This window comes from Paraburkholderia pallida (assembly GCF_004524855.1).
Classification (GTDB): Bacteria; Pseudomonadota; Gammaproteobacteria; order Burkholderiales; family Burkholderiaceae; genus Paraburkholderia; species Paraburkholderia oxyphila.
Window position 1 is genome coordinate 820,159 of the sequence record NZ_CP038150.1, and the last position, 115,343, is coordinate 935,501.

At 62.8% G+C, this 115,343-nt stretch carries 86 protein-coding genes and 1 pseudogene (2 of these 87 only partly in view); 36 read left to right on the forward strand and 51 right to left on the reverse strand.

Annotated elements, in window-relative coordinates; translation table 11 throughout:
- Window positions 1–1,091, reverse strand: the 5' portion of a protein-coding gene (locus E1956_RS30285; RefSeq protein ID WP_167760167.1) for an ATP-binding response regulator. 367 nt of this gene lie to the left of the window's left edge; the window shows 1,091 of its 1,458 coding nt (coding positions 1–1,091); it begins with the start codon at window positions 1,089–1,091; its stop codon lies beyond the left edge, outside the window.
- Window positions 1,092–1,178: 87 nt separating this feature from the next.
- Between E1956_RS30285 and E1956_RS46350 the strand changes: the two genes are divergently transcribed.
- Window positions 1,179–1,451, forward strand: a complete 273-nt coding sequence (locus E1956_RS46350) for a hypothetical protein (RefSeq protein ID WP_167760168.1) — start codon at window positions 1,179–1,181, stop codon at window positions 1,449–1,451.
- 481 nt (window positions 1,452–1,932) lie between these two features.
- Window positions 1,933–3,573, forward strand: a complete 1,641-nt coding sequence (locus tag E1956_RS30290) for a tetratricopeptide repeat protein (protein ID WP_134756160.1) — start codon at window positions 1,933–1,935, stop codon at window positions 3,571–3,573.
- 9 nt (window positions 3,574–3,582) lie between these two features.
- On the opposite strand, the gene E1956_RS30295 is transcribed toward E1956_RS30290, so the two are convergent.
- The 6 genes from E1956_RS30295 to E1956_RS30320 form a co-directional block, all read right to left on the reverse strand.
- Entirely contained in the window at window positions 3,583–8,373 is a 4,791-nt protein-coding gene (locus E1956_RS30295; RefSeq protein WP_134756162.1) for a GMC oxidoreductase, read from the reverse strand.
- Window positions 8,374–8,401: 28 nt separating this feature from the next.
- Window positions 8,402–11,704: a hypothetical protein gene (locus tag E1956_RS30300; protein WP_134756164.1), complete on the reverse strand. Its 3,303-nt coding sequence runs from the start codon at window positions 11,702–11,704 to the stop codon at window positions 8,402–8,404.
- 422 nt (window positions 11,705–12,126) lie between these two features.
- The gene (locus E1956_RS30305; RefSeq protein WP_134756166.1) at window positions 12,127–12,585 is read right to left on the reverse strand and encodes a (2Fe-2S)-binding protein; all 459 of its coding nucleotides are present in this window, start codon (window positions 12,583–12,585) and stop codon (window positions 12,127–12,129) included.
- Window positions 12,492–14,888, reverse strand: coding sequence for a xanthine dehydrogenase family protein molybdopterin-binding subunit (locus E1956_RS30310; RefSeq protein ID WP_134756168.1), 2,397 nt, complete (start codon window positions 14,886–14,888; stop codon window positions 12,492–12,494). Before E1956_RS30310 ends, E1956_RS30305 begins: the two co-directional genes overlap by 94 nt.
- A gap of 267 nt (window positions 14,889–15,155) precedes the next feature.
- On the reverse strand, window positions 15,156–15,920 hold the full coding sequence (locus E1956_RS30315; RefSeq protein WP_134756170.1) for a ParA family protein: 765 nt from the start codon (window positions 15,918–15,920) through the stop codon (window positions 15,156–15,158).
- A 128-nt stretch (window positions 15,921–16,048) separates the two neighbouring features.
- Window positions 16,049–16,693: a dihydrofolate reductase family protein gene (locus tag E1956_RS30320; protein WP_134756172.1), complete on the reverse strand. Its 645-nt coding sequence runs from the start codon at window positions 16,691–16,693 to the stop codon at window positions 16,049–16,051.
- A gap of 230 nt (window positions 16,694–16,923) precedes the next feature.
- Between E1956_RS30320 and E1956_RS30325 the strand changes: the two genes are divergently transcribed.
- Complete coding sequence (locus E1956_RS30325) at window positions 16,924–18,222, forward strand: NAD(P)/FAD-dependent oxidoreductase (RefSeq protein WP_134756174.1); 1,299 nt, start codon at window positions 16,924–16,926, stop codon at window positions 18,220–18,222.
- A 49-nt stretch (window positions 18,223–18,271) separates the two neighbouring features.
- Here E1956_RS30325 and E1956_RS30330 read toward each other — a convergent pair whose 3' ends face one another.
- Window positions 18,272–20,062 carry an ABC transporter ATP-binding protein/permease gene (locus E1956_RS30330; protein WP_134756176.1) on the reverse strand — a complete coding sequence of 597 codons (1,791 nt, stop codon included), beginning with the start codon at window positions 20,060–20,062 and terminating at the stop codon, window positions 18,272–18,274.
- A gap of 428 nt (window positions 20,063–20,490) precedes the next feature.
- On the reverse strand, window positions 20,491–21,738 hold the full coding sequence (locus E1956_RS30335; RefSeq protein WP_232072140.1) for an acyltransferase family protein: 1,248 nt from the start codon (window positions 21,736–21,738) through the stop codon (window positions 20,491–20,493).
- A 474-nt stretch (window positions 21,739–22,212) separates the two neighbouring features.
- Between E1956_RS30335 and E1956_RS30340 the strand changes: the two genes are divergently transcribed.
- The gene (locus E1956_RS30340; RefSeq protein WP_134756180.1) at window positions 22,213–22,905 is read left to right on the forward strand and encodes a Crp/Fnr family transcriptional regulator; all 693 of its coding nucleotides are present in this window, start codon (window positions 22,213–22,215) and stop codon (window positions 22,903–22,905) included.
- Between the two features lie 8 nt (window positions 22,906–22,913).
- On the opposite strand, the gene E1956_RS30345 is transcribed toward E1956_RS30340, so the two are convergent.
- Window positions 22,914–24,569: an AMP-binding protein gene (locus E1956_RS30345; protein ID WP_134756182.1), complete on the reverse strand. Its 1,656-nt coding sequence runs from the start codon at window positions 24,567–24,569 to the stop codon at window positions 22,914–22,916.
- A gap of 313 nt (window positions 24,570–24,882) precedes the next feature.
- Here E1956_RS30345 and E1956_RS30350 point away from each other — a divergent pair, with 313 nt between their 5' ends.
- On the forward strand, window positions 24,883–25,608 hold the full coding sequence (locus E1956_RS30350) for a nitroreductase (RefSeq protein WP_134756184.1): 726 nt from the start codon (window positions 24,883–24,885) through the stop codon (window positions 25,606–25,608).
- An 86-nt stretch (window positions 25,609–25,694) separates the two neighbouring features.
- Here E1956_RS30350 and E1956_RS30355 read toward each other — a convergent pair whose 3' ends face one another.
- From E1956_RS30355 to E1956_RS30375, 5 genes are all read right to left on the reverse strand, one after another.
- Window positions 25,695–26,498 carry an enoyl-CoA hydratase/isomerase family protein gene (locus E1956_RS30355; RefSeq protein ID WP_134756186.1) on the reverse strand — a complete coding sequence of 268 codons (804 nt, stop codon included), beginning with the start codon at window positions 26,496–26,498 and terminating at the stop codon, window positions 25,695–25,697.
- A 39-nt stretch (window positions 26,499–26,537) separates the two neighbouring features.
- Window positions 26,538–26,777, reverse strand: coding sequence for a hypothetical protein (locus E1956_RS30360; protein ID WP_134756188.1), 240 nt, complete (start codon window positions 26,775–26,777; stop codon window positions 26,538–26,540).
- Between the two features lie 302 nt (window positions 26,778–27,079).
- Window positions 27,080–28,024: an NAD(+) diphosphatase gene (gene nudC, locus E1956_RS30365; RefSeq protein ID WP_134757897.1), complete on the reverse strand. Its 945-nt coding sequence runs from the start codon at window positions 28,022–28,024 to the stop codon at window positions 27,080–27,082.
- Window positions 28,025–28,155: 131 nt separating this feature from the next.
- Window positions 28,156–28,731 carry a cysteine dioxygenase family protein gene (locus E1956_RS30370; protein WP_232072105.1) on the reverse strand — a complete coding sequence of 192 codons (576 nt, stop codon included), beginning with the start codon at window positions 28,729–28,731 and terminating at the stop codon, window positions 28,156–28,158.
- A gap of 86 nt (window positions 28,732–28,817) precedes the next feature.
- Window positions 28,818–29,474 carry a peroxiredoxin gene (locus E1956_RS30375; RefSeq protein WP_134756192.1) on the reverse strand — a complete coding sequence of 219 codons (657 nt, stop codon included), beginning with the start codon at window positions 29,472–29,474 and terminating at the stop codon, window positions 28,818–28,820.
- 203 nt (window positions 29,475–29,677) lie between these two features.
- Between E1956_RS30375 and E1956_RS30380 the strand changes: the two genes are divergently transcribed.
- From E1956_RS30380 to E1956_RS30390, 3 genes are all read left to right on the forward strand, one after another.
- Window positions 29,678–30,295 carry a response regulator transcription factor gene (locus E1956_RS30380; RefSeq protein ID WP_134756194.1) on the forward strand — a complete coding sequence of 206 codons (618 nt, stop codon included), beginning with the start codon at window positions 29,678–29,680 and terminating at the stop codon, window positions 30,293–30,295.
- Entirely contained in the window at window positions 30,279–32,021 is a 1,743-nt protein-coding gene (locus E1956_RS30385; RefSeq protein ID WP_134756196.1) for an ATP-binding response regulator, read from the forward strand. The genes E1956_RS30380 and E1956_RS30385 overlap by 17 nt, the downstream gene beginning before the upstream one ends.
- A gap of 457 nt (window positions 32,022–32,478) precedes the next feature.
- Window positions 32,479–34,581, forward strand: a complete 2,103-nt coding sequence (locus E1956_RS30390) for a sulfatase family protein (protein ID WP_197732967.1) — start codon at window positions 32,479–32,481, stop codon at window positions 34,579–34,581.
- Between the two features lie 178 nt (window positions 34,582–34,759).
- Here E1956_RS30390 and E1956_RS30395 read toward each other — a convergent pair whose 3' ends face one another.
- On the reverse strand, window positions 34,760–35,671 hold the full coding sequence (locus tag E1956_RS30395) for a LysR family transcriptional regulator (RefSeq protein WP_134756198.1): 912 nt from the start codon (window positions 35,669–35,671) through the stop codon (window positions 34,760–34,762).
- A gap of 149 nt (window positions 35,672–35,820) precedes the next feature.
- On the opposite strand from E1956_RS30395, the pseudogene E1956_RS47030 reads away from it, so the two are divergent.
- Together E1956_RS47030 and E1956_RS30405 are read left to right on the forward strand one after the other, a co-directional pair.
- Window positions 35,821–35,922, forward strand: a pseudogene (locus tag E1956_RS47030) (NAD(P)H:quinone oxidoreductase); the annotation flags it as partial.
- Between the two features lie 23 nt (window positions 35,923–35,945).
- Window positions 35,946–36,365 carry a RidA family protein gene (locus tag E1956_RS30405; RefSeq protein WP_167760169.1) on the forward strand — a complete coding sequence of 140 codons (420 nt, stop codon included), beginning with the start codon at window positions 35,946–35,948 and terminating at the stop codon, window positions 36,363–36,365.
- A 75-nt stretch (window positions 36,366–36,440) separates the two neighbouring features.
- Here E1956_RS30405 and E1956_RS30410 read toward each other — a convergent pair whose 3' ends face one another.
- Window positions 36,441–36,929, reverse strand: a complete 489-nt coding sequence (locus E1956_RS30410) for a MarR family winged helix-turn-helix transcriptional regulator (RefSeq protein ID WP_134756202.1) — start codon at window positions 36,927–36,929, stop codon at window positions 36,441–36,443.
- Between the two features lie 149 nt (window positions 36,930–37,078).
- Here E1956_RS30410 and E1956_RS30415 point away from each other — a divergent pair, with 149 nt between their 5' ends.
- From E1956_RS30415 to E1956_RS30425, 3 genes are all read left to right on the forward strand, one after another.
- Window positions 37,079–37,876 (forward strand): alpha/beta fold hydrolase, encoded by a 798-nt coding sequence (locus E1956_RS30415; protein ID WP_134756204.1) that lies wholly within the window; start codon window positions 37,079–37,081, stop codon window positions 37,874–37,876.
- Window positions 37,877–38,131: 255 nt separating this feature from the next.
- Window positions 38,132–38,680: a carboxymuconolactone decarboxylase family protein gene (locus E1956_RS30420; RefSeq protein WP_134756206.1), complete on the forward strand. Its 549-nt coding sequence runs from the start codon at window positions 38,132–38,134 to the stop codon at window positions 38,678–38,680.
- 149 nt (window positions 38,681–38,829) lie between these two features.
- Window positions 38,830–39,009: a hypothetical protein gene (locus tag E1956_RS30425; protein ID WP_134756209.1), complete on the forward strand. Its 180-nt coding sequence runs from the start codon at window positions 38,830–38,832 to the stop codon at window positions 39,007–39,009.
- A gap of 154 nt (window positions 39,010–39,163) precedes the next feature.
- Here E1956_RS30425 and E1956_RS30430 read toward each other — a convergent pair whose 3' ends face one another.
- Window positions 39,164–40,132, reverse strand: a complete 969-nt coding sequence (locus E1956_RS30430) for a LysR family transcriptional regulator (protein ID WP_134756211.1) — start codon at window positions 40,130–40,132, stop codon at window positions 39,164–39,166.
- 82 nt (window positions 40,133–40,214) lie between these two features.
- Here E1956_RS30430 and E1956_RS30435 point away from each other — a divergent pair, with 82 nt between their 5' ends.
- Window positions 40,215–41,108 carry an oxidoreductase gene (locus tag E1956_RS30435; protein WP_418789326.1) on the forward strand — a complete coding sequence of 298 codons (894 nt, stop codon included), beginning with the start codon at window positions 40,215–40,217 and terminating at the stop codon, window positions 41,106–41,108.
- A gap of 117 nt (window positions 41,109–41,225) precedes the next feature.
- Here E1956_RS30435 and E1956_RS30440 read toward each other — a convergent pair whose 3' ends face one another.
- Window positions 41,226–41,663, reverse strand: coding sequence for a hypothetical protein (locus tag E1956_RS30440; RefSeq protein WP_134756215.1), 438 nt, complete (start codon window positions 41,661–41,663; stop codon window positions 41,226–41,228).
- A 236-nt stretch (window positions 41,664–41,899) separates the two neighbouring features.
- Window positions 41,900–42,679 carry a glutathione S-transferase family protein gene (locus E1956_RS30445; RefSeq protein WP_167760170.1) on the reverse strand — a complete coding sequence of 260 codons (780 nt, stop codon included), beginning with the start codon at window positions 42,677–42,679 and terminating at the stop codon, window positions 41,900–41,902.
- 304 nt (window positions 42,680–42,983) lie between these two features.
- Between E1956_RS30445 and E1956_RS30450 the strand changes: the two genes are divergently transcribed.
- On the forward strand, window positions 42,984–43,934 hold the full coding sequence (locus E1956_RS30450; RefSeq protein ID WP_134756219.1) for an acetamidase/formamidase family protein: 951 nt from the start codon (window positions 42,984–42,986) through the stop codon (window positions 43,932–43,934).
- Window positions 43,935–44,094: 160 nt separating this feature from the next.
- Here the strand turns inward: E1956_RS30450 and E1956_RS30455 are convergent, their stop codons facing one another.
- On the reverse strand, window positions 44,095–45,639 hold the full coding sequence (locus E1956_RS30455; protein ID WP_134756221.1) for a DUF1254 domain-containing protein: 1,545 nt from the start codon (window positions 45,637–45,639) through the stop codon (window positions 44,095–44,097).
- A gap of 213 nt (window positions 45,640–45,852) precedes the next feature.
- On the opposite strand from E1956_RS30455, the gene E1956_RS46355 reads away from it, so the two are divergent.
- Window positions 45,853–46,014 carry a hypothetical protein gene (locus E1956_RS46355; protein ID WP_167760171.1) on the forward strand — a complete coding sequence of 54 codons (162 nt, stop codon included), beginning with the start codon at window positions 45,853–45,855 and terminating at the stop codon, window positions 46,012–46,014.
- Window positions 46,015–46,135: 121 nt separating this feature from the next.
- Here the strand turns inward: E1956_RS46355 and E1956_RS47570 are convergent, their stop codons facing one another.
- From E1956_RS47570 to E1956_RS30475, 4 genes are all read right to left on the reverse strand, one after another.
- A complete protein-coding gene (locus tag E1956_RS47570; protein ID WP_335930018.1) occupies window positions 46,136–46,417 on the reverse strand; it encodes an enoyl-CoA hydratase/isomerase family protein in 282 nt (93 codons plus the stop codon).
- Window positions 46,418–46,451: 34 nt separating this feature from the next.
- Complete coding sequence (locus E1956_RS30465; protein WP_134756223.1) at window positions 46,452–48,179, reverse strand: PHA/PHB synthase family protein; 1,728 nt, start codon at window positions 48,177–48,179, stop codon at window positions 46,452–46,454.
- A 47-nt stretch (window positions 48,180–48,226) separates the two neighbouring features.
- Window positions 48,227–48,628: a phasin family protein gene (locus E1956_RS30470; protein WP_134756225.1), complete on the reverse strand. Its 402-nt coding sequence runs from the start codon at window positions 48,626–48,628 to the stop codon at window positions 48,227–48,229.
- Between the two features lie 414 nt (window positions 48,629–49,042).
- Window positions 49,043–49,840, reverse strand: a complete 798-nt coding sequence (locus E1956_RS30475; RefSeq protein ID WP_134756227.1) for a substrate-binding domain-containing protein — start codon at window positions 49,838–49,840, stop codon at window positions 49,043–49,045.
- Window positions 49,841–50,760: 920 nt separating this feature from the next.
- On the opposite strand from E1956_RS30475, the gene E1956_RS30480 reads away from it, so the two are divergent.
- Both E1956_RS30480 and E1956_RS30485 read left to right on the forward strand, forming a co-directional pair.
- Entirely contained in the window at window positions 50,761–51,498 is a 738-nt protein-coding gene (locus tag E1956_RS30480) for a hypothetical protein (protein WP_134756229.1), read from the forward strand.
- A 386-nt stretch (window positions 51,499–51,884) separates the two neighbouring features.
- Entirely contained in the window at window positions 51,885–52,481 is a 597-nt protein-coding gene (locus tag E1956_RS30485; protein ID WP_134756231.1) for an FMN-dependent NADH-azoreductase, read from the forward strand.
- 168 nt (window positions 52,482–52,649) lie between these two features.
- On the opposite strand, the gene E1956_RS30490 is transcribed toward E1956_RS30485, so the two are convergent.
- The 4 genes from E1956_RS30490 to E1956_RS30500 all read right to left on the reverse strand — a co-directional run bounded on the left by E1956_RS30490 (window position 52,650) and on the right by E1956_RS30500 (window position 56,890).
- Entirely contained in the window at window positions 52,650–54,014 is a 1,365-nt protein-coding gene (locus E1956_RS30490; protein WP_134756234.1) for a glutamine synthetase family protein, read from the reverse strand.
- A gap of 100 nt (window positions 54,015–54,114) precedes the next feature.
- Window positions 54,115–54,282, reverse strand: a complete 168-nt coding sequence (locus E1956_RS46360) for a hypothetical protein (RefSeq protein WP_167760172.1) — start codon at window positions 54,280–54,282, stop codon at window positions 54,115–54,117.
- Window positions 54,283–54,506: 224 nt separating this feature from the next.
- The gene (locus E1956_RS30495) at window positions 54,507–55,481 is read right to left on the reverse strand and encodes an alpha/beta fold hydrolase (protein WP_232072107.1); all 975 of its coding nucleotides are present in this window, start codon (window positions 55,479–55,481) and stop codon (window positions 54,507–54,509) included.
- On the reverse strand, window positions 55,478–56,890 hold the full coding sequence (locus tag E1956_RS30500; RefSeq protein WP_134756236.1) for an NAD(P)/FAD-dependent oxidoreductase: 1,413 nt from the start codon (window positions 56,888–56,890) through the stop codon (window positions 55,478–55,480). Before E1956_RS30500 ends, E1956_RS30495 begins: the two co-directional genes overlap by 4 nt.
- 957 nt (window positions 56,891–57,847) lie before the next feature.
- On the opposite strand from E1956_RS30500, the gene E1956_RS30505 reads away from it, so the two are divergent.
- The gene (locus E1956_RS30505) at window positions 57,848–59,164 is read left to right on the forward strand and encodes a pentapeptide repeat-containing protein (protein WP_134756238.1); all 1,317 of its coding nucleotides are present in this window, start codon (window positions 57,848–57,850) and stop codon (window positions 59,162–59,164) included.
- Between the two features lie 266 nt (window positions 59,165–59,430).
- Here E1956_RS30505 and E1956_RS30510 read toward each other — a convergent pair whose 3' ends face one another.
- Entirely contained in the window at window positions 59,431–60,435 is a 1,005-nt protein-coding gene (locus tag E1956_RS30510; RefSeq protein WP_232072109.1) for an alpha/beta fold hydrolase, read from the reverse strand.
- Window positions 60,436–60,468: 33 nt separating this feature from the next.
- On the opposite strand from E1956_RS30510, the gene E1956_RS30515 reads away from it, so the two are divergent.
- Complete coding sequence (locus E1956_RS30515) at window positions 60,469–60,996, forward strand: GNAT family N-acetyltransferase (RefSeq protein WP_197732968.1); 528 nt, start codon at window positions 60,469–60,471, stop codon at window positions 60,994–60,996.
- Window positions 60,997–61,081: 85 nt separating this feature from the next.
- On the opposite strand, the gene E1956_RS30520 is transcribed toward E1956_RS30515, so the two are convergent.
- Window positions 61,082–62,785 (reverse strand): ShlB/FhaC/HecB family hemolysin secretion/activation protein, encoded by a 1,704-nt coding sequence (locus E1956_RS30520; protein WP_134756240.1) that lies wholly within the window; start codon window positions 62,783–62,785, stop codon window positions 61,082–61,084.
- A gap of 76 nt (window positions 62,786–62,861) precedes the next feature.
- On the reverse strand, window positions 62,862–73,232 hold the full coding sequence (locus E1956_RS30525; protein ID WP_134756242.1) for a YDG domain-containing protein: 10,371 nt from the start codon (window positions 73,230–73,232) through the stop codon (window positions 62,862–62,864).
- A gap of 353 nt (window positions 73,233–73,585) precedes the next feature.
- Between E1956_RS30525 and E1956_RS30530 the strand changes: the two genes are divergently transcribed.
- Complete coding sequence (locus E1956_RS30530) at window positions 73,586–74,356, forward strand: bestrophin-like domain (RefSeq protein ID WP_134756244.1); 771 nt, start codon at window positions 73,586–73,588, stop codon at window positions 74,354–74,356.
- A 151-nt stretch (window positions 74,357–74,507) separates the two neighbouring features.
- On the opposite strand, the gene E1956_RS30535 is transcribed toward E1956_RS30530, so the two are convergent.
- From E1956_RS30535 to E1956_RS30545, 3 genes are all read right to left on the reverse strand, one after another.
- Complete coding sequence (locus E1956_RS30535; protein ID WP_134756246.1) at window positions 74,508–76,040, reverse strand: DUF1254 domain-containing protein; 1,533 nt, start codon at window positions 76,038–76,040, stop codon at window positions 74,508–74,510.
- A gap of 22 nt (window positions 76,041–76,062) precedes the next feature.
- Window positions 76,063–77,487, reverse strand: coding sequence for a DUF1254 domain-containing protein (locus tag E1956_RS30540; RefSeq protein ID WP_232072111.1), 1,425 nt, complete (start codon window positions 77,485–77,487; stop codon window positions 76,063–76,065).
- A 91-nt stretch (window positions 77,488–77,578) separates the two neighbouring features.
- Window positions 77,579–77,848, reverse strand: a complete 270-nt coding sequence (locus E1956_RS30545) for an H-NS histone family protein (protein WP_134756248.1) — start codon at window positions 77,846–77,848, stop codon at window positions 77,579–77,581.
- A 321-nt stretch (window positions 77,849–78,169) separates the two neighbouring features.
- On the opposite strand from E1956_RS30545, the gene E1956_RS30550 reads away from it, so the two are divergent.
- Window positions 78,170–78,913: a helix-turn-helix transcriptional regulator gene (locus E1956_RS30550; protein WP_232072113.1), complete on the forward strand. Its 744-nt coding sequence runs from the start codon at window positions 78,170–78,172 to the stop codon at window positions 78,911–78,913.
- 120 nt (window positions 78,914–79,033) lie between these two features.
- Window positions 79,034–80,065: an SGNH/GDSL hydrolase family protein gene (locus tag E1956_RS30555; RefSeq protein ID WP_134756252.1), complete on the forward strand. Its 1,032-nt coding sequence runs from the start codon at window positions 79,034–79,036 to the stop codon at window positions 80,063–80,065.
- Window positions 80,066–80,110: 45 nt separating this feature from the next.
- Here E1956_RS30555 and E1956_RS30560 read toward each other — a convergent pair whose 3' ends face one another.
- From E1956_RS30560 to E1956_RS30570, 3 genes are all read right to left on the reverse strand, one after another.
- A complete protein-coding gene (locus E1956_RS30560; RefSeq protein WP_134756254.1) occupies window positions 80,111–81,181 on the reverse strand; it encodes an MBL fold metallo-hydrolase in 1,071 nt (356 codons plus the stop codon).
- Between the two features lie 198 nt (window positions 81,182–81,379).
- Window positions 81,380–83,851: a DUF3772 domain-containing protein gene (locus E1956_RS30565; RefSeq protein ID WP_134756256.1), complete on the reverse strand. Its 2,472-nt coding sequence runs from the start codon at window positions 83,849–83,851 to the stop codon at window positions 81,380–81,382.
- A gap of 145 nt (window positions 83,852–83,996) precedes the next feature.
- Window positions 83,997–84,869, reverse strand: a complete 873-nt coding sequence (locus E1956_RS30570) for a mechanosensitive ion channel family protein (RefSeq protein WP_134756259.1) — start codon at window positions 84,867–84,869, stop codon at window positions 83,997–83,999.
- A gap of 270 nt (window positions 84,870–85,139) precedes the next feature.
- Here E1956_RS30570 and E1956_RS30575 point away from each other — a divergent pair, with 270 nt between their 5' ends.
- From E1956_RS30575 to E1956_RS30585, 3 genes are all read left to right on the forward strand, one after another.
- Window positions 85,140–85,340, forward strand: coding sequence for a DUF2905 domain-containing protein (locus E1956_RS30575; protein WP_134756261.1), 201 nt, complete (start codon window positions 85,140–85,142; stop codon window positions 85,338–85,340).
- Between the two features lie 92 nt (window positions 85,341–85,432).
- Window positions 85,433–85,708, forward strand: a complete 276-nt coding sequence (gene frmR / locus E1956_RS30580) for a formaldehyde-responsive transcriptional repressor FrmR (protein ID WP_133200221.1) — start codon at window positions 85,433–85,435, stop codon at window positions 85,706–85,708.
- A 61-nt stretch (window positions 85,709–85,769) separates the two neighbouring features.
- Window positions 85,770–86,879: an S-(hydroxymethyl)glutathione dehydrogenase/class III alcohol dehydrogenase gene (locus E1956_RS30585; protein WP_134756263.1), complete on the forward strand. Its 1,110-nt coding sequence runs from the start codon at window positions 85,770–85,772 to the stop codon at window positions 86,877–86,879.
- 380 nt (window positions 86,880–87,259) lie between these two features.
- On the opposite strand, the gene E1956_RS30590 is transcribed toward E1956_RS30585, so the two are convergent.
- Window positions 87,260–88,579, reverse strand: coding sequence for an MFS transporter (locus tag E1956_RS30590; protein WP_134756265.1), 1,320 nt, complete (start codon window positions 88,577–88,579; stop codon window positions 87,260–87,262).
- Between the two features lie 86 nt (window positions 88,580–88,665).
- Window positions 88,666–89,745 (reverse strand): ABC transporter substrate-binding protein, encoded by a 1,080-nt coding sequence (locus tag E1956_RS30595; RefSeq protein ID WP_134756267.1) that lies wholly within the window; start codon window positions 89,743–89,745, stop codon window positions 88,666–88,668.
- A gap of 99 nt (window positions 89,746–89,844) precedes the next feature.
- Between E1956_RS30595 and E1956_RS30600 the strand changes: the two genes are divergently transcribed.
- The 4 genes from E1956_RS30600 to E1956_RS30615 all read left to right on the forward strand — a co-directional run bounded on the left by E1956_RS30600 (window position 89,845) and on the right by E1956_RS30615 (window position 94,407).
- A complete protein-coding gene (locus tag E1956_RS30600) occupies window positions 89,845–90,510 on the forward strand; it encodes a response regulator transcription factor (RefSeq protein WP_134756269.1) in 666 nt (221 codons plus the stop codon).
- A complete protein-coding gene (locus tag E1956_RS30605; protein ID WP_134756271.1) occupies window positions 90,497–91,906 on the forward strand; it encodes a sensor histidine kinase in 1,410 nt (469 codons plus the stop codon). The genes E1956_RS30600 and E1956_RS30605 overlap by 14 nt, the downstream gene beginning before the upstream one ends.
- A 69-nt stretch (window positions 91,907–91,975) precedes the next feature.
- Window positions 91,976–93,637: an NfeD family protein gene (locus E1956_RS30610; protein ID WP_134756273.1), complete on the forward strand. Its 1,662-nt coding sequence runs from the start codon at window positions 91,976–91,978 to the stop codon at window positions 93,635–93,637.
- On the forward strand, window positions 93,634–94,407 hold the full coding sequence (locus E1956_RS30615; RefSeq protein WP_134756275.1) for a slipin family protein: 774 nt from the start codon (window positions 93,634–93,636) through the stop codon (window positions 94,405–94,407). Before E1956_RS30610 ends, E1956_RS30615 begins: the two co-directional genes overlap by 4 nt.
- A gap of 47 nt (window positions 94,408–94,454) precedes the next feature.
- Here E1956_RS30615 and E1956_RS30620 read toward each other — a convergent pair whose 3' ends face one another.
- The 3 genes from E1956_RS30620 to E1956_RS30630 are packed head-to-tail and all read right to left on the reverse strand — an operon-like array spanning window position 94,455 to window position 98,765.
- The gene (locus tag E1956_RS30620; RefSeq protein WP_134756277.1) at window positions 94,455–95,561 is read right to left on the reverse strand and encodes a hypothetical protein; all 1,107 of its coding nucleotides are present in this window, start codon (window positions 95,559–95,561) and stop codon (window positions 94,455–94,457) included.
- Window positions 95,558–98,536 carry a patatin-like phospholipase family protein gene (locus E1956_RS30625; protein ID WP_134756279.1) on the reverse strand — a complete coding sequence of 993 codons (2,979 nt, stop codon included), beginning with the start codon at window positions 98,534–98,536 and terminating at the stop codon, window positions 95,558–95,560. The genes E1956_RS30620 and E1956_RS30625 overlap by 4 nt, the downstream gene beginning before the upstream one ends.
- A complete protein-coding gene (locus E1956_RS30630) occupies window positions 98,508–98,765 on the reverse strand; it encodes a hypothetical protein (RefSeq protein ID WP_134756281.1) in 258 nt (85 codons plus the stop codon). The genes E1956_RS30625 and E1956_RS30630 overlap by 29 nt, the downstream gene beginning before the upstream one ends.
- A gap of 244 nt (window positions 98,766–99,009) precedes the next feature.
- On the opposite strand from E1956_RS30630, the gene E1956_RS46365 reads away from it, so the two are divergent.
- The gene (locus tag E1956_RS46365; RefSeq protein WP_167760174.1) at window positions 99,010–100,512 is read left to right on the forward strand and encodes a hypothetical protein; all 1,503 of its coding nucleotides are present in this window, start codon (window positions 99,010–99,012) and stop codon (window positions 100,510–100,512) included.
- Window positions 100,509–102,134, forward strand: a complete 1,626-nt coding sequence (locus tag E1956_RS46370) for a patatin-like phospholipase family protein (RefSeq protein ID WP_167760175.1) — start codon at window positions 100,509–100,511, stop codon at window positions 102,132–102,134. The genes E1956_RS46365 and E1956_RS46370 overlap by 4 nt, the downstream gene beginning before the upstream one ends.
- Window positions 102,135–102,181: 47 nt before the next feature.
- Here E1956_RS46370 and E1956_RS30640 read toward each other — a convergent pair whose 3' ends face one another.
- The 5 genes from E1956_RS30640 to E1956_RS30655 form a co-directional block, all read right to left on the reverse strand.
- Window positions 102,182–103,504, reverse strand: coding sequence for a TIGR00366 family protein (locus tag E1956_RS30640; RefSeq protein WP_134756285.1), 1,323 nt, complete (start codon window positions 103,502–103,504; stop codon window positions 102,182–102,184).
- 194 nt (window positions 103,505–103,698) lie between these two features.
- A complete protein-coding gene (locus E1956_RS30645; RefSeq protein WP_134756286.1) occupies window positions 103,699–104,532 on the reverse strand; it encodes an endonuclease/exonuclease/phosphatase family protein in 834 nt (277 codons plus the stop codon).
- 62 nt (window positions 104,533–104,594) lie between these two features.
- Window positions 104,595–105,086 (reverse strand): transposase, encoded by a 492-nt coding sequence (locus tag E1956_RS47040; RefSeq protein WP_232072115.1) that lies wholly within the window; start codon window positions 105,084–105,086, stop codon window positions 104,595–104,597.
- Window positions 105,087–105,106: 20 nt separating this feature from the next.
- The gene (locus tag E1956_RS47045) at window positions 105,107–105,943 is read right to left on the reverse strand and encodes an IS110 family transposase (protein WP_232072117.1); all 837 of its coding nucleotides are present in this window, start codon (window positions 105,941–105,943) and stop codon (window positions 105,107–105,109) included.
- Between the two features lie 436 nt (window positions 105,944–106,379).
- On the reverse strand, window positions 106,380–106,994 hold the full coding sequence (locus E1956_RS30655; RefSeq protein WP_134756288.1) for a TetR/AcrR family transcriptional regulator: 615 nt from the start codon (window positions 106,992–106,994) through the stop codon (window positions 106,380–106,382).
- 202 nt (window positions 106,995–107,196) lie between these two features.
- Between E1956_RS30655 and E1956_RS30660 the strand changes: the two genes are divergently transcribed.
- The 4 genes from E1956_RS30660 (at window position 107,197) to E1956_RS30675 (ending at window position 112,000) form a co-directional block, all read left to right on the forward strand.
- On the forward strand, window positions 107,197–108,582 hold the full coding sequence (locus E1956_RS30660) for an FAD-binding oxidoreductase (protein ID WP_197732969.1): 1,386 nt from the start codon (window positions 107,197–107,199) through the stop codon (window positions 108,580–108,582).
- Between the two features lie 19 nt (window positions 108,583–108,601).
- Complete coding sequence (locus E1956_RS30665; RefSeq protein ID WP_197732970.1) at window positions 108,602–109,465, forward strand: fumarylacetoacetate hydrolase family protein; 864 nt, start codon at window positions 108,602–108,604, stop codon at window positions 109,463–109,465.
- On the forward strand, window positions 109,458–110,795 hold the full coding sequence (locus E1956_RS30670; RefSeq protein ID WP_232072144.1) for a spinster family MFS transporter: 1,338 nt from the start codon (window positions 109,458–109,460) through the stop codon (window positions 110,793–110,795). Before E1956_RS30665 ends, E1956_RS30670 begins: the two co-directional genes overlap by 8 nt.
- 92 nt (window positions 110,796–110,887) lie before the next feature.
- Complete coding sequence (locus E1956_RS30675; RefSeq protein WP_134756294.1) at window positions 110,888–112,000, forward strand: porin; 1,113 nt, start codon at window positions 110,888–110,890, stop codon at window positions 111,998–112,000.
- 135 nt (window positions 112,001–112,135) lie between these two features.
- Here E1956_RS30675 and E1956_RS30680 read toward each other — a convergent pair whose 3' ends face one another.
- From E1956_RS30680 to E1956_RS30690, 3 genes are all read right to left on the reverse strand, one after another.
- Window positions 112,136–113,563, reverse strand: coding sequence for a purine-cytosine permease family protein (locus E1956_RS30680; RefSeq protein WP_134756296.1), 1,428 nt, complete (start codon window positions 113,561–113,563; stop codon window positions 112,136–112,138).
- Between the two features lie 95 nt (window positions 113,564–113,658).
- Window positions 113,659–114,591 carry an electron transfer flavoprotein subunit alpha/FixB family protein gene (locus tag E1956_RS30685; protein WP_134757905.1) on the reverse strand — a complete coding sequence of 311 codons (933 nt, stop codon included), beginning with the start codon at window positions 114,589–114,591 and terminating at the stop codon, window positions 113,659–113,661.
- A 31-nt stretch (window positions 114,592–114,622) separates the two neighbouring features.
- A protein-coding gene (locus tag E1956_RS30690) for an electron transfer flavoprotein subunit beta/FixA family protein (protein ID WP_134756298.1) crosses the window boundary here: on the reverse strand, window positions 114,623–115,343 show its 3' portion. 29 nt of this gene lie beyond the right edge of the window; 721 of the gene's 750 nt are visible here — the last part of the coding sequence; its start codon lies beyond the right edge, outside the window; it ends in the stop codon at window positions 114,623–114,625.

Below are 115,343 nucleotides of genomic sequence, written 5' to 3' on the forward strand. Positions count from 1 at the left end.
TAGAGCCCCCGCAGCGAGGCCGGCGACGATGCCGAATCGGCGGGCGCGATCGCGGCGTCCTGGAGCGCAAAGGGATCGGCCACCGGCATGCGGACCGAGAAACGCGACCCGCGTCCCACGATCGACTTCAGTTCGAGGCGGTGGCCCTCGAGTAGCGACACCACCGCGTTCACGATCGACAAACCGAGTCCGAGCCCCTTCTCGCGGTCCCGCTCCGGGTTGCCGATCTGCACGAACGGCTGGAAGATCGCATCCCAATGCTCCGATGCGATGCCGATGCCGTTGTCGAGGACGTCGAGCCGCACATAGTTCGGCATGCGCACCACGCCCACGAGCACGGCGCGGCGGCCCGTCTTCGACGGGTCCGCATACTTGATGCCGTTCGAGATGAGATTGCTCAGCACGCGCGGAATCCAGTCGGCGTCGGTGCGCACCCAGGCGGGTTTTTGCTGCGCCTTTCCATAGCGCAATGTCACGCCGCAACTCGCGGCGAACGGTGCGAGTTGCTCGACCGTCTCCGCGGTCACGCGGCTCAGGTCCACGCTCGTGTAGTTCGGGTTGACGTGACCCGATTCGAGCTTCGAGAGGTCGAGCACCGCGTTAAAGAGGCGCGCGGTCAGGACCGACGCCTTGCGCGCCTCGCCGATCAGCCTGCTCGACGCTTCGACGTCGCGCGCAAGCAGCGCTTCGTCGGCGGCGGCGAGAAAGAGATTGAGCGCATGCATGGGCTGCCTGAGGTCATGCGCGGCGGCCGCCAGAAAGCGCGATTTCGCCCGGCTCGCCTGCTCGGCGGCTTCGCGCTGCTGCTCGCGCAAGGCGATCAGGGCTTCCGACTTGGTCTGCTGGTCGCGCCGCGCACGCTCGAGGTCATGATGCTTTTGCGCGAGCGCCGAGTTGACGACTTGCAGCGTGTCGTTGCTATCGGCAAGCGCCTGGACGGCGACGTAGCGGTCACGCACATGGCGCTCGGCATTCACGTTGACGCTATGGCCCAGAACCGCCACGTTGAGCAGGTAGAACATGCCCGCCGCGAAGTTCTCTGCCTCGACCGCCTGAGTGAGCAGTTGCGCCACAACGATTGCGGCAATCACACACACGGCCAAAATCAGTGTCGCCTTGGCTCGCAGGCGAAGAAAACCGAATTGGTAGAAAAGAATTAAATAAAAGCCGACAAAAAAATGCGTGAAATTGAATGGGCGTGGCGCGAGAAAAGTTTGGATCATCAGGCACAGACACATGAATGCCAAACCCGACAGCAAGATCCAATGTGCCACCCGATCGCGATAAAAGGCGAGCCTGAAAGCCAATACGATACCCACGGTCGCGCCAAGCGCACCGGCGCAACGGAATGCGAAAACCTCGGGAAAATATGGCCGGAACACTGGACTGGACCGCGCGAGGCTGATTTCCCAGTAGCCGAAACACACCCAGATCAAGGTTCCGAGCACTAGCGCCGCACGGCGGAAGTCGGCAAAACGTTGGCCATAGTCTTCCGTAAAGGCCTGTTCGCGCTGCGGATCCTCGAACCGGGCTGGCCAGCACAGCAAGTCGACGAGCCACGCACGAACCGCAGCCGGTACCGGCGAGTGCTTGAGGAATTTCGACTCCGTCTCAGACTGAAACCTGAACATGTTCATCGCATCTCGCCGGTATGCCCGCTGGCCTCGCGAAGCAGGGAGCACGTCTGGCGCTCAGGCGTGCCAGTCCATTCTAGGATCTGTTGGCCATACGAACAATCAACGTCCGCCAGCGGCAGAAAATGACGGGTAAAACCAGACTGTCAATGCCGGCCAGTTGGTGCGATGCCAACGTTTTTTTCACGCCCATGGCCTGGCCTTCACACATTGCGTGGCGTGACAACGAACGATACGAATGGCACGGACCGTGCATTGATGCCTCGCGCAATGGCAAATGCCGTCCGTGGAGTCGAAAATGAGCTTCTCTATCCAATCGTTTGGCCTGGGTGTCGCGCTTCCCCTGGTCGTGGTCGGCGCGTACCAGATCTTTGGCGAGCCGGCGACGCTGGTCCAGCCCATTCAGGTGTCCGATACGCTAAAGAAAAGCGGCTACACGGAGCAGGCTCTGCAAAACATGCTGGTCGACGCCCTGAGCGAATTGCGCACGACGGCCAAAAGCGTCACGCCCCGCTCCCCGGACACCGAGGCGGTGCTGACCGAGTTCAATCTCCCGGACTTCTCCGTGCCCGGAACGGGGCTTTCGCTGCGCTCATTCGTCGAGTATGCGCGCGATTTGCTCGAGCTCGACTCATCGGTTTATGGAAGCGCGACGGGTGCGCCGTCCGGATTTTCCGTGGATCTCACCCTTCGCGACGCGCAAGGCGAGTCGCTCTCGATCCATCAAACGATAGCGAACAATGCGTCGCCCGTGCGCCGGCATGGCGAGAAACCCGCGAGTGGATCGAGCGCCCCCCTCGTCATGGAGGAAACGCTGCGGCGTGCCGCCATGCAGATACTCGAGCGCCAGAGCCCCCTGCTCTATGCCGATAACCTTCTGCATAGCCAGCAAGACGCCTGCTTTTCCGATAGCGCGAAGTGCGACTTTCGCGAAGTGCGCAAGCGCTATGAGGAGATCGCCGTCGATGGCGGGAAAAAGCCCGATGAGCCCGAGAGCAAGACGGCCTGGGCCATGCCGATTCTGGTCGCGCTCCACTTCGCGAAAGTCGGCCAGAAAGTGGCGAATTCGAACAGCGATGCCGCCCTCGCGGAACTCATGCTCTCCAAGATCGACGATTTGACCGGAGACTACGCAGGCTCCATTGGGCGCACTCGCGTCATTCGCGAGAAAAGCCAAAACGATAAATCGTGGGCAAAGGTCCTGCCCTGGGCGTATTACAACTGGGGGGTCGCGCTGAACGATCTCGGCTGCTACGAGGCCGCTGCAGAAGTCCTCACGCAAGCCGCCAGCGAGAATCCGGATTATGCGCCCGCGTATAACGCACTCGCGCGCGCCTACAACGCGCTCTCGGAAACTAGCGTGCGCGCCGCCACGGCCTCCCCTTCGCTCACGGATTATCGCGAGAAAGCGCGCGAGGCAGCCACGATAGCCGTGCAACTCGATCCCGGCTATCAAGAGGCCTACGTCAACCTGGGCGACGCCTCGTGGCCTTTGCTGGCCCCGTCCGCAGATCCAGAAACAAAAGCCGCTTACGACGGCGACGAAAAGCAGGCGCGCGAGGCCTATGAGAAAGCCGTAGCACTGAACGTGGATTCGGCTGGGCGTGCGCGTCAGCAGCTCGCCCTGATACCGGGCACCGTCGACGCAAACATGGGGCTCATGACGAAGAAGCGGCCGGAATGCCGCCCGGGCTTGCCGCGCTCGCTCCTCGAAGCGTCGGGCTGCAGCGACGCGCAGATTCGCGCCGGAGCCAACCGTGGAAGCGAGTTCGCCACCGCCCTGCCGACCGGCGTGCCGAATACGCCCAACGTATGCAATCAACTGGGGCTGCACCCGCGTGAAACTAGCCCGATGAAGCCGCTGCAAATCACCGCTACGTCAATCGATGTCGAAAGCGCGAGCCACAAGCCCGCGCAACGGCAACGCGATAGAGGCTAAACGGCCGGGTCAGCTTTCGGGGCGCTTCCCAAACAGGCTCATCCCCGCGCAATAGCCCAGCTCGCGATAGGCTTCCCATTGGCTGTCGTTGAAGAACTGGTCGACCGTGGTCTCCTGGGGAAAAGCAGTGAAGGTTTCCGCGTAGGTGCTGACGTCGTTGGGCGGCCCGATGCCGATACTCGGCTTGACGTACAGCAGCCAGCTCGGGCGGTCCGGCTGGTTCGTGTAGGTGATACAGGCAAGCGCGGCGCAACGCGGGCCATCGCGCTTCAGTTCGGAGAACGCGCCAATCGCTTCCGGGTCTAGCAGCAGCTTGATCCAGTCCGGCAGTTTCGGCTCGTTCGCCCCGCGCTCGAAGGCGCTCCAGCCGAATTTGCGGCGTGGAAGCTTCGCGCGCACGGCGCGCGGATCGAGCCAGGTGATGGTGGCGCAAAAGTCGTAGCGCACCTGCCTCGTCAGCAGTGCGAGCGAATCGAAGCAGTAAGTCGGGTCGGCGCCCGCGTCGACGGCCACGATCAAGGGAAGCCGGCGACGCAGCAGCTCGTAGATGCCCGTGTTGTCGAAGTGACCGCCATCGCTCAAGTACCACATCTGCGCGGAAGGCCCCTCGAAATAGGCGCGCCATTCGTCCAGCAGCTTTGCTTGCAGGGTGAAGAGCGCCGAAGGCAGCGACTTGAGCCGCCGCCAGAGCGCCGGCGGATAACGCCCCGGCCGCTCGCCCGCGGCGATGCCGCTGTTCCACCAGTAGCCGATCCGGAAGTTCAACAGCCCAAGCAGCAGGGACTCCGCGAGCTTCGTGTTGCGGCCGAGGCCGGTGGTCGCGGCAGCGCCCGAAATGGCCATCCACTGGCCGAGGCTGAGCCGCTCGACACTGACCGGGCCGCCGTCGGCTCGTGCAAGGGCGTGGAAGTCGTTCGGATTCGGGCCCACTCGCACAGGGACGATGGGCGCGGCGCGCACGGGTGTCTGCTTCGCGTCGCGCGCCCCCCAGAGCGCGTGAAACCGCCTGCCCGCGCTGATGCCGGCAGGCCCGACGCACATCGGCATGCCCTTGTCGTCGCGCAGTTGATTGCCGGAGAGCGGATCGACCGTGTTGTTCAGGCAGGTGCTGATCAAGTGCAGCGGGCCGCCATGGCGCTCGGGATGATATTCGTCGAACGGGACGTCGTCGCCCAAATCGCTCACGCCCACCGGCACAGGCTTGCTGACGCCGGGCGGATTCACGCGGGCATCGTTGGAGGCGCCCAGATAGGTGCGCACCAGCTTTTCCGCGTAGCTGTGCTGCAGGGAAGACAAGTTCAGAAAGAGCAGCGCACGGCCTTTCACGGCCGAAATGAGCAAGGCGGCAACCACGCAGAAGCGCGCGGTGGTCGTATCGAGGCTGAAGGCCAGATAGACCAGCAGATCCAGGAACAGGAACAGCACGAACGCCAGCGTGAACGCGATGAGGGCGAGCAGCACATCCTGCACGATTCCACCCACGAAGGTCTGCCCCTGGTCCGGCGCGGGTGTCGCGGCCTTTTTCACCTCGCGCTTCAGCACGCTAGCCGTGATCCCTCGCAGCAAGACCAGTACCGGAGCGATGCCGGCCATCGACCAGTTTATCGCGCGCGAGCCGCTCGTCGGGAGGGCTTGCGCGAGCGTATCGACCACTACGAACAACGCGCTCACGGCGAACCCGAACAGCGCCGCGCCGAGCAGACGGGTCAGCCGGTTGCGTATGACGGTCGTGCCGTCCTCGGGCTGCGCCGTGCCGGGATCGATCGGCGGCGCATTCGTACCGGGCGGCGGGGGGTTGGCAAGGAGCAGCCCTGCTGCTTGCTGCTCGAACCACGCGAGCAGCAGCACAGCGAGCGCGACGGCGCTCCAGGTTTCGATGTCGTGCAGCGTCAGTCCGTAGATCGCGCATCCGAGCATCACGATCCACAGGATGAACGGCATCCACGGCCGCCAGTCGCCATGCGGGCGACGCATCATCGTGAGCCAGTAGCCGATGGCAGGCGGCAGCACGCCGAGCACGAAGAGCCAGAGCGGCAGCCACCACCAGGCCGAGAGCGTCACGCCGTACCATTGCGGCGGCGCGGTCTCGCACACGGGCGAGAGGGTGCTGAACGACGAACAGCCGAGCACGAACCAATGCAGCGCGCCCAGCACGCCAAACAGCAGCGCGCCGATCCAGACATGCACCGCCGCGAGGTTGCGCAGGATGACCGCGATGTCGAACAAGGTGTCGTGACGGCCGCCGCCCGCGAGATACTGGGCGTTGTAGCGCAGCCACTGGATGGTTGGCGAACCGAGATTCGTGAGCGTCCTTTCCACGCGGTCCACGGGCATCTGGCGTTCCTGCTCGGGCATCTCCGTAAACAGCTTGCCGAGAAATGAGCCGATATAGCCGCCGCCCGATATCGAGGACATGAAGTCGATATCGCGCAGACGCCGCGTTTTCGCGAGCGCCTGCAGCACGCCGAGACAGAAGGTGGCGCTGCGCACGCCCCCGCCCGACAAGGCGAGGCCGACCGTATCCTCCGGCAGCCGCGCGGGATCGGCATGGGCCGGCTCCTCCCATTCGGGCCGGGCCGAGCGGCGGCGTGCGCGCACCGCGCCCGCTTCGACCGCCTCCAGCGCGCGGGGATAATTCTCCGAGTCGGCCAGCAGCACGTCGGCGGCCTTCTCGCTGATCATGAAGGTAGGCGTCACGATGAAATAGCCCGGAATGCGCGGAAAGACCGAAGTGTCGACGATGCGCAGGCCCTCTACCCCATGCACGCGGAAATTGCTGTCCACCACGGCATACGGGTCCTGCAGGTCACGCGGATCGGCGCGCCACGGATCGTGGCCGATCCGGCAGGTGCCGCACGCGTGATGCCCCCACGCTTCGTTCTTGATCCACTGACGCAAGGTTGGCGAGTAATCGGGTTTATCGAGGCCGGGCTGGACTTCGCTGGTGAACGCGGATACCCGGCGATTGGTCTCGCGTATGTGCTGGATTGCGTCGCAGAGGGCATCCACGTCGCTATTGCAGTCCTGCGCGCCCTCGCTCGTGTCGTCGAACGAGTGAAAGTTGATTTCCGGCGTCGCGAATGGATCGTTGCTGCGCAGGCGAACCTCGCCGTTATTGTTGTTGGTGTAAGCCTTGAGAATCACCCAGCTCCACAAATTGCGCGTCGTTTCGTTCGACGACATGTTCCGGCACAGCAATTGCCGCGAATAGTCCCAGTAGTAGCCCCGGAACGCGACCGGCAAGCCAAAGATGAACAGGTCCGGGTCGCTGCGCACGCAGGCGCCGCTCGTGGACGACATCATCATGGCGAGCGCGCCGCCGTTGGTGGAGTAAAGGCCGCTCTGGTCGGTGAGCCACTGGCGCAGCATCGGGTCATTGGCGTCGCCCGGATCGAAGGTCACGCCGTCGAGGGTGGTGAACGGCGCGCGCGCCTCGCTGATCACGCTGACTTCATAGCGGTCCTGAAGATTTTGGCCGACGCCCGGGAGAGGCACGACCTGGGCGACTGTTTTTCCGTCACGGCCGCACGGCCCCATCACTTCCATGCCGCGCAAATGCGCCGCGTCGCCAATACCGCTCAGCATCAGCAGTTGCGGCGTGTTGAATGCGCCGCCACAAACAATCACTTCGCGGCGCGCGAACACCTGTAGATCGACGGGTGCCCCATCGTCGTCGCTGCCACACCTGGGGCTGGCCGCGTACAGATACGGTCCGATGCGCACTTCCACGCCTATCGCCCGCGGCACGCCGTTGCCGCCCCGCTCGAACACGATCCGCCTGGCATGCGCCGGGTTCAGGATCGTGAGCCGGTCCGGGCACTCGGCCTTCACGTTCAGCAGATGGTCGCGCAGGCCGCAGCGGCGCTTGCCGTCGGTGCCGATCGAGATCAGCGAAACATGGGCGCGGCTCTGGATGTCCGGCGAGCGGACATTGGGGTCGAGGAACTGCAGGATCTGAAGCCGAAAGAGCGCAAGGCTGAACATCCGCGCCGCGCTGCGGTTTTCGAGCGAGGCGAGCACCACGTCCTTGAGCACGCCGAGAAACGTGCGGTCGCCACGGGCGATGTTGGCGATCACCAATGGGTCGATGAAACTCGTCTTCTGCCAGCCCGCCGAACCGTGTCCGCCGGGATCGAGCTGCCCACGCGGATCGAGCACACGTGCCAGCCATTGCAGAAAGTCGAACACGTGCCCCAGCGTTCTTTCCGCGAAGGTCCGGTAGACCGCGTAGTAAAGGCAGTTCTCGATTTTGGCGAAGTAGCCCTGCATGTTCTGCGAGCGCCACGAATCGTCGCCGGTGAATTCGGCAATGTGGTCCCAATCGGCGTCGTTCGGGCGAATGATGATCATCGCGTGATGCGAGGTGCAGCCGCCAATGGCTGCCGCGCGCGGATAGAAGATGCCGCCCGGCTGCTGATCCGGCGCTGTCGCGGAGGGGTCCTTCGCTTCGTTGTATTTCGAGTCGTTTTGCTGTCGCGCCGTGCTCGTGTAATGACGCACCGAAAATTCCCAGCTCATGTCCGGGTCTTCGGTCGCGCTGGCATGGAAGGCCGGCACCGCATACACCTGGCGCATCTGCTGTTGCGCGAGGTCCGGCGCGCCGCGCGTCATCGGCTGCGCTTGCGCTTCGGGCTGCGCGATGGCGGGATCGGTGCCGGCCTCGATCAGCAGCACGCGGCGCCCGTTCAACGCGAGCCGCGCGGCGAGCGGGCCGCCGCCCGCACCCGATCCCACGATCACATAGTCGAAGGGCGTGGTTTGCGGGTCCCTGGCTTTCCACAGCGGATCATCGGGATTCATCGCGGCTCCGGTGGACGAAGTTGACGAGTCAGAGCGTTTCGAGGAAGGCCTTCAGTTGCCGCTTTTCGTCGTCGGTCAGCGTCTGGGCGAACCAGTGCCCGCGGTCCAGCACGAAGTCGGGACACTTGCTGGCCTTGAGCAGCGCCGGGCCGGCCTCGCGCTGGAATTCGTCGAGCGCCTTGAAGCTGCCGTCCTTCGGGTCGTCGCGGCGCACCAGCAGCACCCCGCGCAGGAGGCCAGAGACCGCATGGAGGAGATCCACCGTGGGCGCGTCCGGGTCGATGTTCATGAGGAGATTCACCGGCGTGCCGCGCGGAATGGGGCCGATGTCGATGCCGATCAGGCGCCCGTCGAGGAGCGCCTTCCCCAGGCCGCCCATGGCGGCGAACGCCACGACGCTCGCAACGAAGAACGCGCGCGCCGAGCGCTGCGCATTGGGGAAACGGAAGAACGCCGCCGCAAACACAAACAGAACAAGGGGAATGAGCCACAGCCACCAAAAGACCGTGTCCACGCCTGTAACGCGCAAAACAGTCGCCAGCACCGCCGCGAGCAAGGCGAGCAAACCGCCGGCAAGGCGAGGTTGCCCCACGAAAATCAGCACGAAGGCGATCAGAGCCAGCACCACCCACACATAGATGAACAGAAACGATGTCAAACGCTCGCCCAGAATGCCGCTGACGAGCGGCTTGATGTATCTCGGCGCGAAATCGATATAGGAATCCTTCGTTGTTCTATAGATAAAGCCGATGTCCCTGAAGCCCGGTTGATCGGCCACGCCCGCTGCCGCGAACGACTGGCGGAAATCGCCGCGCAGCGCACTGCATTCGAGACTCTGGTCGGCCGGGTGTTCGTGGCAGAACGCCTCCTTTTGCGCGGGATACACGTTCACGAGCCGCGCCGCGCCATACGCGGGCGTGCCGATGACGGCCCGCTTGCTGTTGTTGAACAGCTTGTCGATCGCGTCGTCGTACGCCTCGAGCCGGCCCTTGACGGACGGATCGCGGTTATAGATGCCGAGCGCATTGTTGTGCAGCAATGGCGCCGTCGCCCAGACGCTGACGAGCGAGGCGGGCCGGTAGTAGCCTGGGCCGCCGCCGGGGGGCGCATATTCGTCGTTGTTCCCCCACTTGTCGACGGCGCTCGTTTTCCTGAACGGATTGTAGAAGTGGACCACGCCCACGGCTGGCAGCGACTTGTACGTTTCCGACGAGAAGTTGTCCCACACCTGGCCGCGCATTCCGTTGGTGCCCACGGCGCGCTGAGAATTCGTGCCGACGAGCGTGATCGGTATGCGCACATCCGTCGAAAGATAGTTATCCTTCTCGAAGAAGTCCTGCCCGCCGTTCGGCTGCGCCGCAATGTATTTCTGCAGCCGGTCCACATAGGCGAGCCAGGGCGCGCTCAGCTTGAACGCCTCCCAATCGGCGAAGTCCATCGGCAACGTGATGCCACCCGGCGCGTCCGCGTTCGCGGTGCGCCAATCGCGGGAAAACGTGATTTGCAGATTGGGCGGCTGTTTGCTCGAATGGCAAATCGCGCAATTGCGAATGAATACGTCGCGGCCATTTGCGCTATCGGCCTGATTGGCGTTGATTCGCGCGAGCCCCTCTTCGGTCGAGGCGAGTTTCATCGGCTGGGAGATCGTCGCGCCTGATTTCGTGACGTACGTGAACAAGTTCTCCAGCTCTTCCACGCGGAAGTGTTCGGTCGTATTCCAATAGACCGATTTGGCCTTGATGGTCGCGATATCGAACGGCCGCTGCGCCGTGAAGCCGACAATCGTGTTCTGCACCCTGCGCCACTGCTCCGAGTAGGCGCCGATGTTCAGATACACGCGCAATAGCGCGCCTTCGATGCCGATGCTGTCGGCGCCGTCGAGCAACACACGCGGCGTGTGGCGCGGATCGAGCGTGAAAAGCGGCGCGTCCTCAATGCCGCGCAGCATCAGGTTGCTCTTGCTTTGCTCCTCGGGCGGGTTGATGGCGGCGCGGGCAAGGCGCGCATTCACTTCAAAGATCGCGTTGATCGTGTTCGGATTGTTGATGTGGTCCGTGGCCACGAGCGAGGTGTCGATGGTCCCGGGCTGCTGGCTCGCCACGAACTGCCAAAGGAAGCTATCGGGCGTCTTCAGGTTCGTGAAGGCGTTCGAGGGCAGCCAGTACTGGTTGCCGATCATGCTCGATAGATCGCCCCACTCGGGATGCTCCAGATCCTTGGGCGACGAGAGCGGATGCGGGCCGACATGGCAGAACGAGCATGCCATGCTGACGCGAAACGGCCGGATGAGCAAAGGGTCCGCGTGAAAATCCGCGTCCTTGGGATCGGTCGAGTAGTAGCGTTTGCCCTGATCGCTGACGACCTGCTCGTTCCAGTGCTCGCGGGCTTGCTTCGCGGCCGGCGACTTGCCGAAGAAGTCCGGATTCGGCCATAGCCGCAGACCCACGACGCCGGAGGGATAGCCATAGACGAGCGGGTCGACGCCGTCGTTGCCGAGCTGAGCGATGGCCTGGTCATAAAGCGTCTGAGCCTCGGGGTCAACCTCGAAAAACGTCTGGTGGTGATGCGCCGGGTCGTTGGGCATCTTCACCGGCTCCACAGGCTTGCCGTCCGCGTCGACGTCGTTCGCCGGCGCATGCATTTTGACTTTGTCGCCGTCGGGTCCGTCGATATAGAGGCCGAGGCCCGTCATGGGCGTGTCGCGTTCGACCATGCCGGGCTGGTTGATCAGCCCGCCATCCCTGAAACGATGGGCGCGGTTCTTCGAATTGAGCAGGACGAGAAAGTCCGCAATGCCGTAGCCGTTCTCCTGCACCCAGCCCCAGAAAGCCTCGTTGCCCTCGCCCCACAGCATCCAGGTGTTCTGCCCCATGATGGCGGAGCGCGCGGTCGGCGGAACACTGTGTCCGTCGAACCAGTCCATGGGGCGCGGCGTGCGATCGTCGCCGATGACGACTTTGTCGACCTCGCTGAAGAGATTGCGCGTTTCCGTCGGGAAGCATTGTTCGTTGCGCGGGAACAGGCGCACGCCTCGGGCGGTGACCGTGGCCCCGGCCTCGTCGGGCGGGGCGTTCTTGTCGATTTCGCCATCTGGCTGCGCATCTTTGGAAGGCGTGGGGACGGTCGACGCGGCCGGATAACGCTTGATCGCATTCGCCAGCTCCGCCGCTGCGGCCTCACAGGCCGCCTTGGCCGACGACGCCGCCGATTTGCACGCATCCTCCTTTGACGTCGCCGGCGCGCAGCTCGCCGATGCGCACGCAACCGGGGCCGATGCCGCCGTTCCGGCAGCATTCGCCGGGCTCCATGCCCACAGGCAGGCAGCACCCATCAGGAAGCTAGCTATTACGCATGGCGAAAGCCTATGCCGACGCGCCAGCATGCGCGATTCGCTTCGTGAACTGAACAGTGAACGCATGATCGCCCCTCCCCTGAAGGTACGAAACCCAAGGAGCAATGGCTACTGTGTAACTGCCGCAAAGCGAGGCGCCGTGGTGCGCATTGCCGGCACGCTTCGACCGCGCTCGCGAAGCATTCAATACCGGCTCCCGATGGCGAGCAGTCGAACCTGCTCGTGCACCGATGTCATTTGCACACCCCCGGTGACGGTGAGGACAATATAGGCGACGCTTTGCGAATGTCAATTTGGTTACATGAGTTTCGAATCCTTTTCAATGCAATCCCAACGATTACGCTGAAGCCAAAATGCATGTTCGTTATCGAAATAGCGCACTAATCCGCTCGCACGGACAATCACGGCCCCAGCGACTGCGCCGCTGCGTGGATCGCTTTGCGTATGCGAGGAAACGTGCCGCAGCGGCATGCAATCTCCTTCATGGCATCGTCGATATCGGCATCGGTCGGATGGCGATGACGATAAAGCAATGCCGTCGCGGCAATCAATTGAGCGCTTTGACAATAACCGCACTGGACGACATCGTATTCGAGCCACGCCTTCTTCAGCGCGCGTGCTTCCGCGCTATCGAGCCCTTCGATGGTGACCACATGCGCCTGGCCAATTGCCGACAAGGCTGTCTGGCAAGCCGGCTTGGCGACGTTATCGAGCAAGACCGTGCAAGCGCCGCACACGCCAATGCCGCAACCGAATTTGGTCCCCGTCAATTGGTGCTCGCAACGGAGCGCCCAGAGCAACGGAGTGTCTGCGGGAGAATGCAAGACGACATTTCGCCCGTTAATACTGACTGACACCATATATCACCTCCGCAAGGAACCGGCGGCTCAATAAGAGGAAGGTGCCGCGTGCGCTCTCCCGTGAGGGCAAAGAGCGCATTCGCTACGGCAGGCGCAATGGGCGGCGTGCCCGCTTCGCCGACGCCCTGTGGCTCGGTGCCCAACTGGAGCACTTGTATGTGAATCTCAGGGCAGGTCGACATATTGACGAGCGGAAAATCGGGAAAATACCGCTGCTGCACCTGGCCGTTCACAATGGTGACGCGCTGCTGCAAGGCGGCCGACAGCCCGAAAATAATGCCGCTCTCCATTTGCTGCTCGACGAGATTCGGGTTGATCGCGATCCCGCAATCGATCACGCAGTAGACCCGCGTGACCCGGAAACAGTCGTCGAGCTTTTGCACTTGCGCCACCTGGGCGACCACGCTGCCGAACGATTCGTGCATCGCCATGCCGCTGGCCGTGGTTCCGTCATGCCGCGCCAGGCTCTGCCACCGGGAAAAGGCCATCAGTGTCCGCAGCACTTGCGCGTGCCGCTGGTGCTCGGGCCTTTTCAGCATGTTTAGCCGGAACTGGAACGGATCCTTGTGCGCGGCCGTCGCCATCTCGTCGATAAAGCTTTCGACAAAGAACGCATGCAGCGAATGCCCGACCGAGCGCCAATTGCCTATTGGTATCGGCAGCGACACGGTATGGTGCGTGACGCCCATGTTCTCGCATTCGTACGGCTGATCGAACGCGCCCTCCGCACTGGTGACGTCCTTGACGATGTCGAAGACGATCTTTGGCGTGCCAAAGGCGCGTGGCAGCGCTTCCCGATTGACCGACTGGCTGGCCGAATCGTTCTTCCAGGCGATCAAGTTGCCGTCCGGACCGAGCGCGCCCGCGAATCGCGATACGCATGCGGGACGATAGAAGTCATGCGTCGTGTCCTGCGCGCGCGGCCAGATGGTCTGCACCGGGCGTCCCTTCGCATGCAGCGCGATCGCCGCCGCCTGGACGATATAGTCGACTTCGAGCCGGCGGCCGAATGCGCCGCCCACGAGGCACTGATGCACCTGGACCTGGTCTTCGTCCAGTTTCAGGAACTTCGCCACGGCCGTTCGCGCCGCCATGGGGATCTGCGTGGAGACCCAGATCGCCGCTTCGCCGTCCTTGACCTGAGCCGTGCAGTTGATGGGCTCCAGCGCCGCATGCGCGAGATAGGGCGCTTCGTATTGCATGCTCAGCGGCTTCGATTCCTTGAGCACGCTTTCGACATCACCCTTCGCGTAGAAAATCTGGGCGTCCGCGCCGTCGTTCAGCGCCCCGTTCAAGGTTGCGAGAATGTCCGCATCGCTGATCTTCGCCGCCGGTCCGTGATCCCATGTACATGACAACTGGCAGAGCGTGCGCATGGCGATGAACGGATTCTCGGCGATGACCGCAACGCCCCCTGTGCCGCCGTGGTAGGCATCGACCGTGAAAATGTCATGCACGCCCTCGGTATTCTTCACCTTCGAGCTGTCAAAGCCGGTCGCCCTGCCGCCGAGCGTCGGACACATCGTGACGCTGGCGTAGAGCAGATCGGGCGGGAGTGCGTCGATGCCGAAGCGCGCGGAGCCATCGATTTTCGATTGCGCCTCGATGCGCTTGAAGCGCTGGCCGATCATCGTGAACTGCGATTGATCCTTGAGCGGGACGTGGGTGGGAGGCTGCTCGAGCCTGGCCGCTTCAACGAGCTCGCCGAACGACGCCGATCTTGCCGGGCCCCAAACCACGCGACCCGCGCGTGCTTCGCATTCGTTGACGGGGGCTTGCCACGCCTTTGCGGCCGCAGCGCAAAGCATGACGCGAGCCGATGCCCCGGCTTCGCGCATCGGCTTCCAGAGGTCGACGATGCTCGTCGAGCCGCCCGTCACCATCGTGCCGGCGAAGCGCGCGAGAAAGCGCGCGCTCTCTTCTTCGCTCTGAGCCGTCCAACTATGATCGTCGGGGCGTATGGCCAGCGCATGCGCGATGTTTTCGCGGTTCGTGTAGAGCGAGTCGATGGGCGCCTCGACGACACGGACCTGGGACCAGTCCGCGCCCAGCTCCTCTGCCAGCAACATCGCAGCGCCGGTATGGATGCCCTGCCCCATCTCCGCCTTGCTCATGACGATCGTGACATGGTTGCCGGTATCGATCATCAGCCAGCCATTGAGCGCGACATTGCTGCCGGGCGTATCGAGCGGCTTCGCAGGAAGCAGCCTGCCTTTGGGTGGCAGTACTGACCATCCGATCGCGAGGACGCCCAATCCCGCGACACTCGCACCGCCGATAAGAAAGGTTCTGCGCGCCAGCATGACATCGTCCACCGAATGTTCTTACTGCGAATGAAAGTCGGCGCAGGCCGAAGCCTGGAATTTCACGTTGCAGCTTGCCTTGCTAGCGAGCGATATGCGCGTTGCCGCATCAATGCGCTTATTTTTCCGCTTCTTTAATCACCTATATTAGTCACTGGTTCGGGCGATTGCGAATTCGAAAACCATTCGGCCAGGTGTAGCGATCGCTGAAAAAGAAAGCGTCGGCGGTACAGGACAGGAAGGTATGCAAACGGGCGCGCAACACCGCTATGCGGCCAGCTCGCGATGCAGGGCTCGATATTCCTGCGCAAGCTTGTGCCCCGGATCGAGATGAACGACCGGAACGGACTGTTGATGGGACTCGCGAATCTTCACCGAAGAGGACAGCCGCGAAGCCAGCACCGGCAAGCCTTCACTGACGAGCTCTTCGATCAGTTTTTGCGGCAGGCTCGCACGCGGCTGAAACTGGTTGATGACAATGCCCTCCACCTCCAGCGCGGCATTATGGTCCTGCTGGATCTCCTTCACGTTTTCCAGCAACGTGTATAGCGCGCGCCGGGAAAAGTCATCGCAGTCGAACGGAATCAGGCAACGCTCGACGGCGATCAGCGCGGAGCGGCTGTAGAAGTTCAATGCAGGCGGCGTGTCGATGTAAATCGCATCGTACATGTCGAGCTCGTTGAGCGCATCGCGCAGCTTGTAGATCTTGTAGCGCGACTCCAGCTTGCCGTGCAAGGTGTCCAGATCCGCATGCCCGGGCATGATGTCCAGGTTCTCAAACGGTGTCGGATGAATGAACGAGGTCACTTCCGGGGGCCGGAAGCTGAATGTCAACGCGGTTTCAAAGAAGCCGGCTACAGTGGGATGCGTCTCGCTGGCTCGCGCGCCGAGCAGGTATTGCGTTGAATTCGCCTGGCCATCGAGGTCGATGACCAGCGTGCGCATGCCTTCGCTGGCGCTCACGGCCGCCAGGTTACAGACGATTGTCGATTTACCAACGCCGCCTTTCTGATTGAATACAACACGCCGCATGCTCGCCCCTTGAACGCAAATTGGCCCAAAGGCAGCAGCTTACCTGAACATTATTGCTGGCTGATGGCCATCAGATTGGGGCCAGTACCGGTCGTGAGGCAGCGGCAGGCTTTCGCAGACCGCCGCGTTCATCCCCGCCGCAGAACGACGTGCGCCGCTTTTTCGGTGCTCACGTGCTCCACGCATCGATAGCCCAGCTCGACCATGTCCATATCGGCGAACAGGCGCTCACCCGACCCGAGCAGCACCGGCGAAATCGCAATGTGCAACTCGTCGATCAGCCGCGCCCTCAAATACTGCTGAATGACCGCCACGCCGCCGCCGATCCGCACGTCCTTGCCGTTTGCCGCCACCTTCGCACGCTCGAGCGCGGCCTGAATCCCCTCGGTGACGAAGTGAAAGACCGTGCCGCCCTCCATCACGATCGATTCACGGGGGTAATGTGTCAGCACGAAAACGGGGACGTGGTAAGGCGGATTCGCTCCCCACCAACCCTTCCAGGTATCGTCCGGCCACGGCCCGCGCACGGGTCCGAACATGTTCCGCCCCAGAATCCACGCGCCGACGTTTTCGAAGCTGCGCGCCGCGAAATCCTCGTCGATCCCCGTGGATCCGCCCTCCTGCCCGAACATGCGCTGGAACGTTCGCGTCGCGAATGCCCACTCGTGCAACGCCATTCCGCCAACACCAAGCGGATTCTCCAGGCTTTGCCGCGGCCCCGCACCATAGCCATCGATCGAGATCGAGAATGCGCTCACTTGCACTTTGCTCATCGCCACTCTCCTGTCGCTACAATTCCAGGGTTTGCGTAGCCGCCGGGCCTTCACGAGCCTTGCAGTATAGGCCGCGCCAGTCTCACGCGGCCGGCTCTGTCGCACGAACGAGCGGACTATTCGCGATGGCAGAATAGCGCCATCGGGAAACAGGCGGACTGTTTGCCAACGCGGCGCTCAGGAACACAAATTGCTCAGCCGGGCCACTGAATTTTTGGGAAGTTAGTGCAATGAACTCATCGAAAGGCGATTCGAGCCGGCCTGACGTGCTGATTATCGGCGGCGGACCCGCCGGCGCAACGGCGGCGGCCTTCCTCGCCATGAAAGGACGCGACGTCGTGCTCGTGGAGAAGGAAGCGCACCCGCGCTTTCATATCGGCGAAAGCCTGCTGCCACGCAACCTCGACATTTTCGAGCGGCTCGGCGTGCTGGATCAGGTGCGGGAGATCGGTGTCCACAAGCCGGGTGCGGAGTTCGTCTCGGACCGTACGGGCCGCAGCTGCGCGTTTCCGTTCGGCAACGCCCTGAATCGCGACCGTACGCACGCCTGGCAAGTCCGGCGTGCGGACTTCGACGCCGTGTTGTTCAGAAACGCCGTCGCGCGCGGGGCCCAATGCTTCGAGCGGACCCGTGTCACCGAAGTCAAGCTCGACGATGCCGGCGGGCGTCACGTCGTGTCCGCGCAGGACGAATCGGGCGCCACGCGCGAATGGCATCCGCGCTATGTGCTCGACGCTTCGGGCCGCGATACGTTTCTCGCGTCGCGGATGAAGGTCAAGACCTCGAACAAGTACAACAACACGGCAGCCGTTTATGCGCATTTCACTGGCGTAACGCGCCGGGAAGGCGAGCTCGCGGGCTACATCAGCATTCACCTGGCGGAGGATGGCTGGTTCTGGCTGATCCCCCTGCCCGGCGACATCATGAGCATTGGCTTCGTCGGCAATCAATCGGCATGGAAGGAACGCAAGGGAACGCCCGCCGAATTGCTGACCGAGCGCATTGCTTCGAGCCCGACCGTCGCGGCTCGCGTGCAAGGCGCGCAGCGCGTATCGGACGTCTACAGCACGGCCAATTACAGCTATCGCGCGCGCGAAGGCAACGGTAACGGCTTTCTGATGATCGGCGACGCCTACGGATTCGTCGATCCGATGTTCTCGACCGGCGTCTTGATGGCGATGACGGGCGGCGACCTCGGCGCCGAGGTCGCCCACGTCTGGCTCGACGATCCCGCGCGCGGGATGAAGCTTGCGCAAGCCGCCAACAAGGAATTGTCCGAGGCCATGGACCGGATTAGCTGGCTGATCTATCGCGTGAACGATCCCGTCATGCGCACGCTTTTCATGGAGCCGTCCAATCGCTTGTGGATGCGGGACGGCGTCGTCAATCTGCTGGCAGGAAATCTCCGCGGAAGCTGGCGCGCCGCGCTCCCGGTGATGTGCTTCAAGGCCGTGTATCACGTGCTCTCGGCATTGCACCGCCGTGGCGTCGAGATTGCGCTGCCGGAGATGCCCGCGCCCGGCGCCTGATTGGCGCTATCCGCGTTTGCGCAGTGGCTCGAGCAGGCGCCTCAGGCCGTCATGGTCCATCTAGTCCATCAGCGCGGGCAGGTGGCCGTATCGATGCCACGGTGTGCTCGCGCACCCGCGTGATATCGAGGGTCTCCTGGTGAAATCTCGCGAGCGACTTGCGGTGCGTGACACTGACAATCGCCGCGTTCGGCAGCCGTTCGGTCAGCAGGCGATACAGCTGCAGTTCGCTCTCGCTGTCGAGCGCGCTCGTTGCTTCGTCGAGTAACAGGTAGTCGGGCTTGTGCATCAGCACGCGCGCAACCGCCAGCCGCTGCTGCTCGCCGGGCGACAGAATGCGCCACCACTGGCTGGATTCGTGCAATCGCCCGACATAGCCGGCAAGCTGGCACAGACGCAGCGCCTCGCGACATTGCTCGTCGCTGAAGCTCGCCGCCGCTGCCGGGTACGCGAGCACCGTCTTCAAGGTGCCGACCGGCAGGTAGCTTTGCTGCGGGATGAACATGATGCGCGCATTCACCGGCGCGTCGATCGAGCCGTTTCCGAACGGCCAGAGACCCGCCAGCGCGCGCAACAGCGTGCTTTTTCCCGAGCCGGACGGCCCGCGCACGAGCCAGCGTGAACCGGGCTTGACGGCGATGTCACGCACGCTCGCGAGCGTCTCGCCGTTGGGCAGCGCAAGCGTGAGATGGTGCGTGGCGAGCCGGCTCTCGTCGACGTAGTGCAGATTGATGCCGCCGTGCTCGGTTGCGGGCGACACCGATTCCTTCAAATGCGGTAGCTGCATGACGCGCCTGAACTCGCGCAGACGATTGACCGTGGCGCGCCATTGCACGAGCGTGTCGTAATTGTTGATGAACCACGAGAGCGATTCGCTAACCGAACTGAATGCGTCGGTGATTTGCATCAGCGTGCCGAAACTGAACACCCCTGCGAAATAACGCGGCGACGCCACGAAGATCGGAAAGATGTCGGCGATCTGACCGTAGAAGTTGAGCACGAAGCTATAACGCCGCGTGTACTTCATCACGCGCCACCAGTTGTCACGAATCCGGCCGAACAGATCCTGGGCGTTCGATGCCTCGACCCGCATGCCGTCGTACAAGGCAATCTGCTCGGCGTTTTCGCGCAGACGGATCAGGCCGAACCGGAAATCCGCCTCGACGCGCTGCAACTGGTAGTTGATCGACACGAGCGGGTGACCGACCTTGTTGGTCAGCACGGAGCCGGCAATCGCATAGATGACGGCCGCCCAGAACATGTAGCCGGGAATCTGGACGGGTGTCCCACCCACCACGACGGCCAGCGCGCCCGCCGTGCTCCACAGGATGGTCGAGAACCAGACGAGAGTCTCGAGCGTCGAGAGCAGGTCGAGCGTGAGCGAAAGCGTGGTGTTGGCGAACGAGTCGAGGTCGACGGCAATCCGTTGATCGGGATTGTCGGTGAGGCGGTCGCGCTCGATGCGGTAGAAGGTGCCGTCGCCGAGCCATTCCTGCACGTAGCGCGTGGTCAGCCATTGGCGCCACCGGAAGCCGAGCATCTGGCGCAGATAGCGGTTATAGACGGAGATCGCGACGAACGCGAAGGCGAGCGCGCTAAAGAGCAGCATCAGCTGCGGAAATTCGCGTACGTTCCGGCCTTCCAGCGCGTTGTAGAAGTCGCGGTTCCACGTGTTCAAGCGGGCGTTGATGCCGACCAGAAACAGATCCATCGCGATGATCGCGATCAGCAGGCCCCACGCGGTGCGGCGTTCCTCGGAGACCCAGTACGGTCTGATCAGGCTCCAGGCCGAGATATTGTCGGGTTGCCCGGATGCTGGGCCAGAAGTTGGATGGCTCATGAGCGCCCCCTGACGCGCGGTGGATCCGGACCGAGTGCACGGCGTGATGGTCCGCTGTGCGCATGCAAGGCGGTCGTGCAAGCGGCGTTTGCGTGCGCGCTTTCGAGCCTCGTCAGGTGCATCCAGCGGACATGGGGGTCATTGTAGGGTGCGATCGGTCCGGGCGCGCACGGCGCGTACGGTGCCGGGACGCCGCGTACGGCGCGTGCGGTGCGTGCGGTGCCGGGACGCCGCGCGCCCGATCGTAGGCCGTGCGGCCGACGGACGGCCAACAGAGGAACCGCTTCGGTCACGGCCCCACCCGGCGGCAACGCCATTGCGATTACTGCGGTCTGCAATTGCGATAGCGGCATTCCCCAGGTTGAGCCGTGCGCAAATCCTCATAGCCTGGAGGTTGCGTGATCCTCCCTGGCGCCGGGCACGTCACGTTACAACGTCCCTGGATTGGATGGCGAGGGCATCTTTGGTGGCAACTGTGCACCCCACAGACGCGTCAACATGCGACGCAAGGGTGCCCTAAGAGGCACGATCACCTTTTCCTGGAGAAGAACCGACGCAAAGAGAATCATGACGAGATAGACCGGATAGGCCGAAAAATGCGGCGACATTACACGTGCCTCGCCGGCGCATAAATGAAATCGATGAAAGCAGGACAGAAGCGGGTACGGAATTTCCAACCCCTTCTCAACTTTCAGAAATAAAGTAAAAAGCGGTATTTGCAGAGCGAAGATAGACAAAGAAGCGTTTCCGAGCCGCCTGGCCCATCTGGCAGCACGCGCTGATGCACCTTGTAGCACGCTGGCGGCAACGAATATCAAGGCGATTTGCGCGGGAAAAATTGCGCCGTTATGGAGGAGGATCTCCCAGGATGGCGAAGCATCCGCGAACAGATAAGCGGCGCCAACGTAAAATGCTGTTAGCGTGAGTATCACGATGCGCCGGTTGCGTGCGACGAACCCCGTGATCTGCTCAGCGTGTCCGGCGAATATGCCGTATGCGAGAATGCCCGCCAGAAATTCCGGAAGACGCAGCAATGGATTATTATGGAGCATCCCTATCGCCCACACTCCATACCAGCTGTTCGCGACAATGATGATCGCCGGAAGAAGACAGGCAGCCCACATCGCAATTAGCATCGTCCACTTGCGACGCATAGAGATCAAGCGGGGGGCGAGTATCGGAAAGAACAAATAGAAGAAAAACAGCGCCGACAAGGACCACGCCGGAACGTTGAATACCAGATAAAAAGGATTCCATGCCTGAAGTAACAAAACCTGCAAAACCGAATTGACTTCGACTTCCGCAGCGCTCATGACGTGCATCACCCCAGGTGCAGAACCAAGCGTATTCATTTCAACTTCATATGGGTGAGCACTCACGGCCATCAATGCAATTACCAGCAGAAACGTAATAATGTGTATAGGATAAAGATTGGTGAACCGATTGATAAAAAACATCGATGGGGAAATCGTTTTGCTCTCACCGCGCGCCGTTCCAACGTAAACATGCGACAGAATGAATCCGGATAAGATAAAAAATATACTGGTCGCACAACCGCCGAATCTAAACACTTGAGCCAGTGGCATCGCGTCGGCCTCCGCGTAAAAATAGAGCGTGTGGTACAGAACCAGATAGCATGCAAGAAAAAAACGCAGAACGTCCAGGCCGGGCAGCATTTTCTTCACTTTTATTTCCTTTGCGTCGCGGGTTAATGTGTTGGTCTCGCAAGCGACCGACAACTTTCATTTTCTCGACAAAATATTTCTGTTTGAAAGTTTGGTGAGACACGACTGCAGTGCAACATTTTGTCGTTATAAAATTCGCCGTCTGTGCGGTTTCATACCTTGTCACATCACAACCGTAACTTCTCAGCTACTGGCTCAACTTTCAGGTTGTGGCTTTCGGGGACCATACGATTGCGAGTTTGCTAACTTAAAGGATGGATTGGCAGACTCGTAATACGAACATTAGACAGCTTTCGGTCCTTCCGGGACCCAGCCAGATGGACACCCGGATATCGTGACCGAACGCCCTTCTAGCTGTCATCGGGCTTCCAGCGTCGATGGCGACTGCCGCACAGTAGCCCCTTCGCAATGGCCTGATCGATAAACTAGCTATTTCAGCCTCTCTCGACCAGGTCGGATTTCCCCATGCCCCTATCCGCTGAGTTTGAGTCTTTGATTGCGCACTCTTCGTGGTCTGCCAGCTTGACTGGCGCCCAACTCGCTCGCGTGCGTCAGGATTCGTATGAACGGGACTACCCGGCCGGCGCAACCGTGTGTCACCGTGGAGTCGTGGCGGATCATTGGCTCGGCGTGATCGACGGACTCGTGAAAGTCGATACCGTAACCAAAGGTGGTCGGCAGACCACCTTTGCCGGCGTGCCTGCGGGTTCCTGGTTTGGCGAGGGGGTTCTGTTGAAAGCCGAGCTGAGGCCGTATTCCGTGGTCACGCTGCGCGACAGCAAGATCGGATTTGTGCCACGCCACACGTTCGAGTGGCTGCTTGACGACAGCCACTCATTCTGCCGATTCCTGATCGATCAGCTCAACGCACGCTGCGGATATTACGTTGCGCTAATCGAGAACGCTCGCTTGCACGAAGCGCCGGCCCGTGTTGCATTCTGCCTCGCCGAACTGTTCAATCCGCAGCTTTTTCCGGCAACGAATCATACGCTCAACCTCTCGCAGGAGGAGATCGGCCGGCTGTCGGGTCTCTCCAGACAGAACACCAACCGCGCGCTCCACGAGCTTGCCGATGCGGGTTTATTGCGGATCGAATACGGCTCGGTCCGGATCCTCGACCTGACAGGGCTCCGCGACTACGCACGTGCCGACGATTGAAGCCGATGCTATACACGCGATAAATCAGCAATGGCCTCGCGACTTCCGGCTTGCTCCCGCAGTTTGAACTTCTGAATTTTTCCGGTGCCGGTCTTGGGCAGCACGCAGTACACAACGCGTGCCGGGCATTTGTAGTGTGCAAGCTGTTCGCGACAAAACGCAATGAGCTCCTGCTCGGTCGGCGCCATGACGCCCTGCTTGAGCTCGACGAACGCGCACGGCACCTCCCCCCATCTGGGGTCGGGCTGCGCCACGACCGCAGCAAAAAGCACGGCTGCATGGCGGTGCAAGACATCCTCCACCTCCACTGACGAGATGTTTTCGCCCCCCGAAATAATCACGTCCTTGGAACGGTCCGTGATCTGGATGTAGCCGTCCGGATGCACGACAGCGACATCGCCGGAGTGAAACCAGCCGCCCTTGAAGGCGTCGCGAGTCGCGGCTTCGTTCTTGAGGTAGCCTTTCATCAACACGTTGCCCTTCAGCAGCAACTCACCCTGCGTGTGTCCGTCGAACGGCACCGGCTCCAGCGTATCGGGATCGGCAACCCGCAGACCTTCGAGTCCGGCGGCCCGGTTGCCTTGCCGTGCCTTCAGGCGCGCCTGTTCTTCTATGGGTAACGATTGCCACTCCTCCCGGAAGAAGCAACTGACCGCCGTACCCATTGATTCGGTGATGCCGTAGACATGGTCGACGGTGAACCCGAACTCGCCAATGATCTTGAGCACCGTTGCCGGCGGCGGCGAGCCGGCGGTGCGAATTCGCACCGTGCGCGGCAGCGGCTCACATTCGGCAGCCGGCGAATTCGCCATCATTGAGAGGACGATGGGCGCCGCGCAGAAATGGTCGACCCCGAAGTCGCGAATCGCCGCGTAGATGCTTTCGGCCGAGACTTTGCGCAAGCAGACATGCGTGCCGCAGGCGGCCGTAATCGCCCACGTGAAGCACCATCCATTCGCATGGAACATGGGCAGCGTCCAAAGATAGACGGGTGCGTTCGGCACGCACCAATCGACCAGCTGCAGCATGCTCATCAGGTACGTCCCACGATGACTCGCCACCACGCCCTTCGGGTCGGATGTCGTTCCGGACGTGTAGTTCAGAGCGATGGCGTCCCATTCATCGAGCGGCCAAACGCCTTCGAAGCAGGGATCGCCCTCTGCGAGGAAAGCCTCGTATTCGAGCTCCCCGATCGAGGGTCCCGGTGGCGCCTCGAGATCGGCAATATCGATCACGAGCGGCTTGTCGTGGAGCGATTCAAGCGCCCCTGCGGCAAGCTCCGCGAATTCTCGGTCGACGAGCAGCGCTTTGCATTCGCTGTGACGCAGGATGAACCGCACGCCGTCTGCATCGAGCCTGCAATTGATCGTATTGAGCACCGCTCCGCTGAGCGGCACGCCAAAATGCGCTTCGATGACCGCTGGCGTATTCGGCGCAAGTATCGAAACGGTGTCGCCGCGCGTGATGCCCCGTCGCTCGAGTGCACTGGCGAGGCGCCGGCAACGATTGCGTGTCTCCTCCCAGGTCTGACGCAGCGCGCCGTGGACGATCGCAATCCGCTCCGGAAACTGCTCGGCACATCGATCGAGAAAGTGAAGCGGTGTCAGCGGCATATGGTTCGCTTCGTTGCGATCCAGTCCATGTACATAGCTAGCGGCATTCATCGTGTGTCTCCTCACCTGAACCTGTTGGTGCCAGGGCCTGCCATGACAAAACGTCCGGTTGACGCAGGCAGTCGGGGCATGCCCGGCGTGCGAGTCAATCTACGCGTTGCTTCGCGCCGCGACTGTCCCGAACGAGACATTTGATTTGGGAGCCTGATCTGGCTTTGGAACGTAGAGGGCGTCATCCCTTGACTCGTTCGCAACACTGTCTCGTAGAAGACAACTTTCCCTCTCCGGTCCTCGTAAGCTCGTGTCCAGAGCGCGTAGCCATATCCGCGTCGCTACGCTCACTCAACCCACGCAGGAGGAAAAGATGGAGAGAAACGGACCACCACCGACCACGGACCCCGATGTCTTGCGTCAAACCATAGAGTGGGCGCTCGTGTCTCGCCGCAGCATCAGGGCCTATTTGCCGACGCCGGTTCCCCAGGCGACGGTGGAGTCGATTCTGGACGTCGCCCGCTTTGCCGCCACGGGCGTCAACCTGCAACCATGGCGGGTGCACGTCGTGATGGGCGCGGCGAGACAACGGATCAGCGCGGCCATCCAGCGCGTGCACGACCTGCCCGAACTGGACGTGGCGCACCAGGACGCCTGGGATTACTACCCGCGCGAGTGGACCTCGCCGTACCTGGACAGAAAGCGCGCCGTTGGTTGGCAGTTATACGGGCTGCTTGGCATCGAGAAAGGCGACAAGGTGCGGATGCATGCCCAGCATGGCAGGAATTATCGATTCTTCGACGCGCCCGTCGGGCTGTTCTTCACGATCGATCGCGTCATGCAACAGGGCGGCCTGCTCGATTACGGCATGTTTCTGCAGAACATCATGATTGCGGCGCGCGCGCATGGCCTGAGCACGTGTCCTCAAGCAGCGTTCATGAAATACCACGCGTTGATCGCCGATGAACTGCGCCTCGCCCCCAACGAAATGCTGGTGGTCGGCATGAGTCTGGGTTACGCAGATCCTGCTTCTGCCGAAAACACGCTCGAGACAGAACGGGCACCCGTGGCGACATTCACGACATTCCATACGACCTAGCCGGCGCCGTTTTCGCACACGCAGCCTGACGCTACCGGGCACAGCTGCTCGATCTGCCGGCTAAAGTCACTGGCTGATCGCGACACTCACAAATTACCCATGTGGTGGCCAAGGTTCAGCTCGAATTCGCCTGCCTTACCAATACCCTGCTCAAGCAACTTGGGCATACGCTCGCGCGCACCCGGCCAGCCAAAAGTCTTGAAGAAAGTATTCTCGGTGGCCTGGAGTTGCGCTTCGTCCGGCAAGCCAATCTGGTTGATCGTTGCTTTGCAGGTGCTCAGCGCCTGCTTATCGAACGACAGAATGCGCTGGACAAAGTTGTCGACAAATGCATCGAGTTGAGCTTCGGGAACGGCGCGGTTGATCCAGCCGTACCGCTCTGCCGTTGTCGCATCGAAGTCATCGGCACCGAGAATGATTTCGAGCGCTCGCGCTCGTCCGACCAGAAGCGGCAAACGCTGCAATGCGCCGCCGCCCGGGATCAGGCCAGTCCCAACCTCGGGTTGACCAAAAATCGCTCGCTCCTGGCTCGCGAAGCGAATATCGCACGCGAGGGCGAATTCGCTTCCGCCGCCGCGGGCCCTGCCGCGGATGATGGCGATGCTAATGACATCACTGTGGGCGAGCCGGGTGGCGGCATCGATCCAGCGCGGAGTTCCGAAACGGCTGCGTGGCTCGGCAGTGCTGTAGTGGGCAATGAAGAAATCCGGATTTGCGCTCTCGATGGTTACCACCTTGAGCGACGGGTCAGTTTCGATCTCGCCGACGAGGTCGTAGAACTCGTCGTACATATCATCGGTAAAGGCGTTGATCGGGGGATTATTCAGCGTGACCCGCCAATGTCCCTGAGTTGTCTTGTCGACAGCGATTTTCTTTTGGACGTCGCTCATGGTGTCTCCTTCAATAAGCAGATCATCTGGATGACTTATTTACTTATCCCATCGGCCCGCGATGGCTTTCCGTTCAATATCTTTCGCGTAGAGCGGAGCTTCTTCCGAGTTGTGCAGGCTAATCGCCTTACCAGCGAAGGCTCGAGCCTGTTCAAGCGTGATGCCGCGCTGCTTGAGTGCGTCGAGATAGCCTGGCGCGACATGAAGCTCGATGCGGTTCATGAACCTGGTGGTCATCGCGTCGACAGCTTCTGCGATGAACTCCCAGATGACGATCACCTTGGTCCGGTCGTCAATCGTCGGACCGGTCGAATCGGATACCGATACCAGCCGGCAATGCGATCTTTCGGAAATATCCTCGACGTAGTGCAGAGAAGTGACAAGAATTTGCGCTTGCCTTCTGGAAGCCTATATAAATCGATGAAGTCGCATTCCTTCACAATGCGGACGCAGAGCCGTCGCGTAAGTATGTGCCTGCGCGATTCGCGGGGAGTTGGATGAAATGCCGTGTTTCAGCCGACCGGTATGCACAAAGGCCCCGATATTCAATGTCGCGTGCAACCTGGTTGCACGCTCAACAATCAGCCACGCAATATTGAAGGACCCTGCGCAACATACGTCTGCAGCAAATGATGAGCGATGGCAAATGGCTTGGGCGCGGAAAGTCCGCTCGCATGCGTGCCCGCGAGCATCGCCGCGGCTTCGGAGCGGGAGAACCAGCGCGCGTCTTCGAGTTCCGCGGTATCGACGACGATTTCCATATCGCTCGCCTGAGCGAAGCAGCCGATCATTAGCGACGAAGGAAACGGCCACGGCTGCGACGCGAAGTAGACGACCTGTGTGCACTTCACGCGAGTTTCCTCGAGCACCTCGCGGCGCACTGCGTCTTCCACCGTCTCGCCGGGCTCGACGAAGCCCGCGAGCGCCGAGTACATTCCGGCGGCGAATTGCCGTTGACGTCCGAGCAGGCATCGCTCGCCGTCTATCCCCAGCATGATCACGACCGGGTCGACTCGCGGAAAGTGGCGGGCGCCACAGGCATCGCAGATTCGCTGCCAGCCGGCGGCAGTGGCGCGGCTCGTTGAGCCGCAGTTGGCGCAGAAGGAATGGCGGTGATGCCAGTCGAGCATCGACTTCGCCTGGCCCAGCATGCCCAGGGACTCTGGACAGACGAGGCCTTGCAGGGCGATCGAGCGCAGATCGACCCGATGGTAGACCGTGCCAGGCGACAAGTCCGCTAGTTCGAGGCCGAGCTTGAAGCCGAGCGCGAAACGTCCGCTGCCATCGCTCTCCTGCCCGAGGAAGACGCTGTGAAGCGGTTGACCGAAAGTGGCCGCTTCGCTCGCCAGGAACCACGGGTCGTGCTCACTGCCGCGTTTGAGCAAGGGGATATCGGCTTCGAACACGAGAAAGCGAGCGGACGGGGCGCTGCGCAGAGACTCGATGAAGGCGTGATCGTTGCGTCTTTCGGAGCAGCGATCGAGCGGATTGTCATTGAAGCCGATGGATGCGGAAGAGGCGGTCATCATCAACGTGGCAATGCGGGTATAGGCGGTGCGTAAGTATGGCACGGCATTCCGCCAGGCGCCGCGAGCCCGGCGAATGTCTACCGGTCAAGCACCCGAAGGGGCACTCCGATCCACCGCGGGCACTCGGGCTAGCTCTCGTTATGCGCGACGGTAATACGGCGACGGGTGCGGGCCTCGACGTCGTACACGTTGAAGTCATTCATCGTTCTGCCATAGATGTGCAGGCTGACTGCGCGAGCGCGCTCTTTGGGTACGCCGGTAACGTGAATGTGATCGGGATTGGGTACGAAGCTGGTCACGGAACCGCGCCGTAGCAGGACGATGCCCCCACGCACCAGGTCGATTTCTTCGTCGGATCCGCGATCGGGTGACAGCCGCACATAGCTACGTTCCTCCAGAACGCCCTCAAGCACGCCAACGACACCCCAACTGCCGTGGTCATGCACGGGCGTCCACTGACCCGGAAGCCAAACGAGCGAGTACAGCGAAAGACCTTTATCCGGGGCCTCGTAGATGAGGTTGCGGGTATAGCTCACGTCGCTGCTTCGATAGTGATGGGGTTGCAGAAACGTATCGGCATTGTCGAGCAGATCGAGCATCAACGGCGCGAGCGCGAGCACACAGTCGGCCGGGGTCGACTGTAGATGGCTTTGAGCGGTGGCCTGGTTGAAGAAGCTTTCGAGAACGTGAGAGGTCGTGGACAATTCGTGCCTCCGGCCGGTTTGAGGGCGACCCGCGACGCCAGGCCGCCAACAGCGCGACCCGCGCCGCTGGCTGGCCGTCATCGGCGCTATGTCGGCTGCTTCGTGGTGCGCAAGTAGGGCTTGATCGTCTTGAAGCCCGGGAAGGTCTTCTCGGCTTCTTCGTTGCTGACCGCCGGTGTGATGATGACATCTTCTCCTTGTTTCCAGTTCACCGGCGTCGCCACTTTGTGCCTGGCGGTGAGCTGCATCGAATCGAGCACACGCAGGATCTCGTCGAAATTGCGGCCAGTTGTCATCGGGTAGGTCAGCATCAGCTTGATGCGCTTGTCCGGGCCGATGATGAACACCGAGCGCACCGTTGCATTGGTGGCGGCAGTGCGGCCTTCAGACGTGCCCTCTTCCTCCGCGGGCAACATGTTGTACAGCTTCGCAACGGCAAGATCGGTATCGCCGATCATCGGGTAGTTGACCTTGGCGCCCTGCGTTTCTTCGATATCGGCCACCCATTTGCCATGGCTTTCGACTGCATCGACCGACAGGCCAATCAGCCTGGCGTTGCGGCGCGTGAACTCCGGCTCGATGCGGGCCATGTAGCCCAGTTCGGTCGTGCAGACCGGGGTGAAGTCCTTGGGGTGCGAGAACAGGATGGCCCATTGATCGCCGATCCAGGCGTGGAAATCAATCGTCCCCTGGGTGGTATGGGCGGTGAAGTTGGGTGCGATGTCATTGATGCGGAGCGACATGGTAGTTTCCCCCATGAAGTGCGTGGGTTTGAACGAAGGAGCCAGGCGTGCGTGGTGCGATGCAGTCCAGGTGCTTGCGGATGTGCTTGCGGCAGCTGACGAAGCCTTCTCGCCAAAACCAAGGATATCGGTTACAGGCATCCTGGAACACGGTCAAAATTGACTGATTGACTTTCTTTACACCCAGGTGGTGCAATGCGCCTATGCCTGACTTTCGTCTGCTATTGATCGATGACCACGCCTTGTTTCGCGAAGGGCTCTGCCTGGTCCTGGGCCAGCATTTTCCTGAGGCGAGCATTGTCGAAGCGATCTCCGTGACCCAGGCGATTAACCTGGTGAAGGATACGCCTGATGTGATCCTTCTGGACATCCTGTTGCAGGGGCCGGACGGCATCGAAGGCGTAGCGATATTTCGTCAGCGCTGGCCTCGAGTGCCGGTGATCATGCTGTCGTCGATGGCAGCGCCTGAGACTATTGCGCAAGCTTTGGAACGCGGTGCGTTTGCATTCGTCTCGAAAGCCGACAGCAGTGCTGCAATTGTTCATACTGTTGAGCGCGCCCTTGTGGCGACCGAAGCGGGCATCGCTCGCAATAGCGCGGTTTCCCGCGCAGGCGAGAATCCGTTGATCAGGCTGACTGCCCGGCAGTCGGAAGTTCTGCAGCTTCTATGCGATGGATTGCCAAACAAGGTCATAGCCAAACGCATGTCACTATCCGAATTCACCGTGCGTGGCCATGTGCAGGCCATTTTTGGCCTGTTGGGCGTCACCAGTCGCACCCAGGCCATCGTCTCTGCGCGCAAGCATGGGCTGGTCGCCTGACTTGCGAAAACTCTGGCAGTTGCCGGAGGACCGCCTGCTGGTCGAGCAGTTGCGGCTGTTGTACGGCAACGTGGGCGTGTCCGTCCTCCCGGCAATCTTATTGGCGCTGTTGCTGGTTTACGCCCTGCAAAATGATGTGAACTACCGCGCCTTGATGCTCTGGTGCCCAGCCGTCATTTTTTCCAAGCTCTACGCTGCATTCGACGCTCGCAAGCGTCTGGCCAGTGTCATCGCACCCGCTCAGGCCCGCAAGCTGGTCATCAACCTGGTCGTCATGCATGCCGTGGATGGCATTGCATGGGGGGCACTGGCCTGGGTCGCCCTGGGGAGTGCGACCACGACCGGAAGCATCATGGTGCTTGCGGTACTGACGGGCATATTGGGCAGCTCCATGTCCTTGCTTGCCCCGGTATTGCCCGCCTTCTTCTCATTCTCGTTGGCCGTGATACTGCTGGCGACGTCGTGGCTATGGCTGTCGGGCGACTCAGCTTATCGGGCGCTGTCACTGACCGGATGGCTCTACGCGGTCAGCCTGGTTGGGCAGGCCCGTAACAGCAATGTCGCGGCGTTGGCCGCCATCAGGCTGCGCTTCGAGAATCTCGACCTGATCAGGGCCGCGGAGGACGCCAGGCGCACGGCTGAATATGCAAATCTGGCCAAAACCAAGTTTCTCGCCGCCGCCAGCCACGACCTGCGTCAACCGATTCACGCGCAGGGCTTGTTTCTTGATGTGCTGGCGCACAGCGGACTCTCGAAGCATCAAAGTGACGTGCTGCACAGCGCCCAATCCGCCTGGCAGGCATCCAGTGACATGCTTGATGCATTGCTCGACTTTTCCCGCATTGAAGCCGGCGTGGTTCAGCCATGCCCCCTACCCTTCGATCTACAGGGCCTGTTGAACAAAGTCGAGAATGACCTGGCGCCGCTGGCCGATGCCAAAGGCCTGGTCTATCGTTCGCGCGAGACCAGCGTGACGGTGGACTCCGATGCCCGCCTGGTTGAAATGGTTTTACGCAACCTGGTCTCAAATGCGATCCGCTACACGGCGCATGGTGGCGTTTTGGTAGCGTGCCGTCGCCGGGCGCAGCATGTCCAGGTGGAGGTTTGGGACACTGGGGTGGGCATTGCGGCGGATGATCAGCAAGATATCTTTCGCGAGTTTCATCAGCTGGGTAATCCAGAACGGGACCGCAACAAGGGGCTGGGGCTGGGCCTGGCTATCGTACAGGGCTTGTCTACCGCAATGAACCTGGAGCTCTCGCTTTCTTCGCGACCCGGTAAAGGGAGCGTATTCAAGTTCGTCTTGCCATTGACTGAACTGGATTCGCCGCTGCAAGCGCCGGGGCCGCTCGGTACGTTGCCCAAAGACTTGCGTGTGCTGGTGATCGACGATGACGAAGCGGTCTGTTCGGGCATGGTGCGTTTGTTGGAGAGCTGGGGATGCCAATGTCAAGCGACGAGCTCTGTTAGCGACGCGATAGCTGCTGCACGTGTGTACGCACCGTCGATCATCATCAGCGACTATCGACTTCGTGAACAACAGACCGGGGCACAAGTCATTGGTGCTTTGCGCGCCGCAGCAGGGATGAATCTACCGGCATTGATTATCACGGGAGATACGGCTCCCGAGCGACTTCGCGAAGCGTCCGCAAGTGGCGACCCACTGCTGCACAAGCCTGTTAAGCCCGAACAGCTCTATCAAACATTGATGAGACTTGTTGCTTGAATTCGGCACGCGTCTCGGCATGGGTCATGCTTGAGCAGGCGACAGGCCAAATAGCCGAGCGCTACGCACGCGAACAGGTTGCATGGTCTGGCGGCTAGCGCGATCCATATCGCACTCCAGCAAGGCGGCGGTTCGACGTTGAGCTTGTCACGACCGACGCCAGCCCCTCGCGAACGCCCGCTGGTTGCGAACACCGATTTCGCGCCCGCGGTGGCCAGCCGGCAATTTCCGGGGTGGACCTGCCCGTCGGCCGGGAAGCCGTCACGGGCTCCTTGGGGTCGGCTACGGAAACTCGAGGCTGAGATGCCGCGACGAACCGTCTGAACTTTATTCAGACTGCCTGTTGGGGCTATTGCGCTCGAAGCTATGTGCGACGGGCCACACATCACTGGAAGTCGACCGACCTGGTCGCCTAAGCTTTCTTTAACTACGCAGGGATTCACGGTCGCATCACGCCGTGGACAACCCGGTGTCTCGCAACCGTAGCGCATGCAGTGCGGTAACCGCCTTGCCTCACACGTTATTTTGGACATGGGATACCGCCAGGAGCGGAGGCCCTATGAAGGATCACGATCCGTCAGAGTCGTCGGCGGCCGGGAATGTGAGCGACGCCTCGCGCCGCCGCTTCCTCCTCAACAGCGTCGCGACGGGCGCCGGGGCACTCGTTGCCGCCAGCGGCGCGCTGCCCAGTGCGCTTGCCGCAGCGGCATCCACCGCCCCACCGCGCGGCAAGCAACCGAACTTCCTGATCCTGATGTGCGACGAAAACCGCTTTCCACCGGTCTACGAGTCGCCGCAGACCCGGGCTTACCGGCAAGACTATCTCAAGACGCAGGACCTGCTGCGCCGCAACGGCGTGGACTTTCAACGCCACTACGCGGCGTCGGTCGCATGCACGCCCAGCCGCGCGTCGATCTACACGGGACAGTACCCCTCGCTGCACGGCGTCTCCCAGACGACCGGCGCAGCCAAGGAGTCCTTCGATCCGGACGTGTTCTGGCTCGACCCCGACAGCGTCCCCACCCTTGGGGATTACTTTCGCGCCGCAGGTTACGACACATACTGGCGCGGCAAGTGGCACGCCTCGGACGCCGACATGCTGATCCCGGGCACACACAGTCAGTTCCTGAGCTATGACTCGAAGACTGGCGCCCCCGACAGCGACGCTCAAGCGCTCTATAGCAACTCCGATCGCCTCGATCGCTTTGGATTCAGCGGCTGGATCGGTCCCGAGCCGCACGGAAAATCGCCGCTCAATAGCGGCTCTTCGGTGCCTCCTGGCCAACAAGGTCGCGACGTCGGTTTCGCGCAGCAGGCCAGAGACCTGATCCAGCAACTCGAGCGCGACAATAGCGGGAAGCCGTGGTTCATCGTGTCTTCGTTCGTCAATCCGCACGACATCACACTCTGGGGTCTGTGGGCAAACCTCCATCAGGCCGGAGACTTCTTTTTCCCCATCCACCGCTACGTGCCGGACGAACTGTTCGACCCGGTGCGATTCAAGCAGACGCAGAACGACGATCTGTCGACCAAGCCCTCGGCGCAGGCGTCCTATCAGAAAAGCTACGCACTGTGGATGCAGCCAATCTTCAAGGACCCGACGACGCTCGCGAGATACTTCCGCTATTACTACCAGTTGCTGAAGAACGTCGATGATCAGATGATGACCGTCTTCAAGGTGCTGCTCGCCTCGAGGTTCGCCGAGGACACGATCGTCATTTTCACTTCCGACCACGGCGATCTTCTCGGCTCGCATTTCAACATGCATCAGAAGTGGTACACGGCCTACGACGAGGCGATCCGCGTACCGCTGATCATCTACAACCGGGCACTGTTTCCGAATCCACGAACGGTCGACACGCTGACCAGTCACGTGGATCTCCTGCCGACACTGCTCGGACTCGCGGGCATCGACCCCGAGCCGATCCGCAAGCAACTCGCCGAAGATCACACCGATGCGCTGCCGCTGGTCGGTCGTAATCTTGCGCCGCTTGTGGTGGGCGAAGTGACGCCGGAAAGCGTCAACGAACCGCTCTATTTCATGACCGACGATGATCCGAGCCGCGGGCTCAACCAGGACAACTGGACCGGTATCGGCTACAACTCCGTCTTGCAACCGAATCACCTGGAATCGGTGATCGCCCGTCTCGCGGACGGCAACGTCTGGAAGTTCACGCATTACTTCGACAATCCGCAATTCTGGAGCACGCCGGGCGACCCCGGCGATCGCAACGATCCCAGTTACCCGAACGTCGACGACGTGGTGTTTCGGCGGGTGGAGCCGGTCCCCGACCCGCCCCCGTATCGCCGGCCGGACGTGGGTCCACAACCGATTGCCTACACGGTCACGGTCAAGTCGACGCCGCGCCACCACGAATACGAAATGTACAACGTCAGCGAGGACCCCATGGAACTCTCCAACCTCATTGACGACGTGCAGTATGAGGCGCAGCGGCGCCAACTCGCAAAACTGCTGGACCAGCAGCGATGCGCAAAGCGGCTCGTGCCACAGAGTGGGACAGTTCCAGGACAGCCGACGCCGAGCGACTGTGAATCCTGATTCGCCTTGTGACGAAACCAAAGCTGACCGAAGTGTGGGGGCGCCGAAGAGCCGGCGTGGATGACCGTGGCTCCTGGTTAGCTGCCTTTGGATGCGCGACGACACGAGCGTCTGCGACGCGGCGATTGTCGAAAAGTTTGTCGAGTGTCGCTGCAGTTCGCAGCGGCCATGAAGCGACTCAATGCGCTTGCCCCTGGGAGCGATGCTGCGCGCTCAGAACCTGAAAATGCTTCAGGGCATGGTCCACGAACGCCGATACGGCGAGCGGAATCTGCTGCCGGCTTGGAAACACAGCGTAGAGATCGCCCGCGCCGCGGCTCAATCGCGGTAGCACACGCTGAAGCGTTCCCGCGTATAACTCCGCTGCCGCAACCGCTTCCGGCAGCAGGGCGATGCCCAGTCCCGCCAGCGCGGCATGCAGCACGGCGCGCGCCTGATTGGCGGCGAAGCGGCCTGAGACCACTACCTCGGGCACGCCATCCAGGCGCCACGTTAGCGGCCCGGGTTCGGTTCCCAGGATTACGCAGTCATGGGTCGCCAGTTCGTGCACCTTCGTCGGCGCGCCACGCCGTGCCAGGTACGCTGGGCTCGCCACCAGAATGAACTTCTGCAGCAACATGCGGCGTGCCGCCGGTTTCGGATCAAACATGTTGCCGCCGCGGAACGCCACATCGATGTTTTCGGCGATCAGGTCCGCCTTGGCGTCGTTGAGTACGAATTGCAGACGGACTTGCGGATACAGCTCCAGGAATTCGCTGATCCAGTCGATGGCGAACGCATCGAAGAAGCCGGCCGGCGCGGCCACCCGGATCAGGCCGGCTGGCACCTGGCTGCTGTTGATCATCGCCTGTTGAGCCTGTGCCAGTTCCGACACGGCGCCGGCGCATCTGTCATAGAAGGCTTGGCCGGCAACGGTCAGCGACAGCTTGCGTGTCGAGCGCTGCAGCAGCCGGCTACCGAGACGCGCTTCCAGCCCGGCCACCTGCCGGCTGATGGTGCTGGCTGGCACGCCCAGGCGCCGCCCCGCGCCGACGAAACTGGTGGCGCGCACCACCTCGACGAACACAGCGACCTCGTTGAGATCGAGCATAGGATTCCATCGTTTGATGAATGATTCTGATGCAATTGTACCGTCTAGTCATGCAATACCGCACTGCTTAAGCTAGTGGAACGCGCCCTCGGCCCGTTTGTGCACATCCTGACCACGCCTCCTCCCAAATGGCGGCGCTCCTGGACCAGGCCGGCGGCCGAGTTGAGCGCCAGCCCAGCGCCATCGAGCTGGAGGGCGCACGCCATCAGGGCCCGCTCATCGCTCAGACCGCCAACAAGCTGTTCGGCTGAAGTCAACCCACATGGAGCACAGCATGAACACCACGAAGAAACCGACTGATTCGATTCTTACGCCTGAAGGCTGGACCTGGCAGGACGAGCACGCATTTGTTCAGGGGCGCGTTGTCCCGGCAGGTGCGCGGACGATCTATGTTGCGGGACAGGCGTCGGTCGATCCCAAGGGAAAGGTTCTCCACGCCGGAGACATGGGCGCACAAATCGTCCAGTGCTTCGCGAACCTCGAAACCGTGCTCGCAGAAGCAGGCGCGACATTGGCGAACGTTGTGCGCGTCATGTACCTGACTCCGCATATGAAGGCGTTCTTCGCCGTCGAACAGGTACTCAACCATTACCTGCTGGAACGCAACTGCTATCCGACGTCCGTGCTGCTCGGTGTACAGACGCTTGCCGACCCGGACTTCATGTTCGAAGTCGAAGCGATTGCAGTCGTCTAAGTTTCACGTGACCCTATCGCTCTGGCCGTGCAACCGAGCCTTGAGCGCGAAAAATCGCGCTGGAAATATGCGCGCCTACGCCTCAAGCCCCTGTAAAAGCTTGTCCAGCAGACGATCGAGCTGCTCGCGCTCCCGCGCGCTCAACGCCTTCAACGCATCCTGCTCGTTGGCAATATGATGCGGCAGGATTTCGTCGATCAGATCGGCGCCTTTTTGCGTCAGACAGACATCTACGCTGCGTCGATCCCTGGCCGAGGCTCGCCTTTCGATGAGCCCCGAGCGCTCGAGCCGGTCAAGCCGGCTCGTCATCGCGCCTGACGACAGCATCAGCGCCTCGTACAGTTCGGTAGGCGTGAGCTGGTAGGGCGCACCCGCACGGCGCAATGCCGCGATGACGTCGAACTCCCCTGTCTGCAAGCCGAATTGCGCCGCGAGCGGCATCAGCCGGGTGCGCTCGATCAGATGCGTCGCCTCCATCAGCCGCCCGACCGTCGCCATGACATTCGCGTCGATGTCGGGTCTCTCCTTGCGCCATTGCTCAGCCGCGCGTTTGGCTCGCCCCATCTCTACCCCTCCCATGCGATTTTCTTGACGTCAAGATATCAGCTTGCGTCCGCGTTGTAACCAGGTTAGTTTACTCGATATCAAGATACTTTATATCGAGTTATATGGCGCATCGAAAAACTGCGCATGGACCACGCGAGGCAACCAGAATGGCTTACTACATTCATGAACAACGCCGTAACTACTATGTCGAATTCGGTCATGGCCGCCCCATCGTGCTGTTGCACGGCATCGGAAATTCAGGCCGCGCGTGGAGCCCGCAGATCGCGCCGCTCGTCGCAGCCGGGTTTCGCGTGATCGTTCCGGATCATGCCGGTCATGGCGCGTCGGCGCGAATTGACGCGCCACTCGGCATTGCGGATCTCGCGGGCGATGTCGTTGCCCTGCTCGATCATCTGGAGATCGAAAGCGCCACGATTGTCGGGCTTTCGCTAGGTGGGCTGATTGCCATCGAGCTTGCGCTCGCCGCTCCCACACGAGTCGACAAGCTGGTGCTGGCGAACAGTTTCCCTTCGACCGCAACGGATGCCTTTCGCGCACTCGCCGATCAATGGGCCAATACGTTTCGCAGTGCAGACGGCCCGGTCAAGCGCTTCGAAGGCGCGTGGCCCTTGAACGTCAGTGCAGCTTTCCAGGCAAGCGACGCGGGCCTTGCCACCTGGCAGTCGTGGCATGCCATCGCCGCGATGTCCGATGGCAGATCGCTGGCGTATATCGCACAAGGCATCGTCGGCTACGACGCGAGCACTCGGCTGGCGGCTATCGCGAAGCCCACATTGGTCATTGCCGGCAGTGACGATCGCATCTCGCCACCGTCGATAGGCCAGGCGATGAGCGCCCAGATTCGCATGGCCAGATTCGTGGAGATTCGGAATGCAGCCCATATCTCCAACGTCGACTCCGCCAACGTTTTCAACGAGGCGCTCGCTGCTTTTCTGACCGCTTGAACTGACACGCGTGCCGTAGACGACCGACGTCGAAACGTTCAGCTCGCTCCATGGATGAAGCAGATCCATCCAGGGACTGAGCACGGTACGTCCGTCTCGAGCCCGTCAAGTTCCGATGTCCACGGCCGCAGCGACGCGGCCGGCGACTGCTTTCTATTACACGAGATGTAATTGGCGAGGCCCCGGCGTATCACTAACCTTCAGTTGTCGTGTGATCCCCCCTTGACGCACGCATCCCCCTCTCAAGGAAATATCATGGCTAACTTTCCCATCTATACGCTCGAGTCGGCACCGGAAGCCTCGAAGCCGGCACTGAACGGTCTCGCTGAAGCATTCGGCATGGTCCCTAACATTGCCGGCGCCATCGCCGGTTCGCCGAAGCTGATCAACGGCCTGGTGGGCGTATTCCAGCAAGCTCACGGCGGCAGCTTCACGGAAGCACAAGTCCAGACCCTGCTGCTCACGAACGCGGTCACCAACGGCTGCACCTGGGCGGTCGCGTTTCACTCCTTCCTCGCACTCAAGGAAGGGCTCAGCGAAGCCGACGTGCAGGCCATCCGTGCGCGTCGTCTGCCAGACGATCGGAAGCTCGCAGCACTCTCGCATCTCGCGCGCACGCTGATCGACAAGCGCGGCCGTCTCGACGATGAGGACATCGCGTCATTCACGGCCGCCGGTTTCGACCAGGCACTGGTGCTCGACGTGATCCTGGTTGTTGCCGCTTCGACCATGACGAACTACGCCGGCAGCGTCACCAACCCGCCACTCGAAGCGGCATTCCAGCCCTACGCATGGCAGGCGTAAGGCCGAGGCCGAAGCGCTGAATCGCAACCCGGGAGGCGGTAGTCAATTGCACCGTCTATTGCGACGCCGCTACCCCCTCCCCCTTTCCTCTTCCCGGAAAGGGGGCTTTTAGTGACTTGATAGCCGCGATCTACCGTTGGAGAACATAAGTGGACGATCTTCGAACCAGGGCGCTCTATCATCCGCTGATAGCCGCGGCCACTATCTACCTCACTGAGGTCATGGTCAGTGTCGACTCGAGCGTGGGCGGCGCACTCGTCGTCCTGGCGGGTGGCCTTGCGCTACAACTCTATCGCAGCTTCACGCGAGGCAAGTACTGCGTCGAGTAAGGATGCCATCCGACCCAATGCAGACACCCATGCGTTGCACGCCGTTACGTTGCCTTGTTGACATCGTTGCAAGGCTCATCGATGCCCGGCACATGGCCGCTAGCGGCTCGCTGTTCATCAATCGTGTCCTTTGCGCCCCTCCTCACATCAGCCACTATCGCCGCCTCACTACACGCTTCTTCTCCGGCAGCTGCGCGACACGAAGCTCGGACGAATCAAGAAAAAAATTCCGGTTACCGGCCATGCGCTCGACCATGAAGTCGATGAACGTCTTCACGCGCAGCGATTGTTCCGTTCGATGCTTGTAGTAGATAGTGATCGTGCCGTATTCAGTGACGTGCTGCATCAGCAAAGGAACGAGCCGGCCACTCCGGATATGCGTTGCGGCATTGAAGCTACCCAACTGCCCGATGCCGAGACCCGACAGCACGGCCTGCGTTTCCAGTTCCGTATCGTTCACGCAGATGGCGGCGGGCACGTCGCGATAGACGATTTCATCGCCGACACGAAACTGCCACTGTGCGAGCTTGCCCGTGTTCGCGCGCCGGTACCCGGTGCAGCGATGCTCAGAGAGTTCCTCGATGGTCCGCGGCGCGCCGTTGCGTTCGATGTAGTCCGGCGATGCGCACACGATCAGCTGAATGGGCACCAGCCGGCGTGCGATCGAGCCGCCCGACGGCGGCGGTCCACCGCGGAATCCCACGTCGGAGCGGTCGGTCACGAGGTCCGTGAATTGATCGTCGAATTGCACTTCGAGTTGCACGTTCTGATAGCGCTGCTGGAATTCCTCGAAATAGGGCCAAAGGACCGGGAGCCCGAGCGAGCGCGGCGCGCTCACGCGCAGCATGCCGGCCACGTCTTCTTTCGAGCGCCGCGCCTCGTCGAGCGCAGACGAGAGAACGGCGAGCGCCGGCTCCACGCTGTCGAGAAGCCGCTGGCCCTCCTCGGTCAGGCTCAGCTTGCGGGTGGTCCGATGAAAGAGCCGCACGCCCAACTCTTTCTCCAGTTGCATCACCGCGTGGCTAGCGGCCTGCGGAGAGATGCCTTGATCGACCGCTGCACCCCGCAGGCTGCCGAGCGCCGCGGCACGGACGAAAGTGGTGATGGCGCGAATTTCATTCATTTCGGGGCCCCTGATTCGCAAACAAACGTTGATTATCACTCCACTAATATACGTCTAGTCTGTGTCAATCGGCACGCCTACCATGGCATCACCTCATCACACACGTAGGAGAGAGATCGTGGCTAACGCTCAACAAGGTGGCATCAAGCGCGTCTGGTTCATCACCGGTGCGTCGCGCGGGATTGGCGCGTTGATCGCCGAAGCGGCCCTCGCGGACGGCAACGCCGTCGTGGCCGCCGGACGGAACATCCCGGCTATCGTCGAGCGTCTCGGCAACTCCGCGATGTTGCTGCCGGTCGCACTGGACGTGACAGACGAGGCCCAGGCAAAGGCGGCCGTGCAGTTGGCGGTGGAAAAATTCGGCCGCGTCGATGTGCTCGTCAACAATGCCGGCTTCGGCCTGCTGGGTGCGGTGGAAGAGTCCGCCGACAAGGACGTCCGCCGCATGTACGACACGAACGTATTCGGACTGCTGACCGTCACGCGCGCCGTGTTGCCGGCGATGCGCGCAAACCGCTCGGGCCATGTGATCAATATTTCATCGATTGGCGGTTATCGGGCCGCGGCGGGATTTGGCGTGTATTCGTCGACGAAATTCGCCGTCGAAGGCATTACCGAAGCGTTGCACGCCGAGTTGAAACCGCTGGGCATTCACGCGACCGTTGTCGAGCCGGGCTATTTTCGCACCGACTTTCTGGATGCATCCTCGCTGCTCGTCGCGCCCGACGTGATCGACGACTATGACGAGACCTCGGGCGCAGTCCGCCGCAAAGCGGTGCAGATGAATCACAACCAGCCCGGTGACCCGACGAAGCTCGCGGCCGCATTGATCACGCTCGTCGATGCGTCTGACCCGCCGTTGCGCCTTCCGCTTGGCACGGACACACTGGCTGCCATCGCTGCGAAAAACGCTTATGTGACGCAGGAAACGGAAACGTGGAAGGATCTGTCTGCGTCGACTGACTTCGCTGCATGAGCGGCGAAGCCGAGTGACTCACGCGGCGGCCAGGCTTCGGTCAGGCCGCCTGCTAGCCTGGAAGCCGTCGTTTGGTGCATGACGACAGGCAGGTATACCGAGGATGGAACGTCAGGCCTATTGCTCATACCGCTTCGCTCGCGCGGACGCCTCGCGAGCGTACCGCCCTTCAGCGAGGGTAAAGGCTCCGATTTTCTTGACGCAATCCAACAGTTTCTGATCCTGTGTCAAAACGAATTTGACTTGCTTGAAGATACCGTTTGGTGTGAAGAATGCTCGTTGATAAAAAATACGTTCCGTGTCATATCCGGAATAATTGTCATGAGCTATCGGGCCAATCAGATATCGGGCGCCTTTGATCATCTCGAACTTCGTCACGCCCTCGAAGTCGTTTCCCCACAGTGCCGCGTTCAATTCCATCTCCAGCAGCTCGGCTGTCCAATGCCCGATTGGTGTAGCGTCGATGGCAGGCACGAAGAAACAGTTTCGGAGGGTCACGGATTCGCCTCCATACGCGCGATAGAGTCGTTCTCCGCCATGGGCGGACTTCTCCACGGGGGGCTCAGAAAATCCGTCAATGCTCCACGACGGGGGTGTAGATGCCGGTGAGTTCATTGAACCTCCGCATTGCTTACTGGCTCGATGCGCAGCCACTGCCGCCCACAGGCAGGCAATCGGGTTGTGGCGTCTTGTCGGCTTTAGCCACCATTGAGAGCAGGATAGCGGATTTACGCTCCGAGGTAGAGATGTCCGGGAAGCCGGAAAGCCAAGGTTGGATTGCGGCGCCGGCCCTAGGCAACAGCATGCGACCGGTCGCGTTCTTGCACGTACAAGCGCAGGGCGAATCTTCCGGCGGCCGTATCCCGCAGGCGCAGGACTTCGGTGCGCATTGCAGCAGGCACGTCATTGAGCGCGGGGTAAGCGGCTCGGTAGCCCGTGGGAAACAGCACCGGCGCGGCGAGCGCTGCGAACGTCAGATCTGCCGCAGTGAAACGTTCGCCGACCAGGAACTGCCGGCCATCGTCCAGTCGAGCGTCGACTTCCTTGAAGATGCCGCGCACTCGTTCAAGGGAGCGAGCCGCACTCTGCGGCGTGATCTTGAGCGCCGCGCGGATGAGCCGTATTACGCCTGGCATGATGACCGGCAGCAAGGCCGCCTCGAGCTGCGGTACGCCACGCGTCATAACTTGCCGAAGCAGGCTGCGCTCCGACAGCAATTGCGCATAGGCCCAACGCCGCGCATGTGGACCGAGCTCTTCGTCGAATTGCGTCTCGAGCGCTTCAACTTCTCGCCGCAGGCCGGCATCGCGCGGGTACAGCAAATCGCCGCCGCAGACCGCATCCATATGCACCAGGATATCGGTGGAATCGGTGAAATGTGCACCCCCATGAAGCAGCAATGGCACGCTGCTGCCGCCGTTGCGTGTCGTGGCCAACCGGTGCAGCAGCGGTGCATGCGGTTGTTCCTGATAGGGCACAGAGAGTCTGTCGAGCGCCCACCGCGCCTTCTCACTGTAGTGGCTGTGCGGCATCGTGATCAATACAGCCAGATGAACGTTATCGTTAGTCATTGGCGTCGTCCTCACTGTCACTGCCTTGCGCATGGGGCAAGAGCCAGCGTACCTTCCGAATTGTGGCAACGTCGAAGGGCTGCATCCAGATTTTTCTGCCTTCTGGTCCGCAGCCCCGAATGTCGCCGGATGGCCGCGCACAGACCTCCCCACATTCGTATCGCGTTGACCGTAGAACGCCTTTTCATTCAAGACGTGCCTCGTCGGCTTTCTACAGCGGTACGTGGTCAAACGCACAGACTGCCAACTATCCCGCGTGGTCTCGTTGAACGTTTGAATTGATCGGCTTTCCAGGGAGTGGGTAATGAGCGGAATACCATGCGCACGCCACTCAATTCATGAGCATCAGAGCCACCTTGGTTGGGACCAGACGCTGAAGCCGGTATTGACAGTGGCTCCCGGTGAAACGGTCGAGTTCTTCCCCATCGACGCATCGGGTGGACAGTTCACCGTCAACTCTACCGTAGACGACATTGCACGGCTGGACTTTGCGAGAGTGAACCCGGTTGTTGGCCCGATTTATATTGATGGCGCTGAACCGGGCGACGCCGTCAAAGTCACACTGTTATCGTTCGCTCCTTCGGGTTGGGGCTGGACAGCAAACATCCCAGGCTTTGGCTTGCTCGCAGACGAGTTTCCCGCGCCGGCCCTGCACATCTGGAAATACGAGGCGGATCTGAAGGTCCCAGCGATGTATGGCCCAGGTGGACGCGTTCCCTTAAAACCGTTTTGCGGCACAATTGGCCTCGCTCCGGGCGAACCGGGTTTGCACAGCGTGATTCCACCGCGTCGTGTCGGCGGCAACATGGATGTCCGCGACATCTCCGCAGGCGCAGAGCTTTATCTCCCTGTCGAGGTGAAAGATGCGCTGTTCTCGGTCGGGGACACGCACGCCGCACAGGGTGACGGCGAGGTATGCGGCACGGCCATCGAAAGCCCTGTAGCACTAGAGGCGAAATTCGAGCTGGTCAAGAAAGCGAATCTCGCGTTTCCCCGCTTCACCACGCCGGGACCTGTGTGCCGTCACCTCGACACGAAGGGCTACGAAGTCGCTACAGGCATTGGGCCAGATTTGATGGGAAGTGCCCGCGCTGCCGTCTCCGGAATGATTGACATTCTGACGCGACAACATCACATCAGCGCGATCGACGCTTACCTGTTATGCAGCGTTTGCGCCGACCTTCGCATCAGTGAGATTGTCGACCGGCCTAACTGGATCGTCTCCCTCTACTTCCCTCGAATCGTCTTCGAGTGAGTTCCCAATAACGGTTCTCCGTCTCCGGCGATCGCGACGCAGATGGTGCGACCGGTGGGTGCCCGTTTCGCAGGCTGGACTCGACCCGTTCCTGTCGTTGACCTCATGCATCGGTCAACGGCAGGAATCGGATGCGCAGCGGTCATGCAGAGGACAACGTTCAGCCGATCTTATGGATTTGAGGCGGCTTCCACGAGTGGTCGAGAATAGGTTGCTTGCCCCAGTACGCGCGGATGTACAACGAGAACGTCCCGTCAGGCGCCGGCAACCAGTTCGACTCCTTGTCAGAGCCCGGAGATTTCGAGCCGGCATAGAGCGTGAGCGATCCATCGGCGTTGCGCTTGAGATCCTTGTTCTTGGTGCCGAGCGAATAGCGTTTGAGGTCGTTCGGATTGAAGAGGTGCTTGTCGTTGTATAGCGTGAGCGACCAGAAACCATTGACCGGCGGCTCCTCGCCTTTCGCGAAGACAATCTCATAGCTATTGGAGCCGGTCAGTTGCCCGCCGTCGGCGTCAACGTCTGTGTAGATGTACTGGGTTTCGTTCGGACGGTTGTCGAACATATTCGACTTGGCAGTGCCGGTCCGGTCGAAATAGTCGAAGCCGGTTTGTGCATTGTTCGCCGACCGGTTCCATCCATTGCCCGCCGGCACGCCGTTGTGCTTCCATTCAAAGAACGGGGCAATTACAACACGTTCCGTGTCAACAGCAGTCTGAACCAGGAGCTTCTTGATGTCCTGATCCCGGTTTGCGACTTCCATCAGCGAGCGGAACTGCGCGTACAGCGCCTCTTCGCCGGGCAGCGGCGGCATGTTGTCTAGCACCCTGTCAAACTGATCGAAGAACTTTTCGGGGATGACCCACTTCGTCTCGCCGCCCTCGGCATTGTCGGTTTGCGCTTGTGAGGGCGGTTTGATGATCGGTGCATCCTTCCAGGCGATCTTTTTGATGTGACCGTCAAACTGCTTGAGCGGATAGAAGACGATCTGATTGATGACCGGCTGAATGGCCTTGCGGTCCTCGTCCGTATCGTTCATGAAGACGCGCGGGATGGCGTTGCCGATTACCGTCGGGCAACGGATGATGTCTGTGATGCCGGCGGGTTTGCTGCCTTTCCAGTTCGGACCGACAAGCAGGTAAAAGCCGGGGCGCGACTTGTAGGGTTTGCCGAGATGGCCGAACTGGTTCGTGCGCGCGTCGTACAGCGCGTAGACCCAGAAGCGGTCGCCAAAATCCGGCACTTGCGCTACGACCGGCTCTTCGTCGAGCGAGAAAAAGCCGAGGCCATAGACGACGTCCTGGTTCGGACAGGTCACGAATGTCTGGGCTGGGTCGATATAGTCGTGCAGCATGGCGACCTGGCCGCGCGGTGCCGCCGGCAGCACGCCATTGAGCAGGCCGGGATAGGGAGCCTGTGTGATGCGCGAATAGCGGTTGAGCATGTTCACCATCGGCCAGCCCCAGACGTAGGCCATGCGCGCGATGACCTGGGCGTAGCCCGGGTGCATCACGATTCCAGTAGGGGGCTGAGTCTCGGACGCGGCTGACGGGGCGCCTGAACTCGCGCCTTTGGCGGTGTTGTCCTTTGAATCGGCCGCTACGGCAACTTGGGGCGCTGCAGCGAGCGAGGCGTAGGCCAGCGGCAAGGCGCCGCCGAGCACAGTCAGCAGTCTTCGCGTCGAGTTCACATCATCTTGATCGGCCATGTTTACCTCGAAGATTGAGTAGTTTGGCTTTATATGTTTGCAAACAATCGCGCCGATAGTTGAAAGCGGCAAGATAACGTACCTGATCGCGAACCTTTTCGTCCGATAGGTGGCTTAACAGACATGGCAGGGTGCCGGGCTCGAAGAGCTTGACGCGCGCGGAGGATCGCTAGCCTGAGTTTCCAGTGACCGGAAATAGAGTGAAGACGACGGATGAATGACGAGGATGTGGGCCGTGCAGATGTCGCCTACTGGCCGTTCAACGCCCGACGACTGAACGCGATGATCGTCTCGGGCATGCGCGCGATACAAATGGCATGGACGACCCAATGCCATCTGTCACGCCCGTGCGGCGAATGGCTGGTGCCAGCATGATATTTGACTGTCGCAGATCTGGGCTCTGCTTTTCTCGCGGGGTAGCGAAACACACCGCATGGCCTGACCGGTGGGCTTAATGTGGTGCACGGCGGGGCGACCGCGCTTTGTGCGCAAACATCTATCGAAATCTGCGCCAAGGTGGTCTCCCCGTGATTTCAATGAGGTTCGCCATCGGGGCGATATCTGCGCCTGCAGCGAACGACCGCTCACTGCCAAACACGACAATGCAGTCGATGTCATCACCCGCATCGTATGCAAGCAGTGCCGCGCCGAGTTCATCCACCAGCGCGCCATAAAGCGCGTGCGGCTGTTGCGGCCGACGCAAGTAATGACACCTGCTCGAAGTGCCCCGTCGCCATATTCGTGGACAGGATATTGTCGCAGTGCGTTGATGAACCACTTGATTTCGTCAAGGCCCGAACGCTAGCCGCCTGTCACGCGCCCAGGACTTCCGGCGCATGCTTCGCCACATAACGCCCCGGCGCCGGCTCGATCGGTTTGAACTTCGCGTTGCCCGCGCCCGTGGGCGCCGCGATCTGCTTGCCCGCATGCTGCTGCAGCCAGCTGATCCAGTGCGTCCACCAACTGCCCGGCTGAGATTTTGCCGATGCGAGCCACGCCTCGGGATCGTCGCCGAGCGTGCCGTCGGTCCAGTAGCTGCGCTTGTTCTTCGACGCCGGATTGATCACGCCCGCGATATGTCCGCTCGCGCCGAGCACGAACTGCGTCTCGCCGCCCACGAGTTGCGTCGAACGATACGCGCCCTTCCACGGCACGATGTGATCCTCCTGCGTGCCGAAGATGTAGCTCGGAATGTCGATTTTCCCGAGGTCCACAGGCGTGCCGCACATGACGAGCCGTCCCGGCTTGCACAGGTTGTTCTCGAGATACGTGTTGCGAAGATACCAGGCGTACATCGGTCCGGGCAGGTTGGTGCCGTCGGCGTTCCAGTAGAGCAGGTCGAACGCCTGCGGTGTGCCGCCCTTCAGATAGTTGTTCACGACATACGGCCAGATCAGATCGTTCGCGCGCAATGTCTGGAACACGAAGCCGAGCTCGCCACCCGAATAGATGCCGCCGCGCCCAATCGTCTGCTCGCGCTGCGACACGCCCTGTTCGTCGATGAATACGCCGAGGTCGCCCGGGTCGCTGAAATCGAGCATCGTCGTGAGAAGCGTGAGGCTCGCGACCGGTTCGTCGCCTCGCTGTCGCAGCACGGCGAGCGCCGACGACAATATCGTACCGCCCACGCACCAGCCGACGGTATTGACCTTGTCGGCCCCGTTGATCGTGCGGCTGACTTCGATGGCCTTGATCGCGCCGTTTTCGACGTAGTCGTCCCACGTGATGTGTCCGAGGTCCGCATCGGGGTTGCGCCACGAGACGAGAAACACCGTCTGTCCCTGCTCGCACGCAAAGCGCACGAACGAATTCTCGGGCTGCAGATCAAGGATATAGAACTTGTTGATGCAGGGCGGCACGATCACAAGCGGCCGCTCGGCGACCTTGTCCGTGAGTGGCGCGTACTGGATCAACTGAAACAGTTCGTTCTCGAAGACGACAAATCCCTTCGACACCGCCACGTTGCGCCCGACTTCGAACGCGCTTTCGTCGGTGATCGAGATGCGTCCGCGCTGCAGGTCTTCGAGCAGATTGGCGAAGCCCGTGCGCACGCTTTCGCCCTGCGTCTCCACAGCCGTCTTCATCACCTCGGGATTGGTGGCGGCGAAGTTGGCCGGGCTCATCGAGTCGATGAACTGGCGCGCATAGAAACGCAGCTTGTGCTTCTCTTTCTCCTCGACCACGGCCGCCTCCACCATGTCGTTCAGCAGTCGCGAGTTGAGGAGATAGGTCTGCTTGAGAAGGCTGTACCAGGGATTGTCGCGCCAGGCGTCGGCGTTGAAGCGCCGGTCGCCGCGCTCGGGCTGGACGGCGGGCTCCGGCGCCTGTCCCATGGCGCTCGCCATCATGCCCATGTAGAGCACCATCTGTTGCTGCCAGTAATGCGCCTGCGCCTGTGCCAGCGCGAGCGCGGGCTGTTGGGGGTGCGTGGACACCGAGCCGGTCTGTCCGGCAGCGCCGGTGTAGGCTTGCAGGAGCATCTGCCCCGAATTGAAGAAACCCCGGACGAACTCATCCGGCATATTGAATGGCAACGCCATGCTGTCTCCCTCCAGGCTGATCGGAGTACGCCGCGTGTCTCTTTGGGCTACTTGCGCTGCAGCATCTTCTTGATCTCGTCCACGTGTTCATTCGCACGCTTCGTGATGCTCGCCATTGCATCGGCCTGCGACTTGCGCGCGATTTCGGCCAGATCCTTCATGTCTTCGAGTGCTTTAACGCACGCATTGCGCGCCACTTCGGTTTGCTTGCCCGGATCGGCTATACCGATCTTCGCGGCTTCCTGAATATCCTGCATCGCCTGCGACAGCATTTCGGTCTGCTTACGTGCGAGCGCCTGCATGGAATCGTACGCGGTCTTGTTTGCCTCGACGATCGCCTCGATGTCCTTGCGCTGCGACTCGACAAGCGCGGACATGTCGACGCCCGGCACCTTGAACTGCTCAAGCATTTTTTTCAGATCGCCGAAGGGATTGGTTTGTTCAGCCATGACCGTCTCCTAAGTTAGTCGCGTTGTCCATCACTGTCGGGTAGCACTCACTCCGGCTGGGCACTGCGCGAAGTTGGCATGACGAGCGCGCTCCCGTCGATCAAAGTTTTTCCTGCCAAGGTGCACACGTCGTCAGCACGACGCGACGCGGTAGTGACTTTAGCACCGGTAGGCGTGCTCGTCGCAATAAGTCGCCCGCCGCCCCCCGCGCATGCCGATCGCTTTAATCAGGCCGCAGGCGTTGCCGCACTATTGGCGCCGGACCAGTTCGATCCTGCGCGAAAAGAATTGGAGTCGTGGCGACCCGACCTGACGTCAGCGACCCCATTAACTAACTATGACGGTCCGTCAGCCGTCAACCCAGTTTCTGGTTGACCTCCAGATCGGCATTGACGGCCCATTACGCCGCTTCTCTCAGTTCGCAGGCGCCGCCGTGAGCGGTTCGAGTCCGGTCCTTGCAATCGCAGGCGCCGCCTCCGGCGAGGCCAGAAAACGGATCAGGTCCGCGGCGCCGGCTGGATTTTTCGCAGTGGTGGCGATCCCCCCGGAGAACACCGTGTACTTTTGTAGTTCCGCTGGCAAACTGCCGACCACTGTCACCCCCTTCACCGGCAACAGTTCCACGACCTCCTGTAACCCGAGCTCCGCTTCGCCGTCAGCGACGATATTGGCGACCCGCGTGGCCGGAACCATGCGGCTCTTGCTTTTTACGCGGCCCTCGATGCCGAGCCGCGAAAACAGTTCGCTGCCGATATAGGTTCCACTCTCACTGTCCGGATAGACGATCGACTTCGCTGCGAGCAGCGTACGGCGCAATGCGTCGGCAGAGCTGATGTCCGGTTTCGGCGCACCCTCACGAACCACCATCCCGATGGGCGAGCGAGCGAAGTCCACCTTGCTGCCAGGCACCACGTTGCCGGCGTGAATCTGATCGTCAAGCGCATAGCTGACCACGATTAGCACGTCGGCCCACTCGCCACGCGCAAGCCGCACGGGGATCGCATTCAAAGCCGTGCCTTCTGCGGCCCCCCAGATGGTGACCAGTGTTCTGCCGGTCGCTTCCTCGAATTGCGGTCCCAGTTCGCGATACGCCGGCGTAAACCAGCCCGACATCAGGACTTTGACTTCGTCTGCCAATGCCGTGCTGGCACCCAGTAACACGAGCGTCACGCAGAATGCGAGTGTGCGAACCCTCAGCTTGTGGATAGTCACGGCTCCGCCCCATCACAATTGGCCGACCCAGCCCTCACATACATCCAGTCCCGATCCCAGCCATGACTTTAACCGGCCATGCGGCCTTGCGTGCACCGCCGACGCAACAGCCAAACCGGTCCGTCTCACGCGCCCCCGTTTGGACGAGGTCATATGCGCGTTACCGACCGTTACAGATGAGCGTGGACGATTTCATTTGCCGGTGGGTCAAGCGACTATGCTTCAAATGGTCGTCTGACAGTCGGTGCGAATTGGGGCACCGACGGGGAGTCACATCATGAAGCACGCAATCCCGCTGCTGGTGATCGCTGCGGCCTTCTGCGCACCCGCGTCGGCTTTGGCTCAAGCTAGTGTGGGTGGCTATTACACGCCGATTCCACCGCCACCGCCGCCGGTGGTCTACCAATCCCGCTACGCACCACCGGGTGCCTATGGGGCGCCGGGGACCTACGTCTACCAGACCAGTCCACCGCCAGTCGTGTATCGGGGGCAACCGGCCGGCTACGGCTATGGTCAGCGCGGTGGTTGGCACAGGGGCTGGGAACACCGCCACTGGTGATAAACGACAGTTTGTGTTGAGGACCGCGCGTTGCCTGGCTACGAATGGCCCTGCTTGACGTCGAGTCCCGTCGTGGCAATGATGAATCAATAATCGATGACATCAGTTGCACACATGCCGGGCAGCGACTGCTGTTCATGTTCCCCTTCAACCGAAGCTTTTGGCTTCCGGGGCGGGTGTGGGAGGTCTCGACCTGCAACAGCCTGCCGAAGACGTGCAAAAGCAAGGCTGCCGCAAGCCATCGCACTAAAATCAGACGTTGGTCGGTTTCTCGGAGTGACGAGCGGGCAGGTCCCCCAGGAGCTCGAGTTCGAGAATGGATCCGACCCCGCCACGGTTCACCCTGATACCAGGAGAAGGCATGCATATCTACTTCCAGACCATGTCGATCCCGACGCGGGCCGCCGATCGACTCAAATACCGTCTTTCGCTAAGGGAATCCGAGGCGCGACAGGTTACCTCGGAGGTCTTCGGCTATAAAGACTGGACCGACCTCCACAGCAAGCTGGGCACCCAGGCAGCTTCCGCGCTCGATGAGGCGTGTGACGGCGCGACAGTAACCGAGAGGCGCGTATATCAGGCGTCGCAATTGGCCGCATCGTCAGTTGATCTTCAAGGTGAATCAGCTGACGACTTTGTCCAATGGTGGCGGCCATCGGCCGCGCATGCGCAAGCCGAGGGCGGGGACCCGCAACAAGCGCCGTTTGCCGGCTCCAAGGAAGATCTGAGTTTTCAGGAGGCGCTGAGCACGCTTGCACACGGCGCTCACGATCGCGTTAGCCACTTCGAACTAGCGCTCATCACGGGTATTCACGGAACGGACAACGAAAGCGCGCTGAGGCTTGTAGAATCGATTGCTGATGAGTTGGTAAGCGGCAACCGAAACCGGGAACCCGAAGTGGCTCGTAACCTCCTCGAGGCCTTGGCGTCGCGAGGGCTGCCCCGGTCGATACTGAACCTCGCGACGAGCTTGACGCTTGGCGATGGTGGCCCGAAAGACGAAAGGAGAGCCACTGATTTGCTTAAGCAGCTGGCTGAATCCGCATCGACTCCCGATGACCTGAAGCGGATTGCGGAATCGCGCCTGGGCGGCGCCTAAGCATCTGGCATCCCACGGAAATCCGGTACGTCACATGATCGTCGCCGTCGTGAGCGTTCATCGTCGCGGACTGGAGCGGCCGTGCTCTGGGCGGAGCCGACCTCTGAGCGTCCGGGCAACGATAAGAACGAATGGCTCTTCGTGGCCCGAACCCGGCCGCCTCTGCTGCGTTTCCCAGTAAACCGTGACGAACCTTTTGCCCTGCGAGAAAGCTCATTCCAGGTCCGACTGTCACCAATACGCCGCCTCAGCGCGGTGAGCACGCGTGATTGTCCCGCTGGCGCAACAATTCATCGCGCCCGAATGGATTTATCCCGTCTCGGTTACCCCGGAGAATGGCCTCACTCGCGCCACACTGTGCGCCCCAACTGAAGCCTGAGACCACGATGACCACGATCCTGCAAATCAATTCCGCCGCCCGCTCGCAAGGCGCCCAGTCGACGCTCCTCGTCAACGAACTGACGGAGAAACTGCAACAATCGAATCCGGGTTCGCAAGTCGTCACGCGCAACCTGCAGGCCGAGCCGCTGCCGCACCTCGACGACGCCATTCTTGGCGCGTTCTTCACGCCGGCCGAGCAGCGCACGCCGGAGCAGCAGGCCATCGCCGCGCGCAGTGAAGCGCTCATCGCAGAACTGCAAGCCGCGGACGTTATCGTGATCGGCGCGCCGATGTACAACTTCGGCATCTCGTCGCAACTGAAGACGTACTTCGACTTCATCGCGCGAGCCGGCATCACGTTCCAGTACACCGCAAACGGCCCCGAAGGCCTCGTCACGGGAAAGAAGGTCTACGTTGTCACGGCGCGCGGCGGCAAGTACCACGGCACTCCGCACGACAGCCAGACGCCGTACCTGAAGTCGTTCCTCGGCTTCCTCGGCATGACCGACGTGAGCTTCATCCATGCTGAAGGCCTGGCGATGGGCCCAGACGCAGCGAGCGCGGCGCTCGCTTCCGCCCGCGAAGCGATTGCCGCCGTGTAAGGACTGCCCGCTCGCCGCCGCCGCGGTGGCTCCTGACGGCGGTGGGTCGATGCAGTGAAAAACGCCACTGGCTTGCGCCAGTGGCGTTTTTTCTTGTTCATCGGCCGTCTTCGGCCCGTCGACAGCAGAGCGAAGTTCGTTGAAATTTCCTTGGCACGAACCAGCCGGTCAAGCCTGGTTCAGATACCAGCGCCAGTCCTGCTCACCGACTTCTGCCATGAACTGCCGGTACTCGGCGCGCTTGATCGCCATGAACACCTTCAGGAATTTCGCCCCGAACACGTCCTTCGCCCATGCCGACTGCTCGAGCGCGTTCAACGCGCTGAGCCAGTCGGTCGGCAGCAAGGTGGTGGCTTGCGCATAGCCGTTGCCTTCGATCGGCGCACCCGGATCGAGCCGCTCGCGAATCCCATGGTGGCAGCCGGCGAGAATCGCCGCGGCGGCGAGATAGGGATTGGCGTCGGCTCCGCACACCCGATGCTCGACGTGTCGGCTGTTCGCCGGACCGCCCGGAATGCGCAGGCTGACGGTACGATTGTCGACACCCCACGTTGGCGTGAACGGCGCGTAGCTGTTGGCCTGGAAGCGGCGATACGAGTTCGCGTTCGGGCAGAACATCAGCATCGAATCGAGCAGGCCGTGCAGCATGCCGCCCACGGCCTGGCGCAGCAGCGGCGTACCCGCCTTGTCTTCCGAAGCGAAGAGATTGTCGCCGGCTTGATTCGCCAGACTGACGTGCATGTGCATGCCCGAGCCGGCGATGTCGGCGAACGGCTTGGCCATGAAGCACGCGCTCATGCCGTGCGCGTTCGCCACGCCCTTGACGATGCGCTTGTAGCGCACGGCATGATCCATGGCCTCCAGCGCGGGCCCGTGCTCCAGCGTGATCTCGACCTGCCCGGGCGCGTATTCGGAAATCGCCGTGCGCACGGGAATCTTCTGCTCGCGGCAGGCGTCATACAGGTCTTTCAGGAACGGCTCGATCTGTTCGAGCTCGCGCAGGCCATAGACCTGCGTGGTGCGAGGACGGCGGCCATCCGTGTCGAGCGCGGGCTGCGGGCGTCCCTGCGCGTCAGGCCGGGCATCCAGCAGGTAGAACTCCAGTTCACACGCCATCACGGGATACAGTCCGTCACCCTCCAGTGCATCGACGATGCGCCCGAGGAGCTGGCGCGGATCGGCGACGCCGGCAGGCAGGCCTTCTTGAGGATGCATCTGTACCTGTACTGCGGCGGTGGGCATCTTCCGCCAGGGCAAGCGCACCAGACTGCCCGGCAGCGGATACGCGCGGCAGTCGATATCGCCGACGTCCCACACGAGGCCGCTATCCTCGGTATCGTCGCCGTTGATGGTCAGGTTCATGATGGCGCTCGGCAGCGGCCGGCCGCTGCGATAGACGGCGAGCAGTTCTTCGCGATGCAGGAGCTTGCCGCGCGGCACGCCGGCGGCGTCGATGATGAAGAGTTCGAACAGGTCGATGTCGGGGTGTTGTTCGAGGAAGCTCAAGGCTTCCTGTTCATGGGCGAATTGCATGGATGGGCTCGTGTCGGCGCCGAAGGCGCGTGCGTTGTCCTCCGCCGGCGGCGGACAGGACGATGACGGGACGGCCGCACAGGGCGGCCCGGAAATCAGCTCACGCGGTCGCGCGTTGCGGAGGGCGGGCATGGCGACAATGCCAGATGGCCCAGAATGCAAGAATGACGTTGATGAGCGGATTGAGCCGGGCGGCGTCGATGCATGCGCGCGGGCCGGCCGGGGCGGCACGGTGGTAGCGGCGAAACAGCGACGAGATCGGATCCATGGTTACAGACGCGAGCGGGACGAGGTCGGTCGGGCGGCGAGCGATGCACAAAGCGGGCGAGACATGGTTGCACAGGACTCACCGATAGAGGTGGTCAGTGCAGGCGGCGCGCAAGCAGCGTGCTTCGTGGCGGTTTGTGCGCATGCAATCTACTATGGCATTCGAATGATTGCAACGCGATTCTAAATTGCCGAACGATGTATCGCGTCGCGCAATCGTGCCGGTCACCCATCGAGTTCGTTCAGGAAGGAGAGCAACAACCGGTTCACTTCCCGGGCGCGCTCGCGCTGCAACCAATGGCCCGCACCTTCGAGCACATGAGCGCCGCGCAACCCCGGCAGCACTTGCGGCAACGCGGCGACGCGTTGCTGCATGCCTGGAAACCGCAATACGTCGTCGCGCGAGCCACCCATGAAGAGTGATGGCTGACGAATCGGGCAACCATACCAGGGGGCGAGCAGTTCCGCGGTCCTGCGGATTGCGCGATACCAGTTCAATCCACCACGGAAGCCGGTGCGTCGGAACTCCCCGACGACATAATCGAGGTCGTCCTGAAGAAGCCATTCGGGCAATACGTCGGGGTCGACGGTGTTGTCGAGGAGGCCGGCGCCTGGGGCGAGGATGCCGGCGACCACACGTCCCGGGCCGTCGCCCGACATGCTGAACGTCACACGGCGCAGGGTTGCCGCGACATCGGCCTGAAGCTCCGCCTCAGCAACACCCTCTTGCTGGAAGTACTGCATGTAGAAGGTCGTCACGCCCTGCTGCTCGAGCGCCGTCAGCAAGTCGGTCTTCGCGGGCGGGACATAGGGGACGCTCAGGCCGACGACGGCACGGAAGACGTCGGGTCGTAGCAGCGCACTGTTCCAGGCTGCGGGAGCTCCCCAGTCGTGGCCTACGATTACCGCCGAACCGGCACCGAGTACCCTGACCAGTTCCACCATGTCGCCTGCGTGGTGCAGCATCGTGTACTGCGCAGGGTCGGCCGGCGCGTCGGTACCGCCGTAGCCGCGCATGTCCGGCGCCGCGGCGCGGTAGCCCGCGTCCGCGACCGCAGCCATCTGCGCGCGCCAGGATACCCATGACTCTGGAAATCCATGGCAAAACACCACGAGCGGCCCATCGCCCTGCAGCGCGACACGCATGCGGATGGCGCCGACCTGCAGCGTCTCGAGCTGCACCTCGCAGGGGGCGCTCACGCTGCCTCCGCTGCTGCCAGCAATTGCCCAATGCGCTGCGTCGCATCCGAAGCCTTGACTCCGACGGCCTTGAGAAGGTCCTGCACGGCAGAGTCCATCACCACGTCTTTGAGAACCACAACCTGCCCATTGAGCCGGCACTGCCTGAGCCAGGCGCTCAGGTCGGGGTTCTGCTGCCAGCGTGCTGCATTGACGAGACTCGGCAGCCACATGCGCAGGTAATCGATCGGCAGTTCGGGCGCGGGCACAGGCATGCACATCGCGTTCTGTTCCTGCGGATTCGCCAGGTGCGCTTCGACCCAGGCGATCACGCTGCCCGAAAACACTGGCTGGCACCAGCGGACCATCAGGAGGTTGATCGCTTCATCCTGGAACACCGGCACGTCTGGCACCGGCTGGATCGCGCAGGCCGTGCAGTCGATGTACAGCGTGTCAGGATCGGCGGCGAGTTCCCCCTTCTCCAGTACGATGCGCGACGGCTCGATCGCGCGCACGCGGCCCAGCCGCACGATCTCACCGATCTTGCGCAATTGGGCCATCTCGCCGCGCGAAACGAGTGCGCAGCGGTAGGTCGTGGGCTCGATGGCAGGGTCGATCCGCATCAGTGCGCCGCCCGCTTCGAGTCGCCGGAACAGGTCGGGGACGTCGCGCGCGTCGCGGATCGCATCGAATTGCACGACGTTGTTCTCGAAATAGCGCCGCCAGCCAGCCGGGCCGGGTTGCATGTTGGCACGGTCCATCACCCAGGCGTCACGCGGCATGATCCAGCGGATGCGTTCGTGCGGCACACCGTTCTCGATCAACCAGATGCACGCATCCATGCCGGTCTTGCCGGAGCCAACGACGGTATAGCACGCGTACGGCCGCGTAACCTTCGGCAGCCCGTTGCAGGGAATGCATTGCACACCCGCGGCCACGCTGTATTTTGGCGGGTGAGTGGACGGCACCTCGGTTTTCGCGTGCGTGGCATTCACCCATTTGCGCCGCGCGTGCACCTCGTACTCGGCGCCGGTCAGCAGCGAGCGATAGCGGTGCGTACGGCCGTCACTCGCGAAGTGATCGCATTTCGGGAACCACTGCACGCGGCCAGAGGGAATGAAGCGCTGTTTCATCACCTGCTCGAAATGCGCGAGCACCTCGGCTCCCGAGGACAGACCCAGCATTCCTTCGTTAAAGCCCGTCGCCTCATGCGACCAGTCACTCAGTTCGCGCGACGCCACGCCATACCAGGCGGAAGGCTGGTGCAGCCGCACATACGGATAGGCGTCGTTCCAATGGCCACCGGGGCGGTGGTGGCGATCCACCATCACGACTCGCGCATCGGGCGACTCGGTGAGCAACGTGTCGACGAATGCCATGGCGGTGGCGCCCGTCCCTGTCACGAAGTAGTCGGACTCGATCGGTGCCATGTCACTCTCCTTAATGGGAGACGTTAAAGCTGTTTCATCACGAGCCCGGTGCGTTACACCGTCGCCGCGTTTCTACGTTGATCGATTAGATCGAGCATCCGCAGTGGAAAGGCGAGCGCACACTCGGCCGGCTCTGACTGTAGATGGCTTCGAGCGGAGCATTGGGCGATGAAGGTTTCAAGAACGGGCGAGGTCATGAGGGAATTGTGCCTCTGCTTCTGGCGGGCGTGGCGACAACCCTCGACGCTCGGCAGTTGCCGGAACAATATCTTGAGGACGATATGCGAAGTGCAAGAAGCGACAAGCTATTCTGGAGAAGAAGTGTCCGCGACCGCACACAACGGATGGCGGTATGCAAACACATGTACCAGCCATCTGTGAGAATGAGAATCTAACCCGAGTCGCAAAATTTGCAGGGGCGGATCGAGCGACCGCTTTTTGAGCAGACTCGCCGTTTGACTGTCCAGTCAGTCGAGGACGCGAAAGACGGCTCCTGGCCGAACACGGTCCGATGGTGAGTCGATGACGGATGCTGTCGTCGACCCGACTGCATCCGGCAGAAGTCGACCCATTTCCGCCTTTCCGCGTAGAACCGCAGAAACGGCAGCTTTCGAGATACAACGGTCCTTCCTGCGATTACGTGGTGCAGGACGTATCTCGTTTCTCCGTCCGAGAGGGATGCATAAAACGCGACGCGATGCCAGGCGATGGCTGGCCAGAGCGCGATATGGGTGGTGCATTTAAAGCTTAACTGCAGCGTTCGAGGCGATAGCGACTATGCGGATTGAATGCGCTCCAATCGATATCAGACGGGAGTAATGTTATCTGTTCGTTAGAGCACTTTCATGCGCAAAAGATTTTGATCGTTCGGTTTTTAAGCTATTGCAACAAAAAGATAGATCGGCTTGAATAAATGATGCTTTTGATAGCCTAAAAGATCCAGATGGAGATAGCGACGTGAGTAGTGCTAACACATTCCAATGCTCAGCGGACCATCGATCAAGGACGGCGTGCCAGGGAGAGGGGTTTTTTCGCGAACACGAGGGCAAGCGCTATTGTGTGCTCCACTGCCCTTGCGACGACAAGGGCGAATCCTTTCTTGGTGCAGTCAAACGGAAGATTTCCGCCCATGACTGGAATTTTCATGGCGTTTGGTTTTCAGAGGCCATCGATCTGTTTCGCGAACAGGAAGCGACGGGAATGGTCGATTTCAGCAATGCGAAATTCCGCGGCTACGTCGACTTTTCGAAATGCAGGATTCTTGCAGATAGTTCAATCCTCTTTATTGCTACCGAATTCCATGACAGGGCAATGTTTGTCGATACCCGGTTCGGAAACGAAGTCTCGTTCAACTACGTGGAATTCGCGGACGGCGCGAATTTTGAGGATGCCCGATTTGAGGGCCATGCCGGATTTTACGAAACGCGAGGAAAGGGAGAATTGTACTTCGTAAGAGCCACTCTTGAATCTGGTCTCACGGTCAGATCGCCGCAATTCGCCGGGGAGATATGTTTCCGTCATGCGAGTCTATCTGGCCCGATAGAAGTCTCAGGCACAGACCGAAGTACTCTATTGGCTCAAAGGCTCGATCTCTGGGGTGCGATCATCGCAACCCCGGAGAGCGTGACCTTCAAAGAGTGTCGACTAAGGTCCGACTGGTTTCGGCTTGTCGATCCCAGCCGCTTCAGGTTCCTGGATGTTCGCTGGGATATTGCACCGGCGCGCATGCTGGTGAAGGATTCTTGGTATAGGGAGTTAGGAGAGCCGGGGCATGAGGCCCTATCGGCGGTTCATCGGGCCCTGGCAGCAAACGCGGAGGAGCACCTACGATTCGACGAGGCGTCCCGCTTTCGATATGCGGCGTTTGACTCGATGCGCCTGAGGTTGTTTCACGGCTGGGCGATCTGGGACGTGCGGTGGTGGTACTGGGCCCTGAGTGGATACGGTGAGCGAGCCGGCCGCGCCCTATCGATCTTACTGGGGATTTGGGTGGTTTTCGCTGGTCTGTACATGTTGCCTGGTGTTGGGTTCGAGCGCTGGGAGGTCAAGGCAGCAAATGAAAAGGAAGCCATAAGTGCCCAACCCGATGTTCATGGTGCGCCGCTCGGCTTCACCAGCGCGCTGATCCATAGTCTGGAAGTCATGTCCTTCCAAAAGCCGTCGCCAAATCCCGCGTCCCCGCCGGCACACGCACTTGTCGCGCTGGAGGGAATTCTTGGCCCACTGCAAGCAGCGCTCTTCGCGCTGGCAATCCGCCGCAAAGTTTCGCATTGAGCGTCGCCCAAGATATCGGCGAGACATTCTTGGAGAAATTCAACCAAACATCAGCACGTTCCAAGCCGAAATGACTCCAATGACCAACGACTTGAACTTGACGGATTTCTGTGCCTGAATGTCCGGTGCCTGGTGCGAAGCCGACCCCCGAATGTCGATATAGGATCGCGGGTAAGCGTCCGTAGACGGCCGCACTGTGTCCCACGCCCATGCGATGCGAACGTCCCAGGTGTCTGCCTCATGCGGTCAGCTTTCCCCGAAGAGGCTCAGTCGCGACGATTTGCGCGCACCGCATCTACGACAGCATTCACGGCACGAATGACTACGTCCGGCCGCTCAAATTGAATGTCATGGTCCGAGTCAACATATTCGTGGCGGCTATTCGACGACCACGAAGCTTCATCATCCTGCAATCGCTTCCAGATGGCTCGCACTTGCTTACCCTGAGCGCTCGTTATTTTCATCGCTTGAAGAGCGGCCGGCGAGAACGGCGCCACCGCCGTCAACACATAAAGAGGGCGCTGCCCAAGTTGACGAAACGTGCCAGCCTCCGCAAGTGTCTCATTCAAGGCGTCGTTCTCGCGCAGCATCGCTCCCAGGGATGTGGGCGCGTATGCCCTGATGGCCTGAACGTCTGCAAGACTTTGATTCGGTGCTTGTGGGACCAGGCTTGGCGCCAGCGCGCGCACCAGTCCGCTCCACGCCAGCGATGCGCCGATCTCAGCCACCTTCGGGTCTGGGGGCGGCATAACCGTCTGAAGTTCCTTCACCTGATCTGGGTGCGATGCATCTACGAATACCAGGCCAGCGACGTCTGCACCGTAGTATTTCGTGTAGGTCATGATGTACGGGCCGCCCAACGATTGTCCGACCAGCACAAACGGACCATGCTCGCCTGCTATACGTAACGCCTGGTGCAAATCTTCGGCGACCGCTTTTGCATCATGAGCCGCTTTGCTCGGCCCGCTCCACATAATTCCTGCACGGCTATAGGAGCATGCACGGGACTTCGCGGCCACAGAGGGTAATACCGCTGACCAACTCAAAGCACCATTTATGTCCAGGCCAGATTCAAAAACCACCGTCGGCGATCCAGTGCCGATGCAATAGAGCTGGATTTTTCGATCACCCATGTCAACGAGTTCACCTGGTGGAGGAAAACGCTGCGTGATCAAGTGCCGCTCGTAAGCCTCGTAGGTGCTACCCGATGCGGTGACAAGCACGATTAATGCGAGTGCCGAACATGCGATCCGAATCATCCAGCGTTTCACAACGTTTCCTCACTGAGCAGGTCACGAGGAATTATGCACGCCTTCGATACAGACTCCTTCAGCTATGATTCTTTCGACGAAAGCTCGACGAGACCCGATATGCCTATGCCCCGCTTTGAGATTCGTTCCGTGACCGCAGACGATTACGTCGGATGGCGCCAACTCTGGGACATGTACTGCTCCTTCTATCACGTGAACCTCGACCCGCACGTGACAGCTCAAACGTGGCGCCGGATCAACGAACTGACGATCCCGATTCACGGCCTGCTTGCGCAGAGCGTGGGCGGTGAATTACTGGGCTTATGTCACTACGTCTGCCATCCGAACACCTGGAGCGACCGCACAGTTTGCTACCTGGAGGACGTGTTCGTTGCGCCCGTGGCCCGGCGCATGGGCGTTGCCACATCCTTCATCGAGAAACTGAAGTCGATTGGCGTGGCGGAGAACTGGACACGAATCTATTGGATAACGAACGGCGACAACATGGCGGCTCAGGCCACGTATGACCGGGTGGCGAAGCGCAGCGGGCACGTCCGCTACGAGATCTCGTTAGACGACTGACCTTTGCATACAGTCACCCTGCATGATCGAACGTCTCGACTTGCCAGCGACGGTGCTGCGCCCTGCCTGCTTCATCCACTCGCCCCTAAAACGCCTTGCGCATCTGCACCCAGCAGTGCACGGACGTATTGGCATTGGCGCTGAGAATCTCCGGCGTCCTGCCGAACGGGAATGCCACACTGGCGCTCACGAGCAGTTTGTACGGCCCGTTCCACTGCACGCCGAAGCCTGCGCTGCTCAACTGTCCCGTGTTGGGCCCGGGAACGAACGTATTCTTGTATTGCTGCACCCAGCCCGTATCGACGAACGCCGAGAACTGCCAGATGCCCGGGATATTCTGGAACGTCGCGTCGTGCCGGTATTCGAACGTCGCCAGATAACCGCGCGAGCCGGACAGCACGCCCACGTCGTAGCCGCGCACGCTATCCGGGCCGCCCAGGTAGAACTGCTCGGAGGTATCGAGGTTCTTGCTCGCGTTCTGCCCGGAGAAGCCGAAGTAAAGCGCGTCGCTCTTCGTGATCTGTTGCAGCCGCGAGAGCGATAGCGCGAGCTTGATGTAATGGCCGGCCGTGTCGGCGCCGAGCTGGTCGATGATGTCGGTCTGCAGATTGTTCGCAGAACTGACGCCATAAGTCATCGCCAGGCGCCCATTGGACACGCCGGTCGAGTCGAGCTGGTCGCCCGACAGCGTGGTGGTCATGCTATTCGTATGGCGATCGCTCTGCAGGCCGATCACGTCGATGTTGTCGTTGAGCCTGCGGAAGTCGTACTCGATCTGGCCATACAGATTGCCGCGCGTATTGCGGATCAGCGGCTGCGAGAGCACCGCCCCGGCGACGAAGGCCGAGCCGTGCGCATCGAGGTCCGAGAGGTCGTTGCGCAGATGATAGTCGAGCCCGGACACCGTGGCCCCGAGCGTCGTGCCCTGGCCGTTGAGCAGGTAGCGGTAGTCCATGCGCCCGTAGGTCATGCCGGGGCCCGTGGTCAGCGCGCTGAAGTCCAGCAGGTCGCCCTGGTTGAACGGTCCGTTGATGAACAGGTTGCCGCTGCCGCGCACGCGTCCGCTATAGGGGTCGCCGAAGTTGTCCACGCCGGCGTCGCCGCTCACGCGCTGCTGCGACGTCACGTCGACGAGCAGGTCCGAGGTGCCCACCTGCTGTCCGGGCCGCACCGTCGAGCTCACCTCCGCGCCGGGAATGTCCTGCATCAGCAGCAGCGTGCGCTCGAGCTGGAACTCGCTGACCGGCTGCCCCGACTGCAGCGCCGCGAGCGTGTTGTTCAGCACGCGGCTCGATACGCTGCTCTGGTTGTTCAGCGCTACGGCGCCGTAGCGCGCCTCGGCCACGTCGATGCGCACCACCCCGCCCTCGATCGTTTGCGCGGGCACGTAGGCCGTGGCAAGCGGGTAGCCGTGCTCGTGATAGACGTCGCTGATGCTGTCGGCCAGCGCGTTCAGGTCGGCGAGCGTGAGGTTCTTGCCCTCGCCCGCGGCGACCACCTGATGCAGCAGCTCGGTGGGCAGCTCGGTGTTGCCCGTGATCTCGATCTTGCGGACCGGGAACGTCTTCGTGTTGTCGGCCGGCGCTTCCTTCGGCTGCTGGATCGTGAGATCGAGGTTCGAGGGAGGCGGCTGCACCGAAGGCTGCGGCACCTGCTGAAGCAGCTGGCCGCTGCCGCTGTTGGGCGCCGCCACGCGAACCTGCGCGTGCGCGGACAGCGCCGCGGTGGCAACGGTGATGGCGAGACAAATCCGTGTTTTACGCAAGCGGTTCGAGCGAATCTCGATCATGGTATGTAGATGTCTTGTCGCGCTGCCGCGCGTGCGTTGTTCTGCGTTGTCTTTTGCCTCCGCGCGGAGGCCTCACTCAGTTCGCGGGCAAGCGGACCCCTCCGTTGAGCACCGTGAGCGCGAGCCCGGGATGGAAGTCCGCGTGCGACACGTTGCGCTCGTTCGGATGCTCTTCCTGCTTCTGGTTGCCGGCGTAGCTGCCCTGCGCGGTGTCCGAAGCGGTGCCGTACGGCGTCGTCGGGTCGTCGGGCGCGAGCGGCGCCTGAACGTTCGCGAGCGTGCCCGACGGCACCGGCGAAACCGGCGCGATGATGTCGGCGGTCAGGCCCGATGGTTGCACGAGCACGTAATTGCCCGCATCGGCGCCGCCCGTCGTCATCGCCGTGGTCACTGGCTTGTTGAAGCCCACGGCCGGATTGTTGAAGTAGCCCACGTCAGCGTTGCCGAGCGTCACCGTGTCGTTGCCGAGCACGCCGGAGAGCCGCGCATCCGTGAGCGCGTCGAGCACGGTGCCGTCATAGGCGCGGTTGGTCGTTTCCGTGCCCACCACCGTGAGCGGCGCGGGCGTGACCGTCACCCAGTCCACGCCGCCCGCCAGCGTGTAGTTCCCGGCGAGCGCCGCGCCGTTGCCGGTGAGCGTGTAGCCGCCGAGCCCGCCCGCGGCGAAGGCGTTCTGATTGCCGACGTTCTTCGTCGCGAGCGTACCGCTGCCCGAGAGCGTGAGCGTCTCGCCGTTCACGCCCTGCAGCACGCCGTTCGCGCCGAACAGGCCCGCCGCCGCGCCGGTGGTCGCGTCGTACACGCGGCTGCCCGTGAGGTTGAGGACGACCGGCGTGATGTCGGCGAACGTGCTCGCCGTCGTGTTGAACGTGTAGTTGCTCGCGGCCGCGCCGCTCGCCGTGATGCCCGCCACCGAGACGGCAATGCCGTTGCCTGCGTTGGGCGTGGCGAAGCTGGCCGACTGCTCGCTGAAGCTGATGTTGTCACCGCTCAGGATGCCGTTGCTCGCGAGACCGACCGTAGCCGCGCTCGTGCCGTCGTAGACCTTGTTCACGCCCGTTGCCGTCACGGTGACGGCCAACGGCGTAATGGTGACCCAGTCCACGCCGCCAATGAGCGTGTAGTTGCTCGCCAGCGCGCCGCCGTTGCCGGTGAGCGTATGGTTCGTGCCCCCTCCCGCAATGAACGGCTGCTCGCGTCCGACGTTTCTCGTCGTGAGCGTGCCGTTGCCGGAAAGCGTCAGCGTCTGCCCGGCCACGCCCGTGAGCTGCCCGTTGTTGCCGAAGAGGCTCGCGTCGGCCAGGTTCGTGCCGTCGTAGACGCGGGTGCCCGTGAGGTTCAGCACGTAGGGCAGGATGTCCGCGCTCGTGGTCGCCGTGTTGCTGTACGTGTAGTTGCCGAGGTCGCTGCCCGTGCCCGTGATGCCGGCTACGTTCACCGGAATGCCTCTGCCCGCGTTCGCCGTGGCGAAGTTCGCGCTGCCGGCCGTGAAGGTGGCGGTGTCACTGCCCACGAGGCCGCTCACGGTCAGCCCGTTGAGCGCGGCCGTGGTCGTGGCGTCATACGTCTTGTTCTGCGCGGTGGCCGTGATCGTCAGCAGCTTCGGCGTGATGTCCGCGCTCGTCAGCACCACGGACTGTCCGAACGAGTAGTTGCTGAGGTCCGTGCCGCTGCCGGTAAGGCCGACGACGATCGGGATGCTCGTGCCGACGTTGGCCGTGGTGAAATTGGCCGAGTCGTAGCCGATCTGGGCGTTGTCGCCCTGCACGAGGCCGCTTACGCTGAAGCTGCCGAGCGTCGCCACCGTCGTGCCGTCATAGACCTTGTTGTTGCCCGTGGCCGTGATCGTCAGCGCCTTCGGCGTGATGGTGACCCAGTCGCCGCTGCCGAGGCCCAGCGTGTAGTTGTTCGCGAGCGCGCTGCCGTTGCCCGTGAGCGTATAGCCCGAGAGGCCGTTCGCGGCGAACGGATTCTGCGTGCCGACGTTCTTCGTGGAGAGTGTGCCGGTGCCGGAAAGCGTGAGCGTCTCGCCGCTCACGCCGGTGAGCACGCCGTTGTTGCCGAACAGGGCGGCATCGGCGCCCGTCGTGCCGTCGTAGACGCGCGTGCCTTGCAGGCTCAGCAGATACTTGAAGATGTCCGCGGTCGTGGTGGCCGTGGTGGCGAACGTGTAATTGCCGAGGTCGCTGCCCGTGCCCGTGATGCCCGCTACGTTCACCTGGATGTTGTTGCCCGCGTTCGCCGTAGCGAAGTTCGCGCTGCCAGCCGTGAAGGTGGCGGTGTCGCCGCCCACGAGGCCGCTCACGCTCAGGCCATTGAGCGTGGCCGTAGTCGTGCTGTCATACGTCTTGTTTTGCGCGCTGGCCGTGATGGTCAGCGGCCTCGGCGTGATGTCCGCGCTCGTCACCGCCACCTTGCTGCCGAACGTGTAGTTGCTGATGTCCGCACCGGTGGCGTAGAGGAGGACCGTGATCAGGATGTTCTGTCCGACATTGGCGGTGGCGAAATTGGCCGAGTTGTAGTTCACCGATGCGTCGTCGCCCGACACGAGGCCGTTCACGCTGAAGCTGCTGAGCGTGGCGTTCGTCGTGGCGTCGTAGACCTTGTTCTGGCCCACGGCCGTGATCGTCAGCGGCTTCGGCGTAATGCTGACGAAGTCGCCAGCGCCGGTGCCCAGCGTGTAATTGCTCGCGAGCGCGCTACCGTTGCCCGCGAGCGTATAGCCCGAAAGGCCGCCGAGCGTGGCGAACGGCTGCGCCGAATTCACGTTCTTGCTCGCGAGCGTGCCGCTGCCGGAAAGCGTGAGCGTTTCGCCGTTCACGCCGGCCAGCACGCCGCTCGCACCGAACAGCGTGGCGTTGGCGCCCGTCGTGCCGTCGTAGACGCGCGTGCCTTGCAGGACCAGCACATATGGCGTGATGTTCGCCGTGACGCCCGTGGGCTGCGCCAAGGCGTAGTTGCTCTCATCCGTGCCGCTCAGCCCGAAATTGGTGGAGACCGCGATGCCGTTGTTGACGTTCGGGCTCGCAAACGTGCCGTTGGCGGTGTTGGTCAGCGTGACCTGATCGCCGCTGAACACGCCGCTGAGCGCCGAGTTGTGGAGCGTTGCGTTGGAGGTGCCGTCGTAGGTCTTGTTGTCGGCCGTGGTGCCGGTCACGCTCAACGGGGCAGGCGTGACCGTCAGCCAGTCGGTGCCGCCCGCGAGCGTGTAGTTGCTGGCGAGGCCGCCGTTGCTGCCGTTGCCGAGTGCGAGCGTGCCGAGCACAAACGGCTTCTGGGTGCCGACATTCTTGTCGTTCAGGACCCCTGAACCGCTCAGCGTGACCGTCTCGCCGTTCACGCCCGCGAGCGTGCCGCCGCCGAAGTTGCTTGCGTCGGCGCTGGTCGTGGCGTTGTAGACACGCGAGCCGGTCAGGTTCAGCACGTAGGGCGTGATGCTCACCCAGTCCGTGCCGCCGGCAAGCGTGTAGTTGCTCGCGAGCGCGCTGCCGTTGCCCGTGAGCGTGTAGCCCGCGAGGCCGTTCGTGGCGAACGGCAACTGGGTGCCGACATTCGGCGAGGACAGCGTGCCGGTGCCGGAAAGCGTCAGCGTTTCGCTGTTCGCGCCGGTCAGCACGCCGTTCGCGCCGAACAGCGTGGCGTTGGCGCCGGCCGTGCCGTCGTACACGCGCGTGCCCTGCAGGTTCAGCACGTAAGGCGTGATGTTCGCCGTGATGCCCGATGGCTGCGCCAACGTGTAGTTGGCCGCATCCGTGCCGCTCAGTCCGAAGTTGGTGGAGACCGCGATGCCGTTGTTGACGTTCGGGCTCGCAAACGTGCCGGTGGCGGTGTTGGTCAACGTGACCTGATCGCCGCTGAATACGCCGCTTAGCGCCGAGTTGTGGAGCGCCGCGTTGGTGTTGCCGTCGTAGACCTTGTTGTCGGCCGTGGTGCCGGTCACGGTCAGCGCGGCCGGCGTGACCGTCAGCCAGTCGGTGCCGCCCGCAAGGGTGTAGTTGGTGGCGAGGCCGCCATTGCTGCCGTCGCCGAGCGCGAGCGTGCCGAGCGCGAACGGCTTCTGGACGCCGACGTTCTTGTCGCCCAGTACCCCCGACCCGCTCAGGGTGACCGTCTCGTTGTTCACGCCGGCGAGCGTGCCGCCGCTGAAGTTGCTTGCGTCGGCGCTGGTCGTGGCGTTGTAGACGCGCGAGCCGGTCAGGCTCAGCACGTAGGGCGTGATGTTGGCGCTCGTCGTGGCGGTGGTGTTGTCCAGCACATAGTTGGTGGCATCCGCGCCGCTCATGCTGATGCCGGACACGTTGATCGTGATGCCGGTGCCCGCATTCGGCGTGACGAAAAGCGCCGAGGTGTCGCTGAACGTCACCTGGTCGCCCGGCGCCACCTGGGCGCTCGACAGGTCGACGGTGGCCGTGGTGTTGGCGTCGTAGACCTTGTCGTGCCCGGTCGCGGTGGCCACGGCAATGTGCAACGCGCTGATGTCGGCCGTGATGCCGCTCGGCTGCTGCACGATGTAGTTGCCCGAATCGGTGCCGCTCAGCCCGAAGCTCGTGGACACCGGGATGTTGTTGCCGACGTTCTTGGTAGCGAACGTGCCGTAGACGGTGTTGGTCAGCGCCACCTGATCGCCGCTGAACACGCCGTTGAGCAACGAGTTGTGGATGGTCGCCGTGGTGGTTCCGTCGTACGTCTTGTTGTCGGCATAGGTCCCGGTCACGGTCAGCGTGTAGGGCGTGATCGTCAGCCAGTCCGAGCCGCCCACGAGCGTGTAGTTGCTGGCCTGGCCGGTGCCATTGCCGAGCGCTAGCGAGCCGAAGCTGGCGAACGGCTTCTGGGTGCCCACATTCTTGTCGTTCAGCGTGCCGGTGCCGGTCAGCGTCAGCGTCTCGCTATTGACGCCGGTGTTGATCGTGCCGCCCGGCGCGAACACGCTCGAGTTCGCACCGTTCGTGGCGTCGTAGACGCGCGTGCCCTGCAGATTGATGATGCGGGCCAGGATGTTGGCCGTGGTATTCGCCGTCGTATTGTTCAGCGAGTAATTGGCGGCATTGGCGCCCGTTGCCGTGATACCCGTCACCGTAACCGGCAGGTTTTGCCCGACGTCGGCCTGCGAGAAACTGGCCGAATAGCTGAACGTCAGGTTATCGCCCGCAATCAACGGCGAGTTGGTGAGGTTGACCTGGGCACTCGTGTTGCCGTCGTAGTACTTGTCGATGCCGGTGGCCGTGACCGTGATGCCGAGCGGCGTGATGTTCGCGGTAATCCCCGTGGGCTGAATGAGCGTGTAATTGCCCGAGTCCGTGCCGGAGATCGTCATGCTCGTGGAGACCGGCTTGCCGTTGCCCACGTTCTTGTTGTTGAACTGGCCAAGCGTGGTGTTGCCCAATGCCACCTGGTCCGAGCCCAGCACGCCGTAGAGCGTCGCGCCCGATAGCGCGGCGGCAGTGGTGCCGTCGTAGACCTTGTTGGCCGCCAGGGTATTGAGCACCGTGAGCTGCGCGGGCGTGATGGTCACCCAGTCCACGCCGCCCACGAGCGTGTAGTTGCTCGCGAGGCCGCTGCCGTCGACGAGCGCCAGCGTGTTGAGGCCGGGAGCGCCGGCAACGAATGGCTGCTGCCTGCCCACATTCTTGGTGGACAGCACGCCAGAACCCGTCAGGCCCAGCGTCTCGCCGTTGACGCCGGCAATCGTGCCGTTGCTCGTCAGGAACAGGCTTGCGTCGGCGCCGGTCGTGGCGTCGTAGACGCGCGTGCCCTGCAGATTGATGATCTTGGCCGTAATCTCGCCGAGCGTGCCGGTGGCCACGGTCGGCAAGCTGTAATTGGACAGGTTCGTGCCCGCCGTCGCCGAGTAATCGGACGGCTCGAGCGTCGCGCTTATCCCCACATTGGTGCCCACATTCGGCGACAGGTAGCCGCTCGCGGCGGTCTGCGTGATCGTGGCGCCCTGATTGCCGACGAAGCCCGAGAGCGTGAAATCGGACGCGCCGAGACTCACCGACGTGGTGCCGTCGTACTGCTTGATGGGGTTGCCCGTGATCGTGACCGTGATCGGCGCCGGTGTGATGTTCGCAAACAGGCCCGACGGCTGCGACACGGAGTAGTTGCCCGCCTGCGGGCCGCTCACGGTAAAGCCGTTCGCGGTAACGACCAGGTTGTTGCCCACGTTCGCCGTGATGAACTGACCCGTGGCGCCACCCGACGAGAGCGTGACGCTGTCGCTGCCGAGCACGCCCGAGAGCGTAGCATTGCTGGTGTTGATCGTGGCCGTGGTCGTGGCGTCGTAGACCTTGTTGTTCGCCACCGCGCCGGTCACGGTGAGCGGCGCGGGCGTGATGTTCGCGGCAAGCCCGGTGATGGGCTGCAGCGTGTAGTTGCCCGCCGCGCTGCCCGAAATGCTGAAGCCGCTCGCCGTCACGGCAATGCCGTTGCCCACGTTCGACTGGGCGAACGTGCCGGTGGTGGACGTGTTGAGCGTGACGTTGCCCGTGTCGGACGGCACGAGACCCGAGAGCGTTGCGCTGCTCACATTGAGCGTGTCGGCCGTGGTGGTGTCGTAGACCTTGTTGGTCGCGTAGGCGTTGATGATGTACAGCGGCGCGGGGGTGATGATCCCCGGCCCCGAGGCGGTGAGGGGCAACAGGTAATTGCTGAGCAGCGTGCCGCTGTTGGCCGTGTAGTTGCCCGGCACGAGCGATCCGCTGACGAGCCAGGTGCCCGCGCTCGACCTCGCGTAATTGAACTGCGAGGTCGGCGTCACGCTGCCGCCCTCGCCGCTCACGAAGCCGGCGACCGTCAAGTTGCTGCCGGTCACGGGTGCGATCGTGTCGCCGTTGTAGACCTTCCTCGGCAGGCCGGTGATAAAGACCGTCAGCGGCGCCGGAAGAATGGTGCCCATGCCATAGGCGGCGACCGGGAACGAATAGTTGTTGAGGTCGGTGCCTGCGTTCGGCGTCAGTTCGGACTGCGTGAGGCTCGCCGTCACCGGCTGGGACCCGGCGTCCTTCGAAGCGTACTGCCCGGTGATGGTCTGGTTGACCGTCGCGCCCTGGCCGCTGACGAAGCCGCTAAACGTGAAACCGTCCGCGGGAATCGTGGCGGTCGTGGTGCCGTCGTAGGTCTTCGTCGGGTTGTCCGTGATCGACGCCGTCAGCTCGCCGGGGCCGATCTGCCGCTTCACGATCGTGCCCATGCCCGTCGCGAGGGTCGGCAACGCGTAGTCGGAGAGCAGCGTGTTCGGGCCGGCCTGGTAGTCGCCGGCCGGAATGGTTGCGCTCACGTTCCAGTAGCCAACGTTGGACGACGCATAGGTGCCCGTCGGCGGGTAGGGATTCAGGGTGATGCTCTCGCCGGGAATCGCGCCGGCCACCTGGTAGTTGTTGGCCCCGAGCGAGGCCGTGTCGTTGCCGTCGTAGGTCTTGGTCGGGTTGTTGATGATGGTGACGGTCACCGGCGCGGGCGTGATGATCCCGCTCGATGCGCTGATCGTCGGCGAGAACGAGTAGTTCGACATCGCCGTGCCGGCCACCGGCACGAAATCGGACGGCGCGAGCGACGCGTTGATGGGAATATTGGTGCCCGCATGCGACGTGGCATAGGACCCCGACACCTGGCCGATGGTCGCGCTCTGCCCGCCCACGAAGCCCGTGATCGTGTAGTTCGACTGACCGAGCACGACGTGGTTGGTGCCGTCGTAGACCTTGGTCGGCGAGCCGATCAGCGTGATCGTGAGCGGCGCCGGCGTGATGTTCGCGGTAAGGCCGCTGGCGATGGCGGTCACGCTGTAATTGCTGGCCGCCGATCCGCCCAGCGTCACGCCGTTGACCGAGACGGCCAGATTGTTGCCCACGTTCGACTGGCTGAACGTGCCCGTGGCGCCGCTCGTCGACAGCGTGACGTTGCTGGCGTCCGAGGGCACGAGGCCCGTGATGGTGGCGCCCGAGAGGTTCAGCGTCGCCGCCGTCGTGGCGTCGTACACCTTGTCGCTCGCCGTGATGCCGGTGATCGTCAGCGACTTCGGCGTAATGTTCGCGGCCAGATAAAGCGGCGGCGAGATCGTATAGTTGCTGGCCTTGGCGCCCGTGAGCGTGAAGCCCGTGGCCGCCACGGCAATGCCGTTGCCCACGTTGGGCGTGGCGAACAAGCCGGACGCGCCGCTCGTGCTGAGCGCGACCTGCCCGTTGTCCGTGCTGATCACGCCGAAGATCGAAGCGCCGCTCGTGTCGAGCGTGGCGGCGCGCGTGCCGTCGTAGACCTTGTTGTTGGCGATGAGCCCGGTGATGCTCAACGGCGCGGGCGTGATGGTGCCGGTGCCGGTGGCCGTGGTCGGCAGCGTGTAGTTCGCGAGATTCGTGCCGCTGTTGGCGACGAAATTGGTCGACGTGAAGGTCGCGTTGATGGGGATGCCCGTGCCGGCGTTGGGGCTCGCGTACGCCACCGAGCTGGCCTGGTTCACGGTGGCGCCCTGCCCCTGCACGAAGCCCGTGAAGCTGTAGTTGCTGGCCGTGAGCGTAGCCGAGGTGGTGCCGTCGTAGACCGTGGTCGGGTTGTTGACGATGGTCGCCGTGAGCGGCGCGGGCGTGATGGTGCCGATGGCGGCCGAGGCCCGGCCCGTCGCCTGGTAGCCGTAGGCCGGAATGCCGGTCGCGGTGGTGACGACCACGCCCGCGAACGTCGTGGGCGAGTTCACCGTGATGCCGGTGCCCGCGTTGGACGTGGCATAGCTGCCCGTTGCGCTGGCGATGATGTCGTTGTTATAGAGCCCGGTCGTGACCAGATTCGCGTTGGTCAGGTTCGCGGTGGTGGTGCCGTCGTAGACCTTGGTCACGGAGCCCGTGAGACCCGTGAGCGTGATGGTGGGCGCGAGGCTGTAGAGAAAGCCGTTGCCCGAGGCCGCCGGGGTCGTGCCGTACGGGGCGTTGTACTGGATGTACGAGGGGATGAGGCCCCCTGTGGTGTCCTTCTTGGGATCGCTCGAATAAATCAGCCAGGGCGACGACGTGCCCGTGCTCACGGCCGCGCTGCCCGCGTTGTTCACGAAGTTGCCGGCCGTGGAGAGCGTCACGCCCGTGCCGCCCGTGATCGACCCGCCCGTCCCGATCGTCAGGTTCGCGCCGCGCGCCAGCATGGTCACGCCGCCCGCGCCGTTCACGCCCGCGTTCACGTTGATGGCGTTGTACGCATCGAGCGTCAGGGTGGCCGCCGCATTGGTCCAGCTAATCGCCGCATTGACGTTGATGTCGCCCGCGCCGGGCGACTGCACGCCGGCGCCGGTCGCGCCCGTTGCGGTCGTCTGCTCGGTGACGCTGGTGCCGCCGTTGAGCGTGTTCGAGATCGTGCTGGCCGCGTTGGCGTCGATGGTCAGGTCGGTCGGGTCGACGAGCCAGGTGCCGGCCTGCCCGAGCGGCGCGGCAGCCGTGATATGCGTATCGGGCGCGAGATTGAACTGCGCCGCCGACGTTTCGATGAAGCCGCCGTTGCCGCCATTGGGCGCGCTCGCGTCGAGCGTGCCGCCCACGTTGACCTGCCCCGCCTCCATGCCGCCCAGCAGGACGATGGTGCCCTGGTGATCCTCGACCGTCTGCGCGCGAATCTTGCCCGTGTTGTTCACGGCGCTCGCGAGCAGCGCGTCCTTGGCGCCCGCGGTCATGATGACCTGTCCGCCGTCGGCCACCAGCAGTTGGCGGTTTTCGGCCAGATTGTCGAGCGTGCTCGCATCGACCTGGATATGGACGAGCCGCGAGCCGTCGAACGTGAGCGTCGCGGCGCTGCCGCCCGCCAGCGCGATCGTGCCCAGGCGCGCGCTGATGACGCCCTGATTCGAGACGCGATTGCCGAGCAGGGCGACATAGCCGCCGTCGGCCGCCGTAATCGTGCCCTGGTTGATGACGCTGCCCTGGCCGTTCCCGCTGAAGCGGCGGGTGCTGCTGCTGAGGCTGTTGGGATCGAGGTCGAGCGTGGAAGCCACGATGCCGCCGACGTTCACGCGCGCGGACGGCCCGAACAGCACCCCGTTGGGATTGATGAGCCAGACCTGGCCATTGGCGTTCAGGTGGCCCATGATCGCGCTCGGCGTGCTGCCGAAGATGCGGTTGACCGCCAGCGCACTGGCCCCCGGCTGGACGAAATTGACCGTCTGGCCGGCGCCCACGTTGAAGCTCTGCCAGTTCAGCTGCAGCGTCTGGCTGCCCTGCTGGATCGTGGTGACCGCGCCCGCCTGGCTGATCGAGCCGATGCCCGACACGATCTGGCCGCCGCTGGGCCCGCCCGCGCCGTATGCCGGGCCGATCAACAGCCACGGCATCCCCGCCGCGAAAACCAGCGCCACCGCGCGCCGCACGCCTTTTGCGACGCGGCAAGCGCCGCTGCCCGAACGCCGCGTGGCGAGCTCCGACGCCACGACCCATTGCCTGAGCGAGCGGTTCCAGCACAAACGGTAAATATGATTCATGGCATCGCCCAAGGTATCCAGGGAAACGAGCACTATCGACACGGCGCGAAGGGCGCACGGAGAACGGAGCGCAAAGCGCTGCGCGAGCGGACGCGCCCGTTCGGACCGGTCCGTCGGGTTCGTATCACGTCGCCTTTAAACTCACCGTGTAAGTTTTGGTAATTCGGTGGAAAACCGCTATAGGGGATAAGGGTAATTTCATTGCCCCTTGGGGCAATATCGATAGAGAAACCCATCTAATATCCGATTCGAATCCATCGTTTCCCAAAACGAATCGATAACCCGAAAAGAGCCATTTACCGTAAAATCCTCACGGCCCTCCCCTAATACGACATAAAGCTCGAGGAATAGAGATGGCGCAACTCGTTCACCACCCCGCATACCTGTTCATCGCGCTGATTGTCCTGCTTAGCGTGGCCGCCGCCTGTGGCGCACTCGTCATGCAGCGCGTCTTTCCCCTCTCCGACGACGCGCGGGAAAACTACAACGTCATACAGGGCGCCACGCTCACGCTGCTCGCACTCCTGATCGGTTTTACGCTCTCGATGGCCGTCAGCCGCTATGACCAGCGCAAGAATTACGAGGAAGAGGAAGCCAACGCAATTGGCACGGAGTACGTGCGCGCCGATTTGATCGGCGAAGCCGACGCGCCGAAAGTCAAGGCCCTGCTGGCGCAGTATCTCGAACTGCGCATTGAGAACTACAAGACCCGCAGTGGCCCCGAACTCGACACCATCAACAACAAGACCACTGCATTGCAGGCGCAGTTGTGGACGAGCGTGCGCGGCGTGGCCCTCGAGCGGCCAACGCCCATCTCGGCGCTGGTGGTGTCCGGCATGAACGACGTGCTGAACACGCAGGGCTATACGCAAGCGGCCTGGGCCAATCGCATTCCGGTCTCCGCGTGGGGGCTGATGATGCTGATCGCGTTTTTCAGCAATCTCATGCAAGGGTATGGCTCGCGCGGCTCGACCGGCCGGCGCGTGCTGCTGTTCGTGCTGCCGATCACCGTGGCGCTGTCGCTTTCGTTGATCGCCGATATCGATAGCCCGCGCGGCGGCCTGATTCGCGTCGTGCCGATCAATATGATCAGCTTGCAGCAGTCGCTGGCGTCGATGCCCTGAAAAGCGGCGGCGTTTGACCGGTTGCACATTCCGCGCAGCCTGCCGTACCGCAAGCGGCTGGCGTCGCGGAGTCGGGCGGCGCGGCTATGAAGAACGCGAAGGCATCCGGGAACGCCCCGGCGCGTGGGCGCCAGGGGCGCCCGCGCCCGCCTTACTTCACGCGTTCGATGTCGCCCGGCTTCCAGCTGCCGTCGAGTGCCGGCTCATCCGGGCCGTAGAGCCGCAGGATGGCAAAGAAGCCGCGGCCGGGCACCGTTGCGAGCCAGTTGCCCTTCTCGCCTTCCGGCGCCTTCGGCCCGATGTAGAGGGTCGTCGAGCCATCCGCGTTTTCCTTCGGATGATTGAGCTTGCCGAGCGACGGGAAAGGCTGGCCGTTGTCGAGCCCCGATGCGTTCGACGCGTCGTACAAGGTGACCGACCAGAAGAGCTTCGCCGGAATGTTCGCCGGCAGCGTGACCTTGTAGCTGCGATCGCCCACCAGCGGCTGGCCCGACGCGTCATTGAAGCCGATCATGTAGAACGCGCCCTTGCCTGGCGTCATCGACACCATGCCCGGGCTGATCGAGTAGTAGTCCGTAAAGAACCAGATTCGTCCGTCGATGTCGCGATAGCCGCCCTTGTTGGACGTGAAGCCCAGGTCATTGACCGCGTTCGGCCAGCGCGACGTCATGTTGTTGACGGGGTTCACCCACTGGCGATCGGCGTAGACGCGCAAGCTCTTGTCGGCCTTCAGGCCAATCACGCGGCTGGTCTTGTAGCCCGTTTTAGCCGCGTCGGCGAGGATTTTTTTCGTGGCCGCGTCCGGCTGGAACGGCACGCCTTTGGCGATGCCGAGGCCGGCAAGCATGCCGAGCCAGTCCGGATCGGCAAGATTGCTGCCCTCGGTGTCCACGAGGTACTTGAAGTCTTCGAAGGCTCTCAGGTCGCTGCGCGGCAGCATGTCATGCGGCTTGCCCGACGCATCGAAAAATGCCATTTTCTCGGCGCTATCCTTCTTGCCCAACGGATACAGCACCGACTGCTTGAGCAGATCCACCGCCGGGCTGATATTGTCGAGCGACTGGTAGAACGAGCGCAGGAAAATGAAGATGTTGTTGGTCTGCGACCGGTAGACGTAGTAGCCCGACGGCACATCGCCGGTGTAGCCCGGCGGCAGAATCAGGAACTTGCCGCCGGCTCCGCCATCGGGGCCCGGCAGGCCGATGTCGCCGGCATAGGCCGTGCCGTTGACAGTCGGCCCCGGAATCGGGCGCTGCCACATGTCCAGCAGGATCCCCTGGAGTTTCGGCGGCGCCTCGAAGACCAGCGGTCCCGTGTCGGCAAGGTTGACGAACACCATGCCGTAGATGAGATCGGAATTCGGCGTCGTGATGAGGGTCTTGGCATCGAGGCGCTTCGCCCAGATCGCCATCTTGTTGTAGCCGGTGCCATAAGCCTGCGCGAAGCCATCGCGCATCCCCATGGTGTTGAGCAGCGGCAGGCCCCAAAGGTAGGTTTGGGTCGCACGCTGGAACGTCAATTCGTCGGTCAGCGTCTTTGCCGTCTGTTCAGTCGGACGGCCCTCGGCGAACGCGCTGTTGGCGAGCGCATCGAAACGGCTCGTCTGCGCCGATGCGCCGGCCGCACAAACTGAGGCAGCCAGTGCAACGGCCAGGGCCGGGCGGTTAGCAAACTTCTGCTTCATCCTTTTCTCTCGCACGTGAAGGTCAGTGGGTCTTTTCCGCGGCCGGCGGTGTCCACTTGCCGTCGAGCACGTCCTGTTTGGGCCAATAGGTCCGCTGATACAGTGAGAAATCGCCCTTGGGCGCCGGGATCCAGTTCGACTCCTTGTCGGCGCCGGGAGATTCGTTCTGCACGTAGAGGGTCAGCGAGCCATCCTCGTTGTACTTCAAATTCTTGTTCTTCGTGCCGAGCGAGTACCGGTTGATCGAATTCGGCTCGAACAGGTGATGCTCGTTGTACACCGTCAACGACCAGAAGCCGTTCACCGGCGGCAGCGTCTTGTAGGTGACCGTATAGCGGTTCGTACCGTTCAGGCGCGTGCCCTTGCTGTCGACGTCGAGGTAGAAGTAACGGGTCTCCTCGGGGCGGTTGACGTACATGTTCGAGCGCGCGATGCCGGTGCGCGTCACGTAGTCATATCCGAATCGTCCGCCGTTGGGCGCCGTCGTCCAGCCATTGCCCACCGGGACGCCGTTGTTGCTGAACTGGAACAGCGGGCCAACGAGACTCTTGTCCGTGTCGATCGCAATCTGCTTGAGTTGGTCCTTGATGGCGGGATCTTTCGCGGCTGCATCGAGCACGGCCTTCATTTGCGCGTACAGCGCTTGCTCACCCGGCAGCGGCGGGACTTCGCGCAGCACGTCGGGCAACTCGTCGAAGAACGTCTCGGGATCGACCCACCTGGTCTCGCCCGAGCCCTGTCCCTCTGGCGCGGGGAACGACGGAACCTTCGACCAGTCGCGAGTCTGCAGCTTGCCGGTATAGCGGCTGAGCGGGTAAATCGCAATCTGGTCCAGCACCGGCTGGATCGCCTTGCGATCCTCGGCCGTATCGTCGAGGAAGATGCGCGGCGCCATGCCGATCAGATCAGTGGGCGCATGAATTACCTTGGTGATGCCCTTCGGAACCGTACCTTTCCAGTTCGGGCCCACCACCATGTACACCCCGGGCTTCGTGCCGTATTGCTTGCCGAGTCCGCCGAAACTGTCGGTGCGCGCGTCGTAGAGCGCATAGACCCAGAAACGCTTGCCGAAGTCCGGCACCTGGATGATGACCGGGTCCTTGTCGACCGCCGCGAAGCCGAAGCCATACACCACATCCTGGTTCGGGCAGGTCACGAAACGCTCTTCTGGGGCGATATAGTCCGTGAGCATCGTGATATAGCCCGTGGGCGCGACCGGCAATACGCCGCCCAGGCGGCCCGGCTCCGGCGCCTTGTTGAAGCTCGCGCGGCGATGGCGGGCATTGATGAGCGGCCAGCCCCAGAGATACGCCATCCGGCCGACCGTCGCCACATACTCTTTTGTCATGACGATGTTGGCGGGCGGCGCGCCGATGGTGCTCGCGGGGGTCGCCATCGCCTGCTGTGCCGGCGCGAAGGCGGGCGCGCTCGCGAGCAGGAGGGCCAACGAATTACAAACGACTTGTCTCGTTGCGTTTTTCAAAATAAAGCCCCTCCATGGTTCTTTTATGAATACCCTGAATAAACGAATCAGCCATCTAGTCCACCCGAAAGGGTCCGCGATCCTTTCCACGTATCCAGTTCGGAGGACGCCCCATGCCGTTCCATGTCAGCCCTGTCTCGGGGTCCCGGTACTGGACCAGATCCGATAATTCGGGGCCAAATAACTGCTCGGCGGTGATCGCATATTCTTTGATCTTGCGGCGCATGTCGGCCACCACGTCCGGCAATTCCCGGCGACGCAATGCTTCAGCCTCGGCTTCCAGAGCGCACAGTCGCGCCTTCACCATCGGGTAGGTTTTTGCCATTCACTCCACCTGTACGCTGCACGGTCATACAATAGGCGACGGCGAAAAAATGCGTTATCCGAAAAGCGAAAAGTCTCGGGAGAATTCGACGTGTCATTTCAGCCAACGTATTTCCGGCATGCGTATTCGGGTTTCGAACCCTCACAGGCTTTTGATGTTGTTTACGGCGGACACTTCGAACACCGTTTATTGTCTGCAAAGCGAACCGAAATGGAGCACCAGCGCCTTGCGCTCGGCGACGTGAGACTGGAATCGGGTTGTTATGATTTTCCGGTGATCGCGCGAGGCAGCATGCCGCGCGATGCAATCTGCATTGGCTTCGTGGCGGAAGGCGCCAATGTCACCCGCTACAACACCGCCGCGATCGAAGAAGACGATGTCCAGGTGTATCCAGCAGGCGTTGAACTTCTTTACCACGCTGGCGCATCGTCCCGATGGGTCAATTTCGTGGTGTCGGAAGAGCGGCTTCAAGAAATGGCCTGGCTGCGCACGGGACGGCCGCTGGCATTGGCACGACGCGCAGCGACCTCGGTGCGCCTGCTCGCGCGCGGCCGCGCCGCGCTCACCGTGCTGGCCGACGACGCCATGGGCCTCGCCCGGCGCCTCGCGGACGCCGGCGGAATCACCCCGGAACTGGCAAGTACGATTGGCCGGTCGTTGCTCGAGGGGTATGTCGATGCGCTCTGCGATGCGGCGCCGGCCCGCAAGTCCACGCTATCGTCGGCGCAGGAGCGCCATCACCATCTGATCCTCGCATGCGAGCAACTGGCGCTGTCGGGTGAGGCAGCCGATATTGCGCTCGCCGAAATCGCACGACGCAGCGGGTACAGCCTGCGCTCGCTACAGTTGATCTTTCACGACAGTGTCGGCATGACGCCGGGAAGGTGGTTCATGAATGCGCGGCTCAACGGTGCGTTGCGCGACCTGCTGAGCCCGGCTGCGGCGTGCACAGTGGGCGCTGTAGCCGAGAAATGGGGCTTTCGCCACTTGCCCAGATTTTCGCAGTACTACCGGAGGACATTCGGCGAACTGCCGAGCGACACCTTGAATCGCAGCCGCCTCTAGCAGCCCCTGGTCACCGGGGGCGGGCACTCTTTTTGCCTCCTCCCTTTGCGCGAGTCCGTTATGCGGCTGGCGAAAAGCGAGCCACATGGACATAGCCGCCATCAGCGGCGGGGAGGCGCGATGCGAAGAATCGGCAACGGCGTGCGATATGCAATATCTGCAATCCTGTTTGCACTGCTCGCGGCTTGCGGCGGTGGGGGCGGCGGTGGGAGTGGGAGTGGTGGAGGCAGCGCCACAAACAATCCGCCCGGCGGCGTGCAACTGCAAATCGTCTCGTTTGGCGACAGTCTTTCCGACGTGGGCACCTATGCGCCGCTCGCCAGCGCAGTCGGCGGCGGCCGCTTCACGACCAATCCCGGGCAAGTGTGGACGCAGGACGTCGCGCAGTATTACGGGGACACCTTGAACGCCGCCTTCACGATCAGCATCGATCACCGGTTGAGCGCGCAAGGCGGCTTGGGCTACGCGGAGGGCGGCTCCACGGTCGCCACGCCGGCCAACCAGTATGACTTCCTCACCGACGTGATCGGCAATATCGAAATGCCCGTGAATCAGCAGGTTTCGAGCTACCTGTCCGCGCACGGCAGTTTCAACGCCGGTCAACTGGTGCTGGTCTGGGCCGGCGCGAACGACGTGCTGCGGGCCGGCACGCCGCCCGCTGCGAATACCACCGTGCAACAGGCAGCCACCGCGCTCGCACAGATCGTTGGCCAGATCGTCCAGGCCGGCGCCACCCACGTCGTGGTGGTCAATGTGCCGAACATCGGCCTCTCGCCGAAGGGCCTCGCCGCAACCGACGGTGGCGCGAACTACACTCAGTTATCCCAACTTTTCAACAGCACTTTGAACGCCGCGTTGCAGAGCAATGGCCTGCAAGGCAAGGTCATCGAGATCGATTCATATACGTGGATCACGCAGACGATCGCGAATTACCAGGCGAATGGCTTTACGGTGTCCAACACGGCACAGGCCTGCGATCCCTCGAAGACCCCGGACGACACGGCCCTGTTGTGCTCACCGCCCACCTACGTCACGTCCAATGCGGACCAGACGTATATGTTCGCCGACGATCTTCACCCGACGACGCATCTGCACGCCCTCTTCGCGCAATTCGTGGAGCAGCAGATCGCCCAGTCGGGACTTGGCCACTAATTGGGCCGCTATGGCCACTAACGCGAAACAGCGACCGGGAGCCGGTCAAACGCTGTCCGTCGCAACGGGCAAGCCCTCGGCCTTCCAGCGCAGCATCCCGCCGGCGAGGTTGGCCACCTTGCCAAAGCCCGCCTTGGTCAGCAGCACGCTGGCCTGCGCCGAGCGCACGCCCGAGCGGCACACGGCCACCACGGGCCGCTCGCGGTCGAGCTCGTCGAGGCGGCCCATCAACTGCGAAAGCGGCACCAGCCTCGCATCGGGCAGGTGGCCCAGGCGATCGATGAACTCGGGCGCCTCGCGCACGTCCACGATCTGGAACTTCGCCACATGCTCGAGCAGCGCCATGGGCTCGATTTCCCAGACGCCGCTAAAGCGCAATATCAGCGGCGCCCAGTCGGGCGTTTCGGCCACCGGCGCCTCGCCTTCGGGCTTGCCGCAGCGCAGGTTGGCCGGCACCGCGACGGCCATCTGCTTCGGGTGCGGCAGATTCAGGTTGTCCATATAGCCCGCGAAGTCGCCGAGATCGACATCGCCGCCCAGGCGCGGATTGAAGCGCCGCTCTTCGGCCACGCTCGTGACCGTGATGCCGCGATAGTCGTGCGCCGGATAGAGCAGGCAGTCGCCGGGCAGTGTCAGGATCTGCTCGCGCACGGAGGCAAAGAGCTGCTGCGGACTGCCGCCCTGGAAGTCGGTGCGGCCGCAGCCGCGGATCAACAGGCTGTCGCCGGTGAAGGCCATGCTCTCGTCGTCGAGCACATAGGTGAGGCAGCCGCTCGTGTGCCCCGGCGTCGCGCGCACGCTCAGGTGGCGCTTGCCGAATGCCACGCGGTCGCCATGCCGCAGCGGACGATTCACGCCCTCGGCGCCCACCGTGCCGGCGAGCGCGATCTCGCTGCCGCAGCGCTGACGCAAGCGCCACGCGCCCGTCACATGGTCGGCGTGCACATGCGTGTCGAGCGTCGCCTGAAGCCGCAAGCCCAGCTCTTGCAGCAAGGCCAGGTCGCGCGGCACTTGCTCGTAGACGGGGTCGATCAGCAGCGCCTCGCCGCTTTCGGCGTCGCCGAGCAGATACGTATACGTGGACGATACGGCGTCAAAAAGCTGGCGAAAGATCATCGCGGACCTCGCAGGGAAGAAAGCGTGCTGTCCTCGCCGCCGCCATCATCTTCGGGAACTGCCCCGATGATGGCGGCCGGCTGGCGCGCATGTGCCCATTCTCGCTCGATTTTCGCAGACGAACGCGCGTGGCGGTACAGCATGCGCCGTCGAGAAACCCGCGTGTGTTCGGAGGCGCACGCATGCGCCTCACGCGCGCTATGCGTTGTGCGATGCGTCGTTCTTCATCGGCACGTTCTGGACCAGCAGCGTGCGCGGATTCGACAGCGTAATCCCCGCGGCGCGCAACTGCTTCAGGATGGCGAACAGCAGATCGCTCTTGGTCGAGGTGGCGATGCGCGGGCTGCCGACATAGCCGGTCACGCTGAGCGTGATGCCGTCCGGCGTGAGCTGGCTGAACGTCACCGAGGGCGCGGGCGTCTCCAGCACCGCGGGGTGCTCGCGATAGACGTCGAGCAGCAGGTCGCGCACCTGCTCGGGATCCGTGTCCAGCGGGAACGTCAGCACCAGCGTGGCCACGCCCTGGGTGCTGTCGCCCATCGTCACGTTGCGCACGTTCTGCGAAATCAGCTGCGAATTGGGCACGATCATCGTCGAGCGGTCGGGGAGCTGAATCTCGGTCGCGCGCACGTTGATGCGGCGAATATCGCCCTCCACGCCCGCAATGCTGATCATGTCGCCCACCTTCACCGGGCGCTCGGTCAGCAGGATCAGCCCCGAGACGAAGTTCTTCACGATCTCCTGCAGGCCAAAGCCGATACCGACCGAGAGCGCGCTCACGATCCACGCGAGGCTGTCCCAGCGCACGCCGAGCAGCGACAGCGTCATCAGCACCAGCAGCACGTAGCCGACGTTCGTGAACAGCGTGATGAGCGACATCCGCATGCCGGAGTCCATGCCGAGCGCGGGCATGAATTCCTTGTCGAGCCAGCGGCGCACCGAGCGCAGCAGATAGATGCCGACCGCGAGCCCGATCACGGCGTTCGTGATGCGCTCGGGCATGATGTTGAGGCTCTTGAGCCGCTGCCCGCCAATGATGCCGATAAAGCTGTTGATCAGGTCCGCCGGCGTGGTGCCGAAGCCGCCCGTGAGCAGCGCCACGACCGCGAGCAGCATCAGGAGGCTCGTGCCGATGCCCGAGAGCACGGTCTGCACCTGTTCGAGATGCTTGTCGTCGAGGCCGAGCAGATTCTTCAACTGCTTGCCGGTCGCCAGGTGCGCGCTGAAGAGGCTCGCGCAGATATCGCGATTCAATTGCGTGAGCACGTAAATGCTGCACAGCACGATCTCGAACCAGACCAGCTCGTAGGTAATGAAGCGCGCAACGGTGATATAGCCGATCACCAGTGCGATCAGCGAGACGATGATCGCCAGCGCGGTGCCGGCGTGAATCAGCCCCGCGACTGTGGAATGCGATTCCGGCGCCTCGCCTGCCGCGGCGAGCGCGCTGCGCACGCGGTTCGCGCGCAGCAGCGCCGCGCCGATGGTCAGCGCGGTCACGAGCGAGACGATGCCGCGGCCGAGCAGCGTGACCGAGAGGCTCGTGTCGACGATGCGGTTGATCGCCTCGACCGTGCCCGAGACGAGCAGCAGCGCCGCGAGCGTGCTCGGAAACGGCCGCAGGGCGCGGGCCACCGGATCGGCCAGCGAGGGCAGCCGCCACGACGGGTGATGCGTGCACAACAGCGCGCGGCCGAGCCCCGAGATCAGCGCGCAGGTGAGCGTGAGCTTCGTGAGCTCGTCCCACAGGTCGCTCAGCGCGGGGGTCAGTTCGAAGTGGCGCGCCACCGCCAGATAGAAGACCTGGAGTGCAATGCCCGTCGCCAGCAGCGTGGCGATGGCCGTCGACAACGCGAGCGCGCTGCGGCGCAGGCGCGTGGCGGGCAGCCAATGCAGGCAGACCCACGTCAGCCCGCGCTGCACGAGCTTGCGGCCCCCGAGCCAGATCGCGAGCGTGGCGCCCAGCAGCAGCACGGTCAGTGCGCGCTGCCCCGGCGTCCAGACCGGGCGTAGCATGTCGCGCACTTGCGCGTCGAATGCGTCTAGACGCTGGCCATCTTCAGGAGAGCGATGCAACAGCGGCACCCAGAACTGCGCACTGAAAATGCCGCTCGAGCGCAGTGCGAGCTGATTCTTCAGCAAGCCGCGGTGCAGCTTCGCAAACTGCGCGGTCAGGATGTCGAGATTGCTCTTCTGGTCGTCCGCCATCTTCAGCACGGCGTCGATCTGGTCCTTGCGCGCAGTCAGGCTGTCGCGCTGGCGGGCGACCGCGTGGGTGCCGGGCGTGACGTCCGAGGCCGGCGCCGGCCCGAGCACGTCGAGCTGGGCCTGAACCTGGGTGCGCAACGGGACGAGCTGGCTGCGCAATTTGTCGACGTCGGCGCTCAGTTGCTGGGTTGCGGCGGCCAGCGCGTCGAGATCCTTGCTGTTGGTGGCCGTCGAGGTCTGCTGCTTGATGCTGTCCTGCTTGAACTGCATCTGCTTGAGTTGCGCGAGGGCGTCGCTCAGCGAAATGGGCGCCGTCGCAGCGTCCACCGCGCTGGCGCTAGTCGCGCTCCCGGTGCCGGGAAACGCCCATGCGGGGGCGATCGAGAAAAGAGACAAAAGCGGGGACACAAGCGCGATCAGCGCGAGCTGGCGCGCGAAGGCGGATAGTCGTTTTAAGGCCATGGAGCTTTCAAATATTACAGTGCGTTTGCGTAGGGAATTATGCCCTGACTGCTGCGCGCACTACCGTTCCATGGCGTGCCCCTCGATGGGGCGACCCCGATGACGGGGTAAGGAACTATTTCCCGCGATGAGAGGGAATCGATATTCAGGAATGCGAGAGCGCGGCTCCCGCCCCGCCGCCGCGGCTCGCCGGGGCTTTCTCCGCCGCCCTGCCCGCAAGCGCGAGACCGGCCTGCGCGAGCGCATCGCGCGCATGGGCGCGCAAATCATCGGCGGCATAGGAGGCGTCCGGCTTGCGCACCCACGCGGCAATGCGCAGCCGCGCGCCGCCCTCGGGCGGGTAGCTGTCGACCGCGACCGTGGGTGCGAGCGTGGTCCCCGCCAGCACGCGCGGCTCGGCGGCGACCATCTTCGTCATCTCGGCGATGGCCGCGTCCACCTCGTCGCGTCGCCCGAGATCGACCTTCACCTCGATGCGCAGCGTGCCGCCGCTGCTGTAATTGATGACGGGATTGCTCCAGATCTGGCTGTTCGGGACGAACACGACGTTGCCGTCGCCGCGCTCGATGCGCGTCGTGAAGAGGCTCACCTCGCGCACGACGCCCGCCGCGGCGCCGCTGCCTTCGATCACATCGCCGGCGCGAAACGGGCGCAGCAACAGCAGCATGATGCCGGCCGCGATGTTTTGCAGCGTGCCTTGCAGCGCGAGGCCGATCGCGAGACCGGCGGCGCCCAGCGCCGCGAGCACGCTCGCGGTGGCAATGCCGACCTCGCTGAGCGCCGCGACGATCGCGATGATGCGGATGGTCCAGGCCGCGATGCCGGCGAGCATCGGCGCGAGCGTGGGGTCCGCGTGCGAGCGCAACAGGATGCGGGCGAAGAGCCGCGCGAGGCGGTTGGATAACCACCAGCCGATCGCGAGCATCAGCACCGCCAGAATCAGGTGCAGGACATCGTGCGTCAGCGTCGCGAGCAGCGACGGTTGAAAATGGAAGAGACGGTTGAAGAATTCATCCATGATCGGTAGTCGGAGAGTGGCGATGGACACGCGAGATAACGGGGACAGCTTGCGTTTCCCGCGCATGGTATCTGCGGCAGCAGACGCCATGCCTGCCGGCTTGATACCGCTGTATGGATCGAGGCTTCCGACTGCAACGCGAGAACGCCCACCGGGAGCGAAACCAGCGCAGGCGCTCGACGCGCTCTAGACGCCCGGGGCCCGATACTCCCCCGTTCGCCCGCGCGGGCTTATCATGGATTGATCCGCTATCGAAGGTGATCGCGCCCCATGAACCGTTTCCTGATCGTCATTGGCATCGTTTGCCTGCTTGCCGGACTCGGGTGGCGCTGGCTCATTCGCATCCCGTTCGGCCGGCTGCCCGGCGACGTCCATATCGTCACCGACGGCCTCGACTTCTACTTCCCGATTGTCACCGGCATCCTGGTTTCAGCCGTGATATCCGTGCTGCTGTGGCTCTTGCGGCATTGATGCGGTGGCTTTCATGGTGTCGACACTCGCCCCTATACTCCCAGGCAGTATTGCCTTATACTGCCTCCCAGTATCACGATTCCGGTGACGCCATGCCCCATTCGCCTGAAGAAAAAAAACGAGTCCTCACCCGCGTACGCAAGGTTCGCGGGCAACTGGACGCGCTCGAGCGCGCGCTCGAGCAAGGCGCCGAGTGCGCGCCGGTGCTCCAGCAACTGGCCGCCATCCGTGGCGCCATCAACGGGGTGATGGCGGGCGTGCTCGAAAGCCATCTGCGCGAAGAGTTCACGCAACTGACGGGGTCAACGGAGTCCGCGTCGGGGTCGATCGACGATGTCGTGACACTCGTGCGGACCTATTTACGCTAGCGCATGGCATTCGCCCCGCGCACGCAGTTTTTCGTCAACTATTCGATTTGTAAGGATTGCTATGAAATCACGTGCCGCAGTTGCATTCGAGGCGGGCAAGCCGCTCCAGATCGTCGAGATCGACGTCGAACCGCCCCGCAAGGGCGAAGTGCTGGTGAAGATCACGCACACCGGCGTTTGCCATACCGATGCGTTTACGCTCTCCGGCGATGATCCGGAAGGGCTCTTTCCGGTCGTGCTCGGGCATGAGGGTGCCGGCATCGTTGTGGAAGTGGGCGAAGGCGTGACCAGCGTGAAGCCCGGTGATCATGTGATTCCGCTTTATACCGCCGAGTGCGGCGAGTGTCTGTTCTGCAAGAGCGGGAAGACCAATCTTTGCGTGGCCGTGCGGGCTACCCAGGGGAAGGGCGTGATGCCCGATGGCACGACGCGTTTTAGCTATAACGGGCAGCCTATTTATCACTATATGGGTTGCTCGACGTTTAGCGAGTACACCGTGGTGGCTGAGGTCTCGCTCGCCAAGATCAATCCGCAAGCTAATCCTGAGCAGGTTTGTCTGTTGGGGTGTGGTGTTACCACCGGGCTCGGTGCGGTCAAGAATACCGCCAAGGTGCAGGAAGGCGATACGGTTGCCGTGTTCGGGTTGGGTGGCATCGGGCTCGCCGTGATTCAAGGTGCCAAGATCGCCAAGGCCGGGCGTATCATCGCTGTTGATACGAATCCTGGGAAGTTTGATCTTGCACGTGCGTTTGGGGCTACTGATTGTATTAATCCCAAGGATTATGAAAAGCCTGTTCAGCAGGTGATCGTTGAGATGACCGGCTGGGGTGTCGATCACAGCTTCGAATGTATCGGGAATGTCAATGTGATGCGCGCCGCGCTCGAATGTGCGCATCGTGGGTGGGGGCAGTCAGTGGTTATTGGTGTGGCGGGTGCCGGGCAGGAGATCTCCACCCGTCCTTTCCAGCTGGTTACGGGCCGCCGCTGGCTCGGGACCGCTTTTGGTGGCGTCAAAGGACGCTCGCAGTTGCCTGGTATGGTCGAGGACGCTATGGCCGGGACTATTCAGCTCGCGCCGTTCGTTACGCATACCAAAGACCTCGAGGGCATCAATGAAGCCTTCGATCTCATGCATGAAGGGAAGTCTATTCGCACTGTTGTCCACTATTGAGTGGGGGATTCACGGTTTGCTTTCGTGAATTATTGCGAATTGGCCTTAACTTGTTTTCGCGGCGGGCCGCGGGCGTTGCCCCTGTGCGGGGCGGCACCTACTTTTCTTTGCAGCCGCAAAGAAAAGTAGGCAAAAGAAAGCGGCTCACACCGCCAGTGTGACGCAGGCCCCCACTGCCCTTCTTATCGGAGTGGCTCCGGGGCATCCGTCTCCTCGCACACTCCGCCTCAGTGACAAAGGACTCATACTTCCGGCGGCGCTTCGCGCGCCGTCGAGTATTTCCCAAACCCTTCGTGCGCCTGCGGGTATTTCCCAAACTCTCTGGGTTCGTGCGTCTTCGCTAAACTATTCGTTTTCCTTCGCTGCCCCATCCCCCCACCTCACGCTGAGGCGCCTGCCCCTCCGGCATATACGCGCTCCGAACGGGCCCACGCGATAAGTGCGCCTACACCAAGCACCGCAAGGCAGACGATCGGTACGATCATCGGGCCAAATGCCGTTCCGGTCGCCTTCCCCGCTATCGGCATCAGGTTCTGGCCGAAAAAGCCGCCCAGATTGCCGATCGAATTGATCGCCGCTACGCTGGCCGCCGCTCGCGCACCAGTGAAATAGCGCGGCGGCATCGACCAGAAGCACGGGTAGAGCAGCGGAATACATGCGCCGCCAAATACGAGCGCGATAAAGCGCAGCGGCGTCGTAGGTAGCACCAGGCTCAGCAAGAAGCCCAGCGCGCCCAGCGCAGCTACGATCGAGATCGCGCGCAATATGCTCTTCGCCCGGCGCAGCTTGCCCGGCAGATACAACAGCAGCAGTACCGAGAGCGCCCACGGCAGCATGCTCAGCATCCCATTCGTGCTGCTCGACACACCGAATGACTTCACGAGCGTCGGCAGCCAATAGGTCACGCCGTACAGTGAGGTCGACATCAGCATGTAGGTCGCCGCGAACAGCATCACGCGCGGATCAAGTAGCGCCTTCCAGGGCTGCGCATGCTCCGCGTGCTCGGGCTTCTCGCGCTCGAGCGCAGCCGCGACAATCGCCTTCTCGTGCTCGCTCAAAAACCGCGCTTCCCGATACGAGGCCGGCAGCAGCTTGAATACCGTCACCGCCACCAGCACCGCGGGCAAACCCGTGGCGATAAACACCCATTGCCACCCCGCGAGGCCCCACACGCCGTTCAAGCTCAGCAGCCAACCGCCGACCAGCGAGCCCAGCATGTTGGCAAGCGCACTGCCAAGCGTGAAAACGCCAAGCACACGGGCACGGTAGCTTTGCGGGAACCACAGCGTGAGGTAGTAGATCACCCCCGGGTAGAAGCCGGCCTCGGCAATGCCGAGCGCCAGGCGCATGCCGCAGAATACCTGCATCGATGTCGTGAAGCCCATCAGCACGGTAACCACGCCCCATGTGAGCATGATGCGCGCGAGCCATACGCGCGCGCCGAAGCGGTGCAGCGCCAGCGTGCTGGGCACCTCGAACAGCAAATAGCCAATAAAGAATAGCGAAGACGCCAGACCGAACGCCGTCTCCGTCATATGCAAGCTGTGCACCATCTGCAGCTTCGCAAAGCCGACGTTCTGCCGGTCGATAAACGATATCAGGAACATCACGACCAGGATCGGCAGCAGGCGCCGCGCGATCTTCGACATGACCTGTCGTTCCTCCGCGGGCTGATGGTCGAGGGTTGAGGCGGCGTTCACTATGGACTCCTTCAGGTTCTATTTTGTCTGCCAGTCGCCACGCCCGCTGTTGCGGGCGCATGCGGAGATTCAATGGGCCATGCCGGCTACGTGGGATGAAATGCGCTCAGCGCGGGTGCGAACATCTCGTTCCAGGCGCGCGGCCTCGTCTTGATCGTGCCCACCATGTACAGAAAATCGACGTACTCCATCAACTGCTCCGGCCACACCGAAAAGCGTGTCTCCGGCGCGGCAAGCATCTGCATCACGCCCTCGTGCGATACGGCGAGTCCCGAGGCGGCTACATAGATCGCCGCCGCCGCTTGACGGTCCTGGGCGATCAACCGGTTCGCCTCGTCGAGCGCGCCAAGGAACGCTCGCACGAGCGCGGGCTCGGTATCCACGAGGCGCCTCGGCGCGTACACCACGTCGAGCGTCAGCGGGCCCAGCACGTCGATCGAATTGACGACGCGATGAATGCCCGGCTGCTTCAATTCGAGCGACGAAAAAGGCGGCGACGCGAAATGCGCCGTGATGCCGTTCTCGCGCCGGATCAGCGCCTGCACCGCCTGCGGATGCGGCAGGCTCACCGTGATCGAGTCGAGCTGCGCGAAGTGCTTCGGCCCGAGCAGCTTGCTCGCCATCATCTGCAAGACCACCGCCGCGAGCGAGGTGCGGATGCCCGGCACCGCGATGCGGTCGGCGCTCGTGAAGTCGGCAAGCGTTGCGATGCGCGGCTGGTTCGTGTTCAGCGAGAGCGCAGTCGTGGATAGCCCGCTCACGCCAATCACCTCGACGTTCGGAATCCCGCGCGCCCTCGCCCACAGCTCGATGAAGCCCGGCGCACCCACGGCCGCGAAGTCGAGCGTGCCGGCCATCATGGCGTCGTCCACCGAGTTGCCGCCGTCGAGCAGCGTCCAGTCCACGCTCACGTCGCGCAAGCCCTCGCGCGCCGCATGCCGCTCGAACAGGCGTCGCTGCTCCATCACGAGCAGCGGCAAATACAGCAGGCCATAGCCCTTCGAGATGCGCACCGCGCGCGGGCTCGAGCGCACCAGCGCCGGCGCGAGCGCCACACCGAGCCCCGCCGCCACGAGCGCACGCCGCCGCAGCGAAGGCGCCTTGCGCTCGCGCGCGCCGCACGTTCGCAGCTCTCGCTTGCCGTCTCCTCGCGTTCTGGTAATCATGGTTCGCAAGGTTACCGGGCGAGTCTGAGAAAATGCTGAGATCAGCCCCTCGGGAAAACCCGTAAATCCAATCATGAACACCATGGCAGGCACGGCATCATGCGCATTCTGGTCGTAGAGGACGACGCGCAAATCGGCGCGGCAATGCGCAGCCGCCTGACGAGGCTCGGCCATGCCGTGGATCTCGAAGCGGACGGCGCGGCGGCAAACAGCCTGCTTGGCGTCGAGCGTTTCGATCTGGTCGTGCTCGACGTGATGCTGCCTTCGATGGACGGCTTCGCGATCCTGCGCAATCTGCGCGCGGCCGGCTCCACGACGCCGGTGCTGCTCGTGACCGCGCGCTCCGCCATCGACGACCGCGTGAGCGGCCTCGCGCTCGGCGCCGACGACTACCTCGTCAAGCCCTTCGACTATCGCGAGCTCGAAGCGCGCGTGCAGGCGCTGTTGCGACGCAATAGCGGCCACGCCAACGACCTCGTCAAGGTGGGCGGACTCGCGATCGATCGCAGCAGCCGGCTCGCGGAGCTCGACGGCCAGCCGCTCGCGCTCTCGCGCCAGGAGTTCGCGCTGCTAGAGATTCTCGCGAGCCGTCCGCAGCGCATTTTCTCGAAGGACGATCTGCTGAACCAGTTGTTCAGCTTCGGTAACGAGCCCAGTGGGAACGCCGTCGAGCAGTACATCACGCGCGTGCGCAAGAAGCTGCACGGCAGCTCGGTCGAGATCCGCACGGCACGCGGGATGGGATATCAAATTGCCGCGCTTTGACTGGTTCCGCAAGACGCTGCTCGGCCGCACGCTGCTCTTCATCGCGCTGGTCGTGGCCTCGGGCGCGCTGGCGCTCGCCCTCATCGCGCGCTACTACGCGGGCGTCGCCGCGGAGCGCGCCTATGACCAGTTGCTGGCCGGCGCCGCCATTCAGCTGGCCGAGAATCTCTACGTGCAGGGCGGCGTGCTCGCGCTCAATCCGCCAGTGGCCGCGCTCTCCTCGCTGTCGCGCTATGACCTCGTCTACTACAAGGTGACCGATTCGCGCGGCGTCGTGGTGGCCGGCTACGGCGACCTGCCCGGCCCGGCGAGCACGGCGGCCGCGCGGCAAGGCCCCGCATTCGCGAACGGGACCTACCAGGGCCAGCGCATCCGCACGGCCACCATCGCCCGCTACATGCCCGAGGAGCGCACGCCGGGCTGGGCCGTCGTAACGATTGCGCAGACCACGCACGCGCGCCAGCAACTGACGAACGACATGAGCTTCAAGGTGTGGACGCTGATCCTGATGATGAGCGTGCTAGCCATTGGCGCAAGTGGGCTGGCGATCCGGCGCGGCTTGCGCCCGCTCGCGCAGATCGAGACGATCATCGCCGCGCGCGACCCCGCCGACCTGCGCCCCGTGGAGCACGACACGCCCAGCGAGATCAACGCGATCATCGGCGCGATCAACGGCCTCATCGGCCGGCTCGCGGAGCGCATGACGGCCATGCAGCGCTTCATTGCCGATGCCGCCCATCAGATGCGCACGCCAATCGCGCGGCTCGACGCGCAGATCGAACTGCTCAGCGGCGAGACCGATCCCACGCGTTACGCGCAAGGACTCGACGCGTTGCGCACCACCTGCTCGGACGTTGGCCGGCTCACGGGGCAGTTGCTCAATCATGCGATGGTGATCCATCGCACCGAGGCCGTGCCGCTGCAGCCCGTGGACCTCGTCGCGCTTGTGCGAGAGGCGATCGGGCGCACGATCCCGCTGGCAGGCGAACGCGACGTGCAGGTGGCGTTCGAAAGCGATGCGCCGAGCGTGACCATCGCCGGCGACCCGATCAGCTTGCAGGAGGCGTTTTCGAACGTCCTGCACAACGCGTTGCTGCATGGCAATGCGGATGAAATCGTCGTGCGCGTGGCCGGCCTGCGCGGCGAGCCTGCGCTGACGGTGACCGACAATGGTCGCGGTATCCCGCGTGAGCACTGGGAGGCCGCGCTGCGCCCGTTCGAGCGCTTCGAGCCCGATGGCGCGCCGCGCCGCAGCGGCTCAGGGCTCGGGCTCGCGATCGTGCAGGAGGTGATGAAGGCGCATCGTGGGCGCGTGGGGTTTGCGTTTCCGGAGGGGGGTGGGTTTGCGGTTGTGTTGATGTTTCCGGGGGCGGGGAAAGAGTCAGGCGCGCAATAACGCACGACGCGCTTTTCCCCAAAACCACCTACTCTTAAATATCGGGCCAATGCCCGTCCGGACGTTCCGATGCGCGCTCATCGCCCCACCCGGGCGGCGGAGCACGACGCGCCTCCGCCCCATGCCCGCCACGCACGCCACCCGCTGCCGGCGCGGATTGCACGCGCCGCGGTATTCGCGGCGCTGCTGGTCGTTTGCGCCGCGGTTGCGGCCCTCAACGCCATGGCTCAGGCCCAGCGCGCGCCGTTCGCGGCACAGCGCGCGGTCGTCGTCATGACCGTCAATGGCGCGATTGGTCCCGCGAGCGCCGATTTCATCGTCCGGACGCTCGCGCATGCGGCGCAGCAACACGCGCAGCTCGCGATTCTCCAGCTCGACACCCCCGGCGGCCTCGACACCTCGATGCGCCAGATCATCAAGGCGATCCTCGCCTCGCCCGTGCCGGTGGCCACGTTCGTCGCGCCTGGCGGCGCGCGCGCCGCCAGTGCCGGCACCTACATCGTCTATGCGAGCCATATCGCGGCGATGGCGCCCGGCACCAACCTCGGCGCCGCCTCGCCGGTCCAGCTCGGGATCGGCGGCGGCGGCCCGGCGCCCGCGCCAGGCGCCGCACCCGACACCGCGCCGGGCGCCACGTCAGGCGCCGCCTCAAGCGCCAGGCCCGACGACAACGCCACCACCGAGGCCCGCAAGGTCATGCACGACTCCGCCGCGTACATCCGCGGCCTCGCGCAACTGCGCGCGCGCAATGCCGTGTGGGCCGAGCGCGCGGTGCGCGAAGCGGTGAGCCTGTCCTCCAGCGAAGCGCTCGACCAGCACGTGGTCGACCTCATTGCGCTGGACCCCGTCGATCTCGCGCACAAGCTCGACGGCCGCGAAGTCACCACGGCGGCCGGCACGGTGCGCCTCGCCACCGCGAATGCGCCGCTCGTGTATGTCACGCCAGATTGGCGCAATCACTTCCTCTCGATCATCGCCGATCCGAACGTCGCGCTGATCCTGCTCACGATCGGCATCTATGGGCTGTTCTTCGAGTTCGCGAATCCCGGCTTCGTGCTGCCCGGCGTGGCCGGCGGGATCTGCCTGCTGATCGGCCTGTTTGCGATGCAGCTGCTGCCCATCAACTACGCGGGGCTCGGCCTCGTGATGCTGGGGCTCGCGTGCCTCGTCGCCGAGGCCTTCCTGCCCACCTTCGGCGTGCTCGGCTTTGGCGGCATCGTCGCCTTTGCCGTTGGCGCGCTCATGCTGATCAATACCGACGTGCCCGGCTACGGCATTCCGGTGCCGCTGGTCGCGGGTCTCGCGCTCGGTGGCGCGGCGTTCGTCGCGGTCGTCTCGAGCGTCGCGCTGCGCGCGCGGCGGCGCCCCGTGGTAACCGGCTCGGAAGCCATGGTCGGCAGCATCGGCCAGGTCATCGACGATGGCCTGAAGCCCGAGCGCCCGACCGCCGCCGCAGCGCTCGCCCAGCCGTCCGGCGCCGCCAGCCAGGCCGCTACAGCCTCGGCTTTGGCCTCCGGTTGGGCACTCGTGCGCGGCGAGCGCTGGCACGTGGCCTGCGCCGTGCCGCTCGCCGCGGGCAGCCGCGTGCGCGTGACGGCACGCGAGGGCCTGGTGCTGAGCGTCTCGCCCATCGAGGACGCGCCGCCGCCGCCGGTCAAGCGCGGCCGATGGGGCAGAAAAACGGCAAACGAACAACAAGCGCGCGAAGCGCATCAGGGAGGTCATCCATGATCGGCTACACCTTCGGTTTCACGAGCATCTTGCTGGTGGCGGCCATCCTGCTCGCCTTCTCGGCCATCCGCATCTTCCGGGAGTACGAGCGCGGCGTGGTGTTCATGCTCGGCCGTTTCTGGAAGGTCAAGGGGCCGGGGCTCGTGCTCATCATCCCGGTCGTGCAGCAGGCGGTGCGCATCGACCTGCGCACGGTCGTCTTCGACGTGCCCTCTCAGGACGTGATCACACGCGACAACGTCTCCGTGAAGGTCAACGCCGTGGTCTACTTTCGCGTGGTCGATCCGGAAAAGGCCGTGATTCAGGTCGCCAAATTCTTCGAAGCAACCAGCCAGCTCGCGCAGACCACGCTGCGCGCGGTGCTCGGCAAGCATGAGCTCGACACGCTGCTCGCGGAGCGCGACCAGTTGAATGCCGATATCCAGAAGACGCTCGACGCGCAGACCGACGCCTGGGGCATCAAGGTCTCCACTGTCGAGATCAAGCACGTGGACCTCAACGAGACGATGATCCGCGCCATTGCGCGCCAGGCCGAGGCGGAGCGCGAGCGCCGCGCGAAGGTGATTCATGCCGAGGGCGAACTTCAGGCATCCGAAAAATTGCTGCAGGCCGCCCAGCGCCTCGCGCTGCAACCGCAGGCCATGCAGCTGCGCTATTTGCAGACGCTCACCACCATCGCCGCCGACAAGAATTCGACCATCGTGTTTCCATTGCCGATCGATTTGCTCACTGCGCTGGTGGACCACTTCAACGCGCCCCATGAGCGTTGATTTAGAGAAAGTGAAAAAACGATCATCGATTGATACATGGAGTCGTATCAACCGTCTCCATCCACCGGCGCTTCGGCGTCCATCGCAACCGCCGGCCGGTTCGGCGGCGGCAGCGTCGACCAGGTGACCTCATAGCGGCCGCCGTTCGGTGCGATCATGCCGATCTGCGCGAAGTAGTCGAGATAGCGGGTGATCTCGTCTTTGTACATCTGAATCTTCTTCTCCCGTTCGTCGGTTTCGCTCTCGTCGGATTCCCAGAGCAGTTTCTTCCATTCGGAGATGGCGTGCCGCGAGAAGCTGCGACGAAAGATGCCGTTGGTCGGGACGCCGTACACGAATTGATAGTAGAACACGCCCTGCCAGAGCCTGGCGGGGCACCGCCCGATCGGCACCGAGCCCAGGGTGATACTGTCGAGTGCCGCAAGCGTCTGGACCTGCACGAGGTCCACGAGCCGCTGCTCGTCCGCGTCCCGCAGGATGGCCACGATAGTGTCTTTGCGTTCCTTCATCCGCTGTTCGCGATGCAGTACGGCTAGCCACCAGGCCGTGATCACGAGAAGGTCGGCGAGGAGAAAGCGGTAGCGGTACGCCGCCAATCGGGTGACGGCGTCAAGTCCAACCTTCGACGACGCCATGTCTGATTGCGGCGTCAGCTTGGCGAGCAGCCAGAAGTTCTCCGCGTGCGCGGCGAGCGCACCCAGCAACACCAGGACCGTCGTGGCGGAAATCGCTGCGCGCCAGGCCACGACCGGATCCGTGCTCACTGTCGTCAGCCGCTTGTACGCGGCGCCCGCCGAAGCCAGGAAGAAAAGCGCGTACATGTCGACGAGGAGATTGTCCACCCACACCAGCAGGCTCTGAATCGTCGCGGTAGAACCCGTATGCGCTGCGCCGGACGCCGTCACGCTCACCATCTTCCCGAGCGCCACGCGGCAGGCATCGCCGTCTGGCGAGAGCAAGTAAAGCGATTCTCCCAGGCAGTCCCAAAGACTTGTCGAGAACCACCGGGTGGTGAGCAGCGACAGCACGATGGTCAGCAAAAGCGCCGAGACACCCAGGATCGGAATCCAGTACTGGCGCAACCAGACCCGCAGCACCTCTGCGAAGCTCTTGTCACGCCACCGGCGCCACAGCGCGTCCACAAACCGCTTCATGGTCGTCTCCGCCCCGGCGGCTGGCGCAACGGGGGGAAGTCGGCATCATTGAGGCAATGCGTGGCAATCCGTTCGCCGAGTTCCCGATAACTCTCGAACTGGCTTTCGGAGAAAAACTGATCGACCGTCGATTGATGGGGAAACGCATCGCGCGAACGCGAATACCCGTAGACGTCGACGCCCAGGGAGGATAGCCGGACCAGCGTCGGCTTGATGACGACGAGCTGTCCATCGGTGTTATGCCGTCCATCGGCGTTATGCTGTCCATCGGTGTTATTTTTTTCATTGGGCAAGGGGGGATAGTTGATCTTGCCAACCACGAAGCCCATACTTTTCGATTGCCGATCGCGGGCGGTCCCAAGGCGCGCGATATCGATTTCGATGTTCACGCCAAAGTCCACCCGGCATTTGCGAACCACGTTGGCGAGGTCGGCCATCGCGCGTTCGCCGTCCGCGGTGGCGTCGACGGCAACGATCTTCATGCAGCGCCGCCGCACCAGTTCATAAATGCCCGTGTTGTCGAAGTGCCCGCCGTCCGAGAGGTAGACATAGTTGCTGACTTCGGTGGCGTAACCGAACAACTCCTGCAGCAGCCAGATCAGGCCGAAGCGCGGGCTCGAGCGGCGCCACCCGCGGCGCCAGAGCGGATTGGGCGACCAGCGCCCGAGCCTCGCGTTGAAGATGGTTGCAATGAAGGCCAGCGCGGGTTTGCTGCCCTTGCCCTGGATCGCGCTGACCGCCGCGCCGGAAGTCGCCATGGCCATGCCGAGCGTGAACTGCTTCTGCTCGTCCTGGCGCGACGCCCATTCGCCTGCCTCGCGATAGCCGCCTGTTCTGCGCGAATCAGCGCTCAGGGCCGAGGCGCTGTCGGCGTCGCCGGTGCTCGGCCCGAGCGTGAAGCCGCAATGCCACGGCGAGAAGGTGAACGACGCGGCCTTGCGCTCCTGCCACGCGAGATTGGCGCCGTGGGTGATATTGATCGCCGCATTGAGGATGTGGACCGGCCGTACGGGCGCTTGCGCTCCGTTCCCGGCTTTCTGGAGTGCGACGAGCGCAACGTCGTCCTCTTCGTCGAAGCCCGTGAACGGATGCGGTTTGCGCTCGTCGTACCGGCTCGCGCCCAGATAGCAGCGCACCAGCCGGTTCTTGTAGAGGTTGTGCAGCGAGAACTTGTTGACGTCGACCCGTATGCCGAAGATCAGCAGGATAGTCCCGCACAACAGCAGAATGAACACGCTCAGATCGACATCGAGCATGTTCGAGTTCGCTGATTGGCTCCCGGCTGGAGTGGACCCGAAGCGCCGTAGCAGATCACCGGTATTGAGCGCATCGGTCTGACGCGCGAGGCTCTCGCGTAGCGCCTCGGTAAAGATGGATGGATTGTCTTGCGTGGAGTTCCCGCCGGCCGCTGCCGTCTTGCGATGCGCATCGGTGCCGGCAACGATGGGCTGCAGCTTCGTATCAGGCGGTGGGACGGACGGCCTGGCCGCCAGCTCCACCGTCGCCCCGACGCCGGCGGCAACGCCGATGAGCAAGCCCGCCACAACGACGCCTAGCGCGACGTCGAGCGCCAGTTCGCGGGCGACCTTCCCGAATCCCCGCTCCGCCTTGCTCGCGCGCGGCACCAGCAAGGTGGAGAGCAGGCTGCCAACCCAGCTTGCCCCGAGCACCGCCGAGATCCAGGGGCCGCTCGCGCGTACGGCCCACATCACGATGGGCACGGCATAAAACGCGAGACCGAATAGCCCGAGCCAGACGACACCCAGAATGGCAAACCACGCATTCATTCTCGACCACCACTCGCGCGTCTGCTCGAAATAAGCCATGCCGACAAGCCCGACGATTACCGAGCCCACCACCCCGAATGTCACGAGCAGCATGGGCGGACCGAAGCAGAGCAGCGCGGCGGCTTGCATGACGTCGGGCAGCATGATGTGCCCCGCCGGCGGGGCGATCTCGGGATTCGGATTGGGATTGGGATCGGGAATGAAGCATTTAAATGCGTGGTAATTCGCGGAGACGAGGACCACGCCAATGGCGATCGCCACCACGTACGCGAGCAGAAACGCGAGCGCTTCGGGGAACAACTGGCTTGGGGTATGCCCTTCCGCGAGTTCATAGCCGAGCCACAGGATTCCGGAGAGCAGAAGCAGGACGATGGCGCCGGCGGCCATCTGAATCAACGAGGAGGCTTCGATCCCGCGCGGCGCGAACAGATACATGCTGCCGAGAAGCGCGGTCAGCAGTCCGGGAAAGATCACCAGCAGCAGCACGCCCCAGGTCGTATTCATGAGTTCGACCTTGCCTGCGCGGTCGTCGCTCATCGCCCTGGATAGCTGAAACGCAATGCCGAGCGGAAAGAGGAAAAAGCCCGTCCACGACGCCGCATAGCCGACTTCGAGCCACAGGGAATGCATCGCCGTGATCGTGGGCACGAGCAGAAGCCGTGGCAGCAGAAAGCACACGGCGAGGAACGACACGAGCGCGATGAGGTTGAGCATGACGTTGCGGCACCAGGTGGCAACGAGCGTCATGGAATCCGCGGAAAGCGCGCCTAGCTGGGGGGCTAGATAGTTGCTGTACTGACGCAGCCAGGTCACTTCCGGCGCCTCGACATAGCCGTCCGTGCGTAGCGACTGCGATTTCAGCGCGTTGTCGACATAGCTCAGGCCTTTGCGATGAATCCATGCCGTCAGCCACGAGCCGATATAGCCGCCGCCCGAGACGGTGGACAGATAATCGAACTCGACGAGCTTGCCGCCTTTTGCAAGCGCCTGAATGACGCCCAGGCAAAACGTTGCTGAACGAATACCGCCGCCCGAGAGTGCGAGCCCGACGAAGTCGGTGTCGGCATGGGCCGGCGAGCCGCCCGCATTTTGGCCGCGGCGGATCGCTTCACGCTCCTGATCGCGGACTTGTTCGAAACCGATCAGTGGCGTGTTCTTGTCATGCTGGGCGGTATGCGGCGTGGCCATTGTCTCTCTCCGCTTTTTTGTCTAAATGTTTTGATACCTTATTGTTATCGTTACCAGAATCCTCAGTTAAATCCTGGAGAAAGGCTGCGTATGTGCGCGAACGCACAAAGGAGATTTGCGCCAGGCAAATGCCATTGCCTGGGTTGCAATCGCGACGACGCCATAGCCAGTGCTGCAGGACCATGTCATCCACCGTGTGAATGGACGGATCGCCGAACTTGATCGCCATGAGACACGCAAGCCTGTCTCGAGTGTGCCATTCGGATCGACAAGGGTTAACGTGAGTTTAGTTGCCTGCTACCGCAATCTATTTTGCTAAAAAGAATGAAGAATGCGGATTCCAGATTTCTTTAAGTTTTCGTTTCAACAACGTCATCAAACGTATTAGATTAGTTATCCAAAATAAACGTTCTTCAATCCCGGATTTTTACAAAATCGAAACGCGCCTTTCCTGGTCGTGGGGAGACAAGAGAATGTGTCGCATACTGCCCTTTCCGTTCCGCTTGACGTCTTCTGCCCTGCTGCCCTTGCTGCTCTCGGCCTGTGCGGCCGGACTGCCCGGCACGCACCCGGCAGCGTCTACTGCGTTCGTCAACACGGTGGCGCCCTCCTGCCCCCTTCGGACTTCGCCGCTTGAGCATGGCAGCGCCGCAGACGTGCTGACTGCCACGTTCGAGCGCGTGCGCACGGCCACACCCGTGGCGCTCGATCCGACCGTCAAGGCCGAGGGCGCCGCATTCGGCATCGAGCTCACCGAGCACAAGATCGGCTCGCCCATCCTGCACCTCTCGGCAACGCGCCTCGTCAATCACGACTCCGCGTGCATCAGTACGCTGGGGCAAACACTGGCCCAGCTAAAGTCGGCGAAGCCCGGCAGCGTCGAGTCCATCCTCGCCGCACGCATTCCATGGCTGGCCACGGAGGTCCTGCCCGCTTTGCCCGAGCCCATCGCGCAGGCAAGCTGCGGGCAACACGACGACTCTGCGGCGTCGAAAGCAACGAGCGCAACGCTGAACCTGATCAGCTTCGTGAACGAGAAGAAAGCGACGCTGCTTTCGAATCAAGCCGGCGGTGCAACCACCCCGTTCAGCACGACAGACAAGCAGGAGCTGTTGCCCTCATTGCAGCAGCTAGCCGGGCTGGAGCCCTTCCGTCTCGCGACGCTGCTCGCCGCCCGGCAAATCCTCGAAACCTTGCCCCAGGGGAACGCAGCGGCCATGGAGTCGCCGCAATTGATCGCGCTGGTGGCGATCTTCAATGCCTCGGACTTCCTGGCGACCTACTTCGATGCCTACTTTCGCGACAACCAGTTCATCCAGTTGAAGGTCAACGAGCAATCGCTCGAAACCGATGTCGTCAACACCGTCAAGAGCCGCCTCAACACCCCCCTGCCCGACGACGCGGCCAAACAGTTGAGCGCCACCGTCGCGGCGGTCTGCAAGAAGCTCCCAGGCGGCTGCGCATCGTCGCCGGCGCCCGGCACCGCCAGCTTCGTCACGCTGTTCGGCCAGAGCGTGCAGTTCAGCGGCGTCACCATCGCCTGGGGCGATACATCGTCGGCGCAGCCGTGGCGTCCTGCGTTCACGGCGCCGCCCGTGGGCACGTTCGGACCACAGATGGTGCAGGTGCTCATCGAAGCCCTGTTCGACGCCAACGGTCCGCATCCACAGGCGCTCAGTACGTCGACCGCGTGCGCGAGCGGGCTCTATGCGGCCAGCGAATGCACGCCAGCGCCGCAACTCGATGGCACGCTGGCCCGGATCGATATGGTCGGCAATACGACCCAGGCCCTCGTGACGACAGGCGTAGGCGCTGCGATTCGCGGCGGCGGCTGGGCCGCACTGAACAACGAAACGGTCGCCGCGCTGATCGAGACCTTCGCAGGTGTCACCACGCGCAAGGCGGTGCAGCAGGTGATGGCGTTCTGCGGCGGCGCGCCGTCCGCAAGCGTGCAGGCGAATGGAGAGCAGCCATGAATGCGTACCGGCGGCTGCAGCAATGGGCGGGACTCGCGGGCATCCTGAGCGCGCTGGTCTCGGGATGCGGCACACCGGAGCTCACGCCGGGCCTCACGCACTACAGCGCCACCGACGATGCGGGCGTCGCGCATGCCTCCGCCGCGGCGGATCCCCTTGTGGGCGTGGGAATTTCGGGCGGCGGCAACCGCTCGGCGATTTTCGCGTCCTACGTGCTCGAGCTGTTCGGGTCGCTGGCGGTCGGCTCGCCGTCCGGCACCGGCGTCCAGAGCTTTCTCGGGACCATCGACTATCTGTCCAGCGTATCGGGCGGGGGCTTCGCAAGTGCGTACTTCGGCGTCGGGTATCCCGTTGCCGCGCCGCAGGACTTCGATGTGCTGGTGAAGCCGAATCCCGGCGAGGCGGACCTGCAAGCCGCACAGCACATCGCCGCCTTCTTTGCGGACTGGCACGTCATGATGAATCACGACTGGCGGCGCGACGCGCTGGTGGGCGGCGAGGGGTCGGCGTTCAGCGCCTCGAATGCCCAGCGGCTCTCGAGTGCGATCGACGCGGCCTTTCTGCATGACCACACGTTTTCCGATCTGGATGCGATGGAGTCCGGCCAGCACCACCCCTACCTGATTTTCAACACCACGCACTACGACACGGGCCACCGCTTCGTCATGACCACGATCCCGCGAAGCAGCTTCTGCGTCGACACCCGCAAGCTGATTCAGGACGTGCTCAAGCCCGAAGGCCAGCATCTGCGGGCCAGCGAGCTCGGCACGCTGACCACCTGCGATCCCGCCGATGCCCTGACGCCCGAAGGCTTCGACTGGATCGGCAACGACGGCCAGACGGTCGAATCCGGCACGGTCCATCTCGCGCAGGCGGTAGCGCTTTCCGGCGCCTTTCCCGCCGTGGTCGGGCCGGTGGCCTATCGCATCAGCGGCGATCAAGGCTATCTGCATTTCATCGACGGCGGCATCACCGACAACAGCGGCATCGAATCGCTCACGCAGCTCTTTCTGCACAAGCTGATCGTGGCGCCGGACATGCCGCGCCGCACGGCCCTGATCGTCGAGATCGACGCGAGCAAGCCCTTCGATGCCGACGGCGCCGCGATTGCGGATAGCCGCCGTCCGCTCACGACGCTCGCCGCGGATCCGGGACGGCTCCCGGATATCCAGGAGGAGCGTGCGATCCTGTATCGGGGCGACCTGTGGGCCCTCGCGCGCAATCGCGTGCAGCCGGACAAGCACAACAAGGTCGCCTCGCCGCCCACGGGCGACCTGCTCTCGCGCGTCACGATCGTTTCGTTGAAGCATACCGACATCGACGCGGACAGCCTCACGATCAATGTCACGACCCCCGATCCGGTTGCGCGAGGCGGAGTGTGCCAGCACACCTGGACGCATGCCACGCTGCTCAAGGACGTGCGCAACCTGCCGACCGACTACGTTCTAAACGATCCATGCCAGGTCGAATTGCTGCGTGTCGCGGCCTGCTGGTCCGTGAGCCAGCATGCGGCCGACATCCGGCAGGCGTTCGCCGGCGCCGGACGCGCCGTGCCGTCGCGCGCAAGCCTCGACGCGCGCATTCACGCGCTTTGCCCGGAGCTGAAGACTCTGCCGCAGTGACGTGCGGCTGCTCACCAGGGGTGTGAAGGCGCGTAAAACCCGAACGCTCAGAAGAGATACATCCCCGCGACGAACACCACCCCCGAGAACAGCAAGGTGGTCACGCAGTAGCCCATGATGTCGCGCACGCCGAGGCCCGCGATCGCGAGCGCGGGCAGCGCCCAGAACGGCTGCGCCATGTTGGTCCACGCTTCGCCATAGGCGATCGCCATGGCCGATTTGCCGAGGTCCGCGCCCAGCGCCTGCGCCGCCGGCATCACGAACGGCCCTTGCACGACCCAGTGGCCCCCGCCCGAAGGCACCGCGAAGTTGATCAACGCCGAGCTCAAGAACACGAGCAGCGGGAACGTGTGGACGTTCGCGATATCGACGAACCACTTCGTGATGACACCCGCAAGACCCGAGTGGTCCATGAGCGCCTGAATGCCCGCGTAGAACGGAAACTGGATCAAGATGCCGGCGGCGCCCTTGGCGGCGGCGCCCACGGCGCGCGCGTAGGCCATCGGCGTCTTGTGCAGCACGATGCCCGCGGCCAGGAACACGAGGTTCACGGTGTCGATGTCGAGCGCGAAGCCCTTGGCGTGAAAGCGCAAGCCAAGGAACACGAAGCACAGCGCCGCCACCAGCAGCGAGAGCGCGCGGCTTTCCTCGATGCGCTCGGCGAAGGTCGCGTCGGGGCCGAGCTTGCGCTCGACGCTCGGCGGATCTTCGAGCAGCGCCGGGTCGACCGAGACGACGTCTTCGGGCTTCGGCATCATGAGGCGCACGAGAATCGGCAGCAGCACGATCAGGCCGATCGTGATGAACGCGTTATAGCCCGTGAAAATGGTGTGCGAGACCGGGATCAGGCCAACGGCCTTTTCCATCGGGTTGCCCTTCGTGGCCGCCACGAGCGGCACGGAGCCGGAGAGCCCGCCGTGCCAGGTGAGAAAGCCCATGTACGCAGCGGCGACGAGCAGCCGGTAGTCCGCGCCACGCACGCGCCGCGCCACTTCGCGCGAGAACATCGCGCCGAGCACGAGGCCGAACCCCCAGTTGATCGCACAAGCAACCGCCCCCACGAAGGCAACGAGCATCACGCCCTGGCCCGGCGTGCGCGCGCAGCTCGCCAGCGCAACCAGCATGCGCTTGACCGGCACGGAGCTGGCCAGCGCGTGGCCGGTCACGAGGATCAGGACCATCTGCATGGCGAACGCGAGCAGGTTCCAGAACCCCGAACCCCACATCAGGATCAGCGCTTCGGGCGGCTGCGGCGTGAGCGCGAACGCCAGCACGAAGGTCACGACGGTCAGGAGAATGGCGAAGATGAGCGGGTCGGGCAAGATCCGATGCACCACGCCCGTAAAGAAATGAGAAATACGCTGAATCACGATGGTCTGCTCCTCGTCTGCTGATACGGAATCGGCCGCTTGTTTTTTTGCTGCGAACCCTGGCGGCGATTCTTGCACATGACGGCGCAACGCGTGCGTAGCGCCGTCAATCCGAACCCGATCACAAACTGGAAGCTGCAGCCGGCCACCCTTGCGCAGGAGCGGCCGGTTGCGTTGAGCGGTTTTGGGGCAGCCTAATCGCTCTCGTCATCCGAGTCGACACGCTTTCGCTTCTTGGAGAGGGCGATCTCGACCTCGGCGAGCACTGGCGCATGATCGGAAACCCGTACCCAGGTGGTGCCCTTCTTCAGGAAATAGCCTAGCGGGTCCCCGGTCTCGACCAGCCTGGCGTTACCAGCAAACGTCGCCACTTCAGGCTGCTCAATCCTGACCACGAAATTCGCGTCATTGTCGTCGTACACCTCGTAGACGAATCCGTCGAGCTTGCTGCCCGATTGGTGAGTATTGTCGGTGGGCATGGCGAAATGACGGTGGTTGCAATTCATGTCCCCCCCCACCAGCACCACGTCTGCACGGTGCCGCATCCGCGGCGTCTCATCGAGATGATCGAGCAGCTCGTTCGAGTTGACGCCCCCTCCTCCGCCAGACGTGGCATGCAGCGTGATGAGGAGCACCCGGGCCCCATCGCCCGGGTCATCGAAATAGCCGGCGGCTGGAAAGCGATAGCAATCGTCCGCACCGGACCGGAAATTGACTTCCTTATTCCTGAGAATGCGCTTGGAGAAAAGCAGGTTCTTGCAATCGTTCTTTCCTTTCTGACCATCCGCTTTCTGGGAGCAATTCCACCATCCGTAGCCCATCGGAAGCTGCGCGGACGTATGGTTGGGCGTCGTAACCGCTGCGACCAGGTCTTTGCCGGCCTCGGTGATGAATCCGACATCGCCCCATTTACACAAGGCCAGCAAAATTTTCTTGCGTGCGTCGTATCGTTCCTTTTGTGTAGCGCTCCTGGGTGTCCCTATCGAACCGCCTCGTTGCATGTTCCAGGTAAAGACCTTGAGTCGCATTACAAGAACTCCCGTGTGGTGGGTTAGAGGTGGCCTCGCTCGTTCGGACAGTCTTCTGATTCCTAAGAAACGCCCCCGGTGGGTTGGAGGCAGAGGCCGAACTCAGCTGCCCGCCTGTGCAACTGCTTGATGACGCGCTCCTTGTAGCGCTGTTCGTAGTGGTCGGCTCCGGGGTCGACGTATTGCATGCCGAAGCGCATGGCGTTGTAGAACAGCACGGCGATCTTGCGCGCCGTGGCGGTGACGGCCTTGGCCTTGCCAATACGCGCGGCCAGCCGACGATAGAACGCGCCCAGCGCCGTGCTGGTCTTGCCCACCGTGACGGCAGCCAGGCGCAGCAGGGCGGCCACCCGATTGGTTGTCTTGCGCGTATGTGACGACAGGACTTTGCCGCCGCTCACCTTGCACCCTGGCGACAGGGTCAGCCAGGAGGTAAAGTGCTTGGCAGTCGGCCATCGGCCGAGATCGGTGCCGCATTCGGCGACGAGACGCACAGCCAGGTAGGGGCCGATTCCGTGGATCTGGGTGAGATCGACGCCAGCGAGCTGGTACATGAGACTACGCACGTCGAAGCTCAGCGCGTTGGGCTGTTGGGCCCGGTTGCGCGCCTTCGCCAATGGCTCTCGCGGGAGAGGCTTGTCGGCAGTAAGCATGGCCAGCGTGCGCTCGATCTGTGCATCGCATTCGTCGACGCGGGCCTGATAGAAGTCATACAGTGCCAGGGCCTGTTGCAGCGCGAAGGTGTGTTCGGGCAGGTAGTTTCCCACCGGGCGGCCCGGATCGTCTCGACGCTGGACTTGCAGTTGCGGTCACGCATTGCAGCCAGCACGCCGGGATCACGCTCGCCGGCCACGATGGCGCGGATGATGCGCATCCCTGTGGCTCCCGTCACGTCGGTGACGACATGGTGCAGTTGAAGGTTCATGAAGGTCAGCGCCTTCTGCATATGCTGGATGTGTGCAGCCGCGTAGTCCAGATGTCGCTCCCGAAGCCGCAGATAGGCCCGCAGGGCGGCAATGTCACCGTTGGGTCTGAAGCTTGGGCGCAACAGGCCGCAGGCATGGAGCCGCTGCAGCCACTGCGCGTCGTTGACGTCGCTCTTGCGACCTGGCACGGCGCGGGATTCGCGTGCGTTGGCCACGATTACCTCGAGACCCCGGGCCTCGAGTATTTCGTAGGCCGGAATCCAGTAGACGCCGGTCGATTCCATCGCCACGGTTTTGATCCCCAGCGACACGAGCCAATCGGCCATACGTTGAAGGTCGGCGGTGAAGGCCTGGAAAGTCTGTACCGGCTCGTCGCACAGGTCTGGTGGCACTGCAACGACATGGAACCGGGATCCAATGTCGATGGCTGCGGCCCTATCGTTGACGACAGGCAGACCTGTCGGCTTGCTGTGCAGTCTGGGCATGATCGAACCTCGCGATGGTTGGGCACGCCGGACGGGGGACTCGGATGGGGTCACATTCCTAAACGGGGTCGCACTGGGCGCCACCACAAGCGGGTCCGCAGCGTCCCCCTGGGCCAGGTTTTTTGACGGGGTCATTGCCTCCAAAATCGTAGCGGCCACTGTCCAGACGCATTTCAGTATAGGCATCTGCGCGTTTCTATCCATGGGGCCGTGGAATGCCGCGATGGCTGTTTTTTAAGGGAAACGTGATCCGCCTGGATTCTCCGCCAGGAAACTGCGTTTTAAATCGGCCGCTCCAGGAGTGGTAAAAATAATAGATGATGATTCGTAGTATGAAAAAGGAAGAAATGCCTGTTTTATTCTCGATTCATGCATGCGGCATTAATCCGGCCGGTCCTTTTCATTAAAGGCCACAAAAGCCTCGCACCCCGACGCTTCACCGTCCGGTCGCGACGCGCACCGCACGCTCCGGTGCAGCACCGATGCCTCGCAGGATCGACGCGATCAATTCGTCGATCGGATAGCCGTGGCCACCCAGCAGCGCGTTGCGGACGCAGATGGTCAATGGGCCTTGCACCAGATCGACCGCGACCTGCAACGACGCGAAGGTCGCGTCACCGCGCTCGCGCGTCGCCAACAGGTCCGCCTCGAGGTGCTGCCGGTTGCGCGTGCCAACCGGACCGAGCGGCAGCAGCCGCACCATCAGCCAGCCATACAAGGGCGAGTCGACTGCGCGCTGATACATGGTCCGTACGCGAATGGCGATGCGCTCGAGCGGATCATCGACCTCGCGTGTTGCCTCGAGAATCGCCGCTTCATAGCCATCGAAGAAATCGCGGCCCATGGCGAGCAGCAGCGCTTCCTTCGTATCGAAGTGGTTGTAGAACGTGCCTCGCGCAACTTGGGCCGCCGCGATGATGTGGTCGGTCGTGACAGCATCGAAGCCGTCCTTTGCGAATAACTCCGCCGCGGCGTCGATCAGCCGCTGCCGCGTGCGCTCGCGGCGCTGCTGCCCAATCTCGGATCTACGCTCCAGGTTAACTGTTGCCATGTCTCTTTGCTCGGTTATCCGATGCAGGTGCGTCGGGGACGCGCACGACCCTACCGCGGGCTCGCGCGCGACGGACTTCACGTAGTGAATACCCTGGCGACGATACCACAGATGTCATATTGACACTCAATTCAAATTGGATGACTATCCATTTTGAAAATTCCCAGTTCCTTCACCTGCCTATAACGACATGGAGACCCCCATGACTGATCTCGCATCGGTCCAGCAGGCCATACACGACCTCGGGGCAGCCGGCCTGAGCGTCCTGACCTCGCGCGGCGAGCGTGAGCAACGCGGCAAGGACCAGACCTTCCTCCCGGCGCATGCCTCCGACGCTGTCGTATTCGCGGAATCGACGGACGACGTCGTCAAGATCGTCAACATCTGCCGCACACATCGCTGCCCGATCACCCCCTTTGGCGCTGGCACGTCGTCGGAAGGCCATATCGCCGCGTTGCACGGCGGTATCTGTATCGATCTGACGCGCATGAATGCCGTGTTGCAGGTCAATGCCGACGATTTCGACTGCGTCGTGCAAGCCGGCATCACGCGCGAGTCGCTCAACAGATATCTGCGCGACACCGGGCTTTTCTTCCCGATCGACGCCTGCCCCGAGGCGAGCATCGGCGGCATGGTGTCGACGCGGGCGTCGGGCACCCATGCCGTGCGCTACGGCACGATGCGCGAGAACGTCATCAACGTGACGGCCGTGCTGATCGACGGGCGCGTGGTCAAGACCGCGAACCGCGCGCGCAAATCCGCCGCCGCCTACGACCTGACACGGCTGTTCGTCGGCTCGGCTGGGACGCTCGGCATCATCACCGAAGTCACGGTGCGGCTGCATCCGGTTCCTGACCATGTGGCCGCCGCGGTATGCGCGTTCCCGACCATCGGCGACGCGGCGCGCCTCGTGATCGAAGCGAGCCAGGCCGGGGTGTGCTTCGCCAAGGTCGAGTTCATGGACACGGTGCAGATCGCCTGGACCAATGCCTATTCGAAGACGAACCTGGCGCCGAAGCCGCACCTCTTCTTCGAATTCGACGGACCGCCGCAAGCGGTCAAGGAACACGCGGCGATCGTCGAGGAACTGGCGCGCGAGCATGGCGCTTCACCGCTTCAGTGGGCGATCGACGCCGCTGAGCGCGCGCATCTGTGGAGGGCCCGGCACGAAGCGATCTATGCATGCTTCGCCGGCAGACCCGGATGCCAGGCATGGGCGACCGACGTCACCGTGCCGATCTCCCGCCTCGCCGACTGCATCGAGGAAACGCAGCGCGATCTGCAGGAGCTGCCGTTCCCGGTGCCCATTCTCGGCCATGTCGGGGACGGCAATTTCCATCTCGCCTTCATGATCGACCCGGCGCGCCCCGAGGAGTATGAGATGGCGCACGACGTGTACGACCGCATGGTCCGGCGCGCGATCGCCATGGACGGCACATGCACGGGCGAGCACGGCGTGGGCTACTTCAAGAACCGCTACCTGGTGGAAGAGTTCGGCGAAGACACGCTCAGCATGATGCGCGACATCAAGCGAGCCCTCGACCCGATGAACCTGCTCAACCCCGGCAAGCTGTTCGACGCCATCTAATTCAGCGGAGATAAACGCATTGAAACTCGCTATGTTCAAGGAAAGTGGCCACGCGCGCATTGGCGTGGTGGAAGGCGACGACGTCGTCGACGTGACGGCCGGCACGAGCGGCCTGTCCACCGAGCTCGCGGACTGGCTGCCCGGTCTCGATACTTCGTGGAAAGTGCTCGCGCTGCTCGCCACACTCGACAAGCCGCGCTACGCGATCGCCGACGTCGAGCTACTGCCGCCGGTCGCGCGGCCACCGAAGTTTCTCGCCATTGGCGGGAATTACCGATCGCATCTTCGCGAAGTCGAGCACCTGGACATTCCGCTGAGCCCGCATCAGATCTGGTTCAACAAACAGACCTCCTGCGTGAGCGCACCGTATGCCGACCTCGTAATGCCGAAGGTGTCGAACGCCCTCGACTACGAGATCGAGCTCGCCGTGGTGATCGGCCGGCCGTGCAAGGACGCGAGCGCCGAAGAAGCCAGGCGGTACATCGCCGGCTACATGGTCTGCAATGACGGCAGCGTGCGCGACTGGCAGATGCGCACCTCGACGATGACGCTAGGCAAGTCGTTCGAGACGCATGGCCCGACCGGGCCCTGGCTCGTCACGGCCGATGAAATCGGCGACCCGCACACGTTGCGTCTGCGCACATGGGTCAACGACGAGCTGCGTCAGGATGCGTACACCTCGGAGATGATCCACGATGTCTACGCCCAGATAGCCGAGCTGAGCACGGTGATGACGCTGATGCCTGGCGACATACTCGCGACCGGCACGCCGGCAGGCGTCGGCGTCGTCAGGCAGCCGCCGCTGTATTTGAAGGTGGGCGACGTGGTGACGATGGAGATCGACCGGATCGGCACGATCCGTAACCGTGTGGTCGATGCATGAGCCGGCCCAAAAGCACGCTGTGAAACACCCCTCTGGAGGAGACATGAATACATCAATCGAACAAGCCGCCACGCAAGCGGCGCGCAAGGTCACCATGAGCCGCTACTGTCTCGTGCTGCTGACCGTCATCTATACGCTGAATATTTTCGATCGCACCATCGTCAGTGTCCTGCTCGATGCGATCAAGGCCGACCTCAAGCTCAGCGACATGCAGCTGGGTCTCATCGCGGGCCTCGGCTTCGCGATGATGTACGCATTGCTCGGTTTGCCCATGGGACGGCTCGCCGATCGCACCCGGCGCGGCGCGGTGATCGCGGGCGGCGTATTTCTCTGGAGCATCGCCACCCTGCTCGGCGGCTTCGCGCGCAGCGGCGCGCACCTGGTCGCGGCACGCGCGCTGGTCGGCGTGGGTGAGGCGGCCGGCACCGCGCCGTCCTATTCGATGCTGGCAGACTACTTCCCCAAGTCGCAGCGTGCCCGCGTGCTGAGCATCTTCAGCATGGGCCTGCCGATCGGTATCTTTTCCGGCGTGCTCGCGGGCGGCTGGCTCTCACAATGGTACGGGTGGCGCACGACGTTGTTTCTCGCCGGCGCGCCCGGTCTCATTGCGGCAGCGCTGATCATGTTCACCGTGCCTGAACCGGTTCCGGCCGAACCACGCGATACCGCGCAAAAGGCCGCTTCCCTGCGCGAGACGCTGCGTTTTCTCGGTGGACAGCGCTCGTATATTTTCTCGTTGCTTGGCAGCTTCTTCTGCGGCTTCACCCTCAACGCACTGTTCATCTGGATGCCATCCTTTCTCGGCCGAATTCATCACCTCCCGCGCGGCCAGATCGGCACGAGCCTCGCCATCGCGCTCGGCCTGATGGGACTGATCGGCGTCTATGCCGGCGGCGCCGTCGTCACGCGCTTCGGCAGCAGCGACGATCGCTGGAAGATGTGGCAACCGGCTGCGGCCTGTGCTTTGTCGTGCCCATTTTTATTAGTCATGCTAATGACTCCGTCTGTCACCGTCGCCCTCGTCGCACTGGCTGCCGGTTCGCTGCTCTGCCAATCGCTGCTCGGGCCGGTGTTCTCGGTCTACCAGTGCGTCGCCCGCCCGCGGATGCGTTCGTTCGCCACCGCTGTGCAGAACCTGGTGGGCACACTCGGTGGACTGGGCGTCGGCTCGCTGTTGATCGGCATGCTCAACGACCATCTTTCCGCCACCCACGGAACGGAAGCCATCCGCTATTCGCTTCTGCTGCCCGTCGCCTGCCTCGTTCCCGCCGCGCTCTGTTACTGGACGGCTTCCCGCTTCATCAACGAAGACGCCCGGCGCGCGGCTTGAGCAGATCACACCGCGCGGCGCCCCGTCGCGTTTTCACCAGACCCTCACCGCAATTCGATCGAATCCGTCAACCATTTATTTAATACTCCAAAATGAAAAAATCGCTTATCACCTTGTCCGCTCTGAGCATGATTTCGGCAGCCGCCCACGCACAGAGCTCCGTTACGCTATACGGCATCGTCGATGCCGACATGCTCTACACGAACAACGTGAACACAGCCAGCGGCGGCAAGTCGCAATGGCAGTTGGTCAGCGGCAACGCGAACGCGGACCGCTGGGGCCTGCTGGGCTCGGAGGACCTTGGCGGCGGATACAAGGCGCTCTTCAGGCTCGAGAATGGCTTCAACATCAACAACGGTGCGCTCGGCCAGGGGGGCCGCGAGTTCGGCCGTCAGGCCTACGTTGGCCTTGGCAGCACGCGCTTCGGCACGGTGACGATGGGCCGCCAGTACAACCCCATGCAGGATTTCATGGGGCCGCTCACCGCCGAAGCCGCGCAGACGCAACTCGCCGCCCACCCGTACGACAACGATAGCCTCAACAATACGTACCGCCTCGACAACACCGTAAAGTACGCGACACCGATCATCTCCGGCTTCCAGGCCGAAGCGCTGTACGGCTTCTCGAATTCGACGAATTTCGCCAGCAATCGCGCGTATGGCTTCGGTGCGAGTTACCAGACGGGGTCGATCAGCCTGGGGGCCGGCTACACGCGTGTGCAAGCCCCGGGTGCCGTGGGTGGCACGGCCATTGCGACGCCGTCGAGCGCGCCTTCCAATCCCCTCCTCGGAGCCTTGCGCGTGGATCAATGGGGCGTAGGCGGCACCTACGCCCTCGGGTCGGCTATCGTGGGCCTCATGTACACGGGCTCGCTGTTCACCCATTCGACGATGGCGTTCACGGCCCCGAGCGGCACGGTGCACTTCCAGAACGTCGAAGGCAGCTTCCGCTATTACATCACGCCGGCGCTCGTGGCCACACTGGCTCAGACATACACGAGTGTGAGTCAGACCGGCAACTCGGGGCACATCCTGCAAACCAGCGCGGGTGCGGACTACTTCCTCTCGAAACGAACCGACGTTTATCTGAATGCGGTGTATCAACACGGCACCGACGGTCTGAAAGGGAACATCAACGGGACCAGCGGGGCGGCCTCGAGCGGGTCGCAGGTGGCCGTGGACATCGGCATCCGCCAGAGGTTCTAGGCGGGTCGGCCGGCGCGTCCTGTCTGGACATCGGGTCAGGCAGGACGCACACAAGACGCTCTACATCATCGAATCGTCGTCCGGCTCGGTTCTCACCGCGCGCATGCCGGTGGCCGGCAAGATTCATCCGCCCTTTCACGCGTCGCCGAGCGTATCGGGCAGGATGAGCTGATCCGGCACACGAGACTGCACGAAACGCGTGGCCGCGTAGTACAGCACGCCCGGCACGACGATGCCGACGATCCACGAAATATCGACGCCTCCCAGCGCATCGACCCAGCGCCCCGTATAAAAGCCGGTGGCGACGAACGGCATTTGCACCAGCACGCCGACCACATAGACGGCGATGCCGACGGGATTCCAGCGTCCGTAGCGGCCATTCGCATCGAAAAGCGCGGGCACGTCGTAACGCTCGCGCGTCACCCAGTAGTAGTCGACGAGGTTGATCGCGCTCCACGGCGTGAAGAACACCAGCAGGAACAACAGGAAGGACGAGAACGCCTTCAGGAACGAATGCTGTCCAGCGAGTGCGAGCGCACTCGATACGCCCACCGAGAGGATCACGAAGGCGAGGCGTGCGCCGCGCGAAAGTTCGCGGCGCTGCCCCAGGCCGGTCACGATCGTCGCCACCGACATCACGCTGCCGTAGGCATTGAGCGTCGTGATGGTGAGCTTGCCGAGCGCGATCGTGAAGTAGAGGATCGCGGCGATGCCCCCCGTCGCGCCGAGGCCGACGATGAACGCCACTTCGTGCCCGGCGAAGTGATCGCCGGCGAGCGCGGCGGCGAGCACGCCAAATGTCATCGACACCTGCGCGCCGATGACCGTTCCGCTGAAGACGGCGAAAAACGTCTTCAATGCAGAGGTGGATTTCGGCAGATAGCGCGAGTAGTCGGCAACGTAAGGACCGTAAGCGATCTGCCACGATGCCGAAAGGGAAACGGCGAGCAGGAACGACGCGACCGTGAAGTGCCGGTTCGTGATCAGCGTGCTCCACGCATGGCCGTTCAACAAGCTCGCAAAGAGGTACAGGAAGGCCAGCGTACCGACGATGCTCGACACGCGCCCCATGGCGTGAATGATCCGATAACCGAGTCCCGTGAGCAGGATCACGATGGCCGCAAAAATCAGGATTGCCAGGGTATTGCTCACGCCCAGCAATTCGCCGATCGCCTGACCGGCGAGCACCGTGCCGCCTGCGGAGAAGCCCACGTACATCACGCAAACCAGTGCGAGCGGAATGATCGCACCGTAAACGCCGAACTGCACGCGGCTCGAAATCATCTGCGGCAGGCCGAGTTGCGGGCCTTGTGCGCCGTGCAGCGCCATCACGGCGCCGCCGAGAATCTGTCCGACGAGGAGCCCGACCAGCGACCAGAACACGTCGCCGCCCAGCACGACGGCGAGCGCGCCCACCACAACGGCCGTGATCTGGAGATTCGCGCCGAACCAGAGCGTGAACTGGCTGAACAGATTGCCGTGACGCTCGGCGGCGGGGATGTAGTCGATTGAACGCCGCTCGACCAGCACGGTTCTTGCACTACTTGATGCGGTACGGTCCATTCTTGTCTCCTCAGCGAAAGGGAACTACTTGGGGTCGTGCCCGCGCGCCGCGCTTGCCGGGTAGCGCGCGCGGCGTCGAGCCAACCCGTCAGGGCTCAGATGTGCGCGGCAAGCTCCGGCACGATGTCGTTCAGGTCGCCGACGACGCCATAGTCGGCGACACCGAAGATCGGGGCTTCTTCGTCCTTGTTGATCGCGACGATTACTTTGGAGTCCTTCATGCCAGCCAGATGCTGAATCGCGCCCGAGATGCCGACGGCCATGTACAGTTGCGGCGCAACGATCTTGCCCGTCTGGCCGACCTGATAGTCGTTCGGCACGAAGCCCGCATCGACCGCTGCGCGCGATGCGCCCAGCGCGGCGTTCAGCTTGTCGGCCAATGGCTCCAGCATTCGCGTGTAGTTCTCGCCGTTGCCGAGCCCCCGGCCACCCGAGACGATGATCTTCGCCGACGTCAGCTCCGGCCGGTCCAGCTTCATCACTTCACGGCTCACGAAACGCGAGAGACCGCTGTCCGCTGCCGCTTCGATCGTTTCGACCGATGCGCTGCCGCCCTCCATGGCCACCGCATCGAACGCGGTCGACCGCACCGTGATGACCTTGATCCGGTCACTCGATTGCACCGTCGCGATCACGTTACCCGCATAGATCGGGCGCTCAAATGTGTCGGCGCCAACCACCGCGGTGATGTCGCCAATCTGCGCGACGTCCAGCTTTGCCGCGATGCGCGGCGCGATGTTCTTGCCGTAGGCCGTGGCCGGCGCGAGGATGTGCGAGTAGTCCTGCGCGATGCCCAGCACCGTTGCCTGAACGTTCTCTGCAAGACCTGCGTCGAGTTGCGGCGCGTCGGCCAGCAGGACTTTGGAGACACCCGCAATCTTCGCTGCGGCATTAGCCGCTGCTTGCGCGTTGTGGCCCGCGACCAGCACATGAACATCGCCGCCAATCTGCTGAGCCGCCGCGATCGTGTTCAGCGTCGCGGCCTTGATTGAGGTACTGTCGTGCTCGGCGATAACAAGATTCACCAGATTCGTCATTTCATCGGTCTCCGCGTGGTGCTCAAAGCACCTTGGCTTCGGTTTTCAACTTCTCCACCAGCGTTTTCACGTCCGGCACCTTCACGCCCGCGCTGCGCTTTGGCGGCTCGCTGACTTTCAGCGTTTTCAGGCGCGGCGTCACGTCGACGCCCAGCGCTTCGGGCTTCACGATTTCGAGCGGCTTCTTCTTCGCCTTCATGATGTTCGGCAGCGTCACATATCGCGGCTCGTTCAGGCGCAGATCGGTCGTGACCACGGCCGGCAAGGTCAGGGACAGCGTTTCCATGCCGCCATCCACTTCACGCGAAACCGTGGCGTTGCCGCCCGCAACCACGACCTTCGAGGCGAAGGTCGCTTGCGGCAATCCGGCTAGCGCGGCAAGCATCTGACCGGTCTGGTTCGAATCGTCGTCGATCGCCTGCTTGCCGAGCATGACCAGCGAAGGCTGCTCCCGGTCCACTATCGCCTTCAGCAGCTTCGCCACGGCCAGCGGCTGCAACGCTTCATCCGTCCCGATCAGGATCGCGCGGTCCGCGCCGATCGCGAGCGCCGTGCGCAAGGTTTCCTGCGATTGCTCGACGCCGCAAGAGACCGCCACCACCTCGGCAATCGCACCTGCTTCCTTCAATCTCACGGCTTCTTCAACCGCGATCTCGTCAAATGGATTTATCGACATCTTCACGTTCGAAATATCGACGCCCGTGCCATCCGACTTCACACCGACTTTGACATTGGCATCGACG

Bases quoted from the DNA above. Each gene is read 5' to 3' on its own strand.
- E1956_RS46350 (WP_167760168.1), top strand. From the start codon at position 1,179: ATGCGTGAAATTGAATGGGCGTGGCGCGAGAAAAGTTTGGATCATCAG.
- E1956_RS30290 (WP_134756160.1), top strand. From the start codon at position 1,933: ATGAGCTTCTCTATCCAATCGTTTGGCCTGGGTGTCGCGCTTCCCCTG.
- E1956_RS30295 (WP_134756162.1), bottom strand. From the start codon at position 8,373: ATGAATCCCGATGATCCGCTGTGGAAAGCCAGGGACCCGCAAACCACG.
- E1956_RS30300 (WP_134756164.1), bottom strand. From the start codon at position 11,704: ATGGGTGCTGCCTGCCTGTGGGCATGGAGCCCGGCGAATGCTGCCGGA.
- E1956_RS30305 (WP_134756166.1), bottom strand. From the start codon at position 12,585: ATGGTGTCAGTCAGTATTAACGGGCGAAATGTCGTCTTGCATTCTCCC.
- E1956_RS30310 (WP_134756168.1), bottom strand. From the start codon at position 14,888: ATGCTGGCGCGCAGAACCTTTCTTATCGGCGGTGCGAGTGTCGCGGGA.
- E1956_RS30315 (WP_134756170.1), bottom strand. From the start codon at position 15,920: ATGCGGCGTGTTGTATTCAATCAGAAAGGCGGCGTTGGTAAATCGACA.
- E1956_RS30320 (WP_134756172.1), bottom strand. From the start codon at position 16,693: ATGAGCAAAGTGCAAGTGAGCGCATTCTCGATCTCGATCGATGGCTAT.
- E1956_RS30325 (WP_134756174.1), top strand. From the start codon at position 16,924: ATGAACTCATCGAAAGGCGATTCGAGCCGGCCTGACGTGCTGATTATC.
- E1956_RS30330 (WP_134756176.1), bottom strand. From the start codon at position 20,062: ATGAGCCATCCAACTTCTGGCCCAGCATCCGGGCAACCCGACAATATC.
- E1956_RS30335 (WP_232072140.1), bottom strand. From the start codon at position 21,738: ATGCTGCCCGGCCTGGACGTTCTGCGTTTTTTTCTTGCATGCTATCTG.
- E1956_RS30340 (WP_134756180.1), top strand. From the start codon at position 22,213: ATGCCCCTATCCGCTGAGTTTGAGTCTTTGATTGCGCACTCTTCGTGG.
- E1956_RS30345 (WP_134756182.1), bottom strand. From the start codon at position 24,569: ATGAATGCCGCTAGCTATGTACATGGACTGGATCGCAACGAAGCGAAC.
- E1956_RS30350 (WP_134756184.1), top strand. From the start codon at position 24,883: ATGGAGAGAAACGGACCACCACCGACCACGGACCCCGATGTCTTGCGT.
- E1956_RS30355 (WP_134756186.1), bottom strand. From the start codon at position 26,498: ATGAGCGACGTCCAAAAGAAAATCGCTGTCGACAAGACAACTCAGGGA.
- nudC (WP_134757897.1), bottom strand. From the start codon at position 28,024: ATGACCGCCTCTTCCGCATCCATCGGCTTCAATGACAATCCGCTCGAT.
- E1956_RS30375 (WP_134756192.1), bottom strand. From the start codon at position 29,474: ATGTCGCTCCGCATCAATGACATCGCACCCAACTTCACCGCCCATACC.
- E1956_RS30380 (WP_134756194.1), top strand. From the start codon at position 29,678: ATGCCTGACTTTCGTCTGCTATTGATCGATGACCACGCCTTGTTTCGC.
- E1956_RS30385 (WP_134756196.1), top strand. From the start codon at position 30,279: ATGGGCTGGTCGCCTGACTTGCGAAAACTCTGGCAGTTGCCGGAGGAC.
- E1956_RS30395 (WP_134756198.1), bottom strand. From the start codon at position 35,671: ATGCTCGATCTCAACGAGGTCGCTGTGTTCGTCGAGGTGGTGCGCGCC.
- E1956_RS30405 (WP_167760169.1), top strand. From the start codon at position 35,946: ATGAACACCACGAAGAAACCGACTGATTCGATTCTTACGCCTGAAGGC.
- E1956_RS30410 (WP_134756202.1), bottom strand. From the start codon at position 36,929: ATGGGGCGAGCCAAACGCGCGGCTGAGCAATGGCGCAAGGAGAGACCC.
- E1956_RS30415 (WP_134756204.1), top strand. From the start codon at position 37,079: ATGGCTTACTACATTCATGAACAACGCCGTAACTACTATGTCGAATTC.
- E1956_RS30420 (WP_134756206.1), top strand. From the start codon at position 38,132: ATGGCTAACTTTCCCATCTATACGCTCGAGTCGGCACCGGAAGCCTCG.
- E1956_RS30430 (WP_134756211.1), bottom strand. From the start codon at position 40,132: ATGAATGAAATTCGCGCCATCACCACTTTCGTCCGTGCCGCGGCGCTC.
- E1956_RS30435 (WP_418789326.1), top strand. From the start codon at position 40,215: ATGGCATCACCTCATCACACACGTAGGAGAGAGATCGTGGCTAACGCT.
- E1956_RS30445 (WP_167760170.1), bottom strand. From the start codon at position 42,679: ATGACTAACGATAACGTTCATCTGGCTGTATTGATCACGATGCCGCAC.
- E1956_RS30450 (WP_134756219.1), top strand. From the start codon at position 42,984: ATGAGCGGAATACCATGCGCACGCCACTCAATTCATGAGCATCAGAGC.
- E1956_RS30455 (WP_134756221.1), bottom strand. From the start codon at position 45,639: ATGGCCGATCAAGATGATGTGAACTCGACGCGAAGACTGCTGACTGTG.
- E1956_RS46355 (WP_167760171.1), top strand. From the start codon at position 45,853: ATGAATGACGAGGATGTGGGCCGTGCAGATGTCGCCTACTGGCCGTTC.
- E1956_RS30465 (WP_134756223.1), bottom strand. From the start codon at position 48,179: ATGGCGTTGCCATTCAATATGCCGGATGAGTTCGTCCGGGGTTTCTTC.
- E1956_RS30470 (WP_134756225.1), bottom strand. From the start codon at position 48,628: ATGGCTGAACAAACCAATCCCTTCGGCGATCTGAAAAAAATGCTTGAG.
- E1956_RS30480 (WP_134756229.1), top strand. From the start codon at position 50,761: ATGCATATCTACTTCCAGACCATGTCGATCCCGACGCGGGCCGCCGAT.
- E1956_RS30485 (WP_134756231.1), top strand. From the start codon at position 51,885: ATGACCACGATCCTGCAAATCAATTCCGCCGCCCGCTCGCAAGGCGCC.
- E1956_RS30490 (WP_134756234.1), bottom strand. From the start codon at position 54,014: ATGCAATTCGCCCATGAACAGGAAGCCTTGAGCTTCCTCGAACAACAC.
- E1956_RS46360 (WP_167760172.1), bottom strand. From the start codon at position 54,282: ATGGATCCGATCTCGTCGCTGTTTCGCCGCTACCACCGTGCCGCCCCG.
- E1956_RS30500 (WP_134756236.1), bottom strand. From the start codon at position 56,890: ATGGCACCGATCGAGTCCGACTACTTCGTGACAGGGACGGGCGCCACC.
- E1956_RS30515 (WP_197732968.1), top strand. From the start codon at position 60,469: ATGCACGCCTTCGATACAGACTCCTTCAGCTATGATTCTTTCGACGAA.
- E1956_RS30520 (WP_134756240.1), bottom strand. From the start codon at position 62,785: ATGATCGAGATTCGCTCGAACCGCTTGCGTAAAACACGGATTTGTCTC.
- E1956_RS30525 (WP_134756242.1), bottom strand. From the start codon at position 73,232: ATGAATCATATTTACCGTTTGTGCTGGAACCGCTCGCTCAGGCAATGG.
- E1956_RS30530 (WP_134756244.1), top strand. From the start codon at position 73,586: ATGGCGCAACTCGTTCACCACCCCGCATACCTGTTCATCGCGCTGATT.
- E1956_RS30535 (WP_134756246.1), bottom strand. From the start codon at position 76,040: ATGAAGCAGAAGTTTGCTAACCGCCCGGCCCTGGCCGTTGCACTGGCT.
- E1956_RS30545 (WP_134756248.1), bottom strand. From the start codon at position 77,848: ATGGCAAAAACCTACCCGATGGTGAAGGCGCGACTGTGCGCTCTGGAA.
- E1956_RS30555 (WP_134756252.1), top strand. From the start codon at position 79,034: ATGCGAAGAATCGGCAACGGCGTGCGATATGCAATATCTGCAATCCTG.
- E1956_RS30560 (WP_134756254.1), bottom strand. From the start codon at position 81,181: ATGATCTTTCGCCAGCTTTTTGACGCCGTATCGTCCACGTATACGTAT.
- E1956_RS30565 (WP_134756256.1), bottom strand. From the start codon at position 83,851: ATGGCCTTAAAACGACTATCCGCCTTCGCGCGCCAGCTCGCGCTGATC.
- E1956_RS30570 (WP_134756259.1), bottom strand. From the start codon at position 84,869: ATGGATGAATTCTTCAACCGTCTCTTCCATTTTCAACCGTCGCTGCTC.
- E1956_RS30575 (WP_134756261.1), top strand. From the start codon at position 85,140: ATGAACCGTTTCCTGATCGTCATTGGCATCGTTTGCCTGCTTGCCGGA.
- frmR (WP_133200221.1), top strand. From the start codon at position 85,433: ATGCCCCATTCGCCTGAAGAAAAAAAACGAGTCCTCACCCGCGTACGC.
- E1956_RS30585 (WP_134756263.1), top strand. From the start codon at position 85,770: ATGAAATCACGTGCCGCAGTTGCATTCGAGGCGGGCAAGCCGCTCCAG.
- E1956_RS30595 (WP_134756267.1), bottom strand. From the start codon at position 89,745: ATGATTACCAGAACGCGAGGAGACGGCAAGCGAGAGCTGCGAACGTGC.
- E1956_RS30600 (WP_134756269.1), top strand. From the start codon at position 89,845: ATGCGCATTCTGGTCGTAGAGGACGACGCGCAAATCGGCGCGGCAATG.
- E1956_RS30610 (WP_134756273.1), top strand. From the start codon at position 91,976: ATGCGCGCTCATCGCCCCACCCGGGCGGCGGAGCACGACGCGCCTCCG.
- E1956_RS30615 (WP_134756275.1), top strand. From the start codon at position 93,634: ATGATCGGCTACACCTTCGGTTTCACGAGCATCTTGCTGGTGGCGGCC.
- E1956_RS30620 (WP_134756277.1), bottom strand. From the start codon at position 95,561: ATGAAGCGGTTTGTGGACGCGCTGTGGCGCCGGTGGCGTGACAAGAGC.
- E1956_RS30625 (WP_134756279.1), bottom strand. From the start codon at position 98,536: ATGGCCACGCCGCATACCGCCCAGCATGACAAGAACACGCCACTGATC.
- E1956_RS30630 (WP_134756281.1), bottom strand. From the start codon at position 98,765: ATGGCGATCAAGTTCGGCGATCCGTCCATTCACACGGTGGATGACATG.
- E1956_RS46365 (WP_167760174.1), top strand. From the start codon at position 99,010: ATGTGTCGCATACTGCCCTTTCCGTTCCGCTTGACGTCTTCTGCCCTG.
- E1956_RS46370 (WP_167760175.1), top strand. From the start codon at position 100,509: ATGAATGCGTACCGGCGGCTGCAGCAATGGGCGGGACTCGCGGGCATC.
- E1956_RS30645 (WP_134756286.1), bottom strand. From the start codon at position 104,532: ATGCGACTCAAGGTCTTTACCTGGAACATGCAACGAGGCGGTTCGATA.
- E1956_RS47040 (WP_232072115.1), bottom strand. From the start codon at position 105,086: ATGTACCAGCTCGCTGGCGTCGATCTCACCCAGATCCACGGAATCGGC.
- E1956_RS47045 (WP_232072117.1), bottom strand. From the start codon at position 105,943: ATGCCCAGACTGCACAGCAAGCCGACAGGTCTGCCTGTCGTCAACGAT.
- E1956_RS30655 (WP_134756288.1), bottom strand. From the start codon at position 106,994: ATGGCAACAGTTAACCTGGAGCGTAGATCCGAGATTGGGCAGCAGCGC.
- E1956_RS30660 (WP_197732969.1), top strand. From the start codon at position 107,197: ATGACTGATCTCGCATCGGTCCAGCAGGCCATACACGACCTCGGGGCA.
- E1956_RS30670 (WP_232072144.1), top strand. From the start codon at position 109,458: ATGCATGAGCCGGCCCAAAAGCACGCTGTGAAACACCCCTCTGGAGGA.
- E1956_RS30675 (WP_134756294.1), top strand. From the start codon at position 110,888: ATGAAAAAATCGCTTATCACCTTGTCCGCTCTGAGCATGATTTCGGCA.
- E1956_RS30680 (WP_134756296.1), bottom strand. From the start codon at position 113,563: ATGGACCGTACCGCATCAAGTAGTGCAAGAACCGTGCTGGTCGAGCGG.